Source organism: Pseudomonas sp. ZY71 (assembly GCF_036542145.1).
Lineage (GTDB): Bacteria > Pseudomonadota > Gammaproteobacteria > Pseudomonadales > Pseudomonadaceae > Aquipseudomonas > Aquipseudomonas koreensis_A.
In genome coordinates this window covers 4,704,565-4,816,964 of sequence record NZ_CP144274.1, presented here as the reverse complement: position 1 = coordinate 4,816,964, position 112,400 = coordinate 4,704,565, and the positions used below count along the sequence as shown (strand labels likewise).

Below are 112,400 nucleotides of genomic sequence, written 5' to 3'. Positions count from 1 at the left end.
GTGATCGACATTCTGCGCCTGATGGGTGCGGACATCACTCTGGAAAATCAGCGTGAAGTCGGCGGCGAGCCTGTGGCTGACCTGCGCGTGCGGGCAGCTAAACTCAAAGGTATCGATATTCCGGAAGAGCTGGTCCCGTTGGCGATCGACGAATTTCCGGTGCTGTTCGTGGCGGCTGCCTGCGCCGAAGGGCGTACCGTGCTGACTGGCGCTGAAGAGCTGCGGGTCAAGGAATCGGATCGTATCCAGGTGATGGCGGACGGTTTGTTGGCGCTGGGCGTGAAATGCCAGCCAACCCCGGACGGTATCATCATCGACGGCGGCCAGATCGGCGGCGGCGAAGTGCATGGTCATGGCGATCACCGTATTGCAATGGCATTCAGTGTGGCGTCGCTGCGCGCTACTGCACCGATTCGCATCCATGATTGCGCCAATGTCGCGACGTCGTTCCCTAACTTCCTCGCGCTGTGCGGGCAGGTCGGTATTCGTGTGGCACAAGAGGCTCAGTCGTGAAGAACATTGCACCGGTCATCACCATTGATGGGCCAAGCGGCTCGGGCAAGGGCACCGTAGCCGGGATTCTGGCCAAGCGTCTGGGCTGGAATCTGCTGGACTCCGGTGCGCTTTATCGCCTGCTGGCGTTTGCTGCGCACAACCATGGTGTCGACCTGACCAATGAAGAGCTGCTGAAGAAACTTGCCGCTCATCTGGATGTTCAGTTCATTGCGGCGACCGATGGTCAGTTGCAAAGGATCATTCTGGAAGGTGACGAAGTCAGCGATGTCATCCGCACCGAAAGCGTCGGCTCCGGCGCTTCGCAAGTGGCTGCACTGCCGGCCGTGCGCGAGGCGCTGCTGCAGCGCCAGCGCGCATTCCAGGAAGCGCCGGGCCTGGTGGCCGATGGTCGCGACATGGGAACGGTGGTTTTTCCGGATGCGCCGCTGAAGATTTTCCTGACCGCCAGTGCCGAGGAGAGGGCGCGCCGTCGATATTTGCAGTTGAAGGGCAAAGTCGAGGGTGTTAGTCTGTCGAGTCTGCTAGATGAGATCCGTGCACGCGACGAGCGTGACACCCAGCGAGCGGTAGCCCCGCTTAAGCCGGCGGCTGACGCCATACAGCTGGATTCCACGGAGTTGTCCATCGATCAGGTGCTTGAACGCATCATGAGCGAGATCGCCATTCGCGATATCGCCGGGTGACCAAGAAGGCCACAGGGGACCAGTCATAGTCCTGCGGCGCTTCTTCTATATGAAACTAACCCACACCGTCTGGGGTGTGGAGATGGGCGTATCCTTCGCCCTCATTTACAGGAATTAAAATGAGCGAAAGCTTTGCGGAACTCTTTGAAGAAAGCCTAAAAACCCTGAACCTTCAGGCAGGCTCCATCATCACCGGTGTTATCGTTGATATCGATTACCAGGCTCGCTGGGTAACCGTTCACGCTGGCCTGAAGTCTGAAGCACTCATCCCGCTTGAGCAGTTCTACAACGACGCTGGCGATCTGACTATCAATGTCGGTGACGAAGTTCACGTTGCTCTGGACTCGGTTGAAGACGGTTTCGGTGAAACCAAGCTGTCCCGTGAAAAAGCCAAGCGCGCTGAGTGCTGGATCGTTCTGGAAGCAGCATTCGCAGCTGAGGAAGTGGTCAAGGGCGTTATCAACGGTAAGGTTAAAGGCGGCTTCACTGTCGACGTTAACGGCATCCGTGCGTTCCTGCCAGGTTCCCTGGTTGACGTCCGTCCAGTGCGCGACACCACGCACCTGGAAGGCAAAGAGCTGGAATTCAAGGTCATCAAGCTGGACCAGAAGCGCAACAACGTTGTCGTTTCCCGTCGCAGCGTCCTGGAAGCCGAGAACTCCGCCGAGCGTGAAGCTCTGCTGGAATCCCTGCAGGAAGGCCAGCAAGTCAAAGGTATCGTCAAAAACCTCACCGATTACGGCGCATTCGTCGATCTGGGTGGCGTGGACGGCCTGCTGCACATCACCGACATGGCCTGGAAGCGCATCAAGCATCCTTCCGAGATCGTCAACGTTGGTGACGAAATCGACGTCAAGGTTCTGAAATACGATCGCGAACGCAACCGTGTTTCCCTGGGCCTGAAGCAACTGGGCGAAGATCCATGGGTTGCTATCAAAGCCCGTTACCCAGAAAGCACTCGCGTTACCGCTCGTGTAACCAACCTGACCGACTACGGCTGCTTCGCTGAGCTGGAAGAAGGCGTTGAAGGTCTGGTACACGTTTCGGAAATGGACTGGACCAACAAGAACATCCACCCTTCGAAAGTCGTACAAGTCGGCGACGAAGTGGAAGTTATGGTTCTGGACATCGACGAAGAGCGTCGTCGTATCTCCCTGGGCATCAAGCAGTGCAAATCTAACCCATGGGAAGATTTCTCTGGCCAGTTCAACAAGGGCGATAAAATCTCCGGCACCATCAAGTCGATCACCGATTTCGGTATCTTCATTGGTCTGGACGGCGGCATCGATGGTCTGGTTCACCTGTCCGACATCTCCTGGAACGAAGTGGGCGAAGAAGCTGTTCGTCGTTTCAAGAAGGGCGACGAGCTGGACACCGTTATCCTGTCGGTTGACCCAGAGCGCGAGCGTATCTCCCTGGGTATCAAGCAACTGGAAAGCGATCCGTTCTCCGAGTACGTCTCGGTTAACGACAAAGGCGCAATCGTTACTGGCACCGTGAAAGAAGTTGACGCCAAAGGCGCCATCATCGTTCTGGCCGACGATATCGAAGCGACTCTGAAAGCCTCCGAAATCAGCCGTGACCGCGTTGAAGATGCGCGCAACGTTCTGAAAGAAGGCCAGGAAGTAGAAGCCAAGATCATCAGCGTTGATCGCAAGAGCCGCGTAATCCAGCTGTCGATCAAATCGAAAGACGATGCTGAAGAGAAAGAAGCTATCCAGAGCCTGAAAGCAGCTCCGGAAGGCGAAGCAGCTGACACCACTATGGCGGCACTGCTGCGTCAAGCAATGGCCAAACAGAACTAAGTTCTGCTTGATCATGAAAAAGGGCGACTTCGGTCGCCCTTTTTTGTGCCTGCGATTTAGTGCTTCGTGGTTTGTGTGAGGATTCTGGTGAAACCAATCTTGCTTCCGGGCGGTCTGTTTCTTTAATCGGATCAATCGCCTATTCACGACTAAGCTTGGTCTTGAGCGTGTAGTCGTCGGGCAGTTGCCTGGCATAAGGAAGTGGATGAACAAGTTTATTGTCCTCATGGCTGTACTGGTTCTGGCTGGCTGTACGACCAGTGCCAAGACCCATGCTGTGCGTGGTATCAGTGGTATAGAGGTCGATTGCTCCGGGTTGGGCTCTGGCTGGGAGAAATGCCAGAAGCGCGCGGCAAAGGAGTGCAAGGGCGCGGGGTACAAAGTGATCACGCGATCAGATGATGCCAAGGATGAAGATGAGTTTCCTTTTGGCTTCAACCCTGCGGGCTATGTGACACGTACCATGCTGGTGATATGTCGTTGAGTATGTCGGGCCCTGTTTGTTGCTGTGATGCCCTGAAAACGGGCGTTTCGACGCGGTGGAAGATATGTCAATCCCTGGGCTGTTCAAAATCTTCCGGGCGTGCTAAAACCTTTCAAGCGCTGATCTAGCTGCTTGAAAAAGAAGGGAAAAATATGACGAAGTCGGAGTTGATCGAACGAATTGTCACCCATCAAGGGCTGCTCTCATCCAAGGATGTGGAGTTGGCCATCAAGACCATGCTTGAACAAATGTCCCAGTGTCTGGCCACCGGTGATCGCATCGAGATTCGTGGGTTTGGCAGTTTCTCCCTGCACTACCGCGCGCCGCGCGTCGGTCGCAATCCCAAGACCGGCCAGTCCGTCAGTCTTGACGGTAAATTCGTTCCGCATTTCAAGCCGGGTAAAGAGCTGCGTGACCGGGTGAATGAGGAAGAGGAGGAGGGGGTTTGACAATCGTTATCTCTAAAGGGGTTACTCATGCGTAACCTCAAGCGCATATTTGTCGGTGTTTTTATTTTATTGCTGGTGCTGGTGGTGCTGGCGTTCGTGCTTGAGAATCAGCAGTCCGTATCGTTATTGTTTCTGGGTTTGTCCGGTCCGCAGTTGCCGGTTTCGCTGATCGTGGTGTTGGCGTTGCTTGTCGGTATGTTGATGGGTCCGGTACTTGGCTGGATTCTTGGGCGTTCGTCCAGAGCTGCGCGCAAGCGTCTTGTCTGAAAACGACAAGTGCGGGGCATCTGTCGAAATTGCGTCTCTAGCTGTCTTTATCCATTAGTAAAACGTTCACTAAGCTGTAAAATGCAACCCTTGTTCGACAGTGCCTCCAATGCACTTCGATTCAGACTGACTCTGACGGAAGCCTTCATGTCTGTCGGCTTCTGCATTCATGGATTAGATCGCGCTCGTAGATGGCGCTGTCCGCAGCTCAAGGGTATGGTTTCGCGTGAAAATTCTAGTAACCGGCGGCGCCGGGTTTATCGGCTCGGCAGTGATCCGTCACATTATCTCCAATACCACCGACTCCATCGTTAACGTCGATAAGCTGACTTACGCCGGAAACCTGGAATCACTGGCTGAAGTCAGTCAAAACTCTCGTTATGCATTCGAGCGTGTCGACATTTGCGACCGCGATCAGATTGATCGTGTCCTGCGTGAGCATCAACCGGATGCCATCATGCACCTGGCCGCAGAGTCCCATGTTGATCGCTCAATCTCCGGGCCGTCCGAGTTTATTCAAACCAACATCATCGGCACTTATACCCTGCTGGAGGCTGCACGCCACTACTGGGTTGCACTCGATGATGCACGCAAAAGCCACTTCCGCTTTCACCATATTTCGACTGATGAGGTTTACGGAGACCTCGAAGGTCCGGAAGATCTCTTTACCGAAACCACCCCGTATCAGCCTAGCTCGCCGTACTCGGCCAGCAAGGCCAGTTCTGACCACCTGGTTCGTGCATGGGCGCGCACATATGGTCTGCCGACGCTGGTCACCAACTGCTCGAACAACTACGGCCCTTGCCACTTTCCGGAGAAATTGATCCCGCTGATCATTCTCAATGCGCTGGAAGGTAAGCCTTTGCCAGTTTACGGGAAGGGTAATCAGGTCCGTGACTGGCTGTATGTCGAAGATCATGCCCGCGCTCTGTACAAAGTCGTGACCGAGGGCGTGATCGGCGAGACTTACAATATCGGTGGTCATAACGAAAAACAAAATATCGAAGTAGTGCACACACTTTGTGCGTTGCTTGATGAGTTGCGTCCGGACTCTGCTCATCGTCCTCACGCAAGTTTGATCACTTATGTTCAGGATCGTCCCGGTCATGACCAGCGTTATGCGATCGACGCCAGCAAGATTCAGCGTGAGCTGGGGTGGACTCCGCAAGAAACCTTTGAGACCGGCATTCGCAAGACTGTCGAGTGGTATCTGAATAACACCGAATGGGTTGAGCACGTGAAAAGCGGCAGCTATCAACAATGGATCGATCAGAACTACGCCGATCGGTCGGGCAAGGTATGAAGATCCTTCTGCTCGGAAAGAGCGGTCAGGTAGGTTGGGAGCTTCAGCGCTCTCTTGCATCGCTTGGCGAGCTGGTCGCCCTGGATCGGCATCCCGTTGATGGTCTTTGCGGCGACTTGTCCGATCTCGATACTTTGCGAACTACAATCCGGACAGTTCGGCCTGACGTGATCGTCAATGCCGCAGCCTACACCGCTGTTGACAAGGCTGAATCCGAGACCGATCTGGCTGACCGCGTAAATGCTCAGGCAAGCCAGGTCATGGCCGAAGAAGTGGCGATGGTGGGCGGGTGGCTGATCCACTACTCGACAGATTATGTCTTCAGCGGTCAGGGTGACAGGCCGTGGCAAGAGTCGGACGACGTTGCGCCTGTCAATCATTATGGTGCCAGCAAGCTTGCCGGTGAGCAGGCGATCATGGCGTCTGGCTGCAAATACCTGATCTTTCGCACGAGTTGGGTATTTGGTGCTCGAGGAAACAACTTCGCCAAGACCATGATGCGTTTGGCCAAGGATCGCGAAACACTCAACGTCATCGCTGATCAGATCGGCGCGCCGACGGGTGCGGATTTGATCGCCGACGTTACAGCTCTCGCTATTCAACAAGTGCTCAAGCGTCCAGAACTTGCAGGTCTCTACCATTTGGCTGCGGCGGGAGAGGTGTCCTGGCATGGCTATGCCAGTCATGTGATCGATTTCGCCAAGGCACAAGGTGAAGAGCTGGCAGTAACAGCGGTCAATCCCATCGATACAACCGCTTATCCAACGCCTGCACGCCGTCCGCTGAACTCACGGCTGAATACTCAAAAGCTGCGTGACAATTTTTCTCTACACTTGCCGGATTGGCAAAGTGGTGTAACCCGAATGCTTAGGGAAGTCCTGAACAAATGACCGCGACAAATCGTAAAGGCATAATCCTCGCCGGTGGGTCTGGCACTCGTCTGCACCCGCTGACCCTCGGTGTGTCCAAACAGATGCTGCCGATCTACGACAAGCCGATGATTTTCTATCCGCTGTCGGTTTTGATGCTGGCGGGGATGCGCGAGATTCTGATTATCTCTACACCTGAAGACTTGCCGCTGTTCCGCAAATTGTTGGGAGATGGCAGTTTGTACGGCATCCAGCTGACTTATGCTGAGCAGCCAACTCCCGATGGTCTGGCGCAGGCTTTCATCATTGGTGAGGAATTCATTGGTGATGATCCTTGCTGTCTGATTCTGGGTGACAACATTTTCTATGGTCAGCACTTTTCTGACAACTTGCGTGCCGCCAGCACTCAAGAAAGCGGTGCCACCGTGTTCGGCTACCATGTCTCTGACCCTGAGCGTTTTGGGGTTGTTGAGTTTGATGCAGCCGGCAAGGCCCTGAGCATCGAAGAAAAGCCGCTGAAACCCAAGTCCAACTACGCTGTGACCGGGTTGTACTTCTACGATAACGAAGTTGTTGAGATCGCCAAGAACATCAAGCCGTCCGAGCGTGGTGAGCTGGAAATTACTGACGTCAACCGTGCTTATCTTGAGCGCAAGAGCCTCAAGGTCGAGATGCTCGGAAGGGGCTTTGCCTGGCTGGATACTGGAACCCATGATTCGTTGCTGGAAGCCAGCCATTTCGTGCATACCATTGAGCAGCGTCAAGGCTTGAAGGTAGCGTGCCTTGAGGAAATCGCGTATCACAATGGCTGGATCACCGCCGAGCAGTTGGCGGCTCAGGCTGATGCTCTAAAGAAAACCGGTTATGGTCAATATCTGCAAAAACTGTTGGACTCGCCTTCCCATTGATCAAAAAGTTAAGTGCTTTTTGAGCGGTAGCGTTTAAACGTCCCGGACAGGAATGGCATGCCAGTAGAACATCCCAAGGTTGCGGTTTTGCTGGCTGCCTACAACGGTATGCGATGGATTGAGGAGCAGTTAGCCTCAGTCCTCGCCCAGTCGGCTGTTAACGTAACTATTTATATAAGTATTGACCCTTCTGATGATGGTACCGAGGTTTGGTGTCAGGCTTACGCCGCTGAGCACGCAAATGTCGTTCTATTACCTTCGGTCGGCCCCTTCGGCGGTGCCTCACGTAACTTCTTCAGATTGATTCGAGATGTCGATTTTGATGGGTACGACTTTGTCGCCTTCGCCGATCAGGATGATATTTGGCATCTTGATAAATTGCAGTGCGCGACTGATTCAATTCAAACTTTCAACGTAGATGCCTATTCCAGTAACGTCACCGCTTTCTGGGCGAACGGCCGTACTCGATTGCTGGACAAGGCACAGCCGCAGGTTGCCTGGGATTTTCTATTTGAGGCAGCTGGCCCGGGTTGCACGTATGTGCTGAAGCAAAAGATGGCGAGATCCTTGAAGGCATCCCTGCTGGATCATTGGGTTGATCTGCAGGCTGTCAGTCTGCATGACTGGTACTGCTACGCCTTTGCACGTAGCCACGGCTTCAAATGGTATATCGATCCGCGTCCCTCCATGGAGTATCGCCAACATGAGCGAAATCAGGTTGGAGCCAATACGGGGCTTGGTTCAATGATTGCGCGCTACAAAACAATTCATGATGGCTGGTGGTTTTCCCAAGTCCGGCTAATCGCTCGCGTGATAGGGCAGGATACCAATCCAATTGGCCAGGTCTCACTATGTCTTGGGCGGGGGCAACTAATAAGGCTCTCATTTAATGCCTGGAATTGTCGTCGGCGTGTGCGGGATAAAATATTTTTCTTTTTTATTTGCTGGGCTACGGCGTTGATTGGAAGTAGGCCTCGATGAAAGGACTGCAAGTTTTAGTCACGGGAGCTACCGGACTTGTCGGCGAGGCTGTTGTCTTCAGGTTATTGCTCGATAAACGATACACGCCCGTTGCTGCAGTCCGCGCAACTACACGCTTAAGTGGTTTATGTCGGATCGTTCCCTTTGACCTTGAGTTGCCGACAGGCATGCCAGAGTTGCGGGGCATAGACGTCATCGTTCACTGTGCGGCGAGAGTGCATGTTATGAACGAAAAGGGCGCGGACGGTTTAGCGGCGTTTCGAAAGATTAACGTCGAGGGTACTGTTCGGCTTGCCCAGCGTGCAGCCGAGTGCGGCGTGAAGCGTTTTATCTTTATCAGCTCGATCAAGGTGAACGGCGAAGGCACGCCTCGAAATAAAACGTTCAAGGCGACAGATTTGCCCGCACCGGTCGATGCTTATGGCATTTCAAAGCGTGAGGCAGAGGACGCAATACGGCAAGTATGCGAGGAAACCGGTATGGAGCTTGTTGTGATCCGGCCGCCACTTGTTTACGGACCCGGTGTCAAAGCCAATTTTCTTAGCATGGTACGTTGGCTTGATCGCGGTATACCCCTGCCATTAGGGGCTATTGATAACAGGCGCAGTCTGGTTGCAATCGGCAATTTGACGGACCTGGTGTTGACGTGTATCGATCACCCTGCTGCCGCAGGCGAAATATTTCTGGTTAGCGATGGTGAGGATCTTTCCACCACTCAATTGTTGCGTCGCACAGCGCTCGCCTTGGGCAATTCTGCCAAGTTGGTGCCCGTACCTGCCGGACTTTTGCAAGCCGCCGCGTCAATGGTTGGCAAGTCAGGAATTGCCGAGCGCCTGTGTGGCAATTTACAAGTGGATATACAGCGCACCTGCGAATTGCTTGGCTGGCGTCCACCTATCAATACAGAAAAGGCTTTGCGTCAGACCGTCGAGCATTATCGGGATGAGACAAGATGATTTTTGCGTTATTGGTGGTGGTGTTTCTCGTTTCCTGGGGACTGACCGGTTTATTGCGCCGGTACGCGCTGTCCAAAAGCCTGATGGATATTCCGAATGAGCGTAGCGCTCATTCAGTTCCAACGCCCCGGGGTGGTGGCGTAGCAATTGTCGTTGCCTTTCTGCTGGCACTTCCAGTTTTGACGTCGTTGAACGTGCTGTCGCTGCCAATAACGATGGCATTGTCAGGGGCGGGATTGCTGACTGCGCTAATCGGCTTCGTCGATGACCATGGTCATATCGCTGCGCGGTGGAGGTTGCTAGGGCACTTCATCGCGGCGGGCTGGATATTGTTCTGGTTGAACGGGCTGGCACCCATCGAGCTGTTGGGTGTTTCATTGGCGCCGGCATGGATAGGCGGGATATTGGGTTCGATTTACCTTGTGTGGATGCTCAATCTTTACAATTTCATGGACGGTATCGATGGGTTGGCCAGCACTGAGGCTATCAGTGTATGCCTGGGGATGTGTCTGGTTTACTGGTGTGGTGGAGTTGCGGACCTGATCTGGGCCCCCATGGCACTGGCAGTGGCAGTTGCCGGCTTTCTATGCTGGAACTTCCCGCCAGCCCGGATTTTCATGGGGGATGCGGGTAGTGGCTTTCTTGGCATCATGCTTGGGGCCATGGCGATTCAAGCCGCCTGGAGCAAGCCCGAGCTGATTTGGAGCTGGTTGATTCTGTTGGGTGTTTTTATCGTCGATGCAACATGGACTCTTGTTCGCCGGCTCTTTCGCGGGGATAAGGTTTATCACGCCCATAGCAATCATGCTTATCAGAAAGCTGCGCGTCGCTGGGGTCATAAAAAGGTGACATTATGCGTCGCGGCGATCAACGTTGCCTTTCTGTTGCCATTGTCGATCCTGGTAGTGCTCGGTCATTTGAGTCCTTTTACAGGGGCGGGTCTGGCGTATGTTCCGCTTGCCTGTCTTGCTTGCCGACTGGGTGCAGGCAAGCCATAAGTTCAAAACGCTGGAGTATCGGAGAGTTGTATCTGCTGCAGCTCGATGTGTTCTGGTAGTAGCGTTTGACGCATGTCATCGCGCCCTGACGAGCATGGTTCAAAATACCTGACGTCGAAAAAAGCCCGCGGACTTAGATGCGTTCGGTAGAATGCGCGGGCCGTGGCTCGTGACTACCTTCGTTTCTGATGCGAAATCGGATCCACTTTGCGTTTTTTTAGTTATTGATGTTGTTGGTTTCGGCTTGTATTTCGCATTGGCCGAAAGGGGAGGATACGTTTAGGAATGGAAGGTCTTATGGCTAGACGCCAAATAAAAGTCGGCTGGTGTGTGGCTTCTCTGTCGAATGACACCGCTAGTGTGCGCTATCGAGCATTGCTTCCTTTGCTGGCACTGGAGGCTGAGGATATTGCTGGCAGTCTGTTTACCAGTCGATGTGCTTTTGATCTCGAAAGTCTCGATGTTCTCGTGATTGTCAAATCCTTTTCTATCGAAACTCTGGCGTTGGTGCAGCGAGCCCGAGCGCTAGGTATTCCTGTCATTATCGACTTGTGTGACAACGTTTTTGTTCCCGGCTACGGCAGTGGACCATTTGGTACGCATGGCGATCTTTTTACCATTATGGCTCAGCTCTCAACTGCCATTGTGACGACCACTGAACCGTTGTGCGACGTAATTAGTACTCATGCTCCGGGCGTTCCCGTCCACATAGTTCCTGATGGCCTGGCGTCTGAATCCGTTATAGAAATGGGCAGCAAGCTCATCGAAAAGGCCAAGGGCATCGAGAAAATCACGGCTCCGCTATTGCAGCCAAGCCGGACAGCGAAATTGTTGAGTGAGCTCCAGGATTCAGGCGCTCGCCACACGACCAAACATTTGTTGAGCATGTGTAAGCACGTGCTGAAAAAGCAATTGCACCGCTTGAGGAAAAAGCGTGGCAGGGATGGTTCTGTTGCGACGCTCATGTCAATTCCGAGAGAAGTGATGCGCGCGTTGCGACAGCAAGTGCTCAGACTCAAGCGAACGGCGCCTATCGCCGCTCCCGTCATATCATTGGTTCCGGCCCACGATTCATCGAAGACCATGTATCTGTTGTGGTTCGGTAATCACGGTGCTGAATACGCTGATTTCGGTATGTTGGACTTGCTGCTCATCCAGAGCGATCTGGAAGCGATCGCGCTGGAATATCCAGTTGAGCTCGTAGTGATCAGTAACAACGCGGCCAAGTACGAGCGCTTTATCAAGCCAATGGCGATTGCATCGCGCTATGTGGCATGGTCAATCAACGCTGTCGACGATTGGATGGCAGTTTCACGGGTTGTTCTGATTCCCAACTCCTGTGATGCATTCAGTATCTGCAAATCCGCCAACCGCACAGTGCATGCGTTAACCCGGGGTGTTCCTGTCGTCGCTACGGCAACACCTGCGCTAGCGCCGCTGGCGGGTAGCATCATGACCGGTGACTTTTTACAAGGGATGCGTCGTTATCTATCGAGCCCTAACAATGCTCGCCGCGATCTGGCCCTCGGTAAGAAGTTGATTGAGCGTAACTTCAGCACCGTTGTTATCGGTTCCCTTTGGCGGGATGTTTTGCAATCTGCAATCGCCATGGGCTCCAGCGAGTCATCCCTCCAAGACGCGCAGGTCATTGTGGTGCTGCATCTGATTCAGGATCTGGATCTCGCACTGCCTATCATTCTTGAGCTCCAGCGTCGTGAGATAGCGGTACAGGTAGTTTGCAGCCACACGTTGATAAAAGCTTCTCCGCGAGTCATCAAAAGCCTGTCGCATCATGACATTGATGTTCGAGTGGTCGCTGCTACCGAGCAATTGACTTCATTTCCCTTTGGTTCCAGAGTTCGGTCACTTTTAACAATATCGGAAACAAATCTCGGTCCTCACCGCTTCAGTCGCGCGCTTACCGAATCGGCAAAAAGCGCGGGCATCATGACCGCGACCTTGCAGCATGGACTCGAGAATGTGGGGTTGACCTACAGCGACAGCATCCATTCGATAGACCGGGTCAATTTTGCAGCTGACAGGATTTACCTTTGGGGGGAACTTGACACGCTGCATGCGGACATCAGCCCTGCCACGCGCGTAAAATGTGTTGCGATGGGGTGCTCCAAGGTAGGCCGTGAGGAAAATGCCAATCTGGATGCGTTGATTGCTCCCGAAGCCTGTGTTGTTGGTGTCTTCGAGAACCTTCACTGGCATCGGTACTCCGACGCGTACCGAGAGTTTTTTCTTGAAGGGGTGAGCAAGATGGCGGAACAGTTCCCATCAATCACCTTTTTGATCAAGCCGCATCATGCGGGCTTGTGGCTGACCTCCCGTCACAAGGGGGAAAAACCCATTGCGTCGAACCTGATCATTGCCGATCCGAAACAGGCTGAGTGGGAGCTTTATACCGCTGGGGGCTTGTTGGGCCGAATGAAGGCGGTTATCACCAGTCCTTCTACCGTGGCGCTTGATGCAGCTGCGCGGAGACTGCCTGTCGCGGTTGTCACGGGTGATCTCGACACAGAAACCTACGCTCCACTTTACACAATCGAGCAAATGGCAGACTGGTCCAGGTTCCTCGAGCGTGTTCTGGATGAAAACAGGATTTCCGAGCTCGAACATTTTTCTGATTGTTTTGTAAATCGTCTGGTCCTTAAAGGCGATGCTGCCGCCCGAATAGTTGACGACTTGGTTTGCTCAACATCACTACATTCCCAGGTAATAAATTAATGACGCAACGTATTTTCATCACCGGCGGTGCCGGCTTCATTGGTAGTCGTCTGGTCAAGGCTCTGCTAAAGGAAGATCCTGCTCGTTCTATTTGGGTCTTTGACAACCTGCACCCACAAGTCCACGGCCTCAATGCCGTCGATCCGATCCTGCCGCATAATGTGCGCTTTATCCGTGGTGACGTCGCCGATCTTCAGGCGCTCATGCAAGCAGTGGCCGAGGCTGACCCAGAGTTGGTGTATCACCTCGCTGCGGAAACCGGTACTGGCCAGTCTTACGATGAGCCGTCTCGTTATTGCTCGGTCAACGTATTGGGAACCACTCACCTGATCGAAGCGCTTCGCAAGCAAAATAATGTGCGCAAGGTCGTATTGGCAGCATCGCGGGCAGTTTATGGTGAAGGCGGCTATGTAGATGCTCAAGGTGTGGAGTACGTCGGTTTGCCGCGCCAGCCACAGGCGATGGATTCCGGTGATTTTAGCGTGCCCTTGCCAGCGTCCGCGGTCTTGCCTGCACGTCCTATTGCCAGTCATGCCGGACTCCCTCCTGCCCCCGCGTCGGTGTATGCGTCAACCAAATTGATGCAGGAATATCTGCTGTGCCAGGCCGGTGACGGCGCGCCGTGGAGTGCGACCATTCTGCGTTTCCAGAATGTTTACGGTCCTGGTCAATCCCTGCGCAACCCATACACCGGTGTATTGTCGATCTTCGCTCGTCAATTGCTTGCGGGTGGTGAGCTCGCGATTTTCGAAGACGGCGATATCGCTCGAGATTTCGTTTTTGTGGATGACATCGTCGACGCGTTGGTCAAGGCAAACGCGGCCAGTGTTGCCCACGGCACCATTCTCGATATTGGCAGTGGCGAACCGGTCTCTATCCTTGAGATGGCCAGGATGCTCATGCGCAATCTGGGCGTGGACGACACCTCTTATAAAATTACCGGCCAATTCCGGATCGGTGATATTCGCTATGCGTGCGCAAATATAACCGCCGCCAAAGCCGCCTTGAACTGGAGCCCGAACGTCAGTATTCAATCGGGTGTAGAGCGCTTGGCCGAGTGGGCGAAGGTAGAATTCAAGAACGCTAACGATTAAGAGGGATTTTCGAATGGTTCATGACGATGAAGTTATACGGGTATATGTGGGCGTGGACCGCTCGCAGTTATTAGCCGTGCCCGTTCTTGAGTATTCGATCAAACGGCATACCACGGCCAAGGTTGAAGTTATTCCCATGCTGGATCTTCCGGTACCTGAACCGCTGGATCCGCGTAACGGGCAGCGAACCGGATTCTCATTCAGTCGCTTCTGCATTCCCAAGCTGTGCGGTTACAAAGGCAAAGCCATCTATATGGATGCCGACATGTTGGTTTTTCGCGACATCCGCGAGCTGTGGAACATTCCGTTCGATGGCGCGAAGATCATTATCCAGCAGGAAGTGAAATTTGCTGACGAGACGACTCAAAAGGTCGGCGCGCCAAAAGTCAGAAAAAAGCAGTGTGCCGTTATGCTGCTTGATTGCGAGCGCCTGGACTGGAAAGTCGAAGACATCGTTGGCGGCATGGATGAAGGACGTTACAACTATGACGAGCTGATGTCGCAGCTGGTTATTCTCGACGAGGAGCATGTCAAGTACGGTGTCCCGTTTGAGTGGAACAGCCTGGAACATCTGGATGCGAATACGCGACTGATTCATTACACTGATGTGGCCACTCAGCCGTGGTCCTGCTGCGGTAACAAGAACGCCTGGCCGTGGTTTGCTGAAGTAAGAAGGATGTTGGCGGACGGTAAACTGACCGAGGCGGAGATCAAAAAGGAAATCGATCTTGGGTATTTCAGACCCTCGCTGCTCCGCGATATCAAGTATCGTCATCTGATCCCGTCCTTTCTGCACGGAATATGGGACCGGAAAAACACAGCCACTGATAAATTGTCAGGATACATCCCGCACAAGGCTGTCTATGAAGCCAAGCGGCATCGTCAGAAGGTAATCAAAGCATATGAAGCCAAGCTACGAGCCGAGCAAGGCTCTGGCGACAAGAAGGCTTCCAACGCATGATTGAACGGCTCAAGCTTTTGCTCAAGCCGTGTCCATCAAGCGTATCGAGATATTCCCGGACGATAATGTCCGGGATCGCCCAAGCTTATTACGTCAGATATTTTTCAGTCGGCAAGCCTGGGCGAATATCGAGGATGGATCTGGCTTTGGCAGACAAGCTTGAGCGCTGACACGGGGCCTGCTTTGCGTGTACGGACCCCGTGAACAGAGCTGTTCTAAAACAATTAGATGACGCGGAATTACTGGCAATGTTGTTCAACTCAATAGAATACGTGATTTTGCTGGGGATCACCCTGGCGTTTTACTGGTTGTGTCCATCGCTACGTGTGCGGCAATGGATCGTGCTTCTGTCCAGCGTGTATTTTTACATGAGCTGGAGTAAAGAGTTCGGTCTTATGTTGTTGGGAGTCATCGCCATCAACTGGCTGGTTGCCGGAAAAATTTCGGCTACCAGGTCTCGTGGCTGGTTGATTTTTTCCTGCGTGCTGAATCTCGCGTTACTTTGTTATTTCAAGTACATGAATTTCTTTTTGGAGAACATTGAGTATGTCGCGAGACTCAAGGATCCAGCGTTTGAAATCGGTTTACTGAAAGTCATATTGCCGCTAGGCATTTCGTTTTATGTTTTTGAGTTGATTTCCTATCAGGTCGACGTGTATCAGGGGAAATTCAAACACGAGAAAAATCCGGTAGTTTTCGCTATTTTCGTATTGTTTTTCCCGCATCTGATTGCAGGTCCTATCTGCCGTGCAAGCCAGTTCATGCCGCAGATTCATGTAAAGCAGCGACTGGATGGGGCGCATTGCTATAACGGTTTGTACTATTTCATCGCGGGACTTGCACTCAAGTGTGGTATCGCTGATGGCATTGCACCCTTTATCAATGTCATCTTCAAAGCGCCTGATCAATATTCAGGGCTTGATAATTTGTTCGCCGTCATCGGATTTGGCGTGCAGATTTTGTGTGATTTCTGGGGCTATTCGTTGATGGCTCTGGGCGCAGCACTGCTTTTTGGCTATGTGCTGCCCTACAATTTCAATGCTCCATACTCTTCCTTGTCCATCAAGGATTTCTGGCGGCGCTGGCACATCACGTTAAGCAATTGGTTGCGCGATTATCTTTATATAGCGCTCGGTGGTTCGCGTACTCAGGCGAAATGGAAAATTCAGCGAAATCTCATCCTCACCATGTTGCTGGGGGGGTTGTGGCACGGTGCCAGCTGGAATTTCATTATTTGGGGTGGGATCCATGGTGGCGCGCTGGCAGTCAATCGGTGGTTTGAAAATAGTAGTCTGCCCACCAGTTTGAAGCGGTTATTCCAATGGCTGCCGATCGCATGGCTGTTGACGATGACTGTGGTATTTGTTGCGTGGATTTTCTTCCGGGCCACAAACGTCGGGGATGCGATGATGATGATTGAGCGAATCGTAGTTCCTGCCTCTGATTGGACGCAGACGAAGCTCGCGCCACTGTTTTTCGAACTGTTGATACTGTATCTGCCGCTGCAGTGGTTCGTACATCGCACGACATACCAGCGTGACATCACCAATGCCATTCCTTGGCAAGCCGCCCTGGGCTTCGCATCGTTGGTACTTTTCTCCTATATTTATTATGTAGACGGCAATGACTTCATATACTTTCAATTCTAATAGTTTGAGGCTGACGCGGTCGCGACTGCTCAAGCTCTACGTGCTGACGGCGGTATTGGTTGTTTTCGGTTTTGTTTGCCTGGAAGTTACCGTTCGCTATCGCGAATCGCTCAAACAGCCAGATGTGATGCAAAGCGCATCGGATCTGATGGCTGCGCTGCCCAATATGTCGATATCGGGTCGCGAGTTGGGTAATCAGATGCTGATTCAGAACGTTGCCTTGTTTAGTCAATATCCTGATCCGGTCGAGATAACTTCTGCTTATGTGGGGACTTCACGAAGTAAAATCCTGCACCCTAGCCAATTTGGCGTCCCCCATGCGGTGGTAGGTGCAGGTAACACATACAACGAAATAACTTATGGTCTGTTGCTTCAGGCAGAAATCCTGCGCTTGAAATTTCCAAACCTGAAGCGTGTGTATGTCGAAAGTTCTTTCCTGCTACGCCGCCCTGGTCGTTTGATGGTTGAGACCGACCACCTCAAGTATCTTCCATTGCTTAAAACATTGACGCCGCTCTGCTCGAAGGCGAGCGATGTTCCAGGTTGTCATGATGTATTTGTGCAAGCAGGCAGTCTGACCAACAGCTCTACGACAGGCTGGAAGCCGGAAATGCGTCGTCACAGAAGTGAGTTTCGATTCTCTTCTTTGTTGCCAGGGGCGCAGGATTCTATCCCTGTCAAATCTGACCCGTTACTCGGGCAGCTTGAAGCAAATGGGGAGACCAAAGGTCATTTCAGAGCGCTGACCGATAAATCCGAAATGCGTCCAGAGATAAGCAATGACAACATCAAGGCTCAGCGCCTGAGGGATATTACAAGTAATGCTCCTTGGGATGGCTTGTTCGACATGTTTGCACTCTGGGGGCGCGAGCACGGTATTCAAGTCGTGCTATTTCAACCGCCGGTACGCTCAGATCTTTATGCATATCAAGTGAAGTATGGCCTCAAGCAGCACGTCGATGACTTATTGCGAGTATCTGATAAGTATCAGATCCCATTTGTAGATCTAAACAGACCGGAACTCGGATATATGAGTGACTGGAGTCTTTTTAGTGATGAGGATCACATGGCAACTTGCGTTGGTAGCGGTTTGCTATTACTGGCGCTTGAGGCGGGCGTTAATCGGTTTGAGCAGAAACATGATCTTACCCCTGTAATCGAACGGTCACCTTTGGAAGGTGATAGTATGCTACGTTTAAGTTCATGCAAAAAGTAGCAGGGTAAGTGGATGTGGGCGATTCAGTAGTTCTTGTATTTTGTTGTTTTGTATTGCAGGTTTTTGAAATTTTGTTTTGTCAGGTATTTTGAGAATGGTAAATCGATTGGTACAGTGGTTTATGCCTCCTAACTTAAATGGTAGTGAGTCTCTAATACTTTTTTCTGCTTGTGATGCGGGCTATCTTGGTTTTGCCATTTCTTTAATAAAAAGCGTAGAGTTGTATTCGCCCGGCGCTACGTTTTTTTTACACGTGATCAATCCTGATGCGGAGGCGGTCGAACGTTTGAGGCATTTGGCTGATAGCCTGGAAGTGACAAATGTCAGTATTTCATTCGAAACGATCGATCTGACAGCTCTGAATGTCGATCAGCGGCGTGCTTATTACGCCAGTGCGCGCTTTTTGCAAGTTTCAAATATTCTATCTACATATTCGATTCCTGTTTTCAGTGTTGATGCTGATTCGCTGGTTGTGAACGCTTTTGATTTTGATTTTACTAACAAAACAGACGCGGATGTAGTAATCGTGCGGCGTAATCTGGCTGAAGATCAGCCCGATCACTTGGCTGTCGCAACCGGGTCTATCTGGTTCAAACCTTCTGAAGAGATTCTCCGTTTCCTTGGCGGAATTGCTGCTGAAATAGATAAGCGTTTAGAAGAACGTTCTCTTGAATGGTTCGTCGACCAGAAACTTTTCTTCTATGGTATGAACGAATACTCTCGCCGGCTCAGATTCTATAATCTGAAGCGGAAATACGCCGATTGGACATTCTCTGCTTCGAGCATTCTATGGGCGGGTAAGGGCGGCCTTAAACTCTATGATTTGCGTTTTTTCCTGCTACAGAATTTACTTTGCGATGATGCAAAAAAGCGAGATATCGCCGAACTGTTAGCGGAGGAGTTTTTTACTGATGAAAACTCGCTTGTCGATGAGTCGACCCGTTCGCGTATCACCAAGGCAATAACAGGAAAAAGCGAAAATAATCTTGTTGTAAAAGCCGAGAATCAATCAGCAAAAGTTGTAACGCAGTCTGATTCGGCGAGAAAGGTTGCCGTCGCATTCTATGTTCCACGGCTCGACCTTCCCTGGAAAAAAATGGCCTCGACCGGCTCTAAGTTTCCAGAGGTCAGCGATGACACGATAGATCTACGCTTACACTGGAAAGAATTTGGTATACGCATGGCTAATGCGCTTGAGCGCGTTGGTATACCCGTGGACGTCATTGAAGTGCCAGGTTGGGAAATCGAGCGGCAGAGAGTCGATGAAGATGCCTATGATTTGGCATTTGTTCCTCATCGTTGTTATTTGAACTTCCCCACTGGAAAAACTCCAGTATTGTTTTATATGCAAGAGTTTTTCCGCTGGGCCTTTGTGGTTGACTCTCGGGGATGGAGCGCTGCATCGAGCGTTTACCCGGTAGACCGCGATGTCCAATCAAGCAAGGCAGGGGTGTCCTTCACGGAATACCGGAAGCGTCTCGCGGATGGACGTTTGAACAGTAAGTTCTCCCAGCAAGCCACGAAGTCCACGAAGCAGTTGATTGCTGAAGGTTGTTTGCCGTCGGAGGTTAGTGGCGGTTGGTTCAGTAAAAGCAGTGTTCGTCCTTATATCTTTTTCCCCTTACAGGTGCCTTCGGATCAATCAATACAGTTGTTTTCCGACTTGTCAGAGTTGACGATACTCGAGGCGCTGGTGACTTGGGCGAAAGAGAACGACGTAGCAGTAGTGATCAAGCCTCATCCTGCAAATATGAAAAGCATGAAGCCTTTTGAAAAGTTGGTCGATAATACGCATGTTTTTTACAGTCAAGCGAATGTCCAGGATTTGATTTCGCATGCAGCGGCAGTTTATACAATCAATAGCGGTGTGGGCTTCGAGGCGATTCTGCAGGTAAAACCTGTCGTTACGTTTGGTCGTGTCGAATATGATTGCGTTACGTTCAACGCCAGTGTGAACACACTTGATGAGGCTTGGGCTTATGTCCAGACCAATAACGCAGCTGAGTTGGAAGTAAAGTATAAAGGTTTCGTCGATTGGTTTCTTGAATGCTACGCGGTGGATATGTCTCAACCGCAAATAGCTAAAGTAAGACTTGATGAGATTGTAGCGAAAGTTTTGTCAATGATTCCGGGCTGTGGAAGGGATTCCGATGTTAAAGGTGATTAATTATCTTGCTAGAAAGTTTGAGTTGGTTCGATCGAAAAAGTTTGATCGGCTTAGCTCTGGGCATGATAAGAGTCCGAGGGTGCTGATACTTACTGAGCATCTCAATGCAACCTACTACATTAGTTTTGATATTCCATTTAAAGAGCTTAGTCGCAACGGTGCAATTAATTATTCTGTTGTCTCGCAGTCTAAGGTCAGCAGGAAGGGCGTTGGTGTTTGGAAAGAATGGGATGCTGCATTTCGACCGCAAATTGTCATTTTTACGCGCTACGGGTTACCGTACGGAACTGAAATACTTGAATATTTCCGGGGGAAGAAAGTTCCCGTCGTTTATCATATTGACGACAATTTATTAGATATACCCGCGTCTCTTGGGGAGGTAATTGGCAAAAGTCACGGAGCCTCGGATGTCATCGAGGCGCGGCGTTATTTGCTTGAGAATTGCGATTTAATATATGCATCCACGCAATATCTCGCCCAGCACTTACAAGGCTTGTTTCCGCAGCAAAAGATATTTAGCGGTATGTATGCGCCTTATATGGTTGAACACATCCGCACAGAAAGAAAGCCAGGTAATGATCAACATATTATCGGCTATATGGGGTCAAGAGGGCATCAGGAAGATCTGGATCTGGTCGTACCTTCACTAGTACGCTTGCTGGATGATAATGCGAGTATAAGGTTTGAGGTGTTTGGTAGCATTAAAATGCCTGACGAGCTTCTTAGGTTCGGAGAAAGAGTAAAGGCTCATGAGGTTTGTAAGGATTATGTCGGTTTTTTGAATAAACTTAATACCTTGGGTTGGGATGTTGGACTAGCCCCTTTGGTGGATGAAAAATTCAATTTGTGCAAGGCTCCAACCAAGTTCGTTGAATATACTGCGGCAGGCATCCCGGTTATTGCATCGGATATTCAAGTTTACAGTCCTTTCGCAATGCCAGGTTGTGCGGTTCTAGTTCAGGATGAATGGTACGACGCTATAGACGCATTGTTGAAGGATTCCGGGCTTAGAGCGTCAATGGTTAAGAATGCACACGAGTATTGTGTAAATAATTTTTCGGAAAAGCGCTTGCAAGATCAATTGGTCACTTTGGTCAATGGCTTGATTTAAAGTTTGCTCGGGGTAGGTCAAGAGTTTAATTGTTTAATCAATTTATGCTTAGGATTTATTCTGGGTGGGGTTACCTTATCTAGAAGCCAGTGATCACGACTCAGGCTGATCGCGCTGACAAAAGGATGACCCGCCGGCGTTTACGCAAGGATGGCCCTTGAGACCCGGGTAGGCGTAGGTCTACTCCCCGATATGTGATAGATTGCTGCGGTGAAGGGACACTGCAGCGAAGGATAAGATATGAACGAATGTGGACAAGACTGGTTTGCTCCGTCATTTTCGTTGAGATGGCTGAGAAAAGTGCCACAATTGAACTCGTAGAAGGCTGATTATTACATGTGGCGACAAACCATTAACTCCAGTGTTGCGCTTGCGAAGCGCAGTATTTCCATTCAGATAAAACAACACGCTTTGGGTTACGCATGGGCACTAATAACGCCCATGCTTTATGCTGCTTGCTATATCTTTATCAAGGGTCAATTGAATGGTGGTGCCGCACATTCGGCAGACTCCGGCTGGGACATACTACGAGCGTTTGCCGGAGTAACGATTTTTCAATGGTGGATGCATATCGTTCAAGAGATGTCTGATTTTATTCGAAAGAATAGAGGTCTTTTGCGAGGTATTAACGTCGGGCCAATTCCTTTCGTTCTATCAGTTTTATTTGAAGGGTTGATTGGTTTGCTGATCAGAGTGGTATTGATATTGATCGCAATACCTTTGTTGGGTCTGTCGTTCCCTACGCAACCTTTCTCCTGGCTGTCAATTATAATTTCCTTGATGGCTTTACTGATTTCAGCGGTCACCATCGGAACTCTACTTGCGCCATGGGCGGTGCTGTACGCGGATGTTCGTAAAGGGCTCTCGTCCGTCAGTTTACCAGTGATACTCATATCACCGATTTTTTACCCGGCTTTTGAACAAACTTCCGGGCCTTTGTTCTGGTTGAACTGTATCAACCCTTTAGCTGCTCCATTGGCTATATTGGCGAAGTCCTTACACGATTTGGAATCTGTTTACATGCTTCCATTGATTATCAGTACGGTGGTGTTTACCTTAATTTTGAGTTGGTCGCTCAAACAGCTCCATCGTCAAGTACCGATTCTGCTTGAGCGCATGGGGTAACTTATGACTGTACTGCTAGAAGTAAACGATTTATGGAAAAAGTATTCACGTGACTTGAAGTCATCTGTGAAGTATGCGGCTCGAGATATTTTGCGTGGCGCTGTAAGCGGTGGGCAAAACGATCACAAAGACCTTCGCGATTCCGAGTTTTGGGCGATTAGAGGTATGAATTTCTCCCTTCGTCGTGGTGAAGTACTTGGCGTACTGGGACATAACGGCGCAGGAAAAAGCACACTGCTCAAATGTATTGCCGGGAAACTGGCAGCTGATCGAGGCAGTGTGATCCGAAACGGTGAGCTGGGTTACCTGCTGGAAATGAGCGCGGGTTTTTCGCCTACCATGACGGGTCGTGACAATGTCACGGTGCGCGGTCGTTTGATGGGCATGAATGGCAAAGCGTTAGCTGCCTATATCGATGAAGTCAAAGATTTCTCTGAGCTTGATACGTTTTTTGACTCACCTGTACAGTTTTATAGTTCAGGTATGAAGTCCAGGCTTGGTTTCGCTGCTTCCTCCGTCATTCGGCCTGATATTCTTATTATCGATGAGGTTCTTGCCGTAGGAGACCTTTCGTTCCGGCTGCGTTGTTACGAACGCGTAAACGAGCTCGCGCGGAATGCGGCAGTCATTTTCGTATCGCACTCTATCGGTCAGGTAGCCCGACTTTGTAATCGAGCCATATTCCTGGAAAAGGGTAAAGTGCTATATGAGGGAGGGGTTCAGAATGCCATTTCCCTCTATCAGGACAAGCTGGGTGATCAAAATGAGAGAAAGCGTGGTCACACACTTCATCCGGAGCTGATTTCATTCAGTTTGATGGCAAATGGTTGCCAGCTTGTTCCAGGTCAATCGCTTCCTTATGGGGCTAATCTGAGTCTTGATATAGATATTAGCAAGTTGCCCGAGAATGCAGTTATAAGACCACTACTGCGGGATGGCTCCCAAGGTGTTCTGGCGGATTGGAACTCTGTTCGTTCGAGTTTGTCTTGGCCTGCCGGACGGACCCGCTTAAAAGCGGATCTCGGGAGTGCGGAGTTGGCGCCCGGTGCGTATTCGATTTCAATTGAAGTGATGAGTCCTGATGGGGTCGAACATATTTCGCTGTCGGAGTCTACGCCCTTCAGAATTAGCGGCTCTTATTTAAATGCCGTACCTATTCAGAAAACCGCGATATGGCAATTCCCGGAGTGATGGGTGTGTCGTTGGGGAGTCAGTTACAAGTCTCATATCTTATTAAGGTTTAATATATGACGGATGTTAAAGGCATCTCCAACGACCCCATAGATACAGTCCGCGTATTCGTGGCAGCCACTCCCGCTGAATGGCTGCCGATGAAGGTTCTTGAGTTCTCGATTCTTGAAACTACAGACTTGCCTGTTCAGCTGTCAGCTATTTATGCACATCAGCGAACTATACCATTACCTAAGGACGCTGCTAACAAGGCAAGAACGCCTTTCTCATTCCAGCGTTTTTTAATCCCTGAACTATGTGGGTATGAAGGTAAGGCGATATATCTCGATGCCGATATGCAGGTATTTCAGGATATAGCGGGTTTATGGAGTCGGCCGTTTCAGGGAAGTGTTTTGCAAACGGTCGGTAGTGCAGGGGGAGGGCGCCGCTCTCAGTTCAGCGTGATGCTGATGGACTGTGCTCAATTGGGTTGGAATATTGATGACATTATCAACCAGCTCGATAAAGGCAAAATCAGTTATCACGAACTTATGTATGAAATGAAACTGGCCAGTGAGATTTCGTTTTCAGTTCCGGAAGTGTGGAACTCTCTAGAGAACTACGCTGAGGGGGAAACAAGTTTGCTGCATTATACAGATATGAACACCCAGCCATGGGTGTCCCTGGATAATCCTAACAGAGGTTTATGGGTGTCGTGTTTGCGTAGGGCGCTACAAAAGGGTTTTATTTCTCGTGATGAGTTAGTGCGAGAGATAAAGCAGGGTCACGTCCGGCCCTCGCTCCTTGCTGAGGCGTTTTCAAATTCCAAAGGCAATTGGAAGCCGGCTTTTGGTGATCTGTTAGCCGACGCATTATATACCCCACCCTATTATTCCATCGCCGCATCACGCCGCGGAGAGCTGTACGCGGGTTTGTCCAGGTTATCTCGTGCGTTTCGTCTGATATTACGGCCCTTGCTTCGGTAGCGAAGGGCTCCAGGGGCAGCGGGTTTGGGAATAAATCAACAGGGATTCGAGCGTAAAATCAATGAAGAGCAAGGTCAGGAACTAAAATGCTTAGCCATGTAGAGAAGATTAAAAAAACTATCAGCGACACATTCGCTCGGATTTTTGGTGGTAAAAACGCGGAGGTGAAAGTGCAAGGCGGTGCTTCCGCACGCGTGCTTTTTGTAGCTAATGCACTTATTCCAACATTGCAATTGAGCTTTTTGAAACCGCTCGCAGCCAATATTGAACAGGGTAATCTGACCACGGACTTGTTGAGTGAACAGCAGATGAAAGAGCTGTTTGGCAAACGTCTGCGTGAATCCGAAGTGGAGAGTTGGATAAGTGAGCGGGTGGAGAAGTTCAAGCCTACTGCGATCGTTTTTTGTCGTCACAGTGGGCCGCATACGGCCTATCTGACTCAACTGGCTAAAGCGGCGGGCATTCCTACAGTTTTTCATGTCGACGATGATCTTCTGCATGTACCTGTTGAAATTGGACAGAAAAAATATGAGTACCATAATCATCCCGCTCGCCTCGAAGCTGTGCGTTACCTGCTTGAGAATGTCGATCTTGTGTACTGCTCGACTGAAGCGCTGAAACAGCGCTTTGTTTCCTATGGATTAAAGTCAAACTTTAAAGTGGGTACCATTTATTGCTCTGGCAATGTATTGGTTCCGGCAGTAAAACGATCGACAAAGAAAATCGGCTATATGGGTTTTGACCACGCCCATGACCTCGAAACGGTCTTGCCAGCACTGATTCAAGTGCTGAAAAAAGACGCTGAAGTTGAGTTTGAATTGTTTGGTTCAATACCGAAGCCAGCAGTGCTTGAGGAATTTGGTGACAGGGTCAATGTCATTCCTCCGGTACCCAACTACGAAGAGTTTCTTGCCAAGTTCTCTTCGCTGAACTGGGATATTGGTATCTGCCCGCTAGCTAATACGGATTTCAATGCTGTCAAAGCCAATACCAAGTGGGTCGAATATACTTCGGTTGGTACAGCGGTCGTCGCGAGTGCCGATACAATTTATGACGCCTGCTGTTCAGGGGGATGTGGCACATTGGCAACAACGACTGCGCAATGGGTGGATGCTCTTGAACTGTTGATTGGTGACAGTGAGAGACGCTCAATGCAGGTTTTGAATGCTCAAAACCGACTGAGGGAAGACTACTCCGTTGATCGCCTGCAGCGTCAAGTACTTGATGTTCTAGACACGGCTGCCAAGCTGGTCAAGTCTGCAGCATGAGCTTCTGATCGCGCCGAGCTGGATGTGAATGTGCGAACGCACTCAAGTTGTTAATAACGCCGGTAAGCGCCTTTTTGAAGAGGCGCTAACCGTGTGTGCTGGACTGACTTAAATCTTGTTCAGATAGATGGCTAGAATAAGGCTTATATTGCCCATCAAGGTCTGACGATAAATTCCTGAACTTCTCATTAGACGAAACCTCTGAAGCAATGTGCTTTGCCTTGCCTTTTTGAAGTCATGCACTGTCTGTCTGTTGCTGGTTGTCAGATCTTCTTCAAGTGGTTCAAGGATGCTCAGATTGACATCGCTCCAGCGGCTAAATCGTCCGTCGATAAGTTTTCCCAAACGGAGTATGCGCTCTTTAATGCTGGAGTTGGAACCGATCACATTGCCACCGTGTTGGCGGTAATCGAGCGTTGGCTCCGAATCGTAGATGACCTTTCCACCGCACGCTGTCGTTAAAAGATAGGCAAGCCAGTCATGTGCGACAACAGGAATGTCGGGTGAAGTTCTGTTCAACAAGTCTCGTGCCGCGCCATTCAAAAGCATCGTATTGGCGCCCGCAATACTCTGTATTAGCGCATTTTGGAATAGGGGCGGTCGGTTGAACTTGGGTGAAAACCCGATGACTTTGCGGTTTTCATTGATAAGGCGAGTGCGCGAGCAGTATAAAGCGGGCTGATTTCCGGGGAACGAATGCAATTGGCGGATGCTTCTTTCCAGCTTGTCGTTGTGCCAGATATCGTCCTGATCGCTGAATGCGAAAAAGTCTCCCTCGACATTCTCATTTCTAACAAGCGACATAAAGTTTTTGGCAAATCCCTCGCGGGGTCCGCTGAATAAATGAATGCGCTGTGAATCGATCAATTCCCGGTAGGTTTCCAGTAGCGCAAGTGTGCCGTCGGTAGAACCATCATCGGATATGTACAGCGTCCAGTTTTGATGAGTCTGGGATATGAGCGAATCGATCTGTTCTTTCAGGTATGCCTGGCCATTGTACGTGCACATCAGGATTGCGACTTTACACTGGGAGGGCAATTTCATCTGGGCTTCGACGGATAGATCAGAATCTGGTTGACCGGCTCGGGGCGGTTGCGGCTCCATGCGTCCTCGCGTTTTGAGTTAAATAATGCTTCAGATGCGGTTAAAAAACAGACCTGATGGCTTAGTGATATCGCCCGGTGATCGCAGAGCGGCAAACGGGATGCGCACAGGAGGTGTATTTTATCTGCGCAGCAGGTTTAATCTCTACTCTTTTGCGTTTTAATACAGACTGCAGCCAGGGGTTCCCTGGGATTTGTACGAAGGTGGCAATTTACCTGCCAAAGTATTTGGTCTCTGGCGTGATCCCTGCCCGCTTCGGGTGGCCGATATGAAATGGACGGATGGTTAATGGATAAAATGCGATTATTCCTGCTTGGAATGCCTCGCCAAAGAAAACGTCTGATTCAGGTAATCATGGACGTATTCCTGGTGTGGATATCGCTATGGGGATCGTTCGTGGTTCGTTTGGGAATCGAAAATGTTACCCAGCCCATTGAGACGCATCTCTGGCTCTTTATCAGCGCGCCGCTGATTGCCATTCCATTGTTCATTCGTTTCGGCATGTATCGTGCCGTGATGCGTTATTTTGGCAACGATGCGCTAATCGCCATTATCAAAGCGGTCAGTCTGTCTGCGCTCATCCTCGCTTTAGTCGTCTTCTGGTACAGCAACCACAAGACTGTGGTGCCGCGTTCCATCATCTTCAATTACTGGTGGTTAAGCCTGGTGATCATCGGGGGACTGCGCTTATGCATGCGCCAGTATTTCATGGGCGACTGGTTCATGGCGGCCAAGCATGTCCCGTTTACGAGTCGCGACGACGGCCTCACCAAGGTCGCAGTGTACGGCGCGGGAGTGGCTGGTAATCAACTGGTTGCTGCGCTGCGGATGGGGCGCGTGATGCGGCCTGTGGCGTTTATCGATGATGATGCAAGCATTGCTGATCGCTCCATTTCCGGTCTGCAAGTCTACAAACCAAAACATATACAGCAAATGATCGATGTCACGGGAGCGCAGGAGATCCTGCTTGCGCTGCCATCATCGACCCGTGCGCGGCGTCGCGAGATTCTCAACTTGCTTGAAGGTTTCCCCCTTCATGTGCGCAGCGTTCCAAACTTCACCGATCTGGCAAGCGGCCGGGTCAAAGTCGAAGACATTCAGGAAATCGATATCGCAGATTTGCTCGGGCGAGACGCTGTCCCGGCTCAGCCTGATTTACTCGAGCGCTGTATCAAAGGCAAGACAGTCATGGTAACTGGGGCCGGTGGTTCCATCGGTTCGGAGTTATGCCGGCAGATATTTTTGCTGGGCCCGACAACATTGCTTCTGTTTGAACATAGTGAGTTCAATCTTTACAGCATTCTCTCCGAGCTCGAGCAGCGTGGCTGCCGTGATGCGGTGGACGTTCGCCTGCTGCCGATCCTCGGTTCCATCCGTCACCAGGAAAAACTGCTCGACGTGATGAAGACCTGGAAGGTCGACACTGTCTATCACGCGGCGGCTTACAAACACGTACCGATGGTGGAGCACAATATCGCGGAGGGTGTGCTGAATAATGTTATCGGCACACTAAACACTGCTCAGGCAGCGCTGCAGTCAGGTGTCTCAAACTTCGTTCTGATTTCTACCGACAAGGCCGTACGTCCCACCAATGTCATGGGCAGTACCAAACGACTTGCCGAGCTGACGCTGCAAGCGCTCAGTCGCGAGATCGCCCCGGTATTGTTCGGTGATAAGGCTAATGTCTCTCGAGTCAACAAAACTCGATTTACCATGGTTCGTTTCGGCAATGTATTAGGTTCGTCCGGTTCAGTGATCCCTCTGTTTCACAGGCAAATCAAGTCCGGCGGCCCGCTGACGGTCACTCACCCGAAAATCACCCGCTATTTCATGACCATCCCCGAAGCCGCTCAATTGGTGATCCAGGCTGGCTCCATGGGACAAGGCGGCGACGTATTCGTGCTGGACATGGGCGAACCGGTAAGGATTGTCGAGCTGGCAGAAAAGATGATTCATCTCTCGGGCCTGAGCATTCGTTCCGATCGCAATCCTCAAGGGGATATCTCCATTGAGTTCACTGGATTGCGCCCAGGCGAAAAGCTCTTCGAGGAACTGTTGATTGGCGATAACGTAGCCGCCACCCCACATCCGATGATCATGACGGCTAGCGAGGACCATTTGCCATGGGATGTGTTGAAAGGGCGTTTGAGTGATCTGCTGATTGCTGTCGAGAAAGATGACTATGCCCGCGTCCGTCAACTCCTGCGTGAAACCGTCAGCGGTTACACCCCAGACGGCGAAATCGTTGACTGGATCTACCAGCAGCGCCGTCTCGAGCCTTGATTGTTTCACATCCTGTAACGCACGCATTTTTGACATAGCTCCAGCATGACCTACGTTTGGAGAGCAGCTTCGGAAAAGCTGCTTTCTCAAACGATGATGGAGCGTCACTAATGCGTACCGGTTACTTCTATTCCCTGATTTTTGCCTTCCTCACCAGTGCCTCGATTGCCGCTATTGCCGCACCTGTTGCGCCAGCGGAGTCAGCCAGGGCGCCGATCGTAATGGATACAGCGGCGCCTTCCCAAGGTGCAAAAATCGATCTCAACGGTGCTGACGCAGCGACGCTGCAAAAAGAGCTGGCCGGAGTCGGTGAGGCCAAAGCCAAAGCGATTGTTGCATATCGTGAAACAAACGGTCCTTTCGCCTCCGTGGATGAATTGCTGGAAGTGAAAGGAATTGGCAAGGCGATCCTGGATCGCAATCGCGACAAGCTGGAAGTCAACTAAGCTTACTGTTCAACGCCAAGGGGGCCGGTCTTAGACCGGCCTTTTTCATTTGGCGCAGTGCTTGGCTGCGGATAACAGTGGAGAGGGCACCTGTCGGACGGTTTAAAATTACGGCTATCATATCGCCTTTGGATTATGCCTATAATAATTTGCCGGGGCGTCGAGCCAACATGTCTCATCGGCAACTTCCTTCATCAAGCATTCCAGGAGCACCCTCATGAATTCCGCACAATCCCAAGGTACTGCTCTCGTTACCGGCGCATCGTCCGGTATTGGTGCGATTTACGCTCAGCGCCTGGCGGCGCGTGGTTTTGATCTGCTGCTGGTTGCCCGTGACAAGGATCGACTGGAAAGCGCCGCGAGTCAGTTGCGCGATGCCCATGGTGTTCAGGTCGAAGTGCTGAAAGCAGACCTGACGCAAAAGGATGACGTACTCAAACTCGAACAACGCCTGCGCAGCGATTCCAGTATCAGCTTGCTGGTCAATAACGCCGGTGTGGCGTCGGACGGTTTACTGGCTAACGCCGACATGGATCAGTTGGAGCGACTGATCCAGCTGAACATCACCGCTGTCACCCGACTGGCGTCGGCGGCAGCTGCCAGTTTCGCCAAAGCTGGACGTGGCACGATCATCAATATCGCCTCGGTGGTGGCGCTGTTTCCGGAACGCTTCAACGCCACCTACAGCGCTAGCAAAGCTTATGTACTGAGCCTGACCCAGTCGCTGAACACTGAACTCGAAGGCACCGGCGTGCAGATTCAGGCCGTGCTGCCGGGTGTGACTCGCACCGAAATCTGGGAGCGCTCCGGTATCGATGCCAGTGGCATTCCGGCAGAAATGGTTATGGACGCGGGCGAGATGGTCGATGCGGCGCTGGCCGGTCTGGATCAGGGCGAGTTGATTACCATTCCTTCGCTGCCTGACGCAGGCGAATGGCACGCCTTTGTTGCGGCTCGCCATGTCATGGCGCCGAACCTTTCCCGCAGTTCCGCAGCCCAACGCTACAAGTCCGGCAATTGAATTGATCAGAGGTCACTACAGTATGGATTCGCGTCGAATAGTCGTCACGGGCATGGGCCTGGTTTCACCCTTGGGCAGCGATCGTGAAGTCGTCTGGCAGCGTTTGCTGGCCGGACGTTCTGGTTTGCGTAACCTGCCTGAGGCAACGGTCGCTGATTTGCCCACGCGAGTCGGCGGCGCGGTGCCAACGCTGGAAGAGGACGCTGAGGCAGGATTTGATCCGGATCGCGCCACGCCACCCAAGGAACAGAAGAAGATGGACCGCTTTATTCTGTTCGCCATGGAAGCTGCCCGGCAGGCACTGGAACAGGCTGGCTGGCACCCCTCGGAAAGCAAAAGCCAGGAGCGTACAGCTACGATCATCGGCTCCGGTGTCGGCGGTTTCGGCGCGATTGCCGACGCTGTACGCACCACCGACAGTCGCGGTCCTCGGCGTTTGTCGCCATTCACCATTCCGTCGTTCCTGGTCAATCTCGCGGCAGGGCACGTGTCGATTCAACACGGCCTCAAGGGGCCTTTGGGCGCACCCGTGACGGCGTGCGCTGCGGGTGTTCAAGCGATTGGCGATGCGGCGCGCTTGATCCGCGCCGGCGAAGCGGACATTGCTGTGTGTGGCGGCGCGGAAGCCTGCATCGACCGCGTCAGTCTGGCCGGTTTTGCGGCAGCGCGGGCACTGTCGAGCGGTTACAACGACACCCCGGAACGCGCATCACGGCCGTTCGACAGCGGTCGCGACGGCTTCGTGATGGGCGAGGGCGCGGGGCTGCTGGTGATTGAATCCCTGGAACACGCCTTGGCGCGTGGCGCGACGCCGCTGGCGGAACTGGTCGGTTATGGCACCAGCGCCGATGCCTATCACCTGACTGCCGGGCCGGAAGATGGCAGTGGTGCGCGGCGCGCGATGACGCTGGCATTGGCGCAGGCGGGTATCACGCCGGATCAGGTGCAGCACCTCAATGCCCACGCGACCTCGACCCCGGTGGGCGACCTCGGCGAGTTGGCGGCGATCAAAGCGTTGTTCGGCACGCAAAATAAAATCGCCGTGACCTCGACAAAGTCAGCCACCGGTCATTTGCTCGGCGCTGCCGGCGGGCTTGAAGCCATTTTCACACTGTTGGCCATTCGTGATCAGGTCGTTCCGCCGACGCTGAATTTCGACAATCCCGATCCGGCGAGCGCAGGTGTAGATATCGTCCACGGCCAGGCGCGACCGATGGCGATCGAATATGCACTGTCCAACGGTTTCGGGTTCGGCGGGGTCAATGCCAGCGTGCTGTTCAAGCGCTGGCAGGCTTAGTCCCGCTTCTTGAGATGATCGCGGGTGACATCGAGGATGCGTTGCGCAAACCCGGCATCCGCGACACTGCGTGACAGTAGCAGCGCGCCGACCAGTGTCGACATGATGACAATGGCGCGATCGGCGCTGTTCTCGCCTTCGAGGCTGCTCTCGATCTGCTCCAGCCGAGCATTGAGGACCACGTCGCTGGTGGGGCTGGGTTGGCCACGCAGACCCAGCTCGGAAGAGATCGTCAGTAACGGGCAGCCTTCATGCGGCGACGTTTGATGCCATTCGGACAGGTACGTCTCGATAAAGGCATCAAGCGGATTATCCTGCGAAAAAATCTCTGCACATAACCCGTCAACCTGGTTGCCGGCCTCTTGCAAGGCTTTCTCGACCAACTCGTCCTTGGACTTGAAATGTGAGTAGAAACCGCCATGGGTCAGACCCAGCGCTTTCATCAGGGGTTGCAGACCCGTAGCGCCGATTCCGTCCTTGCGAAAGCGTGCCGAAGCCTCCTTGATAATGCGCTGATGGGTTTGGGCTTTATGGTCCTGCGAGTAACGCATCTGGAACTCTCCGCAACAATGTCCCCATCTTAACCAAGGAAAATTAAATGGTGACTGTACTTCTACTTCTTAAAAGCGTGCAGATAGCTCCAATGGCTATAAAAAGCACAAACCCCGCCGATCAGGCGGGGTTGTGTTCAGCGATCTTGTGCGTCTTTGGCGTCGGCTTCGGCATTGCGTTGGGCAACGCGTCGGCGTTCTTCATCGGTCAGATCGACCTTGTTGGCGGTGTCGCGCAACATCATTAATCCGCCGACGATCGAGCCGATTGCAACGACCAGAATCAACCAGGCATACCAGGGCATAACGGCTCTCCTTAAGGACAGGTCGACGGGCGAGGATTTCGCCGTGCGACGCTGCATACCACGTTTGAGCGAAGTGACTTCGCAGTGGTTCCATTCTAGGCCGCTTGCACCGGGTTCACCCGAAATCCCTCAATTGCCCGTCAGCATCGCATCGGCCGGTGCGTTGGCGCGCAGTTGCCCGGTGAGCAGGAAGTAGCCGAAACCGACCGCCATGAAACCGAGGAAGATCAACCCGATCAGCGCGTTGAACCACGCCATCGCCACCAGACACACCACCGCCAGCACCAAGGCAATCAGCGGAATCAACGGATAGCACGGCGCGCGGAAAGTACGCTCGAGATTGGGTTCCGATTTACGCAGTTTGAACAGGCTGAGCATGCTCATGATGTACATCACGATGGCGCCGAATACGGCCATGGTGATCATCGCGGCGGTGAGGGTCATGCCACCGAGGTTGATCAGGCCGTCGCTGTAAATCGCCGCGATGCCGATGATGCCGCCGACAATGATTGCGCGATGCGGTGTCTGGAAGCGCGAGAGTTTCGCCAGTGACGCTGGAAGATACCCGGCCCGGGCGAGGGCAAAGAACTGCCGCGAGTAGCCGAGGATGATCCCGTGGAAACTGGCGACCAGACCGAACAGACCGATCCACACCAGCATGTGCAGCCAGCCGGAGTTGTCGCCGACCACGGTTTTCATCGCCTGCGGCAGCGGGTCGTTGATGTTGGCCAAGGTGCGCCAGTCGCCAACGCCGCCGGCGAAGAACATCACGCCCATTGCCAGCAACACCAGGGTCAGGATGCCGCTGATGTAGGCCTTGGGAATCGTGCGTTTCGGATCCTTGGCTTCTTCGGCGGCCATGGCGGCGCCTTCGATGGCGAGGAAGAACCAGATCGCAAACGGAATGGCCGCGAACATCCCGGCAATCGCTGGCGCGCCAAATACATCCGACCCCGCCCAGCCATTGAGCGCGAAGTTGCTGAAGCTGAACGCCGGCGCGACCACACCCATGAACACCAGCAACTCGGCGACGGCCAGCACGCAAACAATCAGCTCGAACGTGGCCGCCAGCTTCACGCCAAGAATGTTCAGGCCCATGAATACGATGTAGGCGCCGACCGCCGCGTGTTTCGGATCGAGTGCCGGAAACTGCACATTAAGGTAGGCGCCAATGGCCAGGGCAATGGCCGGTGGCGCGAAGACGAATTCGATCAGCGTCGCCAGGCCTGCAATCAATCCACCTTTTTCACCGAAGGCGCGACGGCTGTAGGCAAACGGCCCGCCGGCATGGGGAATCGCGGTGGTGAGTTCGGTGAAGCTGAAAATGAAGCAGGTGTACATGGTCGCGACCATGAACGAGGTCACCAGGAACCCCAGTGTCCCGGCCACGCCCCAGCCGTAACTCCAGCCGAAATATTCCCCGGAAATCACCAGCCCTACGGCGATGCCCCACAGATGCAACGTGCCCAGTGTGGGTTTGAGTTGTGTGTTCATGCGGTTGCTCCCTGAACGGTTTGGAAAGCTCGGGGGAGGGCGTTTGCAGTGGGCGTGCCAGTGCGCTGAAACAAGTCGTAATGAGTTGAAAGCTGTCGTATCGGGGATGTTCGCGGTGGGATAGCTGCTTTTTGTGCGCCAGTTGGGTGCGATGTTGGCGGTGATGCCGTCTTCGCGAGCAGGCTCGCGAAGAGGCCCGCCCATACAGCGCAAAACCCACCTGTAAAGCCTGCATAAACCCACTCTTTACGCTTTCTTTATGCCCAGCCAACACCCTCGCTCTCGTTCCTTTACAGCCTCCTTTCCGACAATGCCTGCACACACGGCAATACGCCGTAACTCGGAGATCTTCCATGAGCGTTCTGGACGGGGTGTCACTGCTATTGGCAGTGGGGCTGTTCATTTATCTGTTGGTTGCGCTGTTGCGCGCGGATCGGAACTAGGAGCGGCTATGCACAGTTATGACTATTGGCTGATCCTCGCGTTTTTTGCGGTGGTTCTGTTGCCGGCGCCGTTCCTCGGGCGCTTCTACTACAAAGTGATGGAAGGTCAGCGCACCTGGCTGACGCCGGTTCTCGGCCCGGTAGAGCGCGGTTGCTACCGCATCGCCGGGGTCGATCCCCAGGCTGAGCAGAGCTGGCAGAAATACACGCTGGCATTACTGGCGTTCAACCTCGCCGGTTTCCTCTTGCTGTTCGCGATCCTGTTGTTTCAGGATCACTTGCCGCTGAACCCGCAAAACCTGCCGGGCCAGGAATGGACCCAAGCGTTCAACACCGCGGTCAGTTTCATGACCAACACCAACTGGCAGTCCTACAGCGGTGAAGCGACCCTCAGCTATCTGAGCCAGATGGTAGGCCTCACCGTGCAGAACTTCGTCAGCGCCGCCACTGGCCTCGCCGTGCTGGTTGCGTTGTGCCGTGGCATCGGCCGCAAATCGACGAAAACCCTTGGCAACTTCTGGGTCGACATGACCCGCGCCACCCTCTACGGCTTGCTGCCACTGTGCCTGTTGTTGGCGCTGTATCTGGTCTGGCAGGGCGTGCCACAAACCTTCGCGCAATATGTGAACGCGGTGACGATGCAGGGCGTTGATCAAGTGATCCCGCTCGGCCCGGCCGCCAGTCAGATTGCGATCAAGCAACTGGGCACCAACGGTGGCGGCTTCTTCGGCGTCAACTCGGCGCATCCGTTCGAGAACCCGACCGCGTGGAGCAACCTGTTCGAAGTCGCTTCGATCATTCTGATCCCGGTGGCGCTGGTGTTCACTTTCGGCCACTACGTCAAAGACCTGCGCCAGAGCCGCGCGATCATCGCCTGCATGCTGGCGCTGTTCCTGATCGGCGGCGCGACTTCGCTGTGGGCTGAGTATCAGCCGAACCCGACGCTGAACAACGCTGCGGTTGAGCAGACTGCGCCGCTGGAAGGTAAAGAGGCGCGCTTCGGCACCACCGCCACGGTGCTGTGGTCGGTGACCACCACGGCCGCCTCGAACGGCTCGGTCAATGGCATGCACGACAGCCTCAACCCCCTCAGTGGCATGGTTGCGCTGGTCAACATGATGGTTGGTGAAGTGATCTTCGGCGGCGTCGGTGCCGGGCTTTACGGCATGTTGCTCAACGTGTTGATCGCAGTGTTCCTCGCCGGTCTGATGATCGGGCGTACGCCGGAATACCTCGGCAAGAAACTCCAGGCGCGTGAGGTGCAATTACTGGTGGTGACCTTGCTGGTCATGCCGGTTGGTGTGTTGGTGCTCGGTGCGATTGCCGCCGCGGTTCCCAGTGCTGCGGCGACCATCAGCAACCCTGGCCCGCACGGTTTCAGCCAGTTGCTGTATGCCTACACCTCGGCGAGCGCTAACAACGGCTCGGCGTTCGGTGGTCTGAGCGCGAACACGCCTTTCCACAACCTGATGCTGGGCCTGGGCATGTTGATCGGTCGCTTCGGTTACATCCTTCCGGTACTGGCCTTGGCCGGCAGCCTGGCGATGAAGAAAACCGCACCGATCGGCCAGAACAGTTTCCCGACTCACGGCCCGCTGTTCGTGACCCTGCTGACCGTGACCATTTTGCTGGTAGGCGGCCTGACCTTTCTGCCGACTCTGGCGCTCGGCCCGATTGCCGAACATTTAAGTATGGGCTTCTAAGGAATCCATCATGAATATGCACGTTCCTGCAAAACCTGCAGAGCCGACCAAGTCGGCAGAAGCACCGAAAACCGCGATCTCGGCCCTGTGGCGTCCGGCGCTGCTGCAAGCTTTCGTCAAGCTCGACCCTCGGCAGCTGAAGCGTTCGCCGGTGATGCTGGTGGTCGAACTGACCGCAATTTTCACCACCGTGCTGTGCTTCATTCCCGACGCCGACGTGCCGACCTTCGTCGCCGCGCAAATCGCCCTGTGGCTGTGGTTCACCGTGCTGTTCGCCAACTTCGCCGAAGCCTTGGCCGAAGGTCGCGGCAAGGCGCGCGCCGATAGCCTCAAGGCCGGCAGCGAAGGCCTCAGCGCGCGACGCAAACTGGCCAACGGCAGCTTTCAGGTCGTGCCGGCGGCGAGCCTGCGCAAAGGCGATGTGGTGCGCGTCGAAGCCGGGGAGATGATCCCCGGTGACGGTGAGGTCATCGAAGGTATCGCGGCGGTCAACGAAGCGGCGATCACCGGTGAATCGGCGCCGGTGATTCGTGAGTCCGGCGGCGATCGTTCGGCGGTCACTGGCAACACACGACTGGTCTCCGACTGGTTGCTGGTGCAGATCACCGTCAATCCGGGTGAGTCGACTCTGGATCGCATGATCGCCCTGGTCGAAGGCGCCAAACGCCAGAAGACCCCGAACGAAGTGGCGCTGGACATCCTGCTGATCGGCCTGACCCTGATCTTCCTGCTCGTGGTCGTGACCCTGCAACCGTTCGCCCATTTCGCCAACGGCAGCCTGCCGCTGGTGTTTCTGGTAGCGCTGCTGGTCACGCTGATCCCGACCACTATTGGCGGTTTGCTGTCGGCGATCGGTATCGCCGGGATGGATCGTCTGGTTCGCCTCAATGTGATCGCCAAGTCCGGTCGCGCAGTGGAAGCGGCGGGCGACGTGCATGTGCTGTTGCTGGACAAGACCGGCACCATCACCTTCGGTAATCGTCGTTGCAGCGCGGTCTATGCTGCACCGGGTGTCAGCGGTCGTGACCTTGCCGAAGGTGCGTTGTTTGCCTCGCTGGCCGATGAAACCGCTGAAGGTAAATCCATCGTTGAATACCTGCGCGGTCTGCATCCGCAGCCTGAACCGGCGCTGGAAACCCTGACCGCCGTGCCGTTCAGCGCTGAAACCCGCTTGTCCGGTGTCGACTATCAGGGCCGTGTCTATCGCAAAGGTGCGGTGGACTCGCTGCTGAGTTTCCTCGGTCAAAAACGTGCGGATCTGGCCCCGGCCCTGTCGCGGGAAATCGACAAAATTGCCCAGAGTGGCGGCACCCCGTTGCTGGTCTGCGCCGACGGTAAATTGCTTGGCGCGATCCACCTCAAGGACGTGGTCAAACCGGGCATTCGTGAGCGTTTCGCCGAACTGCGCAAACTCGGCATTCGCACCGTAATGGTCACCGGTGACAACCCGCTGACCGCCGCTGCCATCGCCGCTGAAGCGGGCGTCGATGATGTTCTCGCCGAAGCCACGCCGGAGAAGAAACTCGCGCGTATTCGTCACGAGCAGAACGACGGTCGCCTGGTCGCAATGTGCGGCGACGGCGCCAACGACGCCCCGGCGCTGGCTCAGGCAGACGTCGGCATGGCGATGAACGACGGCACACAAGCGGCGCGCGAAGCGGCAAACATGGTCGACCTCGACAGCGACCCGACCAAGCTGCTCGATGTGGTGCAGATCGGCAAGGAATTGCTGGTGACCCGTGGCGCGCTGACGACCTTTTCCATCGCCAACGACGTGGCCAAATACTTCGCGATTCTGCCGGCACTGTTCGCCTCGATTTATCCGCAACTGGGCGTGCTCAACATCATGCAGTTGACCAGTCCGCAGAGCGCGATTCTCTCGGCGATTGTGTTCAACGCCTTGATCATCGTTGTGCTCATTCCGCTGGCGCTGCGCGGGGTTCGCGTGCAGGCGGCGAGTGCGGCGGCGTTGTTGCGACGCAATCTGTTGATCTATGGATTGGGCGGGATTCTGGTGCCGTTTGTGGGGATCAAGGCGATCGACATGCTGCTCACGGCGCTGCATCTGGTGTGAGGCGGGAAAGAACCCCTCACCCTAACCCTCTCCCGGGGGGAGAGGGGACTGACCGAGGTGATTGGGAGAGGTACATCGACCTGAAATACCGAGCCGAACTCAGGTTTTGAACAGCACAAAAACCGGCTCCCTTACCCCTTGGCGACTTTGGGGGAGAGGGACTGACCGAGTGGTTAATCAAAGGTACATCGACCCGAAATACCGAGCCGAACGCAAGTTTTGAAAAGTACATAGATCGGCTCCCTTTCCCCCTCGCCCCCTTGGGGGAGAGGGCTGGGGTGAGGGGGAAAAGATCTCCCTGACACCCCACCAAAGTTTGCCCAACGAATTCGAGGATTTTGCAATGTCCACAATGATACGTCCGGCCCTGAGCCTGCTGGTGCTGATGACCCTGGTCACCGGCGTCGCCTATCCACTGGTGGTAACCGGTGTCGCGCAAGTCGCATTCCCCGCTCAAGCCAACGGCAGCCTGGTGCACGACGCCGCTGGCAAGGTCCGCGGCTCGTCGCTGATCGCCCAGGATTTTGTCGGCGATGCCTGGTTCCATCCACGTCCCTCCGCCGGTGCGTTTGCTACGGTTTCCAGCAGCGCCAGCAACCTGGCGCCGAGCAATCCGGCACTCGCCACGCGGGTGATCGACGACGCCAATAAACTCCAGGTTCCCGGCCAAGGCCCGGTGCCATTGGCCTTGCTGACCACCTCCGGCAGCGGCCTCGATCCACACTTGCCACCGGCGGCGATTGCCTATCAACTGGCGCGTGTTGCAGCGGCGCGAAACCTGCCGGTGTCGACCTTGCAGCAACTGCTCGATGCGCACATCGAACAGCCGCTGGTGGGGCCGCCGGTAGTGAATGTGCTGGCGTTGAACATGGCACTGGAAAAATTGTAGATCGGTGGCGCGGCCATTCGCGAGCAGGCTCGCTCCCACAGGGATACGCGTTCCAAATGTGGGAGCGAGCCTGCTCGCGAAGAGGGCCGAAAGAACACTGCATAACTATCAGCAAGAGAGAGAGCATCAAGCATGAGCGACTCCGGCCGCGCCGACGCACTGTTAGCAGACTTGCCCCGTGACGGCCGTGGCCGGTTGAAAGTATTCCTCGGCGCTGCTCCCGGTGTCGGCAAGACCTACGCCATGCTCCAGGCCGCCCACACCCAGTTGCGCCAAGGAGTGAAAGTCCTCGCCGGGGTGGTCGAAACCCATGGCCGCGCCGAAACCGAAGCGCTGCTCGGTGGCTTGCCGCAGCAGCCGCTGGTGCGCTCGGAATACCGTGGCGTGATGCTCGAAGAAATGGACCTCGACGGCATTCTCGCCGCCAGGCCCAAGCTTGTGCTGGTCGATGAACTGGCTCACAGCAACGCGCCCGGCAGCCGCCACGCCAAGCGCTGGCAAGACATTCAGGAACTGCTCGCTGCCGGCATCGACGTGTTCACCACGGTCAACGTCCAGCACCTGGAAAGTCTCAACGATCAGGTGCGCGGCATCACCGGTGTGCAAGTGCGCGAAACCCTGCCGGACTGGGTGCTGCAAGAAGCCTACGAACTGCTGCTGATCGACCTGCCGCCGCGTGAATTGCTCGAGCGACTGCGCGAAGGCAAGGTCTACGTGCCCGAGCAGGCGCGCGCAGCGATCGATGCATTTTTCACCCAGACCAACCTCACCGCATTGCGCGAACTGGCGATGCAAACCGCCGCCGCGCAGGTCGATAACGATCTCGCCCAAGGCTATCGCCAGCTCGGTCAGGCCGCTCCGGCGGTGCGTGGGCGCTTGCTGGTCGGCGTCGATGGTGATGCGCAGGCCGAACGCCTGGTCCGCCACGCCAGTCGCGTAGCCCAGCGTCGGCATCTGCCGTGGAGTCTGGTGCATGTCGACAACGGCAGCGTACGCGACGAACAATCGCGTCTGCGTCTGCAAAGCGCTCAGCAACTGGCCGAGCGCCTCGGCGGTGAAGTGGTGTTGCTGCGCGCCGGTGAGGTGGCGAAAACCCTGATCCAGCACGCCGCTGAACGCCGCGCGAGTCTGGTGTTGGTCGGTCAATCCCGACCGCGTCTGCGCCGTCGTTTGTTCGGCGGCGGACTCGCGGCGCGTTTGTTACGTCAGGCCCATGGGCTGGAAATCAACGTCCTCGACAGCGATCAGCAACAGCATCAACCGCGCCAGCGAAACCCGCTGACGCTGGTGTGGTTCGACTATGCGCTGGCGCTGGTCGCCACTGTGTTGGCCAGTGCTCTGGCGTGGGCGGTGTCGAGTGTGTTGCCACTGCCGAACATCTCGTTGGTGTTCCTCGCGGCGGTGTTGCTGGTCGCGGTGCGCAGCAGTCTCGGTCCGGCGCTGGCCTGTGCGGCGCTGTCGTTTCTGACCTACGATTTTCTGTTCATTCCGCCGAATTTTTCCTTCAGCATTCAGCGCGAAGAAGACGTGCTGACCCTGCTGTTTTTCCTGTTGATGGCGGCACTGACGGGCAACCTGGCGGCGCGTCAGCGTCGGCAATTGCAAGCCCTGCGCGACACCCAGGAAGAGACCACCGAACTGCTCGACCTGTCGCGCAAACTCACCGCCGCGACCGACCGCCAAGCCGTAATCAGCGCCGCCGCGCAACACCTCAATGGCTGGAGCGATCTGCAACTGTGCCTGCTCAACCGCGACGGCCAGGGCGGCTGGAAAGTCGAAACCGGCGGCCCGCTGCAATTCACCGAAGCCGAACGCGCCGCCGCCGATTGGGCGTGGCAACACGATCAACCGGCGGGCATGGGCACCGGCACATTGCCGTTCGGGCGTTGGTGGTGGTGGCCGCTGTCGGTCGAGGACGGGCCGCTGGCGCTGCTCGGGGTCTGTGCGAAAGAGGGCCAGACTTTGAGTGGCCAGCGCCGTCGTTTGCTCACCGCGTTGAGTCAGCCGTTGGCGCAAGCGCTGGCGCGCGCACAGTTGGCCGATGATCTGGAAGCTGCGCGCTTGCACGGTGAAACCGAACAACTGCGCAGTGCCTTGCTGGCGTCGGTATCCCACGACTTGCGCACGCCGCTGACCGCCATGCGCGGCAGCATCGACAGCCTGTTGGCCCTCGGCGAAGCGATCCCGCTGGAGGATCGTCGTGAACTGCTCGAAGGCACTCGCGACGAAGCCGAACGCCTCGATCGCTACATCCAGAATCTGCTCGACATGACCCGTCTCGGCCATGGTGCGCTGAAGCTGGCGCGGGACTGGGTGTCGCCCGCCGATATCGTCGGCAGTTCGCTCAATCGCCTGCGCGCGGTGCTCGCGCCGTTGCAGGTCAGCACCGATGTGCCGAGCGAGTTGCCGTTGTTGTTCGTCCATGCCGCGTTGATCGAACAGGCATTGGTCAATGTGATGGAAAACGCAGCGCGCTTTTCGCCAGCTCACGGTCGACTGCAACTGAACGCAGGCGCGAATGACCAAGAGATTTTCTTCTCGGTCAGCGACGAAGGACCGGGGATTCCCGAAGAGGAACGGGCGAAGATTTTCGACATGTTCTACACCGCTGCCCGGGGTGATCGCGGGGGGCAGGGCACCGGCCTCGGGCTGGCGATCTGTCAGGGCATGGTAGGCGCGCACGGCGGGCGGATCAGTGTCGCCGACGGCATCGACGGGCGCGGCACCTGCATCACCTTGCACCTGCCATTGCAGACGCAACCGGGGATGGACAATGAAGCCTGATTGCGACTGCGCTACTCTCTTGCCAATCATTTGTGTTGATGTGAATTCATGAGCCAGACCGCGACCATTTTGGTCATCGACGACGAACCGCAGATCCGCAAGTTCCTGCGCATCAGCCTCGCTTCCCAAGGCTACAAAGTGCTCGAGGCTGGCACCGGTGCCGAAGGGTTGGCGCAGGCCGCGCTGAACAAGCCGGACTTGCTGGTGCTCGATTTAGGCCTGCCGGACATGGACGGCCAGCAAGTGCTGCGCGAGTTTCGCGAGTGGGCCACGGCGCCGGTGCTGGTGCTGTCGGTGCGCGCCAGCGAAGGGCAGAAAGTCCAGGCGCTGGATGGCGGCGCCAATGACTACGTGACCAAGCCGTTCGGCATTCAGGAATTTCTCGCGCGGGTTCGCGCCTTGTTGCGTCAGGCGCCGGCGGGGGAGGCGCAGCAGGCGGCGCTGAGCTTTGGTCCGTTGACGGTTGATCTGGCCTATCGGCGCGTGCTGCTCGACGGTGTCGAAGTGGCGCTGACGCGCAAGGAATACGCGGTGCTGGCGCAACTGGCGCGGCATCCGGGGCGAGTGATTACCCAGCAGCAATTGCTCAAGGATATCTGGGGACCGACGCACACCGAGGACAGTCATTATCTGCGGATTGTGGTGGGGCATTTGCGCCAGAAGCTGGCGGATGATCCGACGCGGCCGCGGTTTATTGTCACCGAAGCCGGGGTTGGCTATCGACTGTTGAGTGAGAACAGCCTGTAGGGAGTTGTGTTGTCTTTTCTGGCCTCATCGCGAGCAGGCTCACTCCTACATTTGGAATGCATTCCCCTTGTAGGAGTGAGCCTGCTCGCGATGAGGGCATTGCATTCAATCGAGATTTTTCAGCCGATCACCCCTGCTCACTCTCATACCGATCCAGCGTATCCCGCGCAATCTCCCGCCCCAACGCGATCAACTCCGGCGCTTTGTAAAATTCGAAAAACCGGCACACCCGCTTCGGCACGTTGATCAGGATATCCGGCGGATACCCGGCGATCTTGTATTGCGCCAGCGAGGTCTGCATCACCTCGAAACTCTGATTGATCAAATCCAGCAACGACGCCGGCCCGACGTTATCGATGATGAACGAACCGGTCGCCGATTTCGGTGCGCCTTCACGCTCGGGCGCGGCGGCGGGTTGCTGGCTTTCCGGCTCGGAGCCTTCCAGCCAGGGATTGATGTCTGCCGCTTCGGCGCGCAGCGCTTCCTGTTCGAGCCGCAACAGTTGCTCGGCCTGTGTACGGCGGAACGGCATCTTCGATCCCAGCGAACTGATCAGGCTGTCAAAGCGTGAGCGAAATGCGGCCGGGCGCTGGATCACCGGCAATTTGTAGTGACGCTGATTGGTCGAGTTGAGATTGACCGCAATGATCAGATCGCAGTGGCTCGACACCACCGGCACGATCGGCAACGGGTTGAGAATGCCGCCGTCGACCAGCATGCGATTGCCTTGCATCACCGGCGTGAACAGGCTGGGAATCGCCGCCGAGGCGCGCATCGCCTGATGCAGGCAGCCTTCCTGAAACCAGATCTCCTGCTGATTGGTGAGGTCGGCGGCGACGGCGGTGTAGGGGATGCGCAAGTCTTCGATGTTGATTTCGCCGACGATCTTGCGGATCTGCCCGAAGACCTTTTCGCCGCGAATCGCACCGAGGCGGAAACTCACGTCGACCAGCCGCAGCACATCCAGATAGTCGAGACTTTCGATCCAGTTTTTGTAAACGTCGAGTTTGCCGGCGGCGTAGATTCCGCCGACTACCGCGCCCATCGAACACCCGGCAATGCAGGCGATGTCGTAACCGCGTCGTTCGATCTCTTCAATGACTCCGATATGGGCATAACCCCGGGCGCCACCGGAGCCCAGCACCAGTGCGACACGCTTTTTCATCAAACTTCCTCCCGACAAGGTTGCACAATGCACCCATCGCCGGGCTGGCTCAATCGCCGAGGTCGTTGAGTGCGCCAGTGACGTCGTTTTTTCGATACTGCATGACCCTTCGGCGCTATCCTTCTCAGTTGCGCGGTTTCACCCGCCGGCGAGGCACTTTTTCGCAGCCAAGCCGTCTTACCTGCACGACTGTTGACCTATTTTGAGGTGTGAGTGATGAAAGCCTGGATCTGTGTGCCGTTGATGGCTCTGGTATTGGCCGGTTGCGCCGGTAAAACCGCTTACCGCGACAGCTGCGGCAGCCAGCTCGACGCGGCCTGGCATGAACTGGATCTGGCCAAGGCTGAAGGCTTTGCCGGCACCGTCAGCTACTCCAAAGCGTTGTCGCTGCTGACCGCCGCCAAGACCCAGCAACAATTCGAAGGCTTTGAAGGTTGCAGCAAGAAGGCTGAGAAGGCGCGTTTCTACATTCGCGAATCCCGCGCCGGCCGCTAAGCTGCTGACGTGAAGCAAGGACGCTGCGTTCGCTGTGCAGCAGAATGATCGTCAGAGCCATTTGAATCAGGAGCAAGTGATGTCTGCGTTGGTTGATCGGTTGGTGGCTCATGTCCTGAGTCTGGAGGTGCGGCTGCTGGCCTGTCAGGCGCGATTGACGGCACGTACCGACCCCGAGGCGCTGCATGATCTGCGCACCACGGTGCGGCGCTTGCGCAGCCTGTTGCGGCCATTGCGCGGTTTACCGGGTGTCGAACAACTGGAAGACGCCGCTTCGGCAGTCGGCCAATTGACCACGCCATGGCGTGATCGCGAGGTGTTGGCGGCGTACTTGCTCCAGCATGATCAGCCTGAAGCTGCTCAACGCCGCATGGCGCAAATGGCCGAGGCCTATCCGGCGCTGGCGGCGAGCGCCGAGGTGGCTTCGTTGCTGATGATTCTCGACGCTTTCCCGCGTTTCCTGCGCGCTTCTCAGCGTCAGGGCTTGCTCAAGGGCTTGGCCAAACGCATCGAAAAACGCTTGGGCAAGCAATGGCAGAAACTCGATGAGGCGTTGCACGATCCCGCTCACGACCGCCATCGCCTGCGCCTGCTAATCAAGCGCGTGCGCTACGGCATCGAAGCCTATCCCGAGCTGGACCGCTTGCCCGAGGCAGCGCTGAGCCGGTTGAAGTCTGCCCAAGGCGCGTTGGGCGACTGGCACGATTGCTGGCAGTGGCTGGCGAAAGCCGAGCTGGAGGCGGATCTGCAGCCCTGTGTCGCCACTTGGCAGGCGACCATGATCAAAGCCGAAACCAAGGCTGATCGCGTGCTGGAAAAACTCAGTTCAGCCTGTTTCAAATAATCCTGAATCACCACAAATTCCCTGTAGGAGTGAGCCTGCTCGCGATAGCGGTCAGACATTCAACACATGTGTTGGCTGTCAGACCGCTATCGCGAGCAGGCTCACTCCTACAAGGGATCTTCAATGTGGCGGATATAGGTTTAAGGCCTTTCTGTCAGCCCATTTGACCGGAATAGACGCTGCGGCGCTCTGCAGGTCTGGTTAAGATCCCTGCATTCCTTTCTCGTTTTCTGAGGTTGCCCCATGCGCTTTAGCGATCTGCTCGATGCGGTCCGCCGCCAACCGGAACTGACGATTCCTGCCGAATGGGGTCAGGGCCGTGCCAGTTTCGGTGGCCTGGTTGCCGCGCTGCAATACCAAGCCATGCGTGCGAAAGTCCCGGCGGATCGCCCGGTGCGTTCGCTGGCAATTACCTTCGTCGGCCCGGTTGAGCCTGAAGTCCCGGTGAGCTTCGAAGTGGAAGTGCTGCGCGAAGGCAAAGCCGTCAGTCAGGTCATGGGCCGGGCGATGCAGAATGGCCAGGTGGTGACCATCGTTCAAGGCAGTTTTGGTGCCTCGCGGCCGTCGGAGGTTGCCGTCGAAGCGTATCCGGCGCCAGCAATGAAACGCTGGGATGAATGCCAGGAATTGCCCTACATCAAAGGCGTGACCCCGGAGTTCATGCGTCATCTGGCAATGCGCTGGAGTGTCGGTGGAATGCCGTTCACCGGCAATCAATCGCGGCTGATGGGCGGCTGGGTGCGGTTGCGTGGCGATGTCAAAGAAGAGCCGGTCAATGAGGCGCATCTGTTGGCTCTGGTGGACGCATGGCCGCCGGCGCTGTTGCCGTATCTGAAGAAGCCTGCGCCGGGCAGCACGCTGACCTGGACCATCGAATTCGTTCAGCCGTTACGGGACTTGAGCACGCTGGATTGGTGCCAATACCTCGCCGACATCGAGTACGCCGCCGACGGCTACGGCCATGTCGCCGCCAAGCTGTGGAGCGCAGAAGGTGAGCTGATTGCGATGAGTCGCCAGACGGTAACGATCTTCGCCTGACTCAATGCCGACGGTGGCGCTCACGCCAGGCGCGCCACCAGCCGCCACTGAGAAAGAAACGCGGAAAGGTCAGGAACTGCTCGACCAGTAACCGCGACACCGCATCTTTACGATCACTGAACGGCTCGGAGGCTTGCGCCTCCAGGCTGTGGCCGTGACGCTGCAAACCCAGCGCCGCGATGATGCCGATCACGCCGATGGCCACACTGGCCAGGCTCAGGCTGAACACCCCGGAGACTATCAGCAGAAACGCGACGATGAACAACGGCACGGCGATCAGGTGCAGCACCAGATTGGTCGGGTGCTGATGATTGCCCGGGTACGCGCGCCATTGCCATGCGGGAAGGTTGGGGTGACGTTTGCCCATGTTTTCTACTCCTCGATCCATGTTGAACTCATGGTTGAAGAATAGGCCCGGGCGAGGAGGGCGGCGAATCAAGGTTGGCTATTGAGTTGATAGCGGCAATGACCGTGATTGATGTTGGCCGATCTGACGCCATCGCGAGCAGGCTCGCTCCTACATTTGGAATGCATTCCCCTGTAGGAGTGAGCCTGCTCGCGATGAGTCCCTCAAAGCTTGAGCTGACCTATAGCCTTGTTGAGTTCCCCAGCCAACGTCGCCAATTCATTACTGGTCGTCGCCGAATCCACCGTCTGCTGCACGGTGTTCTCGGTCACATCACGAATACTCACCACCGCCCGGTTCATCTCTTCGGCAACCTGGCTTTGCTGCTCCGCCGCCACGGCAATCTGCGTATTGCTTTCACGCATCTGCGCCACCGCCCCGGTGATTTCCGCCAGCGCCGCGCCGGCCTCTTGCGCTTGTTGCACGCAGTCGTCGGCCTTGTACGAACTCTCCTGCATGAAGTCCACCGCATCGCGGGTGCCCGCCTGCAAGGCCGAGACCATCGTGGTGATCTCGTCGGTCGAGGTCTGCACGCGTTTGGCGAGGTTACGCACCTCATCGGCGACCACGGCAAACCCTCGACCCATTTCACCGGCGCGGGCGGCCTCGATGGCGGCGTTCAGTGCCAACAGGTTGGTTTGCTCGGCAATGCTGTGAATCACGCTGACCACGCCGTTGATCTTCTGACTGTCCTCGGCCAGCCGTTGAATCATCTCGGCCGTCTGCTGCACTCCGCTGGAGAGTCCGGCAATCGACTGCTGCACCCGCGCGACCACTTGCTGACCGCTGCCAGCGAGGCCATCGGCGGTCTGCGACAAGTCGCGGGTGGCGCCGGCGTGCTGGGCGATGTGATAAACCGTGGCGGTCATTTCGTTGATCGCCGTGGCCGCCTGATCGGTTTCGCTCTGTTGACCAAGCATGCCGTGGCGCACTTCGTTCATGCTCGATGCCAGTCGCGCCGCGCCGACATCCAGTTGCCGTGCGGTGTTGGCGACGGTCGTCACAACGCGCTGGTAACCGGCCTGCATCGCGTTGAACGCGTTGGCCATTTGCCCGACTTCGTCTTTGCCCGCCAATGGCACACGAGCCGAGAGATCGCCGCTTTTCTCAACGTGCAGCATCACATCTTTCAAGGTGTTGAGCTGGCTGAGCAGGAAGCGGATCAGCAATTGCGAGGCACAGAGCATGGCGAACATCAGGATGAACACCGCCACGGCATAGTTGGCGAAACGCTCGCTGAACACCTGACTGAGACTCGGGCCATAGGCAAGCACCGCGACCTGCTGGCCATCGGCACGGCTGAACACCTCAGCGCCCATCAACGGGTTTTCGCCGAACAGCGGCAGATGATTGATTTCGTTCCAGCCGTTGCTTTCAGTGATTTCCAGCAAGGGTTGATCATTCAGGCGCGGTGCTTCGCCGCGCTTGAAGGTCAGCACCTGATCGGTTTTCGGCAATGCCTGCCCGGTCGGCCAGGCCTTGAGCAATTGCGCCAGGGCTTGCGCCGAGGCCTGAGACGCGTGACTGCGCGCCTGTTGTTCGAGCTGCACGGCGTACAGCACCAGCAGCAGGGTGGTGACGAAGGCGACCGCATTGACCGCCCAGAATTTGTATTTCAGCGAGATATTGCTAAGCCAGGCACCCATGGAGGTCTTCTCTGATAGCGGAAACAGTTTTGGCAAGGTGCCAGCATTGTGCCGCTATGCAGATATAGACATTTTGATGTGAGTCAACAGACGATGCGGTCCGCCCTTGTAGGAGTGAGCCTGCTCGCGATGGCGGCGTGCCAGTCGACAACGATTTCAACTGATCTACCGCAATCGCGAGCAGGCTCACTCCTACATTGGATTCTAGTGTGTCAGGAGAGGGCGGGGAGATTGTAGAACGCGCGGGCACACGCCGTGGTGTGTGCCGCCAGATCCTCCTCGGTTTCGCCGCGGTGCAACGCCACCTCACGCAGCACTTCAGTCAGATACGCCGGTTCATTGCGCCCGTTCTTCGGTTTCGGGCGCAGGGTGCGCGGCAGCAGATAAGGCGCGTCACTTTCCAGCATCAAGCGCCCGCGTTGGATCTCTTTCACCAGCGGATGCAAATGCGTGCCACGGCGTTCGTCGCAGATCCAGCCAGTGATGCCGATGTGCAGATCCAGGTCGAGATAGCTGAACAACGCCTTTTGCTCGCCGGTGAAGCAATGCACCACAGCGGCAGGCAGTTGATCGCGGAAGCCTTTGAGGATTTCCAGCAAACGCTGGCTGGCATCGCGCTCGTGCAGGAACACCGGCAGTTGCAGTTCAACGGCCAGCGCCAGGTGTTCTTCGAGGACTTTTTCCTGCTGTGGGCGCGGCGAGAAATCACGGTTGAAATCCAGCCCGCATTCACCCACGGCGACTACGTTTTTTTCGTGCAACAGGCTACGCAAACGACGGGAGCTGTCTGCGTTCCAGTCACTGGCCGAATGCGGGTGAATACCGGCGGTGGCGAACAGCCGTTGACCGCTCTCATCCAGTTGCTGGCACAGCTCCAGAGCCTGTTCGCTGCCCTCGACGCTGGTGCCGGTCAGCACCAATTGGCAGACCCCGGCGGCATAGGCGCGATCAAGCACGGCCTGATGTTTGTCGGCGAAACTGGGATTGGTCAGGTTGACGCCGATATCGATGAGTTGCATGGTTGCTACCTCGGGCCGAAGGCCGGAAAGCATACCAGAGCTGTAGATTCATAAGAAAAGCCAAGAACTACAACGAGTTATAGCTGTCTTTTGATGCCGCGACGCAGCCCGGTTTGGCAGAAGTGCCATTACTGTGCCAGTCTCTCGCACTTTGCCAGCGCTCCAAGCGCTCTGTTTTCGTCGGTGATTTCGATCTTTCAGGGATGAAATTGCCCCGTATTCTTTCCGGAGAGTGGATGGTTCGTCCCTCGGTTTTGCTGCTGTTGTGTGGATCGTTGCTGCTGCCGATGACGGCGGTCGCGCGCCTGCCCGGGCCACTGCAAGCCGTGCCGGCGGCCAAGGTGCGGGACTTGTCGGAGATTCGCAGCAGCCGTGTGTTGCGGGTGCTGGTCAACCAGAGTCGCAACAGCTCCGGCGAAGTCCAGGGCCAGGCCATCGGCGTCGAATACCATCGCCTGCGCGCGTTCGAGCAATACCTCAATGGCCACGCCCGTGATGGCCAGGAAATCACCCTCAAGATCATTCCCAAAGCCAAGGACCAATTGCTCGGCGCCTTGCAGCGTGGCGAAGGTGATCTGGTCGCACCGGGTGAATTGCTCGATCTGCAATCTGGCTATGCCGTGGCCAGCAGCGAACCGATCGCCAGCCACATACCGCTGGTGCTGGTCGGGATCAAGGGTGAGCGGCGCTACACCAAAGTCGAGCAGCTCTCGGGCAAAACCCTGGCGTTGCCGACCGGCAGTGCGGCGGGGGAGGCGGTCAGTCAGCTCAATCAGAAACTGGCGTTGCACAAACTGGCGCCGATCAAGATCGAATGGGTTGATCCGACGCTGGCGGTCGAAGATGTGCTGGAGATGGTTCAGGGTGGCATTTTCCACCTGACCATCGTCGAGCAACCCATCGCCGAGCGTTGGGGCAAGATCCTGCCGAAATTGCGTTTTGATCGGCAACTGATGATCAGCGAGCCGGGCGAGGAATATTGGTTCGTTCGCCGCGATGCTGCGATGTTGCGCGCGAGCATTGACCGCTTCCTCGGCGGTTACAAGAAACCGTCCAACGAAGATGCCGCGTTTCTGCGCATCTATCGCCGTCTCTATCAAGTCCACTATCCATTGGCCAAGGCTGACCGCCAGCGCCTGGAAAAACTGCGCCCGACCCTGCAAAAGCACGCCCAGGCGCAGAACATGGACTGGCTCAATCTGGCCGCACTGGCGTTCAAGGAATCACGCCTGCAACCCAATGCCCGCAGCGGCAGTGGCCCGACCGGGCTGATGCAGATCACGCCGTCCGCCGCTCAGCGAGTCGGTGTGAACAACATTCAGAATCTCGATGCGAATGTGCAGGCTGGGGCCAAATATCTGGCGATGATCCGCCGCAAGTTCTTCAACAGCCCCAAGCTCAATGAGCGCGAGCGCATGGCGTTTACGCTGGCGGCCTACAACATCGGCCCCGAGCGTGTGCAGGGCATGCGTGCTGAGGCCCGGCGGCGCGGGTTAAACCCAAATCAGTGGTTCTTCCAGGTCGAGCGCATCGCCATGGAGCAGGTAGGAATGGGGCCGGTCAGCTATGTTAATAGCGTGAACAAGTATTACTTGGCGTTCGACCGGGAGCGGGAGTCGTTGGAGCCCGGGGCGCAAAAAGTCGTCTCACGGAAATGATCTAATAAGTCGATTGTTATGGCGGAATATTTGCGCTTTTAACATGAAATTTACTGATTAATATAGCGGCCAACCAACACACACAACTTCTCGCAAAACAAGGAATGCCCCATGAGCTCTCTGATCAACAAAGTACTGTTCACCCGCGCTGGCTACGGTCTGACCATCCTGCGCATCGCTGTCGGCGTGATCTTCGCGGCGCACGGTTCGCAAAAGCTTTTCGGTCTGTTCGGTGGTTATGGTCTGGCGGGGACGGCGCAGTACATGGACAGCATCGGTCTGCACCCAGGTTACCTGATGGCGACGCTGGCGGGCGGTACTGAGTTCTTCGCTGGCCTGGCGTTGATCATCGGCCTGCTGGTACGTCCGGCAGCATTGGGTCTGACCTTCCTGTCGCTGGTGGCGATCTTCACCGTACACATCAGCAACGGTTTGTTTATGGCCAACAACGGTTACGAGTTCGCCCTGGCCCTGCTCGGTGGCAGCCTCGCCGTGCTGATCGAAGGCGCGGGCAAGCTCTCGGTGGATCGCGCCATCGCCGGTTGAGCGCTCTGGCTCAAGGAATAGGCCCGCATTGTGCGGGCCTTTTTTGTTGCGGCTGATTCTTGACACTGATCGGTCACGTTCTCTAGGATGTTGCCCATGCGCCGATTTAAACAGCTACTTGCGGGGCGCCAGGTGACTTCAACAGTTGCCGTCAGAAGCCGGAACAGGGCTTCGAAATACCGCTAAAGCGCTGGTTCGGTGTTGCCTCTCACCTGCCATGCAGACTTTTGAGGCAGAGACACGACACGATGAATGCACTACGCCCTCCAGCACGTCCCGCGCCGATCACTGCGCATATCACTCAACGCAACCCGAAAATTCTCCTTGGCGGCAAACATCAGCCGACGCTGTTGCGTTATCTCGATGGCTGGCCACGTCGCAGCGGCGGTCCTGCCGCGTTCCTGATCCAGTTCGTTGAAGACGGCGAGTCGCTGGCGCGTTTCGCCACTGACAGTTTTGATCTCGCGGTGATTCAGGCCCCGACTGCCGAAGATGCGCCAGAGATGATCAAACAACTGGTCCGCGTTGCGCGGCAGGGCCTGATCACTCGTCGCTGATACGCTTTACGGATAGTCGATGGCGACGATGTAAACGAACTGCTCACCGGTTGGCGTCTGCACCCTGACTTCTGCATCCAGCGCCTTGCCGATCAAGGCGCGGGCCAGTGGCGAGTCGATGCTGATCAGGCCCAGTTTCAGATCCAGTTCATCCGGACCGACGATGCGGTAGCGCGATTGCTTGCCGTCTTCGTCTTCGATGGTCACCCATGCGCCGAAGTAGACTTTGTTCGGATCACTGGGTTTTTCACTGACGACTTTCAACGCTTCCAGACGTTTGGTCAGAAAGCGCACGCGACTGTCGATCTCGCGCAGCATTTTCTTGCCGTAGGTGTACTCGGCGTTCTCCGAACGATCACCCTGAGCCGCCGCTTCGCTGACCGATTGCGTCACCTGCGGGCGGCGCACATGCCACAACTCATGAAATTCGGCGCGCATCCGCGCTTCACCTTCGGGGGTGATCAGCGCGGTGCCGGCGGGGCGTGGAGGGCGATAACGGCTCATGGCAACTTCTTGTGATTAAGACCGCTTGAGTCTATCAACCCTCACGCAACACTGTCAGTGGACTTGCGTTGAGCGCCCGACGCGTACCGAACACGCCGGCACCCCCAATCAGTGCCGCGCCAATCAATGGCAGTACCAACAACCACGGATGAGGGTGCCACGGCAGATCGAACGCGTAGCGATACAACACCAGACTCACCACTTCCGAGCCGATGGCTGCAAGCAAACCGCTGACCGCACCGAGCAAGCCGAACTCGATGCGCCGCGCCTTGATCAGCAACTGCCGCTCCGCACCCAAGGCACGCAACAGCGCACCTTGGCGAATACGTTCATCGAGCGTCGACTGCAAGCCGGAAAACAGTACGGCCATGCCCGCAGCCAAAACAAACAACAGCACATATTCGACCGCCAGGGTGACTTGGGCGAGGATGCTGCGCAGCTGCTCGAGCAGCGCTTCGACCTGAAGAATGGTCACCGCCGGGAACGTGCGTGACAGTTCGACGATCTGCTGGTCATGACCTGGCGCCAGATAGAAGCTGGTCAGGTAAGTCGCCGGCAGATCCTTCAACGTGCCGGGCTGGAAGATCATGAAGAAGTTCGGCTGGAAGTTGTCCCAGTTGATCTCGCGCAGGCTGGTGACCTTTGCCTCGCGATTGACCCCACCGACACTGAACACCATGTGATCGCCGAGTTTGAGCTTGAGGCTTTCGGCGACTTTGCCTTCCACCGATACCCCGGGGACACCGTCGCTTGGCTGATCCTTCCACCATTCACCCGAAGTGAGCTTGTTGCCCGCCGGTAAATCAGCGGCCCAGGTCAGACTCAAATCTCTTTGAATAGCGCGGTCGCCCGCCGAATCCTTGCTGACGATTTGCTGCACCGCTTCGCCGTTGATGCTGATCAGTCGGCCGGGCACTACTGGGTAAAGTGGCGCAGCTTGCGCGGACACTTTGATCAGGTGATCGGTGAAGGCCTGTTTGTCTGCCGGCAGAATGTTCAGGGCAAAATAGTTCGGCGCATTTTTCGGCAGCTGGTTTTGCCAGGTGTCGAGCAGTTCGCCGCGCAGCAGGGCGATCAAGGCCATCGACAGCAGAATCAGGCCGAACGCCAACGACTGACCGGCCGCTGCCAACGGATGGCGCAGCAACTGGCCCAGGCCCAAGCGCCATGGCAGCGAAGCACGGGCGAGCATCCGCCGCAGGCTCTGCAACAGCAACAGCAGCAGGCCGCCCAGCACCAGCGCGGCGACCACGCCACCGCCGAGCAGGGCGAATGTCAGCAGCAGATCCAGACTCAGGCGCCACATGATCAGGCCGAGCGCACCCAGGGCGGCGCCGTAAACCACCCATGTGCTCGACGGGATCGGCAGCATGTCCCGGCGCAGCACACGCAGCGGCGGCACGCGACCCAATGCGGCCAGCGGCGGCAAGGCGAAACCGGCCAACGCCACCAGCCCGGTGCCGATCCCGGCGATGGCTGGAAACAGCCCGCCCGGTGGCACGTCGCTTGGCAACAAATCATGCAGCAGTGCGAACAGGCCCAGTTGCGCCAACCAGCCGAGCAGGGCACCGCTAAGAGCGGCGAGCAAACCAAGCACGGTCAACTGCAAACTGAACAGCACCATGGTTTCCCGCCGTGATAGTCCGAGGCAGCGTAGCAAGGCGCTGGCATCGAAGCGGCGACTGGCAAAACGGTTAGCCGACAACGCCACCGCAACACCGGCCAACAACACCGCGACCAGACTGGCCATGTTCAGATAACGCTCGGCCTTACCGAGTGCGCCGCCAATCTGCCGGTTGCCATCGCGGGCATCCTGAATCCGCTGATTCGCGGCGAGCCCAGGCTTGATCAGTTGCCGATAGGTTTCCAGCGCCTGCGGTTCACCGCGCCACAGTTCGCGGTAACTCACGCGGCTGCCGGGTTGCACCACGCCGGTGGCGGCGAGGTCGCCGAGGTTGATCATCACCCGTGGCGTCAGGCTGTAGAAGTTGCCGGCGCGATCCGGTTCGTAAGTCAGTACACGGGTCATTTTCAAGGTCTTCATGCCGACATCGATGCTGTCGCCGATCTTCAGATCCAGTGCGGTCAGCAAGCGTGCCTCGACCCAGGCTTCGCCGGGTTGCGGTTCACCGCCGGTTTCTTCGGTGGCGAAAGGCGCTGGCGCGCTCTTCAGTTCGCCGCGCAACGGATAGGCGCGGTCGACGGCTTTGATGCTCGACAACTGAATGCCATTGTCGGTGGCGATGACGCTGGAGAACTCCACCACTTGCGCATGATTCAGACGCAGTTCGGTGCCGCTGCGAATCTGTTCCTCGCGGGCCGGCGAACTGCCTTCGAGCACCAGATCGGCGCCGAGAAATTCGGTCGCGCGCAGCATCATCGCGCCGTTCAGGCGGGCGCCGAAATAGCCGATGGCGGTACTCGCCGCCACCGCCACGACCAGCGCAAAGAACAACACGCGCAATTCCCCGGCGCGGGCATCGCGCATGAGCTGGCGTATGGCGAGACTGAACAGACGCAACAGCGGCAAACGTGCCATCAAGGCTCCAGAGGGGCGACCAACAGCCCGGCTTCAAGACGGATCAGGCGCCGGCAGCGATGGGCCAGGCGTTCGTCGTGGGTCACCAGCACCAGGGTGGTGCCGCGTTCCTTGTTCAATTCGAAGAGCAAGTCGCTGATGCGCTCGCCGGTATGGCTGTCGAGATTGCCGGTGGGTTCGTCGGCGAACAGCACGTCAGGCTCGGCAGCAAACGCACGGGCAATGGCTACCCGTTGTTGCTCACCACCGGAGAGCTGGCGCGGTGAATGGGTCAGGCGCTGGCCGAGGCCAACACGCTGGAGTAATTCGGTGGCACGTTCACGGGCGTCTTTGCGGCCATCAAGTTCCAGCGGCAGCATGACGTTTTCCAGTGCGTTGAGGCTGTCGAGCAACTGAAAGGACTGGAAGACGAAACCGACATGCTCGGCACGAATGCGTGCGCGTTGGTCTTCATCAAGATTGCTCAGGCCCTGGCCGGCGAGAATGACTTCGCCGCTGCTCGGCAGATCGAGACCGGCGAGCAAGCCGAGGAGGGTGGATTTGCCCGAACCGGACGCGCCGACGATGGCCAGGCTATCGCCCTTGTTCAGTTCCAGGCTGAGTTCGTGCAGGATAGTCAGTTCACCTTCCGCGCTGGGAACCACTTTGCTGAGGTTCTTCGCGGTGAGAATGCTTGCGCCCATGGAGAATCCGATGCGTGTGTGGTTTTTGAGTGCTGGCCTGGCCTTGATGTGCATGGCCCAGAACGCAGCGGCGGGTACTGTCCTGATCGTTGGCGATAGTATCAGCGCCGGTTTCGGACTGGATACCCGCTTGGGGTGGGTGTCGTTGCTCGAACAACGGCTCAAACAGGAGGGTTTCGACGACAAAGTGGTCAATGCCTCCATCAGCGGCGACACCAGTGCCGGAGGCCAGGCGCGGCTGCCGGCGCTGCTTGCAGAGCATAAGCCTGAGCTGGTGATCCTTGAACTGGGCGGCAACGATGGCTTGCGCGGAATGCCGCCAACTCAATTGCAACAAAATCTTGCCTCGATGATCGACAGCTCGCGTCAGAGCGGGGCCAAGGTGCTGTTGCTCGGCATGCAACTGCCACCCAACTACGGCAAGCGTTACACCGATGCTTTTGCCGAGGTCTACGGCAAACTCGCCGACGATAAAAAGATCCCGCTGGTACCGTTTTTCCTCGACGGCGTGGGCGGTCATCCGGACCTGATGCAGGCCGATGGTCTGCACCCGGCAGTCGGGGCTCAGGGCAAGTTGCTGGAAAATGTCTGGCCGACGCTAAAACCGCTGTTATGAGGCTTTTCTAAGGGCAGGCTTTCGGCTAATGTGGCGCCCCCTTATTTGGAGCCCCCGATGTCGCGTTCTGCCTGGTCCCTGTTTGCCTACCAACTGATCGAGCCTGACGAGCAGCTGGATCTGTTCGCCTGCCAGGAAGTGCGGGTGCATCTGGTGACGCGGCAACTCGAACTCGGTGGCTCGGCCGATCGCACCCTCTGTGGCAGCCTGCTGCCGGCGCAGCCGCGCTGGTCGAGTGTGGATCGCCGGGTGTTTCAGGATCAGCGTCTGTGTTCGCTGTGCCGGGCGATTCTGGAGTCGCAAAAACGCGGGACGTCGCCGATCTGGCCGGAGCTGCGTTTCGAGCTCTGATTCTGTGGGAGCCGAGCTTGCTCGCGAAGAAGCCATGTCAGTTAACATTTTTGGCGACTGACCCACCGCTTTCGCGAGCAAGCTCGCTCCCACCTGGAACACCTTGTCGCCTGCAATGGGGTCATCTCCCCGAATATTCAAAGCGCGGTGTACAATCGCGCTCTTATACCCTTGTTGATCATGCGAAGGATTTTCCGGATGTTGCCGCGCTTTCCTGCCGTCACCCGCTGCCTGTCACTTGCCGCCCTGTGTGTGGCCGGTCCCGTTGCTGCATTGGAGTTTCCCCTGCCACCACCCGGTGAAGACATCATCGGTCAGGTGCAGGTGATCAAAGCCAAGTACGAAGATACCTTTGCCGATCTGGGTACGAAGTACGATCTGGGCTACTCGGAAATGGTCGCGGCCAACCCGGGCGTCGATGCCTGGTTGCCGGGCGCCGGCACCGAGATCGTTTTGCCGACCCGTTTCATTCTGCCGCCGGGTCCGCGTGAAGGCATCGTCATCAACCTTGCCGAATACCGCCTCTACTATTTCCCGAAAGGTCGCAACGTGGTGTACACGTTCCCGCTGGGTATTGGTCGTGAGGGTTGGGGCTCGCCGATCGCGCACACTTCGATCACTGCCAAGACGCCAAACCCGACCTGGACGCCTCCAGCGTCGATCAAGGCGGAACACGCCGCTGATGGCGACCCGCTGCCAAACGTAGTGCCGGCCGGCCCGGACAATCCGCTGGGCCCGTTCAAGTTCACTTTAGGCACCCCGGGCTACCTGATCCACGGCTCGAACAAGAAATTCGGTATCGGCATGCGCACCAGCCACGGCTGCTTCCGCATGTTCAACAACAACGTGCTGGAAATGGCCAGCATGGTCCCGGTAGGCACGTCGGTGCGTATCCTCAACGATGCCTACAAGTTCGGCAGCAGTGGCGGCAAGGTTTATCTGGAAGCGCACACGCCGATCGACGACAAGGGCAACCCGTCGGTGGTCGACAAGCACACCGCAGTGATCAACGCGATGCTCAAGCGTGAAGACGTCACCAGCAACCTGCGCGTGAACTGGGATGTGGTACGGGATGTAGTTGCGGCCGAAGATGGCCTGCCGACGGAAATCGGTACACCGAGTACCTCGGCGCCGATGGTCTCGAACACACCGATCGATTTGCAGCAGTAAGTCGGCGTTCAGAACCCGCCAATGCGTAAAGCGTCGGCGGGTTTTTTATTGCCCGGACAAAAGTTTCAGGCACAAAAAAGCCGACCCAGACATCGGATCGGCTTGATAACAATCCCGAGGGATTATTACTTGCGGCTAGCTTTGTCCAGCATGCGCAGAGCACGCTCGTTAGCTTCGTCAGCAGTCTGTTGTGCTTTTTGAGCAGCAGCCAGAGCTTCATCAGCTTTACGGTAAGCTTCGTCTGCACGAGCCTGGGAGCGAGCAGCTGCGTCTTCAGTAGCGGTCAGACGTGCTTCGGTTTCTTTCGATGCGCTGCTGCAACCGGTAGCCAGAACTGCGGCCAGAGCCAGAGCAGAGAATTTCAGAACGTTGTTCATCGTGTTCCCCTTCAAGGACTTTCAAATTAAGTGACTGTCTCCTCACGATTGAGGAAATAGCCGGCGTACATACTACCCATTACTTGTAGTAAGTAAACTGACGTAAGGCAAGAAGCAAAAAAAATTGTAGGCGTTGATTCTTTTTCGAGCAACTTTTAACTGCACTGTTTAAAAAATACCCAGCTGCAAGCCCCGAGCTGAGCGAGTTAATGAGAAAAAGTTCCCGTTGCCACGTGCTGTTTTTGCAGTCTTGGCTAAAGTCTGTCTAGATGAATTCGTCCACACTTTTGTTCCGATTTTGCGCGCTGCTTCGCTTATCTTTGTGCATGTTGAGGTGACTTTAAAAAAGGCTGCACGTCTTAAGTCTCAACATCCGGCAATGTTCAGGTGAGTGGCCCGGGAAGATCTTCTCCCCAGTCACCTCTGCGTCCCTCGGAGCAACCCCCGTCAACCCGCTTGATGACGAGCGTACCTTGAGCATTTTTGCCAATGGTGCCTACTATTTATCAGGTGCCAGGTTGCGCGAGATCGGTGTGGCTCTTCTCGGTGTCCATCAGGCACGGGGTGGCGTAGATGTTCCTTCGCCGGAAAAACATCGGTAAGGTAGGGGTCAGAATCCAAGACCCGCGAGGAGTAGTGATGAGCGAGGCGTTGTCCATCCACCATGACCAGGCTGGTCATCAGTTCGAGACCAATGTGGACGGTCATCGTGCCTACCTGACCTATATGGATCTGGGAAAACAGACCCTGGATATCTATCGCACGTTTGTGCCCAACGCCCTGCGTGGCCGTGGCATTGCTGCAGCGCTGACCGAGAGCGCGCTGCAGTACGCCGAAGAAATGGGCTACACGGTGATCCCGTCGTGCTCCTACGTCGAGCGCTACATGGAGCGCCATCAGCGTCGCGCCGCCAAGATCTGAATCGCACACACAAAAACGCCGGGCATTGCCCGGCGTTTTTTTATGCCTGTAAAACGCTGATCAGCTGCGCTGGCGTTTCGGCAGAACATCCTTGAGCTTGGCGTGCATGCTGCGCAGGGTGTTCTCGGTGGCGGACCAGTCGATGCAGGCATCGGTGATCGACACGCCGTATTGCAGGTCGGCGAGGTCTTTCGGAATCGCCTGGCAGCCCCAGTTCAGGTGACTTTCGACCATCAGGCCGATGATCGACTGGTTGCCTTCGAGGATCTGGTTGGCGACGTTTTCCATCACCAGTGGTTGCAGGGCCGGGTCCTTGTTGGAGTTGGCGTGGCTGCAATCGACCATGATGTTCGGCTTGATCTTCGCCTTGTCCAGCGCCTGTTCGCACAGGGCCACGCTGACCGAATCGTAGTTCGGCTTGCCGTTGCCACCGCGCAGCACCACGTGACCGTAGGCGTTGCCTTTGGTGGTGACGATCGACACGCCACCTTCCTGGTTGATACCGAGGAAACGGTGTGGGCTGGACACCGACTGCAAGGCGTTGATCGCCACAGTCAGACCGCCGTCAGTGCCGTTCTTGAAGCCGACGGCCGAGGACAGGCCGGAAGCCATTTCCCGGTGAGTCTGCGATTCGGTGGTACGTGCGCCGATCGCCGACCAACTGATCAGGTCCTGCAGATACTGCGGGGAGATCGGGTCGAGGGCTTCGGTGGCGGTTGGCAGGCCTTTTTCGGCCAGATCCAGCAGCAACTGACGACCGATGTGCAGACCGTCCTGGATCTTGAACGAGTCGTCCAGGTACGGATCGTTGATCAGGCCTTTCCAGCCAACGGTGGTGCGTGGCTTCTCGAAATACACGCGCATGACCAGATACAGGGTGTCGGAGACTTCCGCCGCCAGCACCTTGAGGCGATCGGCGTACTCGTGGGCAGCCTTGATATCGTGGATCGAGCATGGGCCGATCACTACGAACAGACGGTGGTCGGTGCCATCAAGAATGTTGCGAATGACTTCGCGGCCCTTGGTGACGGTGCGCAGGGCAGCATCGCTCAGAGGGATATCACGCTTGAGCTGATCGGGAGTGATCAGGGTCTCGTTAGAGGCGACGTTTAGGTCGTTGATCGGTAAATCAGCCATCGTTTACTCGTCAGGTCACGGGTGCCGGCCGCCAGCGATCCCCGCGCGGCGGAGCACAGCAGATTTAAGCGCGTCGGGGAGCGGAACCTTAGCGCGTAAAGCGCCTGCTCGACAATGGGCATGTAACGGTTTAGAGAAGACGGTCAGTCCAGCACTGGCTGGGCGAAAGCCTTGCGCACGCTGTCGTGGGAGAACTCGTCGGCGTGTTGCTCGACCCATTGCAGGGCCACCGCCTGAATTTCTTGCAGGTCATCGTGGGTGTCGTGCATGCGGCAGTAGCGCTCGATCTGACACACTTGCTCACCCATTCGCGCGCTGAACAGCGTCTGCTCATCGGTAAACGCGATGCCCACCAGATAGCCTTTTTTGCGCCGCAGGCACCACGCCACGTAGCCCGGATAACAAATGTCGGCATTCAGTGACGGCATGCGCACTTGCAGCGCTGTGCCATGGCGCCAGGCACGGTGGTAATTGCAAGCGATGCCGCCGAGGCTGATAGTGTGCAGCTGTTGCCTGGAAATACACTCAGGCTTGAGCAAGGTTAATTCAACCGGCACCTCGTCCGGATGAGGAATGAAACGTCCCATGAGCACAGACTCCCTGTGTCGGTCATTTGACATTGTTTCCCCCAGTATAGTGGTCGATTCCGAACTGACCGATTTCGACGCCGATCAACGGCTATTGGCGATGAGCGGCGTTTCGCTGGTGATTTTCACCAGTGTCGGCTGCGCCAGTTGCCGTTATGCCCGCGAAGTGTTGCCGGCTATGGCGTTGGCCATCGATCGCCTGTGCTGGATCGATGCCGGTGACAACGGCGGGTTGGTCGAGCGTTATCAGGTCTTTCATTTGCCGGCGCTGTTTGTGGTGCGCGACGGTGAGTTCTTTGGGGCATTGCACACGCGCCTGACGGCCGATGCGCTGAACGCAGCGCTGGCGCAGGCACTGGATCGAATTGCAGAGGAGTTGCCATGATGGGGGCAGTGAATAAACCGGTCGTAGGGATTATCGGTACCGGCGCAATTGGGGGGTTCTACGGTGTGATGCTGGCGCGTGCCGGTTTCGATGTGCACTTTCTGTTGCGCAGCGAGTTTTCAGCGGTGGCCGAGCGCGGTCTGCAAATCAACAGCGCGGTGCATGGCCCGCTGACGTTGCATCCGGCGCAGGCCTATTCGTCGGCCGAAGACATGCCCAAATGCGACTGGCTGTTGGTGGGGGCAAAAACCACCAGCAACGCCGGCCTGGCCCCGTCGATCATTCAAGCGGCCAAACCCGATGCGAAAGTGCTGGTCCTGCAAAACGGTCTCGACGTCGAAGACAGCTTGCGTGATCTGCTCCCCGATTCCCTGCACCTGCTGGGCGGTTTGTGCCTGATCTGTGTGCATCGCGAGGGGCCTGGACAAGTCACCCATCAGGCGCTCGGCGCGGTCAACGTTGGCTATCACAGCGGCCCGGCCATGGATGATGGCGCGCGCATGGCGATTGTCGAGGAGGGCTCCGGGTTGTTCCGCGCTGCCGGGATCGATTCCCAGGCAATGCCCAATCTGCGGCAGGCGCGCTGGCAGAAACTGGTGTGGAATATTCCTTATAACGGACTTTCGGTTCTGCTCGGCGCCAGCACCACACCGCTGATGGCCGATGCGGACAGCCGCGCGTTGATCCAGGCGTTGATGGCCGAAGTGGTGCAGGGCGCCAAGGCGTGCGGCCATGACGTGCCGCCGGGATACGCCGACTATCTGTTCATGATGACCGAGAAGATGCCCGACTACTGGCCGAGCATGTACCACGACTTTTTACACAAACGCCCGCTGGAGCTGCAAGCGATCTACGCTCGGCCGCTGGCGGCAGCGAAAGCCGCGGGTTGTGAGTTACCGCGAATCGAAGCGTTGTATCGCAATTTGAGTTTTATCGACCGGCGCAACGTTTAAGCCGGTCGCTCTGGGGGGAAGGCATGGCCAAGAACATCGATGACAAACTGGTGCTGGCGATTTCGTCGCGCGCCTTGTTCGACCTGAGCGAGAGCCACAAGGTCTATCTGTCGGGCGGCGTCGAAGCCTATCGGCAATATCAGATCGAACACGAAGACGAGATCCTGGCGCCCGGCGACGCCTTCCCGCTGGTGGAAAAACTCCTCAGCCTGAACAGTCGCCTCGGCCGTGCGCGGGTCGAGGTGATTCTGGTCTCGCGCAACAGCGCCGACACCGGCCTGCGCGTGTTCAACTCGATTCACCATTACGGTCTGGCGATTTCCCGCGCGGCGTTTGTCGGCGGGCGCAGTCCGTATCCGTATCTGAAAGCCTTTGGTTGCGACCTGTTTCTTTCGACCCATGCCGAAGACGTGCGCGCGGCGCTGGACGCCGGATTCGCCGCTGCAACGATTCTGTCCGGTGGCGCCAGTCGTGCGGCCAGCGACGAATTGCGCATCGCCTTCGACGGTGACGCGGTGATTTTTTCCGACGAGTCGGAGCGCGTTTATCAGTCCGGCGGGCTGGAAGCATTTCAGGCCAAAGAGCGCGAAGCAGCTCGTGAGCCTTTGCGCGGTGGGCCGTTCAAAGGTTTTCTGGCAGCGCTCAATCTGTTACAGCGCGAGTTTCCCGATGACGATTGCCCGATCCGCACGGCGCTGGTCACCGCGCGTTCGGCGCCGGCCCATGAACGGGTGATCCGCACCTTACGTGAGTGGGACATTCGCCTCGACGAGTCACTGTTCCTCGGCGGCCTGACCAAATCGGCATTCCTCGAAGCGTTTGCCGCCGACGTGTTTTTCGACGATCAGGCCGGCCACTGCGAACTCGCCCGCGAAGTCGTTGCCACCGGCCACGTGCCGCACGGCATCAGCAACGAACCGTCGGTCTAAAGCCTACGTGCTTCAAGACGTTGCGTCGCCCGTCGTAGTCGCCAAGGCACTGCTAAGCTGAATCAAATCTCCGCCATGTTGGCACGCGAGGAGGTCATATGATTCGTTCGATGCTGTATGCCACTGACCTCGGTCTGTACGCACCGTTAGTGATGCAGCATGCCCTGGCGTTGGCGCGAACGTTCAATGCCGATCTGTACGTGGTGCACGCGGTGGAGCCGATGGGGCTGTTTGCCGAATCGGTATTGCAGAGTTACCTCGACGAGCAGGCATTGAACGAATTTCATAGCCAGGGTCTGAAAACTGTCATTGCCAATATCGAGCAGCGGGTGCTCGACAGTTTTCGCGAAGAACTGGGGGATGAAGGCGAGCAGGATCTGCAGCGCATTCGTGCCGTGCGCGTGCTGCAGGGCGATCCGTCGCAGGTGATTCTCGACCAGGTGCAGAAACTCTCTGTCGATCTGCTGATCGTCGGCAGTCATAGCCACGGGGTGGGCGCGGAAACGCCGTTGGGGCGCACGGCGGCGCGGGTCCTGCAATTGGCCAAGGTGCCGGTTTATCTGGTGCCGTTAGTGGAGCGTCGGCGGCGGGAGGATCGCTAAGGCAGGAATAATGGCGCTTTGATAAAAAAGTTCTAGATTTATTCTCCAAACCATTAATATAGTTATATACCGTCGCTGATGCCCGTGGCGTCTACCTGCTTTGAGGGATACATATGAAGCTTCAACAATTGCGCTACATCTGGGAAGTGGCGCACCACGACCTCAACGTTTCCGCTACAGCCCAAAGCCTTTACACCTCGCAACCGGGCATCAGTAAACAAATCCGCCTGCTGGAAGACGAACTCGGCGTCGAAGTGTTCGCCCGCAGCGGCAAGCACCTGACCCGCGTGACCCCGGCCGGCGAGCGCATCATCACCACTGCCGGTGAGATTCTGCGCAAGGTCGAAAGCATCAAACAGATCGCCCAGGAATTTTCCAACGAGAAGAAAGGCACTCTGTCGATCGCCACCACCCACACCCAGGCACGTTATGCACTGCCGCCGGTGATCAGCAATTTCATCAAGCAATACCCCGACGTGGCGCTGCACATGCACCAGGGTTCGCCGATGCAAATTGCCGAAATGGCTGCTGACGGCACTGTCGATTTTGCCATTGCCACCGAAGCGCTGGAGCTGTTCGGCGATCTGGTGATGATGCCGTGCTACCGCTGGAACCGTTGCGTGGTCGTGCCGCAGGGCCACCCGCTGACCAAGCTGCCGAAGCTGACCCTGGAAGCACTGGCCGAATACCCGATCGTGACGTACGTGTTCGGTTTCACTGGTCGTTCGAAACTCGACGAAGCTTTCAGCCATCGTGGTCTGACACCGAAAGTGGTGTTTACCGCGGCCGACGCCGACGTGATCAAAACCTACGTACGTCTGGGCCTGGGTGTGGGCATCGTCGCTAAAATGGCGGTCGACACCAAACTCGACAACGACCTGGTGGTGCTGGATGCCAGCGAACTGTTCGAATCGAGCATTACCAAAATCGGTTTCCGTCGCGGCACTTTCCTGCGTGGTTTCATGTGCGACTTCATCGAGAAGTTCGCCCCGCACCTGACCCGCGAAGTCATGGCCAAAGCCATTCAGTGCCACAACAAGCAGGAACTGGAAGAGCTGTTCGACGGCGTCGAACTGCCGGTTCACTGATTTACTGCCTCAAAGCACCTCGGTGACAGCAAACTGTTGCCGGGTGCCCGCCACCAGAATCTCCACCTCATCGCCTTCGCACTTGCCCAGCAGACCTTTGCCCAGCGGCGAGCGCGGGGTGATGACGGTTATCGGCTGACCGACCACATCGACTTTCAGCCCTGCCGCATCCGGCGCCAGAAACAGCCATTGCTCGCGACCCTTTTCGTCTTCCAGGCCGAGCAGGGCGCCGACTTCAATGCCGCGATTTCCGTCATAGGCACGCAGCGTCAGGTTCTGACACAGCGCCAGTGACTGACGAATTTCCTCGACCCGTTTCGCTTGCCCGGCTGCCAGGTACGACGCCTCCAGACCCAGCGTGTCGTACTTGTTTTCGGCGATGTTTTCTTCGTGAGTCGCGGTTTCGTAAGCGGTTTGCGCGGCACGTTCGGCGATGTCGAGATCGACGCGCAGTTTGTCGAGAATCAGTTGGTGAACCGTGTGTTTGTTCACGATCAATCGCAGAATTGCAAAACGTTGGCGCGGGATTTTTCGCTTGGAGCCGTCTGATCCTGTTGCAACCAGAACTGGCATTTTGGATTGGACAGATTACGCGTGCTGCCGCGTGCCTGATCCAGACGCGCCTGCTGTTCGTTCTTGCGCAGGTTTTCTTCGTACTGTTCGAACATTGGGCTTGGCGGCGGAATATCCGGCTGCACCTGCACGGCCGGCGGATTAGCCAGTTGCTGCACCGCCTGAGCAACCGGTGCCAGTTGTTCTTTGAAGACAAACTGCGACAGCAGCCAGCAGGTCAGCGCAATGGCGACAAAGCCCAGCCACATGCCCAGGGCAATGCTGCCGGTCAAATGCAGCGCACTAAGCTGAACAGGCAACGGCCGGCGCGGATTGGGACGGTAGGGCATGGCTGCCTCCTGGCGGGTGATTGCGGACAAGTGGCGATTGTCGCACGAAGATTAATCGCCGTCGGCTCTTCTGCGCGAGGTCATTTATGCGGACAATCGCAGCTTTTGCCAACGGGAGTCTTGAATGTCGGAAGTGAAACCCCGCTGGGATATTTTCTGCACGGTGGTCGACAACTTTGGCGACATCGGCGTGACCTGGCGTCTGGCCCGACAATTGGCGGCCGAACACGGTCTGGCGGTGCGCTTGTGGGTCGATGATCTGCGCGCATTCGAACGCATTTGCCCGGCGATCGATATCAACGCCGCACAGCAATCGCAACAAGGCGTCGAAGTGCGGCACTGGCCGGCTGAGTGGCTGCACACAGATGCGGCGGATGTGGTGATCGCCGCGTTTGCCTGTCAGTTACCCAGTGATTACATGGACGCGATGGCCGGGCGTGAACAGCCGCCGCTGTGGATGAACCTCGACTATCTCAGCGCTGAAGACTGGGTTGTCGGTTGCCACGGTCTGCCGTCGGTGAAATACAAATCGGTGCAAAAAATCTTCTTTTTCCCCGGCTTCCAGCCCGGTACTGGCGGTTTGCTGCGTGAGCGTGGATTGCTTGAGCAGCGTCGGCAGTTTCAACAGGATCCCGAGGCGCAGCGACAATTCCTGCAAGGCCTGGGCATCGATCGCGCGCCCGAGGCGCAGCTGATTTCGCTGTTTGCCTACGAGAATGCCGGGCTGGCCAGTTGGCTGGACGTTTTGGCGGCGGACGCTGCACCGACTCATCTGCTGGTACCGGAAGGGCGGATTCTTGGCGATGTGGCGCGCTGGCTCGAGGTGGAAGCCCTGGCGGTCGGTGCGATTCATGTGCATCAGTCGCTCACCGTGCAAGTGCTGCCGTTCGTCCGACAGGATCAATATGACCACTTGCTCTGGTGCTGTGATTTCAACGCGGTGCGCGGTGAAGATTCATTCGTTCGTGCGCAATGGGCGGGGCGGCCGATGCTGTGGCACATCTATCAGCAGGACGAAGACATCCATCTGGACAAGCTCGACGCCTTCCTCGTGCTCTACACAAAAGGCCTGTCACCGGCCGCTGCCGAGGCGATGAACGGTCTCTGGCGCGCGTGGAGCGCCGGTCAGCCCATCGGCGAACACTGGCTCGCCGCCCGTAATCATTGGCCAGAACTGCAGAAAAACGCCGAAGCGTGGTGTCTGGAACAAGGCTTGCAGGCCGATCTTGCCGCAGCGCTGGTACAGTTTTACCTAAATTGGATATGATACGCGGCCTAGATTTTTGTAAATCCCATCCAAATTCGGATATTCGCAATGAAAACTGGTAAAGAACTGAAACCCGGTACCGTGATCCGTCTCGAGAACGATCCTTGGCTGGTTCAGAAAGCTGAATTCACCAAGTCGGGCCGTAACAGCGCGATCATGAAGACCAAGCTGAAAAACCTGCTGACCGGTTACAAGACCGAGATCGTTTACAGCGCTGACGACAAACTGGACGACGTAATCCTCGACCGCAAAGAAGCGACCCTGTCCTTCATCAGCGGCGACACCTACACGTTCATGGACACCACTGACTACACCATGTACGAGCTGAACGCTGAAGACATCGAAGCTGTTCTGCCTTTCGTTGAAGAAGGCATGACCGATGTTTGCGAAGCGATCTTCTTCGAAGAGCGTCTGGTTTCCGTAGAGCTGCCGACCACCATCGTGCGCGTAGTTGACTACACCGAAGGTTCGGCTCGCGGCGACACTTCCGGCAAAGTCATGAAGCCAGCCAAGCTGGCTAACGGTACCGAGCTGCAAGTTGCCGACTTCATCGAAATCGGTGACAAGATCGAAATCGACACCCGCGAAGGCGGTTCCTACAAAGGCCGTGCCAAATAAGCACTGGTTTTTGCGGAAAGAAAAAGCCCGACCATTGAGTCGGGCTTTTTTGTGCCTGCGATATGTGTCACGCCGCAGGATCCCCTGTAGGAGTGAGCCTGCTCGCGATAGCGTCATTCCAGTCGACATCTACATTGACTGACTCAACCGCTATCGCGAGCAGGCTCACTCCTACATTGGAATTTGCGTATGGCTTCAAACGGTGACGTGCAGGCGCACATCAACGTTGCCACGGGTGGCGTTGGAGTACGGGCAGACCTGGTGAGCAGCGTCGACCAACGCTTGCGCGTCGGCCTGTTCCAGCCCCGGCAGACTGATGTGCAAGTCGATGTCCAGACCGAAACCGCCAGGGATCTGACCGATACCGACATGAGCGGTGATCGAGGCATCGTCAGGGATTTTGCGTTTGGTCTGGCTGGCGACGAATTTCAGAGCGCCGATGAAGCAGGCCGAGTAGCCAGCCGCGAACAGTTGCTCTGGGTTGGTCGCCGCGCCGCCGGCACCGCCGAGTTCTTTCGGGGTGGCGAGTTTGACGTCGAGAACGTTGTCGCTGGAGATCGCACGACCATCACGGCCGCCAGTGGAAGTTGCGATTGCGGTGTAGAGAGTTTGCATGGTGTGAGCCTCGTAGGTGTGATTTGTTGCGCTAATTGTTTGCGCGCTAAGTAAGTGCGAGGTGAATGTATCGCGCGAATATTTAGTGCGCAAGATAAATTTTTGAGAGATCTGCGTTTCGACAAAACGGCGAATCGCTCTGTCAGCCTGAAAAGTGCGATTTAGAGGGGATGGCGGGGAGATCAGGCGTTGAAAAATATTCTTCAGACGACGAGATCATATGTAGGAGTGAGCCTGCTCGCGATAGCGGTGGTTCAGTCGACTTGTGAGTTGACTGAACCACCGCTATCGCGAGCAGGCTCACTCCTACAGGGATTGGTGGGTCTTAGATCAGGCTGTTCTGTAGATGGCTACGCAGTGCCTGCAGCTCTGCTTGCAGGTTTTGCAGGCGTTCCAGAGAGAAGCCGCTGGCGCCGAGGATGCATTGCGGGACCGTCTGGGCTTTTTCTTTCAACGCGCGGCCTTGCTCCGTCAACTCGACAATCACCACGCGCTCATCCTCACGGCTGCGCGTGCGACTCAGTAAGCCTTCAGCCTCCAGGCGTTTGAGCAGCGGCGTCAACGAGCCGGGATCGGTCAGCAACCGCGAGCTGATTTCTCCGACGGTCAAACCATCCTTCTCCCACAACACCATCATCGCCAGATATTGCGGATAAGTCAGGTTCAAGGCTTGCAGCAATGGCTTGTAGACCTTGGTCATCATCAGCGAAGTGGAATGCAGAGCGAAGCAGGCCTGATTGTCGAGGAGCAGGTCGTCGCAGGTGTCGCGTTCGGAAGTCATGTCAAAGCCTTGATCGGTGATGGCCATGAATCTAGCGCTCGAATCTTTAATGCGCCAGATAATTCTCTGGATCTAATGTCGTTCCAAGTCCCGTTGCAACGCCAGATCCCAGGGCGGCACCGGACTGAAGCGGGTCTTGAGATATTCCAGAAGCAGGCGGCTGCGCGAGTTGGTTTGTAGCTCCATGCGCAGCGCGTAGATCCCGGTGGACTCCGGTTTCGGCAGGCCGTTTTCGCAGAACAGCGGCAGCAATTCGCCGCGCAGCAGGTATTCGCTGGCCAGCCATGTCGGCAGATGTGCGATGCCCAAGCCAGCCAAGGCGCCGCAGACCAAGGCCTCGGCATTGTTGGCGCTCATGCGGATGCGCGCCGGGCGGTGCAATTGCATCTGCCCGTCCTGCTCGAAGCGCCAGGCGAAGGGCGGGGCCAGGCCTTCCCAGTCGAGGCCATCATGCTCACTCAGTTGCGCCGGACTGCCGGGCACACCACGGCGTTTGAGATAGTCCGGACTGGCACAGGCAATACGCACCATGCTCGCCAAGGGCGTGGCCACCAATCGCGTGTCAGCCATTTGTCCGGCGCGCAGCACCAGATCGACTTTGCCCAGGTTCGAGCCGCCCATGTCGACGAAACTGTCGATCAGGTGCAGTTGCACATCCAGCCCCGGGTAGAGCACGAGAAAGTCGGCGATCACCGGCGCCAGATGTCGGCGTCCGAACGCGGCGGGGGCGTCGATGCGAATCAAACCTTCTGGTGCACTGCTCAGCGATACGGCTTCGGCCCGCGCCAGTTGCAACTCGGCGACAATGCGCCGGGCGCGTTCGGCGAACGCCAGACCGGCTGGCGTCGCGCGTACGGCATGGGTGCTGCGAACAAACAACTGGCTGCCGACCGCGCTTTCCAGACTGTCGATCCGGCGCGCCACGGCCGAGGGTGTCAGCGGATGACGGCGCGAAGCGGCAGAAAAACTGCCGCTCTCCAGCACATCGAGAAACAGCCCGAGTTGATCGGTCAATTGATTGGGATTCATATCGGCTCAACGCTTGTGCGAAATCGGCATAGCCATTGTGCGTTGCTGTGCGTTTCCCCGCCAGCCGCGACTGCGTAGGATGATTCGCCTGACGTAAGAGGAATTGGCCGTGATGGAGTTTGTGTTGTACCTGCTGTTTGGCGCCGCCCTCGGCACACTCGGCGGAATATTCGGTATCGGTGGCGGTTTGATCGCGATTCCGTTGCTTGGCGTATGGTTTGGCTTGGATCAGCAGATCGCCCAAGGCACCGCGCTGGTCATGGTGGTGCCGAACGTGATGCTGGCGCTGTGGCGTTATCACCAGCGCAATCGCATCGAACTGCGGCATGCGTTGCCTTTGGCGGTGATGGGCTTCTGCTTTGCCTGGATCGGTTCGATCTGGGCGGTGGGCATCGATGCGCAAACCATGCGCATCGGCTTTGTCGCTTTCCTCGTGGTGCTCTCGGTGTACAACCTGCTGAAGATGTTCGGCAAGCAACCCGCTGCGACTTCCGAAATGCGTTATTCCTGGCCTTGGCTTGGCGTGCTTGGCGCGGCGTCCGGCACCATGGGCGGATTGTTCGGTGTCGGTGGGGCGGTGGTCGCGACGCCGGTGCTGACCAGCCTTTTCGGTACCACGCAGGTCGTCGCCCAAGGCCTGTCGCTGGCGCTGGCCTTGCCAAGCACCGGCGTGACCTTGGTGACTTACGCGGTACACCACGAAGTGGACTGGATGATCGGTCTGCCACTGGCGATCGGCGGTCTGGCGAGCATCAGTTGGGGAGTGAAAGTCGCCCACGCCATGCCGGAAAAACTCCTGCGCGGGCTGTTCTGCGGTTTCCTGGTGCTGTGTGCGGTGATGCTCGCATTTAAAGTTTAAAGCCTTCGACGATGTGCTCGGCCAGGCACTCGGTGATCGGTGACGGATTGTTCAGGTTGCGCACCAGCATGATGCTAGCCTCCGGCAACAACGGCAGGTCTTGGTCGGCGCCGAGAATGCGCATGTCCGGGGTGATCAGGCTTTCCAGTTGCGCGGTGATCGCCAAACCGGCGCTGACCACCGCCATCAATGCCGAAAGGCTGGTGCTGTTGTAAGCGATGCGATAGTCGCGGCCCATCGCATCCAGCGCATTGCACGCCCACAAGCGGCAGAAGCAATCACTGTTGAACATCGCCAGCGGCAATGGCGTCTGTTCGTGGGCGCTGAAATTCTGCGCCTCGGCCCAGACAAACCGTTCCTTGCGCAGTAACTGGCCGATCTCGTTGCCCGGTTCGCGAGTAACGATCGACAAGTCCAGGTCAGTGCGCTGCAACAGCTGTTTGGTCGACTCGCAATGCACTTCGATCTGGATCAACGGATAGAACTGCGCAAACCGCGACAGAATCCCCGGCAGAAAACGCATCACGTAATCATCCGGCGTACCGATGCGGACCGTGCCGACCATGTGTGGTTCGCGCAAGGTGTTGAACACTTCACTGTGCAACTTGAGGATGCGCCGCGCGTAACCGAGCAGCACCTGGCCCTCAGCGGTCAGGCGCACCTGACGGCCGTCGCGCTCGAACAACTGACGCTGCAACACGTCTTCTTCCAGACGCTTCATCTGCATGCTCACCGCCGATTGCGTGCGGTTGACCATTTCGCCGGCGCGGGTGAAACCGCCCTGATCGGCAATCGCGACGAAGGTGCGCAGGACATCGGTATCGATACTGGGGTAGGCCGACAATTGATGAATCTCCGTGATGCATGCCATCAGAAACATTCGTTGGATTGATCTTAGCGCCGGCGCGAGACTTGAGCCATCCACAAAGGAGGCAACACGATGAAAGGTCAAAGAGAGTATGTAGACGAAGCAAAATTTTCCGGCCACGGCCATATCGTTTCCGACCTGCTGCACAAGTTTAGCCGCTGGTACGAACTGCACCGTGAACGCGAGTTGCTCGCCAGTTTGAGTGACGAAGCGTTGAAGGACATCGGCGTCAGTCGTGCCGACGTTGAACACGAAGCCGTGCGGCCGTTCTGGGATGACCCGATGCATAAATGACCGTTGCATAAATGATCAGCAGAGCGCTACACAAACCCACTTCCAGTGAGGTAGGTTGCGAGCAGACAAGGAGATGCTCATGCCCGCAACAGTATCCTTTTCCCTCAAACAGGCGCGACGACTGGCGCTGGCAGCCCAAGGCTTCAACGGGCGCCAGCCGCCGACGGTCAAAGCCGCTCACGTCAACCGGCTGATCGAACGGCTGGGCTTGCTGCAAATCGATTCCGTCAACGCCGTGGTGCGCTCGCACTACCTGCCGCTGTTTTCCCGTCTCGGTTCCTATTCTTCTGATTTGCTCGACCAGGCTGCCTGGAGTTCGGGGCGACGTCGTACGCTGTTTGAATACTGGGGGCATGAAGCGTCATTGCTGCCGCTGTCGATGTATCCGTTGATGGCTTGGCGGATGCAGCGAGCCAGGCGCGGCGAGGATATTTATCAGCAGTTGGCGAAATTCGGTCGCGAGCAGCAGGACGTTGTTCGCCGGGTGTTGAGTTCGGTGGAAGAGCAGGGCGCGCTGGGCGCCGGCAGCTTGTCGACTCGCGAAGACAAGGCCGGGCCATGGTGGGACTGGAGCGCGGAAAAGCATGCACTGGAATGGTTGTTTGCGGCGGGCGAAGTGACGGTAGCGGGGCGGCGTGGTTTTGAGCGTTTGTATGATTTGCCGGAGCGGGTAATTCCTTCATCGATTCTGCAACAGGCGTTGCCGGATGAAGCGGAGGCGCAGCGCGGGCTGTTGCTGCATGCGGTACGGGCGCTGGGCGTTGGTACTGAAAAAGACCTGCGTGATTACTTTCGGCTGAATCCGGCGGATGCGCGTCCCCGTCTGGCGGAACTGGTCGAGGCCGGGCAATTGCAGATGTGCGAAGTCGCTGATTGGCGACAGATCGCTTATTGCCTGCCGGAGCCGAAAGTCCCGCGCAAGGTGTTGGCCAGTGCGTTGTTGTCGCCCTTCGATTCATTGATCTGGGAGCGCAGCCGGACTGAGCGGTTGTTTGATTTTCGCTATCGGCTGGAGATTTACACGCCGCAGGACAAGCGGGTTTACGGCTATTACGTGTTGCCGTTTTTGCACAACGAGCGGATTGCTGCGCGGGTTGATTTGCGCGCCGAGCGGGCGGCGGGGCAGTTGGCGGTGCATGCGGTGCACGAGGAAGAGCCGGGGCTGGATGAAGAAGGGATGTTGGCGCTGGCCGTGAATTTGCGGCAGATGGCAGATTGGCTCGGGCTTGCGCGGGTGCAGTTGAATTGTCAGCGCGAGAGTGCGGCGCGGTTGCGGGTGGCATTGGCGAAAATTGAGGGTGTCTGAGCGGACGCCTTCGCGAGCAGGCTCGCTCCCACATGGGGTGTGTGTACGACACAAATCCAGTGTGGGAGCGAGCCTGCTCGCGAAAGAAGCGACGCGGTCTAGCGGCGAACCTGCTTGAGGGTTTCGGCAATCAAAAACGCCAATTCAAGCGACTGATCGGCATTCATCCGTGGATCACAATGGGTGTGATAGCGATCCGACAACCCGTCTTCAGTAATCGGCCGCGCGCCACCAATGCACTCGGTGACATTCTGTCCGGTCATTTCGATGTGAATGCCGCCGGCATAACTGCCTTCCGCCTCGTGCACCTGGAAGAACTGCTTCACCTCGCCAAGGATCTGCGCGAAGTCGCGGGTCTTGTAGCCGCTGCTGGCCTTGATGGTGTTGCCGTGCATCGGGTCGGAGCTCCACAGCACTTGCTTGCCTTCACGCTGCACCGCGCGGATCAGCGCTGGCAGATGATCGCCGACCTTGTTCGCGCCCATCCGCGCAATCAGGTTCAAGCGCCCCGGATCGTTGTCCGGGTTGAGCACATCGATCAGGCGGATCAGATCGTCGGGGTCCATGCTCGGGCCGACCTTCACGCCGATCGGGTTGTTCACGCCACGCAGGAATTCGACATGCGCGCCGTCGAGCTGACGGGTGCGGTCGCCGATCCACAGCATGTGTGCCGAACAATCGTAGTAATCGTTGGTCAGGCTGTCGCGACGCACGAAGGCTTCTTCGTAGTTCAGCAGCAACGCTTCGTGGGCGGTGAAGAAGCTGGTTTCACGCAGTTGCGGCGAGCTGTCCATGCCGCAGGCGCGCATGAATGCCAGGGTTTCATCGATGCGGTCGGCGAGGTGGCTGTACTTCTCGGCCAGCGCCGAGTTGGCGATGAAGTCGAGGTTCCACTTGTGCACCTGATGCAGATCGGCAAAGCCGCCCTGAGCGAATGCGCGCAGCAGGTTCAGCGTGGCGGTGGACTGGTGATAGGACTGCAGCAGGCGTTCCGGATCCGGCACGCGGCTCTTTTCGTCGAAGCCGATGCCGTTGACGATGTCGCCGCGATAAGCCGGCAGTGTCACGCCGTCGATGGTCTCGTCATTGGCCGAGCGCGGCTTGGCGAACTGACCGGCCATGCGCCCGACCTTGACCACCGGGCAACCGGCGGCGAAGGTCATGACGATCGCCATTTGCAGTAACACTTTAAAGGTGTCGCGAATCTTCGCCGCGGAGAATTCAGCAAAGCTTTCCGCACAATCGCCGCCCTGTAACAGGAAGGCCCGGCCCTGGGTGACTTCGGCAAACTGCCGGCGCAGTTCGCGCGCTTCACCGGCAAACACCAGTGGCGGGTAACTGGCCAGGGTTTGCTCGACCTGGCGCAGGTGCGCGGCGTCGGGGTATTGCGGTTGTTGCTGGATCGGCAGGGCGCGCCAGCTGTCAGGGCTCCACGGTTGGCTCATCACGGTCTCTAATTGGTTCTACGCACGGGAAGCCCATGGTAGCAGCAATTAGTGCGTGACCTGCTCCCGCCCCATCGCCGACAATCGCCGCTTTGCCACGGCGCCACAGCGGTGCCATCGCGTCACCGCGCCCGGTGACCATCAGGAGACGAAATGACTGAGGAGCGCGTCGAGCATCTGCTCGCCGAAGTACAGGATGAGTTCGGCGTGATTCGCGTGCTGGAAGTGGCTGATTACCGCTTTCTCGAGTTCGGCGATGCCATCGAGCAGAGCTGCGTTTTCACCGCTGATCCGAGCTGGCTGGAATACGACTACACCCGGGCGATGCTGATTGGCGCGTTGTGCCATGAACAGCCGGAAAGTGCGCTGTTTCTGGGGCTGGGTGCTGGTACGTTGACGCAGGCCTGCCTCAAATTTCTGCCATTGGAAGACGTCGAAGCCATTGAACTGCGCCCGGACGTGCCGCGTCTAGCCATCGAATACCTTGGGCTGGATGATGATCCACGGTTGTATATCCGCGTTGGCGATGCGCTGGAACTGCTGCCGACCGCCGAGCCGGCGGATCTGATCTTTGTCGACCTGTATACCGATGTCGGCCCGGGTGTCGGCCATCTGGCCTGGAGTTTTCTCGGCGACTGTCAGAAGCGCCTGAATCCGGGGGGCTGGCTGGTAATCAATCAGTGGGCCACCGATGATGGCAGACCATTGGGTGCGGCGTTGTTGCGTGGGCTCTATCACCGCCATTACTGGGAGTTGCCGGTGAAGGAGGGCAATGTGATTTTGCTGGTGCCGGCGGACCTCGATCAGGAACTGGATATGCAGGCGTTGACTGCCCGGGCTGAAGCCTTGGCACCGCGGTTGGGGTATTCGTTGCAGTCGTTGATCAACAGTATTCGCCCGGCGACCTGAGGCTGCTGGCCTTGCTGGCCCTATCGCGAGCAGGCTCACTCCTACATTGAAATGCGTTCCCTTGTAGGAGTGAGCCTGCTCGCGATGGCGTCATGACAGACGCCAAATATTTCAGATCCCCTTGAAGATCCCGGGCCGCCGCTCCACCAGCGACCTCACCCCTTCCTTGGCATCCTCACTGGCCAACAACTTCTTCACCAGCGCCGGCAGCCCTTGCGCCGCCGCCGTCTCACCCTCATACCGCGCCTGCCGCGCCGACATCAACGTCGCCTGCACCCCCAACGGCGCTTGCCGGGCAATCCGCTCAGCCAATTCAATCGCCCGCGGCAACAGGTCCTCACTGGCCATGACTTCCTGCACCAGGCCCAGATGCAACGCCTCGTGCGCATCGAACTCATCGCCGGTCAGCAGCCAGCGCATCGCATTGCCCCATCCGGCGATCTGCTGAAAACGTAAAGTCGCGCCACCAAAAGGAAAAATCCCACGCTGCACTTCCATCTGCGCGAAGCGGGTATTGCTCGCACACAGGTTGATATCCGCCGCTAGCATCAACTCGATGCCGATGGTCAGGCAGTAACCCTGCGCGGCGACAATCACAGGTTTGCTTACCCGAGGCCCGACGAAAACACCCCACGGGTCGCAACCGCCGGTCGGAACCTGCCAGCCTTGGGCGAGAGCGGAGCTGGCATTGATCAGATCCAGACCGGCGGTAAAGTGTTCGCCGTGGCCAAACACCACCGCTACCCGCGCTTCGCTGTCGGCCTCGAACTCGCCGTAGGCCAGGCTCAGGTCATTGAGCAGGTCGAGGTCGAAAGCATTGCGCTTGGCCGCTCGATCGAGGCCAATCAGATGGACGTGACCACGGCGTTCTCGGCTGACGCGGCCGGGGCAGGGCTGATTCATGGCGAAATCCTCGAGCGGGAAGGGCGGGTGCAGCGACGGTATGCCGCACGTCGGTGAATCGTTTTAGCGTCATCGCCCGCAGGGCCGGGCCTTTGAAAAATAGACCTTGGCGCGATTATCCGCAAAACCCCGTTACACAGCGGTGACACAGGTATTTTGACGATAAAAAAAGCTCCCTTTTTGGGCAAAATCCGGTATAGTGCGCGCCGGCCTTTAACCGGGCCGCGTTTAGGTAGCGCAATTTCCCGAAGTCAGCTTCGGCTGCACGTCCGCATTGCGGGCTCTTCCCGGACGATTCTTTTTTTCATTCATTCGTTTTCGCAAATCCCCGCCGACAAAGCTGCCAGGGCGACTCTTGAGTCTCAACACGGCATGCGCAGCTTTGGAGCATGGGTCTTTGCGGATGCACTTAGAGGCAGACCCATGACCCAGGAAACCGGCGGATTCGCCGCTTTTAATCTTAATCCGAATATTCTTGCAGCCGTCGCAGCGACCGGCTACGAAGAGCCTTCGGCGATTCAGCAGCAATCGATCCCGATCATCATGGCCGGCCAGGACATGATTGGCCAGGCGCAAACCGGTACCGGTAAAACCGCCGCGTTCGCACTGCCTATCCTGCACCGCATCGATCCTGCCAAGCGCGAACCGCAAGCCCTGATCCTGGCGCCAACTCGTGAGTTGGCGCTGCAAGTAGCAACCGCTTTCGAAACCTACGCCAAGCAAATGCCGGGCGTTACCGTTGTGGCCGTTTACGGCGGCGCGCCGATGGGCCCGCAACTGAAAGCAATCCGTAATGGCGCACAGATCGTTGTCGCCACTCCGGGCCGTCTGTGCGACCACCTGCGTCGCGACGAAAAAGTCCTGTCGACCGTGAACCATCTGGTTCTCGACGAAGCTGACGAAATGTTGAAACTGGGCTTCATGGATGACCTGGAAGTCATCTTCAAGGCTCTGCCAGCGACCCGTCAGACCGTTTTGTTCTCGGCTACCCTGCCGCAGTCGATCCGCGCCATTGCCGAACGCCACCTGCGCGATCCGCAACACGTGAAGATCCAGACCAAGACCCAGACCGTTACCGCGATCGAACAGGCTCACCTGTTGGTTCACGCTGACCAGAAGACTTCGGCCGTTCTCAGCTTGCTGGAAGTGGAAGACTTCGACGCTCTGATCATGTTCGTGCGCACCAAGCAAGCGACCCTGGATCTGGCCAGCGCCCTCGACGCCAAAGGCTACAAAGCCGCAGCGCTGAACGGTGACATCGCCCAGAACCAGCGTGAGCGCGTCATCGACTCGCTGAAAGATGGCCGTCTGGACATCGTTGTTGCGACCGACGTTGCTGCTCGTGGTCTGGACGTTCCGCGCATCACTCACGTGTTCAACGTTGACATGCCGTACGACCCGGAATCCTACGTTCACCGTATCGGCCGTACTGGCCGTGCCGGTCGCGAAGGTCGTGCACTGCTGCTGGTGACTCCACGTGAGCGCCGCATGCTGCAAGTGATCGAGCGTGTAACCGGTCAGAAAGTTGCTGAAGTACGCCTGCCGGACGCTCAAGCCGTTCTCGATGCGCGCATCAAGAAACTGACCAACAGCCTGTCGCCGCTGGTCGCTGATGCCGAATCGACTCACGGTGAGTTGCTCGATCGTCTGACTGCAGACATCGGTTGCACTCCGCGTGCTCTGGCTGCTGCGCTGCTGCGCAAAGCCACCAACGGTCAAGCGCTGAACCTGGCGGCGATCGAGAAGGAACGCCCACTGGTGCCGAACAACGCACCGCGTGGCGACCGTCCTGAGCGCACCGGTGATCGTCCTGATCGTGGTGACCGCGAGCGTCGCGCGCCAATGCCTTTGGGCGAAGGCCGTGCTCGTTGCCGTACCGCGCTGGGTGCGCGTGACGGTATCGCTGCGAAGAACCTGCTGGGCGCCATCCTCAACGAAGGCGGTCTGGCCCGTGAAGCGATCGGTCGCATCCAGGTGCGTGACAGCTTCAGCCTCGTCGAGCTGCCGGAAGATGGTCTGGACAAACTCCTGACCAAGCTGAAGGACACTCGCGTTGCCGGTAAGCAGTTGAAGCTGCGTCGCTATCGCGAAGATTGATCCGCCCTTGGGCTGATTGATCGCACATAAAAAATCCCCGACTGGTTCGGGGATTTTTTTTGCCTGTTTTTTTGCCTTTGTGGGAGCGAGCCTGCTCGCGAAGGCGTCAACCGAAGCGGTAAATATCCATGCCCAGCGCACCCATCGTGAACCCCTTGTGCGCCACGCTGAACTCACCGCCCGCGCCCCGGGCAAAATACAGCGGCAACAAATGCTCATCACTCGGATGACTGCGCACCGCATGCGGCGCCTGCTGGCGATAATCATGCAGCGCCGCCTCATCGTCGGCCGCCAACTTCTCGATCACCCAGTCACGAAAATCCCGCGCCCACGGCTCGACACTTTCCGGGCCGGCGTGCCAGTCGAGTTCACGCAGGTTGTGGGTGATGCTGCCGGAACCAATGAGCAAAATACCCTGATCACGCAGGCTCGCCAGCGCTAGGCCGACCCGGGTTTGCAGCGCCGGGCCCGCGCGACTCGGCAGCGAGACTTGCACCACCGGGATATCCGCCAGCGGGTACATCAACGACAGCGGTACCCAGACACCGTGATCGAACGGACGTTGCGGATCAAGGCGCGCTGGCAGATTGTTGGCAGTCAACAGATCGGCCACCTCAGCGGCCAACTGCGGATTGCCCGGCGCCGGGTACTGCACTTCAAACAGCGCGCGGGGAAAGCCCCCGAAGTCGTGCCAGGTTTCCGGTTGCGCATTACTGCTGACCAGCAGTTCGTGGCTTTCCCAATGGGCGGAGACGATGACGATGGCTTTGGGCTTCGGTAATTCGGCGGCCAGGCGCGCCAAGGCCGGGCCACTGGCGCCGGGTTCCAGCGCCAGCATGGGTGAACCGTGGGAAATAAACAGGCTGGGAAACATGATGGGTTCCTGAGCGTTAAGATGGCCTCATCTTCAGTCAGATCATTGATCTAAATCTAATATAAGTTTTAACGCTTTTTGATCGAATTATTGGGAGTGATACATGCAGCCTGAGTTTTGGCACAAGAAGTGGGCTTCGGGGCAGATTGGTTTTCATCTGCCCGAGGTGAACCCTTATCTGCAGCGGCACTGGGCGGCCCCGGCATCGGCGCGGGTGCTCGTGCCTTTGTGTGGGAAAAGTCTGGATCTGGCGTGGCTGGCAGGCCGCGGTCATCAGGTGCTCGGTATCGAGTTGTCGGAGAAGGCTATTGAAGACTTTTTCAGTGAGCATCAGATACAGCCGCAGATCAGCGAGAAGGGCGCGTTCAAGGTCTATCGTGGCGATGCCATCGAGTTGTGGTGCGGGGATTTTTTTGCGCTGACGGCGGGCGATGTGGCCGATTGCACGGCGATATACGACCGTGCCGCACTGATTGCCTTGCCAGCGCCGATGCGTGAGCGCTATGCGGCGCATCTTCAGCGGATTCTCCCGCAAGGGGTACAAGGGTTGCTGATTACGCTGGATTACGATCAGGCGCAGATCCCGGGGCCGCCGTTTGCGGTGGGGGATGATGAAGTGCAGCGGTTGCTGGGGGATGCCTGGCAGGTGCAGGAGCTGGAGGCGCAGGATGTGCTGGCTGAGAGCGGGAAGTTCCTGCAGGCGGGTGTGACGCGGCTGGAGGAGCGGGTGTACCGCGTTTCTTCCCGATAAATAGCGTGGGATTTTCTGGCCTCATCGCGAGCAGGCTCACTCCTACAGTGATTTGTGCTGAATCGCAGATTGTGTGACCGACACAGAACCCTGTAGGAGTGAGCCTGCTCGCGATGAGGCCAGTGAGAACAGCCAATTGATCAAGGCAAAAAAAGGCCCGCATCACTGCGGGCCTCTTGTTTTTACGCCAATCTGATCAACCGCGACGACGCAGCGCGTCGATACGCTCTTCCAGCGGCGGGTGGCTCATGAACATGCGGGCGAAGCCCTGTTTGATGCCACCGTTGATGCCGAAGGCGTTCAGGGTGTCCGGCATGTGCACTGGCAGGCCCTGTTCGGCGCGCAGACGTTGCAGTGCACCGATCATCGCGCTGGTGCCGGCCAGACGGGCACCGGCTTCGTCGGCACGGAATTCGCGTTTGCGCGAGAACCACATGACGATCGCACTGGCGAGAATGCCCAGTACCAGTTCGGCGAAGATGGTCGCCACGTAGTAAGCGATGCCCTGGCCTTCTTCGTTCTTGAAAATCACCTTGTCGACGAAGTTGCCAATGATCCGCGCAAAGAACATCACGAAGGTGTTCACCACGCCTTGAATCAGCGCCAGGGTGACCATGTCACCATTGGCCACGTGACCGATTTCGTGGGCCAGTACAGCTTTCACTTCATCGGGCGAGAAACGCTCGAGCAAGCCCTGGCTGACCGCGACCAGCGCGTCGTTCTTGTTCCAGCCGGTGGCGAAGGCGTTTGCTTCGTAGGCCGGGAAAATGCCGACTTCGGGCATCTTGATCCCGGCTTCGCGGGACAGTTGCTCGACGGTTTGCAGCAGCCATTGCTCATGCCGGGTGCGTGGCTGGCTGATGATCTGGGTACCGGTGCTCATCTTCGCCATCCACTTGGAGATGAACAGCGAGAACAGCGAGCCGGCGAAACCAAAGACTGCACAGAAAACCAGCAGCTGACTAAGGTCGAGATCAACCCCGTTGGCCGCCATGAACCCGTTGAAGCCGAACAGGCTCAGGGTGATGCTGGCTATCAGCACGACCGCCAGGTTAGTGGCCAAAAACAGCAGGATGCGCATCATGGTTGTAGAAATCTCCTCAAGCTAAAGATGTAGCGTACTGCGGGGTATATAAGGTGCCGCACCGGGCTATTCAACTGAGTGACTATTTCAAACTGTGTCCTACAGCGGATTCTTCGGTGCTCGGCACATTTCCCACGACAGAAAACGATAGGGATGACGGCCAGCCGCGACCCGTCGCCATTACGCCGGACGCAGGTAAGCGGTATGAATCGCAAGTGTAGAAGGCGTGCGCGGAGGTGGAACGCAGAAGTGTTGCTGAATCAGACAGTGCGCAACGTTTGGCCGTTGCGCACTGCTGGCCAGTTACTGGCGGTAGGACTTGAGGAAGTTGCCGATACGGCCGATGGCCATTTCCAGATCATCGACGCGAGGCAGGGTGACCACGCGGAAGTGATCCGGCCACGGCCAGTTGAAGGCCGTGCCTTGCACCACCAGCAGCTTCTCGGAGAGCAGCAGGTCGAGGACGAATTTCTCGTCGTTGTGGATCGGGCAGACTTTCGGATCGATTTTCGGGAACGCATACAGCGCGCCCATCGGCTTGACGCAGCTCACGCCCGGAATGTCGTTGAGCAACTCCCAGGTGCGGTTACGCTGTTCCAGCAGACGACCCTGCGGCAGCACCAGATCGTTGATGCTCTGGTAGCCGCCCAGAGCGGTCTGGATCGCATGCTGGCTCGGCACGTTGGCGCACAGACGCATGTTGGCCAGCATGTCGATGCCTTCGATGTAGCTCTGCGCGTTGTGTTTCGGCCCGGAGATGGCGATCCAGCCGGAACGGAAACCGGCCACGCGGTAGGACTTCGACAGACCGTTGAAGGTCAGGCACAACAGGTCTGGCGCCAGCGACGCGGTGCAGATGTGCACGGCATCGTCATACAGAATCTTGTCGTAGATTTCGTCGGAGAACACCACCAGGTTGTGCGCGCGAGCAATTTCCAGCATGCCCAGCAACACTTCCTTCGAATACACCGCGCCGGTCGGGTTGTTCGGGTTGATGATCACCATGGCTTTGGTGTTCGGGGTGATCTTGGCCTTGATGTCGGCCAGATCCGGGAACCAGTCTGCGCCTTCGTCGCACAGGTAATGCACGGCGTTACCGCCAGCGAGGCTGACGGCGGCAGTCCACAGCGGATAGTCCGGAGCGGGCACCAGCACTTCGTCGCCGTTGTTGAGCAGCGCCTGCAGCGACATCACGATCAGCTCGGACACGCCGTTGCCCAGGTAGATGTCTTCGATGCCGACACCTTCGACATTCTTCTGCTGGTAGTACTGCATCACCGCTTTGCGCGCGCTGAACAGGCCTTTGGAGTCGCTGTAGCCTTGCGCGGTCGGCAGGTTGCGGATCACATCCTGAAGAATTTCGTCCGGCGCTTCGAAACCAAACGGCGCCGGGTTGCCGATGTTCAGCTTGAGGATGCGCTGGCCTTCCTCTTCCAGTCGTTTGGCGTGCTTGAGCACCGGGCCGCGAATGTCGTAGCAGACGTTGGCGAGCTTGTTCGATTTGCTGAACTGCATGGCGATGTGATCCCGAAAATGAACGATCCAGGCGGCGAATGGACAACCGTGCTGGGATTCCTGTGTTTTCACACAGGCGGACGTCTTGAGCCGTGGCTCCCATAATCCGTTTGAATGCGCCCGGTCTGGCTGCCAGACTGGTGCGTGACGAGGCGCAATCATACGTGCCGCCCGATCCGTGGAAAAGGTACAGATCGGGCTTTTTCAGCCGCTGAGGTGTGATGATGGAAAAGTTGGAAAAAACCCTGGAAGAATGGCGGGCGATGCTCGACCCCGAGCAATACAACGTTTGTCGTCTGAGTGCGACCGAACGCCCGTTCTCCGGCAAATACAACGACACCAAGACCGACGGTGTCTACCACTGCGTTTGCTGCAACGAAGCGCTGTTCGATTCCAAGACCAAATTCGACTCCGGCTGCGGCTGGCCGAGCTTCTATGCGCCGATTGGCGAAAGCGCGATGACCGAAATCCGTGATACCACGCACGGCATGATCCGCACGGAAGTGAAGTGCGCGCGCTGCGATGCGCATCTGGGTCACGTATTCCCCGACGGCCCGCCGCCGACCGGCCTGCGTTATTGCATCAACTCGGTGTGCCTGAACCTCGAACCGCGCGCATAAACGATCGAAGGCGACCTTTGGGTCGCCTTGTTATTCGATAATTAAATTGCACACAATTTAATTGCTCGCTATGTTTGGCCTTTCCTGAATGCCTGCGGAGCCCGTCCCATGAGCGACAACCTGCTGAACATCCCCTGCACCACGATCAAAGGTGAGCAAAAGACCCTGGCCGATTTCGCCGGCAAAGCGGTTCTGGTGGTCAACACCGCGAGCAAATGTGGTTTCACCCCGCAATACAAAGGTCTCGAAGAACTGTGGCAGACCTACAAGGATCAGGGCCTGGTGGTTCTGGGCTTTCCGTGCAATCAGTTTGGCAAGCAAGAGCCGGGTAACGAAGGGGCGATCAGCGAATTCTGCGAGCTGAACTTCGGCGTCAGCTTTCCGCTGTTCAAAAAGATCGAAGTCAACGGCGCCGGCGCGCATCCACTGTTCGTGCAGTTGAAGAAACGCGCCCCGGGCGTACTCGGCTCCCAAGGCATCAAGTGGAATTTCACCAAGTTCCTCATCGGCAAGGACGGCCAGTTGGTCAAGCGCTTCGCCCCTGCCACCAAGCCGCAGGACCTGAGCCGCGAGATCGAAGCTCTGCTCAAATGAACAGCCTGCCGGTCGATTCGCTGAAGCTCGACAACCAGTTGTGCTTCAAGCTGTACGCCGCCTCCCGGGCGGTGATTCGTGCCTACAAGCCGATGCTCGATCAGCTCGGTCTGACCTACCCGCAGTATCTGGCGATGCTGGTGTTGTGGGAATGGCAGGACGCCGCGCCGGAGCAACCGACCGTCAAGGCCTTGGGCGAGCGCTTGGCGCTGGACTCGGGCACGCTGACGCCGCTGCTCAAGCGTCTGCAGCAGTTGCAGTGGGTGCAGCGCCAGCGTTCGACGCGTGACGAACGGGAAGTGCACCTGAGCCTGACACCGGCCGGCCAAGCCTTGCGCGAGCAGGTCGGGCCGCTCAAGGCCCGACTGCTGTGTGACAGCGGGGTGGATCTGGATCGGCTCAATGACTTGCGTGATGGCCTCGATCATTTGTTGGGGCAGATCAGAGCGCTGTCGTAGTCGGGATCCATTGATCGAGCAGTGCCGCCAGTTCTTCTCGGCGGAACGGCTTGGCCAGATAGTCACTCATGCCGGCGGCGCGACAGCGCTCACGTTCCTCGGACATGGCGTTGGCAGTCAGGGCGACGATGGGCAGGTGCGGCCAGCGCCCGCTCTGGCGAATCTGCCGGCTGGCTTCGTAGCCGTCCATGACGGGCATGTTGCAGTCCATCAGCACCAGATCGAATTCGTGATACTCCAATTGATCCAGCGCTTCGGCACCGTGGGCGGCGACGATGACCTCGCAGCCGAGTTTGCCGAGCATGCCTTTGGCCACCAGCTGATTGACCGGGTTGTCCTCGACCAGCAACACCCGCCCGCGGCGCACCGAGGGCGACGTTTCGAGTTGTGCATCGTTGATGGCGACCACGTCCGGTTGCAGAGTGCGCCGCAGGTTCTGGTAGAGCGCGTTGCGCGCCAACGGCCGTGCCTGTTGTTGCAGAGGGGCGAGCGCGGCCGCTTCTTCGCTCGGCAGGAAGCTGCCGTAGGCGGTCACCAGCAAAATCGGCGCACCTTGGGTCGGGCGTAATCCGAACAGGCATTCAGGACAATCGGTAATCACCACGTCCGGCGTCAGACCCAGCAGTGAGTCATCGATGGTGCGCTGCTCATACGCCAGGCCCCAGACCGGCAGCAGACTCTGCAACAGTTCCGCCAGACCGCTGCTGGCTGCAGTGATGGCGAGGACTTTCCCGTGCAGCGGCGCCGGGGCGAGCGCGCGGGTATGGCAGGGCAGAGGTAGCTCGGCACAGAACTGACTGCCAAACCCGGTCTCGGAACTGATGGTCAGGCGCCCCTGCATCGCTTCGCAGAGGTTGTAGGTCAGCGCCAGCCCCAGTCCGGTGCCGCCGTACTGTCGAGTGATGCCGGCACCCGCTTGAGTGAACGGCTGGAAGATTTTCAGCTGCGCATCCTGGGCGATACCGATGCCGGTGTCGCAGACCTCGATGCGCACGCCATCCTTGTCGGTCGACAAGCGCACATCCACGCGGCCGAAGCGGGTGAATTTCAGCGCGTTGGACAGCAGGTTGCTGACGATCTGCCGCACGCGGGTCGGATCGCCCAGCACCAGTGCCGGGAAGTGCGGATCGATCAGGCAGGTCAGCTCGACGCTCGGCGCGGCGTTCTGCGACAGCAGGTTGGCGGTGTCTTCGATCAATGAGCCGAGATCGAACGGGATGTGCTCAAGCTCCAGTTGCCCGGCATCGAATTTCGACAGGTCGAGAATATCGTTGAGCAACTCGACCAGCACCTTGCCCGAATCGTGGGCGATCGACAGTTGTTGCTGTTGTTCGGCATTCAACGGGCCGTCGAGTGACAGCGCGATCATCCCCAGCAGGCCGTTGAGCGGCGTGCGGATCTCATGGCTCATGTTGGCGAGGAACGCTGAGCGGGCCTCGGCCATTTCCAGCGCGGTGCTGCGGGCGACTTCGAGTTCCTGATTGGACTGGCTGAGCCGCGCGTTGATCGCCTTGAGTTCGGCGGTGCGCGCCGAGACGATGTTTTCCAGTTGCCCGAGGTAGTCGGTCAGGCGGTTTTCGGCGTTACGCCGCTGCTGGATCTCGGTGGCAATGTTCTCGAATTGTTGATTGGCGACTTTGACCAGCACACCGATTTCATCGTTGCCGTGGCCGGACGGGCACTCAAGTGTGGTCGGCTCGGCGCTGCGCGGGTCGCGCCCGCTGAGTTCGCGGATCACCCGCACCAGTGGTTTGGTCAGCATCACGTAGAACAGCGCTAACAGGATGCCGGTGAGAATCAGACTGCGGGCGAAACCATTGAGCAGGGTCACCTCGGCCCGGCGCAGAAAACGGCTGCCAAAAGCATAGGTGTCGACCTCAAGGCTCAATACCCCGAGCGATTCGTTGGGCAGATGATCCAGGTACAGACGATCCTCGAACTGGCGTTTGGCGCCAAACAGGAAGTCGCTGATCACCCGATAGCCACTTTGCAGTTCCGGGCGTTTGACGCTGGCCAGCACCGTACTGTTGTTGTCGATCAGTTGCGCCGAAATGATCGCCGGTGAGCGCAACAGGCCCAGGGTCAGTTCCTGCGCCAGTTCGGCGTCGATGTTGTAGGCGATCCGTGAGGCCGGGTTATGGCTGATTTCCAGCAAAGACAGGATTTCACGGTTGATGGAGGCGTCTTCACTGGCATAATCGATGCCGATTTGCAGCAGGCTGAGCAGCGTGCCCAGAATGAACCCGACCAGCACGGTAAGCCTGGCTTGCTTGTAAGACAGCCGGTGGGTGAATTTGATATCCATGGGGTGTTGAACCACTTCCGTTTCCCTTCGCTGCTCAAGCATAGTCGATCATGTATGGATACCGAGGTTCCCGAATCGCCTTGTAACAAGGCTTGGTAGGGTGAATTTCATCTGTGTGTCGTCGCAGCAATCGCCATCATCACTGTGAACGTGCCCGAGGAGAAGACGTGGATTCCCGATTGAATGCTTTTCTTGAACGCGCCGAGTCGGTTCTGGCGCGGATCGAACCGTTGTTGCCGGCACCACGGCCGGTGATCGACTGGGGCACTTGTCTGGCGGCGCGCTGGCAGCGCGACGGGCGCAGCGGCTATCTGTTGCCGCTGGAAGTCAGCCTCGACATGCGCCTGTCCGACCTGATCGGTGTCGACCGTCAGCTCGAACAACTGGGGCGCAACACCCAGCAATTCCTCGATGGCATGCCGGCCAACCATGCATTGCTCTGGGGCTCGCGCGGTACCGGCAAGTCGTCGTTGGTGCGCGCGTTGCTGGCGGAACACGCCACCGCGGGCCTGCGCCTGATCGAGATCGAGCGCGACCATCTGGCGGATCTGCCACGAGTGGTCGAGCAGATCGGCAAACTGCCGCAGCGTTTCGTGCTGTTTTGCGATGACTTGTCGTTCGAATCCGGTGAAGGCGATTACCGCGTGCTCAAAAGCGTGCTCGACGGCTCGCTTGAGCAGGCCCCGGACAACGTCTTGCTGTATGCCACTTCCAACCGTCGCCACCTGGTGCCGGAGAAGGAAAGCGATAACGAAAACTGGAAACGCGTCGACGGCGAACTGCACCCCAGCGAAGCCGTGGAAGACAAGATCGCGCTGTCGGACCGTTTCGGTCTGTGGCTGTCGTTCTACCCGTTTACCCAAGAACACTTCCTCAACGTCGTTGAACACTGGATTGGCCAGTTGGCCGCCAAGGCCGGGCTGAACTGGCAGCGCGACGAAGAGCTGGACATCCTTGCCGTGCGTTGGGCCACCGGCCGCGGTAATCGCAACGGACGTTGCGCGTACCAATTCGCCCGTTACTGGGTGGGACTGAAATTGTTGGAGCACAAGGCATGATTGATTTGCAACAAAGCGGCCAGGGCCTCGAAGGCTATGGCATGTTGGCCGCACAACTGGAATCGCTGCTGGCGGACGAGCGCGATTTCATCGCCAACGCCGCGCAGTTTTCGGCGTTCCTGTTCAACCAGCTCGATGATCTGAACTGGGCGGGTTTTTACCTCAATCGCAATGAAGAACTGGTGCTTGGCCCGTTCCAGGGGCAGATCGCTTGCGTACGCATTCCGTTCGGCCGTGGCGTGTGTGGCGCGGCGGCAGCGACTCGGCAAACCCAGCGCGTTGAAGACGTGCACGCGTTCCCGGGGCATATCGCCTGCGACAGCGCTTCGAACAGTGAGCTGGTCGTGCCGCTGGTCAAGGACGGGCGCCTGATCGGTGTCCTCGACCTCGACAGCCCGAAACTGTCGCGTTTTACCGCGCAGGATCAGGCCGGCATCGAGCAACTGGCGGCGATTTTCCTGCGTCTGACCGACTGCTGATCACGCGGTGAGGCCAGCCTTGTGCAACAGGCTGGCCGGATCCACGCTGTCGATCTGCGCGGGATCGAGAAAGCGCACGGCGTACTGCATGTACACGCCTTCGTTGATGAACAAGCCAAACAGCTGGGCATCGATGTGCGCCTCGCGGCACATGGTCGCCATGATCGCCAACGCTTCATTCAAGGTTTTGGCTTTCTTGTATGGGCGATCGGCTGCGGTCAGCGCCTCGAAGATATCGGCAATCGCCATCATCCGCGCCGGCAGGCTCATGTCTTCACGCTTCAGGCGTTTCGGGTAACCGGTGCCGTCCATTTTTTCATGATGACCGCCGGCGATCTCGGCAATGCTGTCGAGGTGGCCGGGGAAGGGCAGGTGGCTGAGCATCATGATCGTCTGCACCATGTGGTGATTGATCACGTAACGCTCTTCGCGGGTCAGCGTGCCGCGGCTGATACTCAGGTTGTACAGCTCGCCACGATTGTATTTGTAGCGCGGCACATCCAGCTTGAAGCCCCACGGATTGTCTTCGGGGATCAACTCGTTCGGGTCCCGTTCAAGCAAATGCTCGGGCTTGTCTGCCAGAAGCTTTTCACTGACCGGTAAACCCGGTGCCGGCGTGCGCGACTGACGCCGGTTTTCTTCCCATGACACGCCCAAGCGGTCGTCAAGGGTGCGCAGCCAGGTGCGTTGCGCCAGATGATCAAGACGTTGCAGATCCGCTTCGGCCATGGCCTCACTGCCCAGATTGCAGCGCGCGACAAACGCAAAGTCGTCATCGAGCGCCGCCAGCGTGGCGTCGCGCAATTGCGCCAGTGCTGTCTCATCGCCGCCCAAGGCCCGCGCCTGCCAATAACTGATCCAGGCATCACGCTTGAGCACTTCGAAACGGGTGCGAATTTCATGAATACGGTCGTTGATGGTTTCCAGTTTGGTGGCTTTGTCGACCACGTATTCCGGCGTCGTGACCTTGCCGCAATCGTGCAGCCACGCGGCAATGTGCAAGGCTTCCCATTCATCCTCGTTCGGCTGGTAGGCGCGAAAGGCGGGCGCCTGACTGGCTGCCGCAGCCTGGGCGAGCATCAGCGTCAGCTCTGGCACGCGCTGACAATGCCCACCGGTGTAAGGGCTTTTGGCGTCGATGGCGCCGGCGAGCAATTGAATGAAAGCGTCGAGCAGTTGTTTCTGGCGGGCTTGCAGGCGCTGACTCTCGATGCTCACCGCCGCAGCGCCGGACACAGCCTGGAGGAAAGCGATACGGTCGGGGCGAAGTTTTTCCAAGTCGGCTGCGGCGCCGCTGTCGTTCACCAGCAGAATCAGCAGACCGATGGTTTCGTCGTGGCGATTGTGCAGGCGGATACCGATCAGATGGATGCGTGGCGATTGCATCGCCAACAGAACCTTCTGCAGATCCCCGGCCTGATCGACGCCGAAGTTGCTGACCACGTTGTTGGCGCCGACCAATTGTTCGAACCACGCCGGTCCTTTGTTCTGTTGCAGGTCGTGACCCTGAATGTCGAACGCTTCCAGGGCCTGAGAGGTACCATCGATCACCAATCCGTAAGGCTCCATGCGGCTGCTGTCGCTTTCACGCAGATAGATCAGCCCTGCCTGCGCCTGAGCGATCTGCACTGTTTCGAACAGCACCCGTTGCAGCAGCGGGGCGAAGCGGGTTTCGGCGCCGAGGGTGTCGGTGATCCGGAAGAAACTGGCCAGGGTGTCCTTCATCCGCGCCATCGACACGCTCAACTGGTCGACTTCAAGCACCGGCGAGCGCCGGGCCAAGGGAAAATTGAAGTCGAAACTGCGAATCGCGTCGGCTTCCTTGACCAGCGCATGCAGCGGCTTGACCAGAATCCGCGAAATCACCCAGCCCAGCGGCAGGCACAACAGCAGGGTCGCCAAGGTGATCAGAGCGCCTTGCCAGCGCAAGCGGTAGGCATCGACGAGCAATTCGTCTTCCGGCACCAGCAGCGCCAACTGCAAGCCTTTCGGACCACCCTCCTGAATGCTGCTGCGGGCGACGATCCACTGACGACCATCGGCCTCCAGGCGATTGCCTGTGGCTGCACCGGACAACAGCGCATGCAAGCCCGGACTCAGATCCGCCGCTTTGGCCAGGTGCGCGCTGCTACTGTCGACGATCAGGCGCTCGCTGTCGGGATAGGCCACGGCGTTGCCGTCGGCATCGAACAGGGCAATCTCGGTGGAGGGTGTGACAACATGTTTGCTCAGCGCCGCCGACAGGGCGACCAGCGTCAGGTCAGCGCCGATCACGGCGTTCTCGCCGCTGCGGCGGGCCAACGTGGTGCCGACGTTGTGCGTGGAAAAAAACACGTAGGGTTCGGTGGTGATTTGCTGGTTTTGCTGGCGAGCATCGTTGAACCACGCGCGGCTACGCGGATCGTAGCGGTCATCGGGGTTGTCCTGGCGGCTGATCGGCGTCAGTGCCTGATCGAAGAACAGCGATTGCGAGTGCACCGCGCCCTGCGGGTCATGTTCGATACTCCAGACCTGATACGCCGCCGCTTCAGGGGCCTTGAGCAGCGTCTTCAGCGCAGCACTGCGCAGCGGACGCACCATGAAGAAATCGCCATTGGCATAACCCAGATACAGCGACGCCAGATTGGGATTGTCGACGAGCGACTGGCTGAACGGTCGGAGCAAGGGCAAGCGTTGTTCAAGGCGCGCAGCCTGAGTGGCGGGGTTTTCGGCCAGCAAACTCAGCAGGTGGCGGATCGGCTGATAGGTGGCGGACATGTCCAGCCGTACGTCCTGTTCGATCCGCTCGAACAGCTTCTCGCTGCTCGACAGGATGATCTGCGTGGTCTGGCGGTAATTGAACAGCCCCAACACGACCCCGGTGAGCAGCAGGAGGAATGTGAACATGACGCTGATGTGCACGTGCAGCGGCAACCGGCGTTGCTCTGGGCGCAGTGGGCTGGGCATTTCTGGCTCTCCATGATGTTTAACTCACTGCTCAGCGCCAAGCATAGTTAAGGCAAGCTCATTGTGCTCTGATCCGACACGGCCAATTGCTGCTGCAAGGCATGTTCGAGATCGAGCATCGCCTGGTTGCTCGCCTCGCAACGGCGGGCGACCTCGTCTGTCGACATGGCCTCGGCGCAAGCCTGTTCAAGGGCATCGCAACACTCGATCACGCGCGTTGCCTGAGCGATACGCGCGGCCCCTTTGATCTTGTGAGCGACCACCGCCAGCGCGCCGCGGTCATGTTCGGGCGACAGCGCGAGCAATTCCTGGCGGTCCAGCCTGCTGCTTTTGAGCAATTCGGCCAGCAGACGACGAGCCTGCGCAGGGTTGCCACCGGTCAGCATGTTCATGCTTTGCAGGTTGAAGACCGGTGGCGCTGATGTCGGCGTGATGCCATCGACCCAGTGGCTGAGCAGGCTCAGGCTCAGGGGTTTGAACAGGCAATCGTTCATGCCGGCCTGTTTGCAGCGCTGGATTTCCTCGGGTTGCGCATTGGCCGTGAAGCCCAGCACGGTGCAGGGCGGACAACGGGACTGCAGTTCATGCTGGCGAATGGCGCGGGTCAGTTCATAGCCATTCATCAAGGGCATGTTGCAGTCGACAATCACCAGATCGAAGTGGCCGTGCTTCCATAGCTCCAGGCCATCGCAGCCGTTCTCGGCAATGCTGAAGCGATGGCCGAGAAACTCCAGTTGCTGACACATCAACAAGCGATTGGCCGGATGGTCATCGACCACCAGCACGCGCAGAGGTGCCTGTGAGGTCTTGATCGCAGGTTCACTTTTCACCGTGCTCACTTGTATCGGCAGTGTTTCCAGGGCCAGGGAGATGCAGACCTGCGTGCCGATGCCCGGCTGACTGCTCAATTGCAGTTGTCCGCCCATCATTTCGCACAGGTTGCGACTGATCACCAGCCCCAGGCCAGCGCCGCTTCTGCCTTGCTGGCTACTGTTTTCCGCCTGGGCAAACGGTTCGAACAAACGCTGCTGATCCTCGGCACTGATGCCGACGCCGCTGTCCTGTACGGTCAGTTGCATCAGGGCGCGGGCAGGTACATCGGTGTTCATCAGATCCAGAGTGATCCGTATCTGGCCTTGTTCGGTGAACTTGATGGCATTGCTGACCAGATTCGACAGTATCTGCTTGAAACGCAGTGGGTCCAGATACACATCGACGGCCAGATCCGGCGGATTGAAGATGACTTGCAGGCTGAGGTTTTTCTGCCGGGCGAGGCCGTCGAAGATCCTTGCCACTGACGTTACGGTGTCGACCAGATTGACCCGTTCCGGACAAAGGCTCAGGCGCCCGGATTCGATGCGGGCGATATCGAGAATATCGCCGATCAGCCCCAGCAAGTCCTTGGCCGAATGGTAGGCGGTGTCGATCGAAGAGCGATCCGGGTGTTGTTGATCCATGCGTTTGAGCGTCAGTTCGAGCATGCCGATGACCGCATTCATCGGTGTACGGATTTCATGACTCATGGTCGCGAGAAAGGTGCTTTTCGCCCGATTGGCCTCATCGGCCTGTTCTTTGGCCGTGCGCAACTCTTCGAATAACTGGCGGCGCTCGCTGATGTCGATCCAGCCACCAATGATGCCTTTCACGTCGCCTCTGGAATCACGGTATGGAAGTATCCAGTGATAGATCGTCAGGCGTCGGTTGCCGATGTGTAATGGCCGGTCGACAACCATCGGGGTGCCTTCGGTAATGACGCGCAGGTAATCGGCCTGAAAGGCCTGGGCTTCGAACGCGTTGCTCAGGGAACCACCCTCGATAACGCTTTTGCCGATGACGTCTTCGCGTTTGGCATTGAACGCTTCGAGATAGCTTTCATTGCAACTTTGCAAGAGACCCTGGCGGTCGCGCACATAAATCGGATGCGGTGTGCCGTCGACCAGCGAGCGCATGAATTCGAACTGGTCGTTCAGCGCACGTTCGGCAGCCTGGCGTTGTTTGATCTGGTTGCGCATGTAGGCGTTCCACGCCAATAGCAACAGTAATAACAGGCACGCGCCGATGATTACTTGATAGAACAAGCGCTGGTAGTTGTGCCAGATGTTCTGCGATGCCGTGGAGTAACCGCGCCAGCGGCCATTGATCACGCCCAATTCATCCGGCGCGATGCTCAACAAAGCTTTGTTGATGATCGACGCCAGTTCCGTGCTGTCGCGGGCGGTCGCCAGGGAAAACGCAGCCTGGCCGGTGCCGATGGTGGTGGTGATTTGCAATGGCTGGTTGAAAATCCGCGAAGAAATGAAGTAGTTGGCAATCACCAGCGAGTTCACCGCGCCGTCGACCTGGCCTTCCGCGAGCAGCGACACCGCGCTGAAGGTATCCGCCGTTTCGATCAAATGGATGCGTGGATACTCGCGGCGCAGGTACTCGACCATCGGATTGCCCTGAGCAATCGCCAGTTGTTTGTCTTTGAGCTGGCCAAGATTGGTCGGGCCATCGGCGCTTTTGCGGGTCAGCAGAACGTAGGAGTTTTCCAGGTAAGGACGACTGAAGTTGAGGGCTTTTTCGCGCTCCGCCGTCGGCAGTAAGGCGGCGATCAGATCGGCCTGATGACCGTCTATCTGCTGGATCATTTCCGCATCGTTGCGGCTGCGACGGACCTCGAAACGCAGGCCAGTGCGCAGACGGATCAGCTCGAGCAGGTCGGCACTGATACCGCGAAAATTGCCGTCGTTGTCAAAAAACGTCAGCGGCGCGAACGCTTCATTGACCACCACGCTGACCACCGGGTGTTGTTTGAGCCAGGACTCTTCGCGTTGGGTCAGTTGCAGTTTCTGGTCAGTGAGCAACAGATCGCTGCCAGCGCTCCAGCGTTTGGCAATATTCTCGCGTTCGCTGGCCGGCACAGCCTTGAGCACGGAGTCGATGACGCCTAGCAGCTGTGGGTTGTTGCGGCGCACGGCGAAGCTGAATCCCTGGGCTTCCTGCTTGCCGAAATTGGCCATGCGCACGTTGTTCAGGTAGCCCTTGTTGATCATGTAGTGCGTGGACAGGGTGTCGCCGAGAAAGACATCGGCCTGGTCGAATGCAACGGCGTTGATCGCATTCTGGTAGGAGGGGTAGCAGGTGATGAGTGCTTTGGGATACAGCGCTTTGACTTCGGGCAACGGCAAGTAGTGATAGACCATGCTCAACCGCAGCCCGGCGAGGCCTTCGGTGAGGGAGCGGGTTTCGTCTTCGCGGGTGACCAGCACCGGCTGGTCAATGGCATAGGGTGTCGACAGCGCCAGGTTGGCATTGCTCGCTTCAAACCCGTTCGCAGTACCCAGCAGGTCGACCTGGCCATCGAGGAGCGCGCGAATCGCCGCATCCCGAGAGGGGAAACGTTGCACCCGGATCAGCAAACCAGTGGCTTGGCCGAGGAGTCCGGCGTAGTCGGCCGTCAGGCCTTCGTAATCCTTGCCACTGACCGTCATGTCAAAAGGCGGGTAGTCGGGCGCGGAGGTGCCCAGAACCAGTTCGTGACGCTCAAGCAGCCACTGCCGTTGGGACCGTTCGAAGGTGACCGGCACCGATTCGCTCGCCGACCGGCTGAGCAAGGCATAGTCCGGTGAAGTGCCGGGCATGGCGAACACGTTGCTGCTCAGGTAAAGACCTGCGCTCAACGCAATTAAATAGTCCTTTAAACGGCTGGGCATGCGGGCTCTCACACGAGTGCGTTTCGTTTGGCCATCTCGATAAGTTCTACAAGGGATTTGGCCTTGAGTTTTTGCATCAGGCGTTTTTTGTAGGTGCTGACGGTCTTGTTACTGAGAAACATGCCTTTGGCGATTTCCTTGTTGGTTCGACCTTGGGCGAACAGTTGCAAAACCATTAATTCGCGATCATTTACGGATTTGAAAAGTTCCAGCTCGGCAAAACGGATATCGTCGCTGCGAACTGGATTCAATGCTTGGCTGGGGAAATAGTTGTAACCGGAAAGTACCGCTTTTATTGCGCTGACCAGTTCGCTCAATTCCTCCTGTTTACAGACATAACCCGATGCGCCGGATTGCATGCAGCGAATGCCGAACAGTGTCGGGCACTGTGCCGTCAGAATCAGGATTTTCAGGGGGGAGCCCATGGCATTGAAGCGCGCCAGCACTTCCAGCCCGTCGAGCTTGGGAATGCTCACATCGAGAATGACCAGGTCGGGCATGCACTCGCGCACCATTTGCATGGCATCGACCCCGTTATCGGTCTCACCAACGACCTTGTAACCTTCATGCTCCAGCAGCATTCGAACGGCGAGACGGATGACCGGGTGATCGTCGACAATAAAAACGGAGTTCATAATCAAGTCCCATGCAAGCACGAATAAAGCGCGCACCTTAGCTCAGATGAATGAGCACTCGCATGGAGTGACATGGCTCCAGTCACGTTATCGGATTATTCCTACAATTAATGAGGAAACGGACTACGTTCAAACTAGGTTTGACGTAAGGAAGTGCAGGATTTGAACGGGCTTATAGTTTGACTTCATTGATTTGCAAGTGCTGGTTGTCAATGGGTTTTTATAGATGTTTAAAGTTGCTGATCCAACGCTTGGGAGCAGTGGCGTTCCCTGTGATAACAGTCACTCGTCAAAAACGACAATAACAGCAGGCGTGCATGCGGGTGACCCATGTGATGGCCACCCGCATGTGCCTGGGTCAGTGACTGGAGCGGCCGGTCATTTCCAGTGCCATGTCGCTGGCGTAGCTGTCGGTCATCCCGGCAATGAAATCGATCATGCGCAAAAACGAGGTGTGTAACGAACCCTGCGGATCCGGCGCATTGCTACCCAGCAGATCGAGAATACGTCGGCTTTTGAACGACGGCGTACGCCCGTTGTGTTGTTCCAGCGCGGCGCCGCAGAACGAATTGAGCAGGATTTCCAGCGTGGTATACGCACCGATTTCATGCAGGGTTTTGCGTTTGTCCTGAAAGATCTTCTTGCGGGCGATGTCCTTGGCATTCAACACGCAACGCTTGGCCGGGCCGTGCATGTGCTCAACCAGATCGCCGTGCAGCGTGCCGGCAAGCAGCGCGTCCTGTTGCTCGACAAATGCGCGTGCGGCGGCGTTGGTCAAATGCTCGATGGCCTTGCCGCGCAGGATCGCCAGTTTGCGTCGGCGCGAATCCTGCGGGCCGAGCTGACGATAGGTTTCCGGCAGATCATCGCCCACCAGCCCGAGCAGCAGCGATTCGACTTCGGCGTACTCTAGCAGCTCCATTTCTAGGCCGTCCTCGAGATCGATCAGCGCGTAGCAGATGTCGTCAGCGGCCTCCATCAGGTACACCAGCGGGTGACGCGCCCAGCGCTGGTCTTCGATTTGCGGCAGACCCAGTTTATGGGCGATCTGTTCAAGCAACGGCAGCTCGCTCTGATAGCAGCCGAACTTGTGTTTCTTGTAGCCCAGGGAATCGGCGTGGCGCGCGGTCCACGGGTATTTCAGATAGGTGCCAAGGGTCGCGTAGGTCAGCCGCGTGCCGCCATCGAACTGGTGGTACTCCAGCTGAGTCAGGACGCGGAAACCCTGGGCATTGCCTTCGAAGTTGAGGAAGTCAGCGCGTTCGGCTTCGCTCATGCCATCGAGCCAGCCACGCCCGGCCGCCTGCTGGAACCAGTGGCGAATGGCATCTTCACCGGAGTGACCGAACGGCGGATTGCCGATGTCGTGGGCCAGACACGCCGACTGCACGACCATGCCGAGATCGGCCGGGTCACACCATTCGGGCAAGGCACCGCGCAGGGTTTCGCCCACCCGCATGCCCAGCGAACGGCCGACGCAACTGACTTCCAGCGAATGGGTCAGGCGCGTGTGGATGTGGTCGTTGCTGGTGACCGGGTGCACCTGGGTCTTGCGTCCGAGGCGGCGGAAGGCGCCGGAGAAAATGATGCGGTCATGGTCTTTGTGGAAAGGGCTGCGGCCAAGTTCTTGCGGGCTGTGCAGTGGCTTGCCGAGGCGTTCGCGGTTGAGCAGGGTGTGCCAATCCAAGGCTGATTCTCTCCGTCAGGTGACTGGGGGCGTTGACCGCTAGCTTCCCGGTTCACACCCGCCCCTGCAAGCGGAACTACAGCCCCGCCGCGTCAATGTCGATCAACAGCAAGCGCTCACCGTTGTCGAAAAACTGCCCGGCCGTCAGGCAGTACTGATTGCTGGTGGCATCGCGGTAGGTATTGGAAAGCGTCAAACGCCGCTCCTCCCAACCCTCGGCGAGCAAATGATAGAAATACGGGCGCCACGACCAGTTGTGCCCTAGATAACGATTGTCGGCGACCCAGCCGTGCTGGCGCCATTCGAGGTTGGGGGTCAGTTGCGTGCCGTGGCGATCGCATTGATAAAACCGCAGCAGCCAGGGGAAGGCGTCCAGTTGTGGCAACGCACTCAATGGTGCATGGGCCTGAGCCCAGGCTTGCAGGATCGACATCAGTTCCGCCAGTTGCTGGCGCATTTGCATCAGCCGCCCGCGCTCGGCGAGTTTCTGCCGGACATAGCGCTGGCGCAGTTCGGCGAAGCGTTGCACAAACGCGTCAGTGGGGAAAAACGCTTCCTGTGCCCGCGCGAACAGGAATCCCTGTACATAGCGCGATCCGCATTCGAGGGCGAAATTCAATTGCGCTTCGGTCTCGACGCCTTCGGCAATGATCCAGCAACCGGTCTTCTCGGCCATCTGCGCGAGTGCCTTGACCACGTCGCTGCTCGGCCCGCCCAGTGCCGCGGCCTGAAACAGACGCATATCGAGTTTGAGAATGTCCGGTTGCAACGCCAGCACCCGATCCAGTTGCGAGTAGCCGGCGCCAAAGTCGTCGATGGCGATTCTCGCTCCCGCCTCGCGATAGCGCGCGACGACTTCGGCCAGGCGTTGACCATTGCCAGCCAGTTCGGTGATCTCGAAGACGATGCGTTGCGGATCGATGTTGTAGCGTGCCAATTGCTTGAGGCTGGGCAGGGCTTGATCGGCGCGCAGGCGACTGATCCAGCGCGGCGACATGTTCAGGCTGAGAAACCAGTCTGCCGGCGCTTCATGCAAGCGGCTCAAGGCGTTGTCGCGGATCTGCCGGTCGAGACGGCGCAGGGCAATGGCGGAGGTTCGTGGATCGGCAAACAATGGCCCGACCGAATTCAATTGACCGTCAGCCTGGCGCAGGCGACCCAACGCTTCAACGCCGGCAATGCGTCCCGTGGCGGTATCGATGAAAGGCTGAAAGCAGGCGAGCGGTTGCCCGTCGATCACGGGGCCTCCTTAGTGGTTCTTGTTCTGGTGAACCCCGTCGACCGGATAGGCGCACGGGATTGAACCTCCGGATAAAGAGGTTCATCCCGCCGATAGTGCAAGAATGTAGCCAGATGTATCTGTTTAGCGTTTTGCCGAACTCTGCATGACCAGTCTGATCAGCGGCCCGAGGCTGGTGCCGAGCCGGATTAAACGGCTTAACCCGCCAGCGCCGCCGCTTTTCGCGCCTTTGCCGGTGATAAAGCCCAGCAGCGTAACGGCAGCCACGCCCCACAATGGCGCGTGTTTGATGCCGAAGCCACCTTGCAGGTTTTGCGTCATGCCGCGCATGCGATGCAGGGGTTGCAGGACTTGCCCGGCTTCATGGCGGATTTCCTGGCGATGCATTTCCATGCGCAGGCGGATCAAGGCCTTGCGCATTTCCCGACGCGAGCTGTTGTGTGGCAGTTCAGGCAGGCTCATGGCAACAGGCGCTCCCGGTCGTTGGCCAGCTCTTCGAGCGTGCCGTGGAAAGGCGAGGACTCATCGAAGATCGCCGCCTTGAGGCGCAGCGCGCAGAAGATCGAGGCCAGGGTATAGAAGACGCACAGGCCGATGATCGCGGCGAGACGGTAGGTGTCCCAGAACACGATCATCACCAAGGTCGATAAACCCACCAGCAACAACAGCGCAAAGACCAGGGCCAGGCCGGCGAACAGCAACAGGCTGACGGTACGTGATTTCTGTTCCTGCAATTCGATGCCGAACAATTCGACATGGCTGTGCAGCAGACCGAGAACGGCGGCGCCCAGGCGTCGCGAGGAAGAGGCGGTGCCCGCAGTCGGGCCGGATTCACCGATCGACATAATCAGCGCCGAGTGGCCAGCAGGCCGATCAGAAAGCCGACACCGGCGGCGATACCGACCGACTGCCAAGGGTTGGCCGACACATAATCTTCAGTAGCGGTAACAGCCGCCTGACCGCGATCGCGCAGGGTTTCTTCGGTCAGTTTCAGGGTTTCGCGGGCGCGCAGCAGGCTGTCGTGGATCTGCTCGCGCAGCTCATCAGCCTGATCGCCGGCCAGAGTGGCGGTGTGCTCGAGCAACCGTTCGGTGTCGGCGACCAAAGTCTGGAAGTCGTTCATGAGGATTTCTTGAGCAGTCTTTGCCTTGATGCTGGCCATGGGTGGATCTCCGTAAGTGACGTCTGAAGCGTTCGAGTATGAGCCTTGCGCGAAGGTTCAGTACAAATGACTGGTACAACTTTTGCTGTGTCGTGGTGCGTCGTCCGACCGCTGTGCGCTGTTGCCGGGCGCTCGCATTAAGAAACCTTATCCCAAACAAGCCCGGTTCGTGTCAGGACATCGACCTTGTGCGCCAAAGCAGTTCGCCGGACATCCGGATTCGTGACTGCGCGGTCGCAACTTGGTGCATGAAATGTGCGCATGAACCGCTTTGGTGCCTTTTTCGCCTTTAGGTCTGCCTGCTTATGGAAAATCTGCAAAGCGCTGTGGACACCCTGGTTCACAGCTCCAATACCTTGTTCATTCTGATCGGTGCGGTGATGGTGCTGGCGATGCACGCCGGTTTCGCCTTTCTGGAAGTCGGTACCGTCCGCCAGAAAAACCAGGTCAATGCGCTGTCGAAGATTCTCAGTGATTTCGCTGTCTCGACCCTGGCCTATTTCTTTATAGGCTATTGGATCTCTTACGGCGTGACCTTCATGCAGCCGGCGGCGGTATTGAGCGCCGATCACGGTTATGGACTGGTGAAGTTTTTCTTCCTGCTGACCTTTGCCGCTGCGATCCCGGCAATCATTTCCGGTGGCATCGCTGAGCGCGCGCGTTTCGTACCGCAGTTGTGCGCCACGGCGCTGATCGTTGCGTTCATCTATCCGTTTTTCGAAGGCATGATCTGGAACGGCAACTACGGTCTGCAAGCGTGGCTGACAGCGCAATTCGGTGCCGCTTTCCATGACTTCGCCGGCTCCGTGGTGGTGCATGCCATGGGCGGCTGGCTGGCGCTGGCGGCGGTATTGCTGCTGGGGCCGCGCAATGGCCGTTACCGCGACGGTCGCTTGGTGGCATTCGCACCGTCGAGCATTCCCTTTCTGGCGCTGGGCTCGTGGATTCTGATTGTCGGCTGGTTCGGCTTCAACGTGATGAGTGCGCAAACACTGCAAGGCGTCAGTGGTCTGGTAGCGGTCAATTCGTTGATGGCGATGGTCGGCGGCACGATGGCAGCGCTGCTCGTCGGGCGCAATGACCCGGGCTTTCTCCACAACGGTCCATTGGCCGGTCTGGTGGCGATCTGTGCCGGCTCCGATCTGATGCATCCGGTGGGTGCCCTGGTGACTGGCGCGATCGCTGGCGCACTGTTTGTCTGGTGCTTTACCGCTGCGCAGGTGAAATGGCGCATCGATGATGTGTTGGGTGTTTGGCCACTGCACGGCTTGTGCGGTGTGTGGGGCGGGATTGCCTGCGGGATCTTCGGCCAGACTGCGCTTGGCGGGATCGGCGGCGTCAGCCTGATCAGCCAGTTGATCGGCACCGCACTCGGCGTCGCGGTGGCGCTGATCGGTGGCTTCGTCGTCTACGGCGTGATCAAGGCGCTGCACGGGCTGCGCCTGAGTCAGGAACAAGAGTATTACGGCGCCGACCTGTCACTGCACAAGATCGGCGCGGTGAGCCAGGACTAAGTCTCGGCATCGTCGCTACCGGGATAAAAGCCGTGGAGCAGACGATAGCGGTCGATGCGCACCTGATCGACTTTTTCCTGCACCTGATGCGCCGGCAGGCCGAGCATGATCAAGGCGTGGGAGGCGAGCATCAGACTCGATTCCAATAGCTCCGGCACCACTTCGGTGGCGCCGGCGGCTTTCAGTTCGGCCCATTGGCTGTCGTCGCGGGTGCGCACCAGGATCGGCACGTGGGCGTTGAGCCGGCGCGCTTCCTTGAGGATGCGCAGGGCAATGTCACTCTGATCCACCGCAACCACCAGCAATTTGGCGCGCAGCAGGCCAACGGCGATCAGCAGATCGCCGCGTGACGAGTCGCCATAATGCACGTCACTTTCTCCACTGGCGGCTTCCTGTACGCGAACCGGATCACTGTCCAGGGCGATGTAAGGCTGTTTGGCATTGCGCAGGAAACGCCCGATGGATTGACCGACGCGGCCGTAGCCGCAAATCACCACATGCTGGTTAAGGTCGGCGTTGAGTGCGCTGATTTCCTCGATCTGTGCTTCCTGATTGGGCTTGCGGTGCAAGGCGGCCGCGATGCGGGGTGCTGCGCGCAGCAACAGTGGCGTCAGCAGCATCGAGCAGAACGTTGCGGCGAGCAGAAGATCGCTCAACGCTTCGGGCATCATGCTGTGTTGCTGCATCTGCGCCATCAGTGCAAAGCAGAACTCGCCACCCTGAGCCAACGCCAGGCCGCTGCGCCACGCCGTTTCGCTGTCGCTGCCGCGCCACTTCACCAACAAGGCCACAATGATGCCCTTGATCACCATCAAACCGACGGTGAGCCCGAGGATCAGCAGGCTGTGACTGACGAACAGTTGCAGGTCGATGAGCATGCCGATGCTGACGAAAAACACCCCGAGCAGAATGTCGCGAAACGGTCGGATGTCGGCCTCGATCTGATGCCGATAGTGGCTTTCACCGAGCAACATGCCGGCCAGAAATGCACCGAGGGCAGGGGACAGGCCCAGCAGGTGAGTCAGCCACGCGGTCAACAGCACAATCACCAGCGCCAGCAGTACGAACAATTCTGCCGAGCGCGAGGCGGCCACTTCATGAAACAGCCGCGGCAGTAACCAGCGACTGGCCAGCAGCAGACCGACAAACAGCACCACGGTTTTTGCCAGCGTCAGTGGCAGCGCCCAGTACCAGGCTTGCTCGCTGCTGCCGGCAAACACTGGCACCAACGTCAGCAGCAATACCGCGACCACGTCCTGAAACAGCAGAACGCCAACGGCATTTTGCCCGTGACTGCTGAACACCTCGCCGAGGCTGCCCAACTCTTTGGTCACAATTGCCGTCGATGACAGCGAAAGCCCGGCGCCGAGCAACAGCGCCGGTGTCGCCGGCATGCCCAGCAGTATAAGCAGCAGACCGAGCAGCGCGGTGCTGATCAGCACCTGCTGACTACCGAGACGGAACACCACCTGGCGCAAGGCGATCATCTTCGACAGGGAGAACTCCAGGCCCAGTGAAAACAACAGAAACACCACGCCCAGTTCGGCGACATCGGGCAGGTGTTCGCTTTCGTTGACCCAGTCGAAGGCACTCGGCCCGACCAGCAGTCCGACGCACAGATAACCCAGAACCGGCGGCAAGCGCAGGCGACGGAACAGGGCAATCACCACGAGAGACGAGGCGAGGATGATCAACAGGTTGGCAAACACTGGACACTCCGATGTCAGATTCAGACTTTTCAAGCGTAGAGGCAAAAAGACCGGGAGGATCGCGTAAATGGTTTTTCTGCGGACTGATTTGCGTCAGGGTTTTGCCTGTGAACCTTCGTCGAGGGGACTGGAGCCTTTGGGCGGCGGTGGCTCGACGGGTTTTCAGCTGCGGCCTAGAATAGGCCACTCATTTTCTGGTTGAGCAATCATGCCTCCTGAATGTCAGCTGTTCGGCACCCTTGGATGCCATTTGTGTGAAGTCGCCGAGGCCGAGTTGATGCCTTTCGTTGAGCATGGCCTGCTGGTTGAACTGGTCGATATTGCTGACGACGAAATGTGGTTTGAGGCTTACAGCCTAAGGATTCCGGTGTTGCGTCGCGTCGACACAGGGGCGGAATTAGGCTGGCCATTCAGCTCCGATGAAATCGTAGCGTTTCTGGGTTAATCAGTATTTTCCCGTTCATCCCGCCGGTCGCCGCTGCCATGCATTGCTTGGCATTTTGCGGATTGTTCGGTTACTGTATGTTCATACAGTAAATGCGTCAGAGGGATGAACCGTGGTCAATGTCGAACAGTTGAAAAACAGCGTGAACCGGATGTCGGTTGACGTGGTGCGCGAGGCCGTTCTCGAATTGCGCCTGGACGGGTTGGTCACGGAAGGCAAGACGCCCTTCAACAAATTGCATTTCAACACCTGTTTTGCCGAGATCGAGGCCTTGTTTCAGCGTGCCGGTTATCACAAGCAACTGGATGTGGTCGGTTATCAGGGTTTGCTTTACGCCTTGTACGACCCCGGCCGCTGGGAGGCCGTCGATGTGCTGCGCTGGCTCAAGGAATTCACAGAAGCTGCAGCGCTCAAAACGATCCCGGCCTGACCATTCTGCGCTAGGTTCGTTTCCCTCAGTGCTGGATAATGCCGCCCTGTATTGAGGGTTTGATTTCCGTATGTCCACATCTACATTCTCTGCTGCGCAGAATCAGGCGAGCACGCTTTATCTGCCGCCCGGTAAATGGCTGACCGTACTCGATTGCCTGTGCGAGCATTTCCGCGCCATCGATCGCGCGCAATGGCTGGACCGGATCGCCCGGGGGCGAGTGCTGGATGGTCATGGTCAGCCGATCTCGGTGGATTTGCCTTACAAGGAAGGTCTGCGGATTCATTATTTTCGCGAAGTGCCGGACGAAAAGCCGATCCCGGTGGTCGAGTCGATTCTCTATGCCGACGAACATCTGGTGGTGGCTGACAAACCGCATTTTCTGCCGGTGACGCCCGCCGGCGAATACGTTGAGCAAACTTTGTTGCGCAGGCTGATTCGTCGCCTGGACAATCCCCATCTGGTGCCCTTGCACCGTATCGACCGGCATACGGCGGGACTGGTGATTTTCTCGGCCAATCCGCAAACTCGTTCGGCCTATCAGTCGCTGTTCCCGACCCGGCAGATCGACAAGCGCTATGAAGCCATCGCCCCGGCGCTGCCAGATCTGAAATTTCCGCTGGTGCACAAAAGCCGTCTGGTGGATGGCGAGCCGTTTTTCCGCATGCAGGAAGGCGCCGGTGCCAGCAATACCGAAACGGCGGTGGAAGTCCGGGAAAAGCATGGCGATCTGTGGCGCTATGGGTTGTTTCCGGTGACTGGCAAGAAACATCAGCTGCGTGTCCACATGACTGCGCTGGGGGCGAGCATCTGCAACGATCCGTTTTATCCGGATGTGTTGAAAGACGTCGAGGATGACTACGCCAATCCGCTGAAGCTGCTGGCGCAAGGTCTACGGTTTATCGACCCGGTAACCGGTGAAGTTCGCGAATTCGAGAGCCGAATTACGCTGCAGTGGTGACACCGCCTCACTTTTCGAGCACCCATGAAAAAGCCCGCATTAATGCGGGCTTTTCTGTATCCGGTGTCGACCCAGAGCTTACAGCTCTTTAACGGTACGAACCTGATCCTTGTTGATGCGAGTTTCTTTGCCGTCCAGCTGTTTGAACTCGTAGAAGCCCGAATCGTCATCGTATTTCGGGGTGTCGACGGCCTGGATTTCGCGACCGTCATTCAAGGTGATCACTGTAGGCGACGAGCAACCGGCGAGGGTGGCAAGGCCCAGTGCGAGCATGAAAGTGGCGAGGGTCCGTTGAGTCATGGGTGTGTCTCCGAATGGGAATTCTTTTGGTTACTGAGCTTGAGACGTATACAAGGCGTGAGAGTTCCTTGAATGGTGTCAGTCTGACACAGTGTTGTGGGCATTTAACAGTTCGGGGGTGTTCAGGTTGGCCAGTCGCGGGTCGTTGTCCGGGCATTGCAGGGCAGTGGCGCCGAGCTCGCGCATGATCCGGCCGGGGCTACGTTCACCGGCGTTCCAGGACTCTTCAAAGGCCGGTCGAAGGGCTACCGGAATCACGCACAGTAGCGGTTCCCAATGCCCGTCATGGCGCAACATTAAAGGTTTTTCAGGATGCTGATTGGCGGTCTCGCGCATGCTTTGCAGCAATGTTGCGTCAATGCGCGGGACATCACAGGGCAAGACCAGCAGGTGCGAATGGCGCGCCGCTTTCAGGCCCGCACGAATGCCGGCCAATGGCCCCGGAAAATCGCCTTCGTCATCGATCACCAATTGATCGGCGAACGGCGCATAACTCTCGCGATTGCGATTGCAGGAGATGATCAGGTCGTCAGTCAGTGCACGAACCTTGCGCTGTAAATGTGCAATCAATGGCTCGCCCAGCCACTCGACCAAGCCTTTGTCCTGACCGCCCATGCGTTGGCCGCGTCCACCTGCCAGGAGCAGAATGGAGCACGGGGGCAATTGCGTTTCGAGGGTCATGGCAGCTCTCCAGAGGGGCGGCGAAAAAATGAGGCGCTGTGATATAACACCGGGCTGTTTCTCCTACAACTGGACGAGCCTATGAAAGCCAAGGCTGATGTACCTTTCGTGCCGCTCAATATTGCGGTGCTGACAGTCAGTGACACCCGAACTCTGGAAACCGATACCTCAGGTCAGGTCTTCGTCGACCGCTTGACCGCTGCGGGCCATTTTTTGGCGCAACGGGTTTTGCTCAAAGATGACCTCTACAAAATTCGCGCGCAAGTCGCCACCTGGATTGCCGACGATGTCGTGCAGGTTGTGTTGATTACCGGCGGGACCGGTTTCACTGGCCGCGACAGCACACCTGAAGCGGTTACCTGCCTGCTCGACAAACAGGTTGACGGGTTTGGTGAGTTGTTCCGGCAGATATCGGTAGCCGACATCGGCACCTCGACGGTGCAGTCCCGTGCGCTGGCCGGCCTGGCCAATGGCACGCTTGTTTGCTGCCTGCCGGGTTCGACCAATGCCGTACGCACCGGTTGGGATGGCATTCTGGGTGAGCAGTTGGATGCTCGTCACCGCCCGTGCAATTTCGTCACTCATTTGAAGCAGGCGGCGCCTTGTGAATCCCGTGGGTAAGCCGGGCAAGAGCGGGGCCCTGATGCCGGTCGAGGTGGCGCTGGCGCGCCTGCTCGAAATGGCCGAAGCCTCGCCCATTGTCGAGCATGAATATTTGCCGCTGGCTCAGGTTGAGGGGCGGGTGCTGAGCGAAGATCTGATTTCGACGCTGGATCTGCCGCCCTGGCCGAACAGTGCCATGGATGGTTATGCACTGAACCTGGCCGACTGGACCGGCGACCCCATGCCGGTCAGTCAGAAGGTGTTCGCCGGGCAATCCCCGGAGCCTCTGAAAGCGGGCACCTGCGCCCGGATTTTCACCGGCGCTCCTGTACCCGCAGGCGCCGATTGCGTGGAAATGCAGGAAAACGCGGAGGTTCAAATCGATGAAAAGGTGCGCTTCCTCGAGCCGCTGAAGGTTGGGCAGAACATTCGCCCGCAAGGTCAGGAAACCACTGTCGGTGAACTGATCCTGCCTGCCGGAACCCGGCTGGGTCCGATCGAGCAGGGGCTGGCGGCATCGTTGGGCTGCGCCGGGCTTAAGGTCGTACGCAAGGTTCGGGTGGCGGTGATTTCCACCGGCGATGAATTGGTCGAACCGGGACAGGCATTGGGGCCGGGCCAGATATACAACAGTAATCGGGTATTGCTGTGCAGTTGGCTGCAACGTCTGGGTTGTGAGGTGATTGATGCCGGTATTCTTCCGGATAATCTGGCCACGACTCGTGCCCGCCTAGGCGAGTTGCAGGATGTTGATCTGATTCTTTCCACGGGTGGCGTGTCAGTGGGTGAGGCGGATTTTCTCGGCGTTGCCCTGCGCGAGGAGGGCGAGCTTGCCCTGTGGAAACTGGCGATAAAACCCGGTAAACCGCTGACGTTTGGGCATTTCCGCAACGTGCCGGTCATTGGCTTGCCAGGTAATCCGGCGTCGACGTTGGTGACCTTTGCGCTGCTCACTCGACCTTACCTGTTACGCCGGCAGGGCGTGCGGGACGTCGAGCCGCTGAAGTTCACCGTACCGGCTGGTTTTGACTGGCCGGTGGCAGGCAATCGGCGTGAGTACCTGCGAGGTCGTCTGGAGCAAGGGCAGGCGACTGTTTACCGCAACCAGAGCTCAGGCGTGCTACGTAGCGCGGCGTGGGCAGATGGATTGGTCGAAGTGCTGGAAGGTCGCACGCTGAGCGCGGGAGACCCCGTGGTGTTCATTCCGCTGAGTGACTTGCTGGGCTGATCACTGTCGTGCAAATGCAGGCGTCGGCTGTATCAGGCGGCGCCTGCAATGACTCATTCACTTAATTGCTGATCAATGTCACAAGCTGGTCGAATCGGCTATTGGCCACCCAACCCAGAAGACCCAGTATTACTGCTGTTGCACCGGCCGAGTAGGCGAGCCGGTGTTTGATCGTTCTGACATCACCGCGGACTTCGTCCATGTCCCGCCGAAGGTATTTGAGATGGGTTTCCAGCTCGGTCACTCGGGGTTCCATATCAACTTCTCCAGTGGTTCTGGCGCTGTTTTTGAAATCAGACTTGTGATTCGCGCGACTTTCGACGAGGGGGGCAACCGGAGTCACTGGCATTCTGGCTTCATGACTTGGCATGGAAGCATCCGCCGGTTGTTTCAAAAGCTCGATTGCAACCTTTTCCTGCTCTCAAAGTGGCAAAAGCCCTGGGGGTGTATCCACTCATTACATGCACGTCCTTGTGTATTGGATTGAAGATCGATACCGCCAGCACACGGTGCTCCAATGCTCGAACCGGGTCAATTAAGCCGATTCCGTATGTTTTGTAAGAAAAAATACCGCTGTGTAGGACGCTCGCGCCAGAAGGTTGAATTAATTAAGGGGGCGGACGGCTTTTTTGCCTGCCGCAGCGGTCAAGATGTCTCAACTGATTCGATTTTGGGAGTGACGTGATGAGTGAGCGCCGGGCGCTATTGATTCTGCATGGCAAGCAGGCACTCAACGAGGCGGTTCGCACCGCCGTCGAGGACAAACGCAAGCAAGGCTGGGAGCTGGCCGTGCGGCTGACCTGGGAGGCAGGGGACGCTCAGCGTTGGGTGGCGCAGGCATTGGCGGATGGCTATACGAAGATCATTGCCGGCGGTGGCGATGGCACCTTGCGCGACATTGCCGAAGCGCTCGCGGCGCATCCGGGTAAAGCCAGCCTGGTGCTTTTACCTTTGGGCACCGCCAACGATTTTTCTCGCGCAGCCGGTGTGCCACTGGAGCCCGCCGAGGCACTCGAGCTACTTGATGTACCGCCGCGCGACATCGATCTGGGTGAAGTGGGCGGGCAGATTTTCCTCAATATGGCCACTGGCGGTTTCGGTAGCCAGGTCACGGCCAATACCTCCGAGGACCTGAAAAAGGTGCTGGGTGGTGCGGCTTATCTGTTCACCGGTTTGTCTCGATTCAGCGAGCTGCATGCCGCCTATGGCGAACTTCAGGGGCCGGACTTTCACTGGAGTGGCGAAATGCTCGCGCTGGGTATCGGCAATGGCCGTCAGGCCGGTGGCGGGCACGTACTCTGCCCAGAGGCGCTGGCCGATGACGGTTTGCTGGATATCAGCATCCTGCCGGCGCCACAGGAACTGGTGGGCACGCTGAAGACGCTGCTCAGCGATGGTTTCGGCATCGATAACATGTTTGTCCGAGCCCGTTTGCCATGGGTCGAAATCAAAGTGGCCGAGGGGCTCTGCATCAATCTGGATGGCGAACCATTGGAAGGTGACAGCTTGCGATTTGAAGCGCGTCCGGCAGCGTTGCGTGTGCATTTGCCGGAGCACTCTCCATTGTTGGGCGGAGCCGGATCGGTCAGTCGTCCAGACTGATGATCTGTTCGCGTACGGCGAACAGCACAAGGCCTGCCACGTCGTAGATTTGCAGGCGCTTCATGATCTGTGAGCGGTGGGTTTCGACAGTCTTGATGCTCAGCCCGAGGCCATTGGCGATTTCCCGGGTGGATTTGCCCCGCACGATCAAGCGCAGGATTTCCAGTTGGCGGGCGGTCAGATTATGCGAGTCGGCGATTTCCGGCTGCTGCTTCTGATTGCGGGTCAGGGCCTGATTGATCACGGTATGGGCGATGGCCGGGCTCAGGTAGCGCTCGTTGTTGCGCAAGGCTTCCAGTGCATGTTCGAGTTCAGTGGCCGTGGTGTCCTTGAGCAGGTAGCCGTGGGCGCCGGACTCGAGCGCCTGCATGATCAGCGCCGGATCGGTGTGCATCGACAGGATCAGCACCTTGCTCTGCGGGCGTACTCGTTTGAGCCGTTGCAGCGCTTCGAGGCCACTGGTTTCTTTCATGGAGATATCCAGCAACACGATATCCGGACTCAGTTGCTCGACCATTTCGAGCAACTGCGAACCGTCATTGGCTTCGCCAATCACCGCGTAACCGGGAATATCCAGCACCAGAGCGCGCACGCCGGCCCTGATCAGCGAGTGGTCATCCACCAGAAGTAAGTTGCAAGTCAACGCATAACCTTATTCGTACTGGCCCGTTCGAGTGCGCGAGGCGCCCAGGGGAAGAGTGCTTCGATTTGAGTGCCTTTGCCCGGCTCGCTGATGACGTTCAGGGTGCCACCCAGTTGCTCGATTCGTTCGGCCATCCCGGCCATGCCTCGTTGTCCTTCACGACCCGGATTGACAGCCGGGGCGAAGCCCAGACCGTCATCGCTGATCAGCAACGTCAGACCTTTGGGTAGACGTTGTACGCGTATCACCAGGTTTTTCGCCTGGGCGTGACGCAGGATATTGGTAACAGCCTCCTGGGTAATACGAAAGGCCGCGACCGCCATTTCTTCAGGAATACCGTTAAGACGCTGCTGGCAATCGAGGCTCCAGTGCACGCTGGTGTTGGTCAATGTCTTGAGCAGATGTGCGCGCAGGCTGGCTTCAAGCCCCAGGCTGGTCAGCTGCCGTGGATTGAGAATGGCCGAAACGTCGCGCACCTTGTTGAGGGTTTCTTCCAGGGTGTCGCACAGCGCGGTGCAGTGTTCCTGCAAGTCATCCGGCAGGCGTCGCTTGAGCCATTCGCTCTGCAGTTTGGCGGCCGTCAGTAACTGGCCGATATCATCGTGCAGTTCGCGGCTGAGGCGATGACGCTCGTTTTCCTGGACTTCCAGCAAGCGGTCAGCGAGTTCCTGCGGCTGAAACTTGATCGATTTGCGTGACAGCCGATATTGCACCCAGACACACGCGGTAGCGGCGATGTCGAGCAGTAGCAGTCCGAGGCTAAGTGGTGTCGAAAAACCGTAGGTCAGCAGGCTGCCGAGCGTTGCCGCGACACACAGTATGAGTGTGAACCGGCGTGCATTTTCCCGGGAGGGTGGCCATGTAGTGATTGACTTGAGGCTGGCGTACATAACGGATGGAGCCAATGGATGTTCGCTGCGGGCAGACCGGCCTGAGGCTGGCGGGTCTCTGTCTGAAAATGCTGTCAAGTATGTTATTGATTTCAGCGCGGTTCAGTGAATGTGTTGACCGCCAACTATCAGTGGATAGCTGTCGCTGAAGTCACTGTGCCATTAATTTGAAAGCAACTAATGGGCGGCATAATACCACTTAAGATACCGTTGGTCGCGCTCGCTATATATGTCCAATGAGTCAGGAATTACGTGGTATTGGACGCAAGTTCCATAATGGAAAAGTCGATTTATTGAGTTCGATAGATGTAGGTGTTGCCTGAAGTTGTGCTTCTTAACACACAGGCAAACCCTGAGGCCGGCAGAAAACATGAGTGTCTGTCGTCGCTGATTATTTATTCGGATTTGTCGCTGGCAGGTATGAGCTATTCAATAACGACATTCAACGTATTCGTTTCAAACGCCAGGGCGGATACAGCGAGGTGATCAGGCTTGTCCTGAGTAGGGCAATTGGGGCAAACGTTTGCTCGCAAGGGGCTGCTGAAGCTGGCTTTGGCCAACCTGAAAGGCGAATGCTTCGATCAACGAGGCCTGCTCACTTTCATCCAGACTCAGTTGCCCGGTCTTCTGGTCGATCAGTTCAAGCTGCCACGCCATCAGCGTGAAGCAATCCTGCAGTGCTTGCAGAGCCTGCTCGTGAAGGTCGATACGATCCTGGGGCAGGTTGAGCAGGCTGTAAATGTGCAGCGAGAATTCGGAGATCGCTTCTAGCGCCAGGGCTTCAGCCCTGCGTGCAAGTTTGAGGAGGGTGCCGAGCATGCACTCGATAGCGTCCTTGTCATTGCTGATCAGTTGCAAATGGCTGAGGCATTCTTCGGACTTGGCCAGGAGTTTTTCGGCCTCGGCAAGGAATTCGGGGAAGCGCTCTACCCACTCTTTGCGGTCCATTGGCATGCTTATCTCCACCACGTCATGTCTGATGAGGGAATGCCGTGTGTGGCGACGATCATGAATCGTCGGGAGATCGCGCCCAGACGTGCAGGTGCACAGACTGGGGGGGTCCAGAGGGCTTGTTTCCGCTGAATTGCGATCGCACACAATAGCCTGACTCCGTTCATGCAATGAGAATGGCGTCACATTAATGGCTATTGGATATTGCGAATATCAGGTTGGGCCTGATTGTTACTAGGGGAATCCCTTAGACGCGGGAACCTACCGTGCAAACCGAGGTCGCGCCGCAGAGAATGTAGCAGATGAAAATCACTGCGCCAGTAAAGCATGATGTTAATGTGACATCAATGCCCGATCATGGCATTTTTGACGGGGTCTGGCTTGGCAATCA

General features: G+C 57.4%; 109 protein-coding genes (1 of these 109 running past the window's edge). 68 read left to right on the top strand and 41 right to left on the bottom strand.

Going from position 1 to position 112,400, the window contains the following annotated elements:
• The 23 genes from VY732_RS21310 to VY732_RS21200 all read left to right on the top strand — a co-directional run.
• Positions 1-513, top strand: partial view of a bifunctional prephenate dehydrogenase/3-phosphoshikimate 1-carboxyvinyltransferase gene (locus VY732_RS21310; RefSeq protein ID WP_331691691.1) — the final stretch only. 1,695 nt of this gene lie to the left of the window's left edge; the window shows 513 of its 2,208 coding nt (coding positions 1,696-2,208); its start codon lies off the left edge, out of view; the stop codon is at positions 511-513.
• Positions 510-1,199, top strand: a complete 690-nt coding sequence (cmk, locus tag VY732_RS21305) for a (d)CMP kinase (RefSeq protein ID WP_015093983.1) — start codon at positions 510-512, stop codon at positions 1,197-1,199. The genes VY732_RS21310 and cmk overlap by 4 nt, the downstream gene beginning before the upstream one ends.
• Before the next feature lie 119 nt (positions 1,200-1,318).
• On the top strand, positions 1,319-3,004 hold the full coding sequence (gene rpsA / locus VY732_RS21300; protein WP_007963626.1) for a 30S ribosomal protein S1: 1,686 nt from the start codon (positions 1,319-1,321) through the stop codon (positions 3,002-3,004).
• 205 nt (positions 3,005-3,209) lie between these two features.
• The gene (locus VY732_RS21295; RefSeq protein WP_331691690.1) at positions 3,210-3,488 is read left to right on the top strand and encodes a hypothetical protein; all 279 of its coding nucleotides are present in this window, start codon (positions 3,210-3,212) and stop codon (positions 3,486-3,488) included.
• A gap of 152 nt (positions 3,489-3,640) precedes the next feature.
• A complete protein-coding gene (gene ihfB / locus VY732_RS21290; RefSeq protein ID WP_003189779.1) occupies positions 3,641-3,937 on the top strand; it encodes an integration host factor subunit beta in 297 nt (98 codons plus the stop codon).
• A gap of 27 nt (positions 3,938-3,964) precedes the next feature.
• Positions 3,965-4,204 (top strand): lipopolysaccharide assembly protein LapA domain-containing protein, encoded by a 240-nt coding sequence (locus tag VY732_RS21285; RefSeq protein ID WP_077574019.1) that lies wholly within the window; start codon positions 3,965-3,967, stop codon positions 4,202-4,204.
• 226 nt (positions 4,205-4,430) lie between these two features.
• Positions 4,431-5,507: a dTDP-glucose 4,6-dehydratase gene (gene rfbB / locus VY732_RS21280; RefSeq protein ID WP_077574018.1), complete on the top strand. Its 1,077-nt coding sequence runs from the start codon at positions 4,431-4,433 to the stop codon at positions 5,505-5,507.
• Positions 5,504-6,397, top strand: coding sequence for a dTDP-4-dehydrorhamnose reductase (gene rfbD, locus VY732_RS21275; protein ID WP_331691687.1), 894 nt, complete (start codon positions 5,504-5,506; stop codon positions 6,395-6,397). Before rfbB ends, rfbD begins: the two co-directional genes overlap by 4 nt.
• Positions 6,394-7,284 carry a glucose-1-phosphate thymidylyltransferase RfbA gene (gene rfbA, locus VY732_RS21270; protein WP_077574016.1) on the top strand — a complete coding sequence of 297 codons (891 nt, stop codon included), beginning with the start codon at positions 6,394-6,396 and terminating at the stop codon, positions 7,282-7,284. Before rfbD ends, rfbA begins: the two co-directional genes overlap by 4 nt.
• 57 nt (positions 7,285-7,341) lie before the next feature.
• Positions 7,342-8,265, top strand: coding sequence for a glycosyltransferase (locus VY732_RS21265; RefSeq protein ID WP_331691685.1), 924 nt, complete (start codon positions 7,342-7,344; stop codon positions 8,263-8,265).
• A complete protein-coding gene (locus VY732_RS21260) occupies positions 8,262-9,221 on the top strand; it encodes a UDP-glucose 4-epimerase family protein (RefSeq protein WP_137217793.1) in 960 nt (319 codons plus the stop codon). The genes VY732_RS21265 and VY732_RS21260 overlap by 4 nt, the downstream gene beginning before the upstream one ends.
• The gene (locus VY732_RS21255) at positions 9,218-10,219 is read left to right on the top strand and encodes an MraY family glycosyltransferase (RefSeq protein ID WP_137217792.1); all 1,002 of its coding nucleotides are present in this window, start codon (positions 9,218-9,220) and stop codon (positions 10,217-10,219) included. The genes VY732_RS21260 and VY732_RS21255 overlap by 4 nt, the downstream gene beginning before the upstream one ends.
• Positions 10,220-10,516: 297 nt before the next feature.
• A complete protein-coding gene (locus VY732_RS21250) occupies positions 10,517-12,952 on the top strand; it encodes a glycosyltransferase (protein ID WP_137217791.1) in 2,436 nt (811 codons plus the stop codon).
• Positions 12,952-14,046 (top strand): NAD-dependent epimerase/dehydratase family protein, encoded by a 1,095-nt coding sequence (locus VY732_RS21245; RefSeq protein WP_137217790.1) that lies wholly within the window; start codon positions 12,952-12,954, stop codon positions 14,044-14,046. Before VY732_RS21250 ends, VY732_RS21245 begins: the two co-directional genes overlap by 1 nt.
• Before the next feature lie 13 nt (positions 14,047-14,059).
• A complete protein-coding gene (locus tag VY732_RS21240) occupies positions 14,060-15,007 on the top strand; it encodes a glycosyltransferase (RefSeq protein ID WP_077574010.1) in 948 nt (315 codons plus the stop codon).
• 200 nt (positions 15,008-15,207) lie between these two features.
• Positions 15,208-16,656: an MBOAT family O-acyltransferase gene (locus VY732_RS21235; RefSeq protein ID WP_331691683.1), complete on the top strand. Its 1,449-nt coding sequence runs from the start codon at positions 15,208-15,210 to the stop codon at positions 16,654-16,656.
• Positions 16,631-17,872 (top strand): hypothetical protein, encoded by a 1,242-nt coding sequence (locus tag VY732_RS21230; protein WP_137217789.1) that lies wholly within the window; start codon positions 16,631-16,633, stop codon positions 17,870-17,872. The genes VY732_RS21235 and VY732_RS21230 overlap by 26 nt, the downstream gene beginning before the upstream one ends.
• A 94-nt stretch (positions 17,873-17,966) precedes the next feature.
• Positions 17,967-20,039 carry a capsular polysaccharide export protein, LipB/KpsS family gene (locus VY732_RS21225; protein WP_331691682.1) on the top strand — a complete coding sequence of 691 codons (2,073 nt, stop codon included), beginning with the start codon at positions 17,967-17,969 and terminating at the stop codon, positions 20,037-20,039.
• Positions 20,023-21,150 (top strand): glycosyltransferase family protein, encoded by a 1,128-nt coding sequence (locus tag VY732_RS21220; protein ID WP_331691681.1) that lies wholly within the window; start codon positions 20,023-20,025, stop codon positions 21,148-21,150. Before VY732_RS21225 ends, VY732_RS21220 begins: the two co-directional genes overlap by 17 nt.
• Positions 21,151-21,486: 336 nt before the next feature.
• Entirely contained in the window at positions 21,487-22,275 is a 789-nt protein-coding gene (locus VY732_RS21215; protein ID WP_137217786.1) for an ABC transporter permease, read from the top strand.
• 3 nt (positions 22,276-22,278) lie between these two features.
• Positions 22,279-23,466: an ABC transporter ATP-binding protein gene (locus VY732_RS21210; RefSeq protein ID WP_077574004.1), complete on the top strand. Its 1,188-nt coding sequence runs from the start codon at positions 22,279-22,281 to the stop codon at positions 23,464-23,466.
• A 56-nt stretch (positions 23,467-23,522) separates the two neighbouring features.
• Positions 23,523-24,431, top strand: coding sequence for a glycosyltransferase (locus tag VY732_RS21205; protein WP_137217785.1), 909 nt, complete (start codon positions 23,523-23,525; stop codon positions 24,429-24,431).
• 86 nt (positions 24,432-24,517) lie between these two features.
• Positions 24,518-25,699: a hypothetical protein gene (locus VY732_RS21200; RefSeq protein WP_331691680.1), complete on the top strand. Its 1,182-nt coding sequence runs from the start codon at positions 24,518-24,520 to the stop codon at positions 25,697-25,699.
• Between the two features lie 108 nt (positions 25,700-25,807).
• Here VY732_RS21200 and VY732_RS21195 read toward each other — a convergent pair whose 3' ends face one another.
• Entirely contained in the window at positions 25,808-26,803 is a 996-nt protein-coding gene (locus VY732_RS21195) for a glycosyltransferase family 2 protein (protein ID WP_331691679.1), read from the bottom strand.
• A 288-nt stretch (positions 26,804-27,091) separates the two neighbouring features.
• On the opposite strand from VY732_RS21195, the gene VY732_RS21190 reads away from it, so the two are divergent.
• The 4 genes from VY732_RS21190 (at position 27,092) to fabF (ending at position 31,850) form a co-directional block, all read left to right on the top strand.
• A complete protein-coding gene (locus VY732_RS21190; protein WP_077574001.1) occupies positions 27,092-29,086 on the top strand; it encodes a polysaccharide biosynthesis protein in 1,995 nt (664 codons plus the stop codon).
• Between the two features lie 110 nt (positions 29,087-29,196).
• The gene (locus tag VY732_RS21185) at positions 29,197-29,532 is read left to right on the top strand and encodes a ComEA family DNA-binding protein (RefSeq protein WP_077574000.1); all 336 of its coding nucleotides are present in this window, start codon (positions 29,197-29,199) and stop codon (positions 29,530-29,532) included.
• 217 nt (positions 29,533-29,749) lie between these two features.
• Positions 29,750-30,553: an SDR family NAD(P)-dependent oxidoreductase gene (locus VY732_RS21180; RefSeq protein ID WP_137217783.1), complete on the top strand. Its 804-nt coding sequence runs from the start codon at positions 29,750-29,752 to the stop codon at positions 30,551-30,553.
• Between the two features lie 22 nt (positions 30,554-30,575).
• Positions 30,576-31,850: a beta-ketoacyl-ACP synthase II gene (gene fabF / locus VY732_RS21175; protein WP_331691678.1), complete on the top strand. Its 1,275-nt coding sequence runs from the start codon at positions 30,576-30,578 to the stop codon at positions 31,848-31,850.
• Here the strand turns inward: fabF and VY732_RS21170 are convergent.
• The 3 genes from VY732_RS21170 to eat form a co-directional block, all read right to left on the bottom strand.
• Positions 31,847-32,401: a TetR/AcrR family transcriptional regulator gene (locus tag VY732_RS21170; protein ID WP_331691677.1), complete on the bottom strand. Its 555-nt coding sequence runs from the start codon at positions 32,399-32,401 to the stop codon at positions 31,847-31,849. The two genes, fabF and VY732_RS21170, sit on opposite strands and share 4 nt — an antisense overlap.
• Before the next feature lie 137 nt (positions 32,402-32,538).
• On the bottom strand, positions 32,539-32,706 hold the full coding sequence (locus VY732_RS21165) for a DUF2897 family protein (RefSeq protein ID WP_007908505.1): 168 nt from the start codon (positions 32,704-32,706) through the stop codon (positions 32,539-32,541).
• A gap of 129 nt (positions 32,707-32,835) precedes the next feature.
• The gene (gene eat, locus VY732_RS21160; protein WP_007908507.1) at positions 32,836-34,200 is read right to left on the bottom strand and encodes an ethanolamine permease; all 1,365 of its coding nucleotides are present in this window, start codon (positions 34,198-34,200) and stop codon (positions 32,836-32,838) included.
• A gap of 353 nt (positions 34,201-34,553) precedes the next feature.
• Between eat and kdpF the strand changes: the two genes are divergently transcribed.
• From kdpF to VY732_RS21130, 6 genes are all read left to right on the top strand, one after another.
• Positions 34,554-34,643 carry a K(+)-transporting ATPase subunit F gene (gene kdpF / locus VY732_RS21155; protein ID WP_007899818.1) on the top strand — a complete coding sequence of 30 codons (90 nt, stop codon included), beginning with the start codon at positions 34,554-34,556 and terminating at the stop codon, positions 34,641-34,643.
• 8 nt (positions 34,644-34,651) lie between these two features.
• On the top strand, positions 34,652-36,346 hold the full coding sequence (gene kdpA / locus VY732_RS21150) for a potassium-transporting ATPase subunit KdpA (RefSeq protein WP_116030509.1): 1,695 nt from the start codon (positions 34,652-34,654) through the stop codon (positions 36,344-36,346).
• A 10-nt stretch (positions 36,347-36,356) separates the two neighbouring features.
• Positions 36,357-38,420, top strand: a complete 2,064-nt coding sequence (gene kdpB / locus VY732_RS21145; protein WP_331691672.1) for a potassium-transporting ATPase subunit KdpB — start codon at positions 36,357-36,359, stop codon at positions 38,418-38,420.
• Positions 38,421-38,763: 343 nt separating this feature from the next.
• Complete coding sequence (kdpC, locus tag VY732_RS21140) at positions 38,764-39,309, top strand: potassium-transporting ATPase subunit KdpC (RefSeq protein WP_331691671.1); 546 nt, start codon at positions 38,764-38,766, stop codon at positions 39,307-39,309.
• A gap of 132 nt (positions 39,310-39,441) precedes the next feature.
• Positions 39,442-42,093: a sensor histidine kinase KdpD gene (locus VY732_RS21135; RefSeq protein ID WP_331691670.1), complete on the top strand. Its 2,652-nt coding sequence runs from the start codon at positions 39,442-39,444 to the stop codon at positions 42,091-42,093.
• A 48-nt stretch (positions 42,094-42,141) separates the two neighbouring features.
• The gene (locus VY732_RS21130; RefSeq protein ID WP_110720402.1) at positions 42,142-42,840 is read left to right on the top strand and encodes a response regulator; all 699 of its coding nucleotides are present in this window, start codon (positions 42,142-42,144) and stop codon (positions 42,838-42,840) included.
• A 127-nt stretch (positions 42,841-42,967) separates the two neighbouring features.
• Here the strand turns inward: VY732_RS21130 and VY732_RS21125 are convergent, their stop codons facing one another.
• Positions 42,968-44,005 carry a patatin-like phospholipase family protein gene (locus VY732_RS21125; RefSeq protein WP_331691669.1) on the bottom strand — a complete coding sequence of 346 codons (1,038 nt, stop codon included), beginning with the start codon at positions 44,003-44,005 and terminating at the stop codon, positions 42,968-42,970.
• A gap of 216 nt (positions 44,006-44,221) precedes the next feature.
• Between VY732_RS21125 and VY732_RS21120 the strand changes: the two genes are divergently transcribed.
• The 3 genes from VY732_RS21120 (at position 44,222) to VY732_RS21110 (ending at position 46,382) form a co-directional block, all read left to right on the top strand.
• A complete protein-coding gene (locus tag VY732_RS21120; RefSeq protein ID WP_016770894.1) occupies positions 44,222-44,500 on the top strand; it encodes a hypothetical protein in 279 nt (92 codons plus the stop codon).
• A 79-nt stretch (positions 44,501-44,579) separates the two neighbouring features.
• Positions 44,580-45,344, top strand: coding sequence for a CHAD domain-containing protein (locus VY732_RS21115; RefSeq protein ID WP_331691667.1), 765 nt, complete (start codon positions 44,580-44,582; stop codon positions 45,342-45,344).
• A 243-nt stretch (positions 45,345-45,587) separates the two neighbouring features.
• Positions 45,588-46,382 (top strand): acyl-CoA thioesterase, encoded by a 795-nt coding sequence (locus VY732_RS21110; RefSeq protein ID WP_331691666.1) that lies wholly within the window; start codon positions 45,588-45,590, stop codon positions 46,380-46,382.
• Between the two features lies 1 nt (position 46,383).
• Here VY732_RS21110 and VY732_RS21105 read toward each other — a convergent pair whose 3' ends face one another.
• From VY732_RS21105 to VY732_RS21095, 3 genes are all read right to left on the bottom strand, one after another.
• Positions 46,384-46,749: a terminase gene (locus VY732_RS21105; RefSeq protein ID WP_034155260.1), complete on the bottom strand. Its 366-nt coding sequence runs from the start codon at positions 46,747-46,749 to the stop codon at positions 46,384-46,386.
• A gap of 203 nt (positions 46,750-46,952) precedes the next feature.
• Complete coding sequence (locus VY732_RS21100) at positions 46,953-48,434, bottom strand: methyl-accepting chemotaxis protein (RefSeq protein WP_331691665.1); 1,482 nt, start codon at positions 48,432-48,434, stop codon at positions 46,953-46,955.
• A 212-nt stretch (positions 48,435-48,646) separates the two neighbouring features.
• On the bottom strand, positions 48,647-49,453 hold the full coding sequence (locus VY732_RS21095) for a TatD family hydrolase (RefSeq protein ID WP_123595256.1): 807 nt from the start codon (positions 49,451-49,453) through the stop codon (positions 48,647-48,649).
• 236 nt (positions 49,454-49,689) lie between these two features.
• On the opposite strand from VY732_RS21095, the gene VY732_RS21090 reads away from it, so the two are divergent.
• The 3 genes from VY732_RS21090 (at position 49,690) to VY732_RS21080 (ending at position 52,214) form a co-directional block, all read left to right on the top strand.
• Positions 49,690-51,111: a transglycosylase SLT domain-containing protein gene (locus tag VY732_RS21090; RefSeq protein ID WP_123595258.1), complete on the top strand. Its 1,422-nt coding sequence runs from the start codon at positions 49,690-49,692 to the stop codon at positions 51,109-51,111.
• 111 nt (positions 51,112-51,222) lie between these two features.
• Positions 51,223-51,657: a DoxX family protein gene (locus VY732_RS21085; RefSeq protein ID WP_007908568.1), complete on the top strand. Its 435-nt coding sequence runs from the start codon at positions 51,223-51,225 to the stop codon at positions 51,655-51,657.
• A gap of 248 nt (positions 51,658-51,905) precedes the next feature.
• Positions 51,906-52,214, top strand: a complete 309-nt coding sequence (locus VY732_RS21080; protein ID WP_077573983.1) for a hypothetical protein — start codon at positions 51,906-51,908, stop codon at positions 52,212-52,214.
• A 6-nt stretch (positions 52,215-52,220) separates the two neighbouring features.
• On the opposite strand, the gene greB is transcribed toward VY732_RS21080, so the two are convergent.
• The 3 genes from greB to VY732_RS21065 are packed head-to-tail and all read right to left on the bottom strand — an operon-like array spanning position 52,221 to position 55,940.
• Positions 52,221-52,718 carry a transcription elongation factor GreB gene (gene greB / locus VY732_RS21075; protein ID WP_016985509.1) on the bottom strand — a complete coding sequence of 166 codons (498 nt, stop codon included), beginning with the start codon at positions 52,716-52,718 and terminating at the stop codon, positions 52,221-52,223.
• A gap of 34 nt (positions 52,719-52,752) precedes the next feature.
• Entirely contained in the window at positions 52,753-55,257 is a 2,505-nt protein-coding gene (locus VY732_RS21070; protein WP_331691664.1) for an ABC transporter permease, read from the bottom strand.
• Complete coding sequence (locus VY732_RS21065; RefSeq protein WP_007908572.1) at positions 55,257-55,940, bottom strand: ABC transporter ATP-binding protein; 684 nt, start codon at positions 55,938-55,940, stop codon at positions 55,257-55,259. Before VY732_RS21065 ends, VY732_RS21070 begins: the two co-directional genes overlap by 1 nt.
• A 10-nt stretch (positions 55,941-55,950) precedes the next feature.
• Between VY732_RS21065 and VY732_RS21060 the strand changes: the two genes are divergently transcribed.
• From VY732_RS21060 to VY732_RS21050, 3 genes are all read left to right on the top strand, one after another.
• Positions 55,951-56,556: an arylesterase gene (locus VY732_RS21060; protein WP_034155253.1), complete on the top strand. Its 606-nt coding sequence runs from the start codon at positions 55,951-55,953 to the stop codon at positions 56,554-56,556.
• A 57-nt stretch (positions 56,557-56,613) separates the two neighbouring features.
• Positions 56,614-56,907 (top strand): hypothetical protein, encoded by a 294-nt coding sequence (locus tag VY732_RS21055; protein WP_007908575.1) that lies wholly within the window; start codon positions 56,614-56,616, stop codon positions 56,905-56,907.
• Between the two features lie 198 nt (positions 56,908-57,105).
• Positions 57,106-58,077, top strand: a complete 972-nt coding sequence (locus tag VY732_RS21050) for a L,D-transpeptidase family protein (RefSeq protein WP_116030523.1) — start codon at positions 57,106-57,108, stop codon at positions 58,075-58,077.
• Positions 58,078-58,202: 125 nt separating this feature from the next.
• On the opposite strand, the gene oprI is transcribed toward VY732_RS21050, so the two are convergent.
• Positions 58,203-58,454, bottom strand: coding sequence for an outer membrane lipoprotei OprI (oprI, locus tag VY732_RS21045; protein ID WP_003199355.1), 252 nt, complete (start codon positions 58,452-58,454; stop codon positions 58,203-58,205).
• Between the two features lie 639 nt (positions 58,455-59,093).
• Here oprI and VY732_RS21040 point away from each other — a divergent pair.
• Positions 59,094-59,375 (top strand): GNAT family N-acetyltransferase, encoded by a 282-nt coding sequence (locus VY732_RS21040; protein WP_003226804.1) that lies wholly within the window; start codon positions 59,094-59,096, stop codon positions 59,373-59,375.
• Positions 59,376-59,435: 60 nt separating this feature from the next.
• Here VY732_RS21040 and VY732_RS21035 read toward each other — a convergent pair whose 3' ends face one another.
• Positions 59,436-60,512, bottom strand: coding sequence for a 3-deoxy-7-phosphoheptulonate synthase (locus tag VY732_RS21035; protein ID WP_016985505.1), 1,077 nt, complete (start codon positions 60,510-60,512; stop codon positions 59,436-59,438).
• Positions 60,513-60,655: 143 nt separating this feature from the next.
• On the bottom strand, positions 60,656-61,099 hold the full coding sequence (locus VY732_RS21030) for a PilZ domain-containing protein (protein WP_034155250.1): 444 nt from the start codon (positions 61,097-61,099) through the stop codon (positions 60,656-60,658).
• On the opposite strand from VY732_RS21030, the gene VY732_RS21025 reads away from it, so the two are divergent.
• From VY732_RS21025 to cysB, 5 genes are all read left to right on the top strand, one after another.
• A complete protein-coding gene (locus tag VY732_RS21025) occupies positions 61,098-61,484 on the top strand; it encodes a thioredoxin family protein (RefSeq protein ID WP_077573941.1) in 387 nt (128 codons plus the stop codon). The genes VY732_RS21030 and VY732_RS21025 overlap by 2 nt on opposite strands.
• Positions 61,481-62,437, top strand: a complete 957-nt coding sequence (locus VY732_RS21020; RefSeq protein WP_116030525.1) for a putative 2-dehydropantoate 2-reductase — start codon at positions 61,481-61,483, stop codon at positions 62,435-62,437. Before VY732_RS21025 ends, VY732_RS21020 begins: the two co-directional genes overlap by 4 nt.
• A 23-nt stretch (positions 62,438-62,460) precedes the next feature.
• Entirely contained in the window at positions 62,461-63,366 is a 906-nt protein-coding gene (locus VY732_RS21015; protein WP_077573939.1) for a 5'-nucleotidase, read from the top strand.
• Between the two features lie 98 nt (positions 63,367-63,464).
• Entirely contained in the window at positions 63,465-63,968 is a 504-nt protein-coding gene (locus VY732_RS21010; RefSeq protein ID WP_016985500.1) for a universal stress protein, read from the top strand.
• A gap of 113 nt (positions 63,969-64,081) precedes the next feature.
• Positions 64,082-65,056 carry an HTH-type transcriptional regulator CysB gene (cysB, locus tag VY732_RS21005; RefSeq protein WP_007908591.1) on the top strand — a complete coding sequence of 325 codons (975 nt, stop codon included), beginning with the start codon at positions 64,082-64,084 and terminating at the stop codon, positions 65,054-65,056.
• A gap of 9 nt (positions 65,057-65,065) precedes the next feature.
• On the opposite strand, the gene VY732_RS21000 is transcribed toward cysB, so the two are convergent.
• Both VY732_RS21000 and VY732_RS20995 read right to left on the bottom strand, forming a co-directional pair.
• Entirely contained in the window at positions 65,066-65,548 is a 483-nt protein-coding gene (locus tag VY732_RS21000; protein WP_331691663.1) for a GreA/GreB family elongation factor, read from the bottom strand.
• A gap of 2 nt (positions 65,549-65,550) precedes the next feature.
• Entirely contained in the window at positions 65,551-65,958 is a 408-nt protein-coding gene (locus tag VY732_RS20995; RefSeq protein WP_331691662.1) for a hypothetical protein, read from the bottom strand.
• 124 nt (positions 65,959-66,082) lie between these two features.
• Here VY732_RS20995 and earP point away from each other — a divergent pair, with 124 nt between their 5' ends.
• Together earP and VY732_RS20985 are read left to right on the top strand one after the other, a co-directional pair.
• Positions 66,083-67,225, top strand: a complete 1,143-nt coding sequence (earP, locus tag VY732_RS20990) for an elongation factor P maturation arginine rhamnosyltransferase EarP (protein WP_331691661.1) — start codon at positions 66,083-66,085, stop codon at positions 67,223-67,225.
• Positions 67,226-67,273: 48 nt separating this feature from the next.
• Positions 67,274-67,843 (top strand): elongation factor P, encoded by a 570-nt coding sequence (locus tag VY732_RS20985; protein WP_007908599.1) that lies wholly within the window; start codon positions 67,274-67,276, stop codon positions 67,841-67,843.
• A gap of 195 nt (positions 67,844-68,038) precedes the next feature.
• Here VY732_RS20985 and VY732_RS20980 read toward each other — a convergent pair whose 3' ends face one another.
• The 3 genes from VY732_RS20980 to VY732_RS20970 form a co-directional block, all read right to left on the bottom strand.
• The gene (locus VY732_RS20980) at positions 68,039-68,458 is read right to left on the bottom strand and encodes an organic hydroperoxide resistance protein (protein WP_077573935.1); all 420 of its coding nucleotides are present in this window, start codon (positions 68,456-68,458) and stop codon (positions 68,039-68,041) included.
• A gap of 325 nt (positions 68,459-68,783) precedes the next feature.
• Positions 68,784-69,239 carry a MarR family winged helix-turn-helix transcriptional regulator gene (locus VY732_RS20975; protein ID WP_177412577.1) on the bottom strand — a complete coding sequence of 152 codons (456 nt, stop codon included), beginning with the start codon at positions 69,237-69,239 and terminating at the stop codon, positions 68,784-68,786.
• Between the two features lie 72 nt (positions 69,240-69,311).
• On the bottom strand, positions 69,312-70,268 hold the full coding sequence (locus VY732_RS20970; protein ID WP_331691660.1) for a LysR family transcriptional regulator: 957 nt from the start codon (positions 70,266-70,268) through the stop codon (positions 69,312-69,314).
• Positions 70,269-70,380: 112 nt separating this feature from the next.
• On the opposite strand from VY732_RS20970, the gene VY732_RS20965 reads away from it, so the two are divergent.
• Positions 70,381-71,127, top strand: coding sequence for a sulfite exporter TauE/SafE family protein (locus VY732_RS20965; protein WP_123595280.1), 747 nt, complete (start codon positions 70,381-70,383; stop codon positions 71,125-71,127).
• On the opposite strand, the gene VY732_RS20960 is transcribed toward VY732_RS20965, so the two are convergent.
• A complete protein-coding gene (locus VY732_RS20960; protein WP_172680137.1) occupies positions 71,117-71,971 on the bottom strand; it encodes a LysR substrate-binding domain-containing protein in 855 nt (284 codons plus the stop codon). The genes VY732_RS20965 and VY732_RS20960 overlap by 11 nt on opposite strands.
• A gap of 96 nt (positions 71,972-72,067) precedes the next feature.
• Here VY732_RS20960 and VY732_RS20955 point away from each other — a divergent pair, with 96 nt between their 5' ends.
• Together VY732_RS20955 and VY732_RS20950 are read left to right on the top strand one after the other, a co-directional pair.
• Complete coding sequence (locus VY732_RS20955) at positions 72,068-72,289, top strand: DUF1127 domain-containing protein (protein WP_016985493.1); 222 nt, start codon at positions 72,068-72,070, stop codon at positions 72,287-72,289.
• Positions 72,290-72,368: 79 nt separating this feature from the next.
• Entirely contained in the window at positions 72,369-73,595 is a 1,227-nt protein-coding gene (locus VY732_RS20950) for a winged helix-turn-helix domain-containing protein (RefSeq protein ID WP_331691659.1), read from the top strand.
• A 98-nt stretch (positions 73,596-73,693) separates the two neighbouring features.
• Here the strand turns inward: VY732_RS20950 and VY732_RS20945 are convergent, their stop codons facing one another.
• A complete protein-coding gene (locus VY732_RS20945; protein WP_077573929.1) occupies positions 73,694-75,040 on the bottom strand; it encodes a class II 3-deoxy-7-phosphoheptulonate synthase in 1,347 nt (448 codons plus the stop codon).
• A gap of 153 nt (positions 75,041-75,193) precedes the next feature.
• Between VY732_RS20945 and VY732_RS20940 the strand changes: the two genes are divergently transcribed.
• Positions 75,194-75,949 carry a spermidine synthase gene (locus VY732_RS20940; protein ID WP_331691658.1) on the top strand — a complete coding sequence of 252 codons (756 nt, stop codon included), beginning with the start codon at positions 75,194-75,196 and terminating at the stop codon, positions 75,947-75,949.
• Positions 75,950-76,060: 111 nt separating this feature from the next.
• On the opposite strand, the gene VY732_RS20935 is transcribed toward VY732_RS20940, so the two are convergent.
• Positions 76,061-76,852, bottom strand: coding sequence for a crotonase/enoyl-CoA hydratase family protein (locus VY732_RS20935; protein WP_116030534.1), 792 nt, complete (start codon positions 76,850-76,852; stop codon positions 76,061-76,063).
• Between the two features lie 423 nt (positions 76,853-77,275).
• Here VY732_RS20935 and VY732_RS20930 point away from each other — a divergent pair, with 423 nt between their 5' ends.
• Positions 77,276-78,949, top strand: a complete 1,674-nt coding sequence (locus tag VY732_RS20930) for a DEAD/DEAH box helicase (RefSeq protein ID WP_008088238.1) — start codon at positions 77,276-77,278, stop codon at positions 78,947-78,949.
• A gap of 106 nt (positions 78,950-79,055) precedes the next feature.
• On the opposite strand, the gene VY732_RS20925 is transcribed toward VY732_RS20930, so the two are convergent.
• Entirely contained in the window at positions 79,056-79,823 is a 768-nt protein-coding gene (locus tag VY732_RS20925) for a DODA-type extradiol aromatic ring-opening family dioxygenase (RefSeq protein ID WP_331691657.1), read from the bottom strand.
• 103 nt (positions 79,824-79,926) lie between these two features.
• On the opposite strand from VY732_RS20925, the gene VY732_RS20920 reads away from it, so the two are divergent.
• On the top strand, positions 79,927-80,574 hold the full coding sequence (locus tag VY732_RS20920) for a thiopurine S-methyltransferase (protein ID WP_331691656.1): 648 nt from the start codon (positions 79,927-79,929) through the stop codon (positions 80,572-80,574).
• A 196-nt stretch (positions 80,575-80,770) separates the two neighbouring features.
• On the opposite strand, the gene htpX is transcribed toward VY732_RS20920, so the two are convergent.
• Positions 80,771-81,658: a protease HtpX gene (htpX, locus tag VY732_RS20915; protein WP_007908619.1), complete on the bottom strand. Its 888-nt coding sequence runs from the start codon at positions 81,656-81,658 to the stop codon at positions 80,771-80,773.
• Between the two features lie 303 nt (positions 81,659-81,961).
• On the bottom strand, positions 81,962-83,173 hold the full coding sequence (locus VY732_RS20910) for a pyridoxal phosphate-dependent aminotransferase (RefSeq protein WP_007908620.1): 1,212 nt from the start codon (positions 83,171-83,173) through the stop codon (positions 81,962-81,964).
• A 224-nt stretch (positions 83,174-83,397) separates the two neighbouring features.
• On the opposite strand from VY732_RS20910, the gene msrB reads away from it, so the two are divergent.
• The 3 genes from msrB to VY732_RS20895 all read left to right on the top strand — a co-directional run bounded on the left by msrB (position 83,398) and on the right by VY732_RS20895 (position 84,845).
• The gene (msrB, locus tag VY732_RS20905; protein WP_095120468.1) at positions 83,398-83,793 is read left to right on the top strand and encodes a peptide-methionine (R)-S-oxide reductase MsrB; all 396 of its coding nucleotides are present in this window, start codon (positions 83,398-83,400) and stop codon (positions 83,791-83,793) included.
• Between the two features lie 108 nt (positions 83,794-83,901).
• The gene (locus VY732_RS20900) at positions 83,902-84,387 is read left to right on the top strand and encodes a glutathione peroxidase (protein ID WP_034155230.1); all 486 of its coding nucleotides are present in this window, start codon (positions 83,902-83,904) and stop codon (positions 84,385-84,387) included.
• Positions 84,384-84,845: a MarR family winged helix-turn-helix transcriptional regulator gene (locus VY732_RS20895; protein WP_331691655.1), complete on the top strand. Its 462-nt coding sequence runs from the start codon at positions 84,384-84,386 to the stop codon at positions 84,843-84,845. Before VY732_RS20900 ends, VY732_RS20895 begins: the two co-directional genes overlap by 4 nt.
• On the opposite strand, the gene VY732_RS20890 is transcribed toward VY732_RS20895, so the two are convergent.
• Positions 84,829-87,150 (bottom strand): hybrid sensor histidine kinase/response regulator, encoded by a 2,322-nt coding sequence (locus tag VY732_RS20890; protein WP_116030540.1) that lies wholly within the window; start codon positions 87,148-87,150, stop codon positions 84,829-84,831. The genes VY732_RS20895 and VY732_RS20890 overlap by 17 nt on opposite strands.
• Positions 87,151-87,317: 167 nt before the next feature.
• On the opposite strand from VY732_RS20890, the gene VY732_RS20885 reads away from it, so the two are divergent.
• Together VY732_RS20885 and VY732_RS20880 are read left to right on the top strand one after the other, a co-directional pair.
• Entirely contained in the window at positions 87,318-88,208 is an 891-nt protein-coding gene (locus VY732_RS20885; RefSeq protein WP_331691654.1) for an ATP-binding protein, read from the top strand.
• Positions 88,205-88,687, top strand: a complete 483-nt coding sequence (locus VY732_RS20880) for a GAF domain-containing protein (RefSeq protein ID WP_095048447.1) — start codon at positions 88,205-88,207, stop codon at positions 88,685-88,687. The genes VY732_RS20885 and VY732_RS20880 overlap by 4 nt, the downstream gene beginning before the upstream one ends.
• On the opposite strand, the gene VY732_RS20875 is transcribed toward VY732_RS20880, so the two are convergent.
• The 8 genes from VY732_RS20875 to VY732_RS20840 form a co-directional block, all read right to left on the bottom strand.
• Positions 88,688-91,633: an HD domain-containing phosphohydrolase gene (locus VY732_RS20875; protein WP_331691653.1), complete on the bottom strand. Its 2,946-nt coding sequence runs from the start codon at positions 91,631-91,633 to the stop codon at positions 88,688-88,690.
• A gap of 47 nt (positions 91,634-91,680) precedes the next feature.
• Complete coding sequence (locus VY732_RS20870; protein ID WP_331691652.1) at positions 91,681-95,328, bottom strand: transporter substrate-binding domain-containing protein; 3,648 nt, start codon at positions 95,326-95,328, stop codon at positions 91,681-91,683.
• An 8-nt stretch (positions 95,329-95,336) separates the two neighbouring features.
• Positions 95,337-95,963, bottom strand: a complete 627-nt coding sequence (locus tag VY732_RS20865; RefSeq protein WP_038364238.1) for a response regulator transcription factor — start codon at positions 95,961-95,963, stop codon at positions 95,337-95,339.
• A 358-nt stretch (positions 95,964-96,321) separates the two neighbouring features.
• The gene (locus VY732_RS20860) at positions 96,322-97,650 is read right to left on the bottom strand and encodes a deoxyguanosinetriphosphate triphosphohydrolase (protein WP_137217754.1); all 1,329 of its coding nucleotides are present in this window, start codon (positions 97,648-97,650) and stop codon (positions 96,322-96,324) included.
• Between the two features lie 76 nt (positions 97,651-97,726).
• Entirely contained in the window at positions 97,727-98,890 is a 1,164-nt protein-coding gene (locus tag VY732_RS20855; RefSeq protein ID WP_212621370.1) for an EAL domain-containing protein, read from the bottom strand.
• A 123-nt stretch (positions 98,891-99,013) separates the two neighbouring features.
• Positions 99,014-99,352, bottom strand: coding sequence for a hypothetical protein (locus tag VY732_RS20850; RefSeq protein ID WP_212621371.1), 339 nt, complete (start codon positions 99,350-99,352; stop codon positions 99,014-99,016).
• Positions 99,349-99,735 carry a phage holin family protein gene (locus VY732_RS20845; RefSeq protein WP_077573916.1) on the bottom strand — a complete coding sequence of 129 codons (387 nt, stop codon included), beginning with the start codon at positions 99,733-99,735 and terminating at the stop codon, positions 99,349-99,351. Before VY732_RS20845 ends, VY732_RS20850 begins: the two co-directional genes overlap by 4 nt.
• A gap of 2 nt (positions 99,736-99,737) precedes the next feature.
• A complete protein-coding gene (locus VY732_RS20840) occupies positions 99,738-100,052 on the bottom strand; it encodes a DUF883 family protein (protein WP_007908653.1) in 315 nt (104 codons plus the stop codon).
• Positions 100,053-100,357: 305 nt separating this feature from the next.
• Here VY732_RS20840 and VY732_RS20835 point away from each other — a divergent pair, with 305 nt between their 5' ends.
• The gene (locus tag VY732_RS20835; protein ID WP_016985472.1) at positions 100,358-101,566 is read left to right on the top strand and encodes an ammonium transporter; all 1,209 of its coding nucleotides are present in this window, start codon (positions 100,358-100,360) and stop codon (positions 101,564-101,566) included.
• On the opposite strand, the gene VY732_RS20830 is transcribed toward VY732_RS20835, so the two are convergent.
• Positions 101,563-103,275 carry a cation:proton antiporter gene (locus VY732_RS20830; protein ID WP_331691651.1) on the bottom strand — a complete coding sequence of 571 codons (1,713 nt, stop codon included), beginning with the start codon at positions 103,273-103,275 and terminating at the stop codon, positions 101,563-101,565. The two genes, VY732_RS20835 and VY732_RS20830, sit on opposite strands and share 4 nt — an antisense overlap.
• A gap of 208 nt (positions 103,276-103,483) precedes the next feature.
• Here VY732_RS20830 and VY732_RS20825 point away from each other — a divergent pair, with 208 nt between their 5' ends.
• From VY732_RS20825 to VY732_RS20815, 3 genes are all read left to right on the top strand, one after another.
• The gene (locus VY732_RS20825) at positions 103,484-103,720 is read left to right on the top strand and encodes a glutaredoxin family protein (protein ID WP_077573913.1); all 237 of its coding nucleotides are present in this window, start codon (positions 103,484-103,486) and stop codon (positions 103,718-103,720) included.
• Between the two features lie 112 nt (positions 103,721-103,832).
• Positions 103,833-104,150 (top strand): transcriptional regulator, encoded by a 318-nt coding sequence (locus VY732_RS20820; protein WP_123466484.1) that lies wholly within the window; start codon positions 103,833-103,835, stop codon positions 104,148-104,150.
• A 70-nt stretch (positions 104,151-104,220) separates the two neighbouring features.
• Entirely contained in the window at positions 104,221-105,111 is an 891-nt protein-coding gene (locus tag VY732_RS20815; RefSeq protein ID WP_137217750.1) for a pseudouridine synthase, read from the top strand.
• 78 nt (positions 105,112-105,189) lie between these two features.
• On the opposite strand, the gene VY732_RS20810 is transcribed toward VY732_RS20815, so the two are convergent.
• Positions 105,190-105,411, bottom strand: a complete 222-nt coding sequence (locus VY732_RS20810) for a YgdI/YgdR family lipoprotein (RefSeq protein ID WP_007908660.1) — start codon at positions 105,409-105,411, stop codon at positions 105,190-105,192.
• Between the two features lie 78 nt (positions 105,412-105,489).
• Complete coding sequence (mobA, locus tag VY732_RS20805) at positions 105,490-106,092, bottom strand: molybdenum cofactor guanylyltransferase MobA (RefSeq protein WP_331691650.1); 603 nt, start codon at positions 106,090-106,092, stop codon at positions 105,490-105,492.
• Between the two features lie 81 nt (positions 106,093-106,173).
• Between mobA and moaB the strand changes: the two genes are divergently transcribed.
• Both moaB and VY732_RS20795 read left to right on the top strand, forming a co-directional pair.
• The gene (gene moaB, locus VY732_RS20800; RefSeq protein ID WP_331691649.1) at positions 106,174-106,713 is read left to right on the top strand and encodes a molybdenum cofactor biosynthesis protein B; all 540 of its coding nucleotides are present in this window, start codon (positions 106,174-106,176) and stop codon (positions 106,711-106,713) included.
• Positions 106,697-107,923 carry a molybdopterin molybdotransferase MoeA gene (locus tag VY732_RS20795; RefSeq protein WP_331691648.1) on the top strand — a complete coding sequence of 409 codons (1,227 nt, stop codon included), beginning with the start codon at positions 106,697-106,699 and terminating at the stop codon, positions 107,921-107,923. The genes moaB and VY732_RS20795 overlap by 17 nt, the downstream gene beginning before the upstream one ends.
• 61 nt (positions 107,924-107,984) lie before the next feature.
• Here VY732_RS20795 and VY732_RS20790 read toward each other — a convergent pair whose 3' ends face one another.
• Positions 107,985-108,293: a hypothetical protein gene (locus VY732_RS20790; protein WP_176091754.1), complete on the bottom strand. Its 309-nt coding sequence runs from the start codon at positions 108,291-108,293 to the stop codon at positions 107,985-107,987.
• 314 nt (positions 108,294-108,607) lie between these two features.
• Here VY732_RS20790 and yegS point away from each other — a divergent pair, with 314 nt between their 5' ends.
• Positions 108,608-109,525, top strand: coding sequence for a lipid kinase YegS (yegS, locus tag VY732_RS20785; RefSeq protein WP_331691647.1), 918 nt, complete (start codon positions 108,608-108,610; stop codon positions 109,523-109,525).
• Here yegS and VY732_RS20780 read toward each other — a convergent pair.
• From VY732_RS20780 to VY732_RS20770, 3 genes are all read right to left on the bottom strand, one after another.
• The gene (locus VY732_RS20780; RefSeq protein WP_116030550.1) at positions 109,509-110,168 is read right to left on the bottom strand and encodes a response regulator transcription factor; all 660 of its coding nucleotides are present in this window, start codon (positions 110,166-110,168) and stop codon (positions 109,509-109,511) included. The two genes, yegS and VY732_RS20780, sit on opposite strands and share 17 nt — an antisense overlap.
• On the bottom strand, positions 110,165-111,058 hold the full coding sequence (locus VY732_RS20775) for a sensor histidine kinase (protein ID WP_331695884.1): 894 nt from the start codon (positions 111,056-111,058) through the stop codon (positions 110,165-110,167). Before VY732_RS20775 ends, VY732_RS20780 begins: the two co-directional genes overlap by 4 nt.
• A 486-nt stretch (positions 111,059-111,544) precedes the next feature.
• Positions 111,545-112,012 (bottom strand): hypothetical protein, encoded by a 468-nt coding sequence (locus tag VY732_RS20770; RefSeq protein ID WP_212621373.1) that lies wholly within the window; start codon positions 112,010-112,012, stop codon positions 111,545-111,547.
• Between the last annotated feature and the right edge of the window lie 388 nt (positions 112,013-112,400).

What these genes read in the sequence shown, in the direction of transcription:
- rpsA (WP_007963626.1), top strand. Translation starts at nt 1,319, where the DNA reads ATGAGCGAAAGCTTTGCGGAACTCTTTGAAGAAAGCCTAAAAACCCTG.
- VY732_RS21295 (WP_331691690.1), top strand. Translation starts at nt 3,210, where the DNA reads ATGAACAAGTTTATTGTCCTCATGGCTGTACTGGTTCTGGCTGGCTGT.
- ihfB (WP_003189779.1), top strand. Translation starts at nt 3,641, where the DNA reads ATGACGAAGTCGGAGTTGATCGAACGAATTGTCACCCATCAAGGGCTG.
- VY732_RS21285 (WP_077574019.1), top strand. Translation starts at nt 3,965, where the DNA reads ATGCGTAACCTCAAGCGCATATTTGTCGGTGTTTTTATTTTATTGCTG.
- rfbD (WP_331691687.1), top strand. Translation starts at nt 5,504, where the DNA reads ATGAAGATCCTTCTGCTCGGAAAGAGCGGTCAGGTAGGTTGGGAGCTT.
- rfbA (WP_077574016.1), top strand. Translation starts at nt 6,394, where the DNA reads ATGACCGCGACAAATCGTAAAGGCATAATCCTCGCCGGTGGGTCTGGC.
- VY732_RS21265 (WP_331691685.1), top strand. Translation starts at nt 7,342, where the DNA reads ATGCCAGTAGAACATCCCAAGGTTGCGGTTTTGCTGGCTGCCTACAAC.
- VY732_RS21260 (WP_137217793.1), top strand. Translation starts at nt 8,262, where the DNA reads ATGAAAGGACTGCAAGTTTTAGTCACGGGAGCTACCGGACTTGTCGGC.
- VY732_RS21255 (WP_137217792.1), top strand. Translation starts at nt 9,218, where the DNA reads ATGATTTTTGCGTTATTGGTGGTGGTGTTTCTCGTTTCCTGGGGACTG.
- VY732_RS21250 (WP_137217791.1), top strand. Translation starts at nt 10,517, where the DNA reads ATGGCTAGACGCCAAATAAAAGTCGGCTGGTGTGTGGCTTCTCTGTCG.
- VY732_RS21245 (WP_137217790.1), top strand. Translation starts at nt 12,952, where the DNA reads ATGACGCAACGTATTTTCATCACCGGCGGTGCCGGCTTCATTGGTAGT.
- VY732_RS21240 (WP_077574010.1), top strand. Translation starts at nt 14,060, where the DNA reads ATGGTTCATGACGATGAAGTTATACGGGTATATGTGGGCGTGGACCGC.
- VY732_RS21230 (WP_137217789.1), top strand. Translation starts at nt 16,631, where the DNA reads ATGACTTCATATACTTTCAATTCTAATAGTTTGAGGCTGACGCGGTCG.
- VY732_RS21225 (WP_331691682.1), top strand. Translation starts at nt 17,967, where the DNA reads ATGGTAAATCGATTGGTACAGTGGTTTATGCCTCCTAACTTAAATGGT.
- VY732_RS21220 (WP_331691681.1), top strand. Translation starts at nt 20,023, where the DNA reads ATGTTAAAGGTGATTAATTATCTTGCTAGAAAGTTTGAGTTGGTTCGA.
- VY732_RS21215 (WP_137217786.1), top strand. Translation starts at nt 21,487, where the DNA reads ATGTGGCGACAAACCATTAACTCCAGTGTTGCGCTTGCGAAGCGCAGT.
- VY732_RS21210 (WP_077574004.1), top strand. Translation starts at nt 22,279, where the DNA reads ATGACTGTACTGCTAGAAGTAAACGATTTATGGAAAAAGTATTCACGT.
- VY732_RS21205 (WP_137217785.1), top strand. Translation starts at nt 23,523, where the DNA reads ATGACGGATGTTAAAGGCATCTCCAACGACCCCATAGATACAGTCCGC.
- VY732_RS21200 (WP_331691680.1), top strand. Translation starts at nt 24,518, where the DNA reads ATGCTTAGCCATGTAGAGAAGATTAAAAAAACTATCAGCGACACATTC.
- VY732_RS21195 (WP_331691679.1), bottom strand. Translation starts at nt 26,803, where the DNA reads ATGGAGCCGCAACCGCCCCGAGCCGGTCAACCAGATTCTGATCTATCC.
- VY732_RS21190 (WP_077574001.1), top strand. Translation starts at nt 27,092, where the DNA reads ATGGATAAAATGCGATTATTCCTGCTTGGAATGCCTCGCCAAAGAAAA.
- VY732_RS21185 (WP_077574000.1), top strand. Translation starts at nt 29,197, where the DNA reads ATGCGTACCGGTTACTTCTATTCCCTGATTTTTGCCTTCCTCACCAGT.
- VY732_RS21180 (WP_137217783.1), top strand. Translation starts at nt 29,750, where the DNA reads ATGAATTCCGCACAATCCCAAGGTACTGCTCTCGTTACCGGCGCATCG.
- fabF (WP_331691678.1), top strand. Translation starts at nt 30,576, where the DNA reads ATGGATTCGCGTCGAATAGTCGTCACGGGCATGGGCCTGGTTTCACCC.
- VY732_RS21170 (WP_331691677.1), bottom strand. Translation starts at nt 32,401, where the DNA reads ATGCGTTACTCGCAGGACCATAAAGCCCAAACCCATCAGCGCATTATC.
- VY732_RS21165 (WP_007908505.1), bottom strand. Translation starts at nt 32,706, where the DNA reads ATGCCCTGGTATGCCTGGTTGATTCTGGTCGTTGCAATCGGCTCGATC.
- eat (WP_007908507.1), bottom strand. Translation starts at nt 34,200, where the DNA reads ATGAACACACAACTCAAACCCACACTGGGCACGTTGCATCTGTGGGGC.
- kdpF (WP_007899818.1), top strand. Translation starts at nt 34,554, where the DNA reads ATGAGCGTTCTGGACGGGGTGTCACTGCTATTGGCAGTGGGGCTGTTC.
- kdpA (WP_116030509.1), top strand. Translation starts at nt 34,652, where the DNA reads ATGCACAGTTATGACTATTGGCTGATCCTCGCGTTTTTTGCGGTGGTT.
- kdpB (WP_331691672.1), top strand. Translation starts at nt 36,357, where the DNA reads ATGAATATGCACGTTCCTGCAAAACCTGCAGAGCCGACCAAGTCGGCA.
- kdpC (WP_331691671.1), top strand. Translation starts at nt 38,764, where the DNA reads ATGTCCACAATGATACGTCCGGCCCTGAGCCTGCTGGTGCTGATGACC.
- VY732_RS21135 (WP_331691670.1), top strand. Translation starts at nt 39,442, where the DNA reads ATGAGCGACTCCGGCCGCGCCGACGCACTGTTAGCAGACTTGCCCCGT.
- VY732_RS21130 (WP_110720402.1), top strand. Translation starts at nt 42,142, where the DNA reads ATGAGCCAGACCGCGACCATTTTGGTCATCGACGACGAACCGCAGATC.
- VY732_RS21125 (WP_331691669.1), bottom strand. Translation starts at nt 44,005, where the DNA reads ATGAAAAAGCGTGTCGCACTGGTGCTGGGCTCCGGTGGCGCCCGGGGT.
- VY732_RS21120 (WP_016770894.1), top strand. Translation starts at nt 44,222, where the DNA reads ATGAAAGCCTGGATCTGTGTGCCGTTGATGGCTCTGGTATTGGCCGGT.
- VY732_RS21115 (WP_331691667.1), top strand. Translation starts at nt 44,580, where the DNA reads ATGTCTGCGTTGGTTGATCGGTTGGTGGCTCATGTCCTGAGTCTGGAG.
- VY732_RS21110 (WP_331691666.1), top strand. Translation starts at nt 45,588, where the DNA reads ATGCGCTTTAGCGATCTGCTCGATGCGGTCCGCCGCCAACCGGAACTG.
- VY732_RS21105 (WP_034155260.1), bottom strand. Translation starts at nt 46,749, where the DNA reads ATGGGCAAACGTCACCCCAACCTTCCCGCATGGCAATGGCGCGCGTAC.
- VY732_RS21100 (WP_331691665.1), bottom strand. Translation starts at nt 48,434, where the DNA reads ATGGGTGCCTGGCTTAGCAATATCTCGCTGAAATACAAATTCTGGGCG.
- VY732_RS21095 (WP_123595256.1), bottom strand. Translation starts at nt 49,453, where the DNA reads ATGCAACTCATCGATATCGGCGTCAACCTGACCAATCCCAGTTTCGCC.
- VY732_RS21090 (WP_123595258.1), top strand. Translation starts at nt 49,690, where the DNA reads ATGGTTCGTCCCTCGGTTTTGCTGCTGTTGTGTGGATCGTTGCTGCTG.
- VY732_RS21085 (WP_007908568.1), top strand. Translation starts at nt 51,223, where the DNA reads ATGAGCTCTCTGATCAACAAAGTACTGTTCACCCGCGCTGGCTACGGT.
- VY732_RS21080 (WP_077573983.1), top strand. Translation starts at nt 51,906, where the DNA reads ATGAATGCACTACGCCCTCCAGCACGTCCCGCGCCGATCACTGCGCAT.
- greB (WP_016985509.1), bottom strand. Translation starts at nt 52,718, where the DNA reads ATGAGCCGTTATCGCCCTCCACGCCCCGCCGGCACCGCGCTGATCACC.
- VY732_RS21070 (WP_331691664.1), bottom strand. Translation starts at nt 55,257, where the DNA reads ATGGCACGTTTGCCGCTGTTGCGTCTGTTCAGTCTCGCCATACGCCAG.
- VY732_RS21065 (WP_007908572.1), bottom strand. Translation starts at nt 55,940, where the DNA reads ATGGGCGCAAGCATTCTCACCGCGAAGAACCTCAGCAAAGTGGTTCCC.
- VY732_RS21060 (WP_034155253.1), top strand. Translation starts at nt 55,951, where the DNA reads ATGCGTGTGTGGTTTTTGAGTGCTGGCCTGGCCTTGATGTGCATGGCC.
- VY732_RS21055 (WP_007908575.1), top strand. Translation starts at nt 56,614, where the DNA reads ATGTCGCGTTCTGCCTGGTCCCTGTTTGCCTACCAACTGATCGAGCCT.
- VY732_RS21050 (WP_116030523.1), top strand. Translation starts at nt 57,106, where the DNA reads ATGTTGCCGCGCTTTCCTGCCGTCACCCGCTGCCTGTCACTTGCCGCC.
- oprI (WP_003199355.1), bottom strand. Translation starts at nt 58,454, where the DNA reads ATGAACAACGTTCTGAAATTCTCTGCTCTGGCTCTGGCCGCAGTTCTG.
- VY732_RS21040 (WP_003226804.1), top strand. Translation starts at nt 59,094, where the DNA reads ATGAGCGAGGCGTTGTCCATCCACCATGACCAGGCTGGTCATCAGTTC.
- VY732_RS21035 (WP_016985505.1), bottom strand. Translation starts at nt 60,512, where the DNA reads ATGGCTGATTTACCGATCAACGACCTAAACGTCGCCTCTAACGAGACC.
- VY732_RS21025 (WP_077573941.1), top strand. Translation starts at nt 61,098, where the DNA reads ATGAGCACAGACTCCCTGTGTCGGTCATTTGACATTGTTTCCCCCAGT.
- VY732_RS21030 (WP_034155250.1), bottom strand. Translation starts at nt 61,099, where the DNA reads ATGGGACGTTTCATTCCTCATCCGGACGAGGTGCCGGTTGAATTAACC.
- VY732_RS21020 (WP_116030525.1), top strand. Translation starts at nt 61,481, where the DNA reads ATGATGGGGGCAGTGAATAAACCGGTCGTAGGGATTATCGGTACCGGC.
- VY732_RS21015 (WP_077573939.1), top strand. Translation starts at nt 62,461, where the DNA reads ATGGCCAAGAACATCGATGACAAACTGGTGCTGGCGATTTCGTCGCGC.
- VY732_RS21010 (WP_016985500.1), top strand. Translation starts at nt 63,465, where the DNA reads ATGATTCGTTCGATGCTGTATGCCACTGACCTCGGTCTGTACGCACCG.
- cysB (WP_007908591.1), top strand. Translation starts at nt 64,082, where the DNA reads ATGAAGCTTCAACAATTGCGCTACATCTGGGAAGTGGCGCACCACGAC.
- VY732_RS20995 (WP_331691662.1), bottom strand. Translation starts at nt 65,958, where the DNA reads ATGCCCTACCGTCCCAATCCGCGCCGGCCGTTGCCTGTTCAGCTTAGT.
- earP (WP_331691661.1), top strand. Translation starts at nt 66,083, where the DNA reads ATGTCGGAAGTGAAACCCCGCTGGGATATTTTCTGCACGGTGGTCGAC.
- VY732_RS20985 (WP_007908599.1), top strand. Translation starts at nt 67,274, where the DNA reads ATGAAAACTGGTAAAGAACTGAAACCCGGTACCGTGATCCGTCTCGAG.
- VY732_RS20980 (WP_077573935.1), bottom strand. Translation starts at nt 68,458, where the DNA reads ATGCAAACTCTCTACACCGCAATCGCAACTTCCACTGGCGGCCGTGAT.
- VY732_RS20975 (WP_177412577.1), bottom strand. Translation starts at nt 69,239, where the DNA reads ATGACTTCCGAACGCGACACCTGCGACGACCTGCTCCTCGACAATCAG.
- VY732_RS20970 (WP_331691660.1), bottom strand. Translation starts at nt 70,268, where the DNA reads ATGAATCCCAATCAATTGACCGATCAACTCGGGCTGTTTCTCGATGTG.
- VY732_RS20965 (WP_123595280.1), top strand. Translation starts at nt 70,381, where the DNA reads ATGGAGTTTGTGTTGTACCTGCTGTTTGGCGCCGCCCTCGGCACACTC.
- VY732_RS20955 (WP_016985493.1), top strand. Translation starts at nt 72,068, where the DNA reads ATGAAAGGTCAAAGAGAGTATGTAGACGAAGCAAAATTTTCCGGCCAC.
- VY732_RS20950 (WP_331691659.1), top strand. Translation starts at nt 72,369, where the DNA reads ATGCCCGCAACAGTATCCTTTTCCCTCAAACAGGCGCGACGACTGGCG.
- VY732_RS20945 (WP_077573929.1), bottom strand. Translation starts at nt 75,040, where the DNA reads ATGAGCCAACCGTGGAGCCCTGACAGCTGGCGCGCCCTGCCGATCCAG.
- VY732_RS20940 (WP_331691658.1), top strand. Translation starts at nt 75,194, where the DNA reads ATGACTGAGGAGCGCGTCGAGCATCTGCTCGCCGAAGTACAGGATGAG.
- VY732_RS20935 (WP_116030534.1), bottom strand. Translation starts at nt 76,852, where the DNA reads ATGAATCAGCCCTGCCCCGGCCGCGTCAGCCGAGAACGCCGTGGTCAC.
- VY732_RS20930 (WP_008088238.1), top strand. Translation starts at nt 77,276, where the DNA reads ATGACCCAGGAAACCGGCGGATTCGCCGCTTTTAATCTTAATCCGAAT.
- VY732_RS20925 (WP_331691657.1), bottom strand. Translation starts at nt 79,823, where the DNA reads ATGTTTCCCAGCCTGTTTATTTCCCACGGTTCACCCATGCTGGCGCTG.
- VY732_RS20920 (WP_331691656.1), top strand. Translation starts at nt 79,927, where the DNA reads ATGCAGCCTGAGTTTTGGCACAAGAAGTGGGCTTCGGGGCAGATTGGT.
- htpX (WP_007908619.1), bottom strand. Translation starts at nt 81,658, where the DNA reads ATGATGCGCATCCTGCTGTTTTTGGCCACTAACCTGGCGGTCGTGCTG.
- VY732_RS20910 (WP_007908620.1), bottom strand. Translation starts at nt 83,173, where the DNA reads ATGCAGTTCAGCAAATCGAACAAGCTCGCCAACGTCTGCTACGACATT.
- msrB (WP_095120468.1), top strand. Translation starts at nt 83,398, where the DNA reads ATGGAAAAGTTGGAAAAAACCCTGGAAGAATGGCGGGCGATGCTCGAC.
- VY732_RS20900 (WP_034155230.1), top strand. Translation starts at nt 83,902, where the DNA reads ATGAGCGACAACCTGCTGAACATCCCCTGCACCACGATCAAAGGTGAG.
- VY732_RS20895 (WP_331691655.1), top strand. Translation starts at nt 84,384, where the DNA reads ATGAACAGCCTGCCGGTCGATTCGCTGAAGCTCGACAACCAGTTGTGC.
- VY732_RS20890 (WP_116030540.1), bottom strand. Translation starts at nt 87,150, where the DNA reads ATGGATATCAAATTCACCCACCGGCTGTCTTACAAGCAAGCCAGGCTT.
- VY732_RS20880 (WP_095048447.1), top strand. Translation starts at nt 88,205, where the DNA reads ATGATTGATTTGCAACAAAGCGGCCAGGGCCTCGAAGGCTATGGCATG.
- VY732_RS20875 (WP_331691653.1), bottom strand. Translation starts at nt 91,633, where the DNA reads ATGCCCAGCCCACTGCGCCCAGAGCAACGCCGGTTGCCGCTGCACGTG.
- VY732_RS20870 (WP_331691652.1), bottom strand. Translation starts at nt 95,328, where the DNA reads ATGCCCAGCCGTTTAAAGGACTATTTAATTGCGTTGAGCGCAGGTCTT.
- VY732_RS20865 (WP_038364238.1), bottom strand. Translation starts at nt 95,963, where the DNA reads ATGAACTCCGTTTTTATTGTCGACGATCACCCGGTCATCCGTCTCGCC.
- VY732_RS20850 (WP_212621371.1), bottom strand. Translation starts at nt 99,352, where the DNA reads ATGAGCCTGCCTGAACTGCCACACAACAGCTCGCGTCGGGAAATGCGC.
- VY732_RS20845 (WP_077573916.1), bottom strand. Translation starts at nt 99,735, where the DNA reads ATGTCGATCGGTGAATCCGGCCCGACTGCGGGCACCGCCTCTTCCTCG.
- VY732_RS20840 (WP_007908653.1), bottom strand. Translation starts at nt 100,052, where the DNA reads ATGGCCAGCATCAAGGCAAAGACTGCTCAAGAAATCCTCATGAACGAC.
- VY732_RS20835 (WP_016985472.1), top strand. Translation starts at nt 100,358, where the DNA reads ATGGAAAATCTGCAAAGCGCTGTGGACACCCTGGTTCACAGCTCCAAT.
- VY732_RS20825 (WP_077573913.1), top strand. Translation starts at nt 103,484, where the DNA reads ATGCCTCCTGAATGTCAGCTGTTCGGCACCCTTGGATGCCATTTGTGT.
- VY732_RS20815 (WP_137217750.1), top strand. Translation starts at nt 104,221, where the DNA reads ATGTCCACATCTACATTCTCTGCTGCGCAGAATCAGGCGAGCACGCTT.
- VY732_RS20810 (WP_007908660.1), bottom strand. Translation starts at nt 105,411, where the DNA reads ATGACTCAACGGACCCTCGCCACTTTCATGCTCGCACTGGGCCTTGCC.
- mobA (WP_331691650.1), bottom strand. Translation starts at nt 106,092, where the DNA reads ATGACCCTCGAAACGCAATTGCCCCCGTGCTCCATTCTGCTCCTGGCA.
- moaB (WP_331691649.1), top strand. Translation starts at nt 106,174, where the DNA reads ATGAAAGCCAAGGCTGATGTACCTTTCGTGCCGCTCAATATTGCGGTG.
- VY732_RS20790 (WP_176091754.1), bottom strand. Translation starts at nt 108,293, where the DNA reads ATGCCAAGTCATGAAGCCAGAATGCCAGTGACTCCGGTTGCCCCCCTC.
- yegS (WP_331691647.1), top strand. Translation starts at nt 108,608, where the DNA reads ATGAGTGAGCGCCGGGCGCTATTGATTCTGCATGGCAAGCAGGCACTC.
- VY732_RS20775 (WP_331695884.1), bottom strand. Translation starts at nt 111,058, where the DNA reads ATGTACGCCAGCCTCAAGTCAATCACTACATGGCCACCCTCCCGGGAA.
- VY732_RS20770 (WP_212621373.1), bottom strand. Translation starts at nt 112,012, where the DNA reads ATGCCAATGGACCGCAAAGAGTGGGTAGAGCGCTTCCCCGAATTCCTT.